A 113228-nucleotide genomic window follows, 5' to 3' on the forward strand; every position below is an offset into this window, starting at 1 on the left:
CCACCGGCGACGGCGGCGGCCACCGCCAGCACACCGGCGCCGACGGTGCCGCCGCCGACCAGGCCGCCGAACCGGGGGAGCAGCCACGCCCGGCGGTCCACCGGGGAGCTGACCAGCCAGGCCTGGGCCGCCGGGGTGACCAGCAGCGGCCCGGTCAGCCGCAGGCCCCACCAGACGAGCCCGGCCCCCGCCGTCACGGCGGCCACGGCGATCCAGTACCTGTCACCCGGGTCGGTCCGGGCGACCTGCGGGGCCGCCAGGTGATCGCGGACCGCGGCGACGGCGAACCAGCCGTACAGGGCGACGAACAGGACCACGACGTAGGCGTCGGTGAGCACCTCGCCCAGCGAACCGGGATGGTGCCGGCGGCGGGCCCGTCGCAGCCGGGCCCGCAGCTGCCGGGGCGTGGGCGCGACCACCGGGGGCGGGAAGGTCCTGGTCGACGTCACCTCAGCCGCCGATCGCGATCCGCCGGTCGGCGACCGTGTCGATGAGTTCGGTGTCGTGCGACGCCATCAGCACCGCCGTGCCGGCCGCCTTCTCCCGCAGCAGCCGCTGCGCCAGCCAGGCCCGGCCCCGGACGTCCAGGCGCTGCTCCGGCTCGTCGAGGACGAGCAGCCGGCGCGGGCGCACGAAGCAGGAGGCGAGGGCGAGGCGGCGGCGCTGCCCGCTGGACAGCGTCGCCGGAAGCTGGTCGCGGGCCGGTTCGAGACCCAGTTCGGCGAGCACCTCCGCGACGGGATCGGCCGTACCGCCGTGGGCGTAGGCGAGCAGTTCGAGGTGCTCGACGACGGACAGGTCGGGGAAGAAGTCGATGTCGTCGAGGGCGGCGGCGACCGCCGCCCGGACCCGGGGGTCGGTCTCGTCGCAGCGCCGGCCGTCGAGCAGGACCTCGCCCTCGTCCGGGCGGTCCGCCCCGACGACGCAGCGCAGCAGGGTGGTCTTGCCGGAGCCGTTGGGCCCGACGACGACGGCGACCTGACCTGCGTCGAGCTGGAAGCGCACCTCGTCGAGGACGACCAGCGCGCCGAACCGGCGGGTCAACCCGCGTACGGCAAGTGTGCTCACAACCGCCCACTGTCGCACGCGGGCCGGCACCCCCGCCGACCCGGCCCGCCGCAGCGGTCAGCCCTTCACCGCGCCGATCAGGACGCCCTTGATGAAGTGCCGCTGGATGAACGGGTACACCGCGACGATCGGGGCGACGGTGAGCACCACCACCGCCATCTTGATCGCCTCGGTCGGTGGCATGGACACCCCGGTGGTGCCGCCCGAGGTGTGCGGGGCCTGACCGGCCAGCAGGTAGCTCTGTAGTACCCGCTGGATCGGGTACATGTCGTTGCGGTCGATGAACAGCAGCGCGTCGAACCAGACGTTCCAGTAGCTCACCGCGTAGAACAGCCCCACCACGGCGATGACCGCCCGGGACAACGGCAGCACGATCCGCAGCAGGGTACGGAAGTGGCTGGCCCCGTCGACCCGGGCGCTGTCCAGCAGCTCCTGCGGGATGCCCTGGAAGAAGCCCCGCACCACGACCAGGTTGAACACGCTGATCGCCGGCGGCAGGATCAGCGCCCAGATGGTGTCCTTGAGGCCCAGCCCGGTCACCACCAGGTACTTCGGCACCAGCGGCGGGTAGACCAGGAACGGGATCAGGAAGTAGATCAACAGCCAGCGGTAGCCGACCGAACGGGGCTGGGACAGCCCGTACGCGGCCAGCACCGTCACGGTCAGCGCCAGCGCGCTGCCGATGACGGTGACCAGCGTGCTGATCCACAGGGCCCGGGTGACCGCCCCACCGGCGAAGATCGTCTCGTAGGCCGCGGTGTCGATGCCCCGGGGGACGACCACGAGGCCGCCGGCCTCGGCGAGGGTCTCCCGGGAGGACAGGCTGGTCACCAGGATCACCCAGAGCGGGAAGAGTACGCTGAGCACGAGCAGGGCCAGGAAGACGGCCTTGAGTCCCTGGCCGATCCGGGTCGGTGGCTCCTCCCAGACCGGCCGGCGGTCGCGCCCCGCGCGGGCCCTCGGTGCGACGGTCGTGGTCATTTCGAGTAGATCCCCCGTTCGCCGAGCAGGTGGGCGACCCGATTGGCGGCCAGGATCAGGCCGAGCCCGATCGCCGCCTTGAACAGGCCGGCCGCCGCGCCGTAGCCGTAGTTCCCGGTGGCGATGGAGAAGTGGTAGACGAACGTGTCGAGCACCTCGGCGGCCTGCCGGCCCACCGCGTCGCGTTGCAGCAGGAACTGTTCGAAGCCGACCGAGAGCGCGTCGCCCAGCCGCAGGATGAGCAGCAGCACGATCACCGGGCGCAGGCCGGGCAGGGTGATATGCCACAGCCGCCGCCACCGGCCCGCCCCGTCGGCCGCCGCCGCCTCGTAGAGGCTGGGGTCGATGGTGGACAGCGCGGCGAGGAAGACGATGGTGCCCCAGCCGACGTCCTTCCAGACCGCCTCGGCGGTGACCAGGATGATGAACGTGTCCGGGTTGGTCATCACGTTCCACGGCTGCATGCCGGCGTCGCGCATGGTCTGCGCGAGCAGGCCGGCGCCGCCGAGCATGGCGACGAAGAAGCTGACCACCAGCACCCAGCTGAAGAAGTGCGGCAGGTAGACGACGGTCTGCACGAAGCCGCGCCACCGGCGGGAGAGCAGGTTGTGCAGCATGACCGCCAGGAAGATCGGCAGCGGGAAGAAGAAGACCAGCTGGAACGCGGTGATCGCCAGGGTGTTGCGCAACGCCTCCCAGAAGGCCGAGTCCTCGAACAACAGCTGGAACTGCCCGAAGCCGATCCAGTTGCTGCGGGCGAACGCCTGCAACGGGTTGTCGCCCAGGTAGGGGTTGTAGTCCTGGAAGGCGATGACGTTGCCCAGGATCGGCAGGTAGCTGAAGACCAGCAGGACGAGGAAGCCGGGCGTCACCATGACCAGCAGTTGCCAGTCCCGGGCGAGCCGGGTGCGCAGCGGCACCCGGCGGCGGGCGGGGCGGCGCCCGCGTCCCGCCCGGGTGGGCCCGTCGGGCCGGGTCCGGTCGGACCCGGCCACGACGGTGGTGTCGCGAGTGGTCATCGCCCGGCCTTGGGCAGGGACTTGGCGAGCAGTTCCCGCGCTTCCTCGCCCCCGTTGGCCTTCCACTCCTGCACGATGGCATCGACGTCGGAGAGCGGCCGGCGGCCGCGCAGGAGGTCGGTGAACTTGTCTTCGGTGGGCACCTGGTTGGCCTTGTACGCGGCCGGCATCTCCAGCTTCACCCCGTCCCAGGGGTCCTTCTCCAGGAACTTCACCATGGCGTTGGAGTAGTTCAGGAGGTCCGGCACGTAGTTCGGGGTCTCCGGGTACGGGCCGATGGTGGGGTTGCGCCCGCTGATGAAGAAGTACTGGTTGGCGATCTCCTTGAACGCCAGGTCGGTCTTGACCGGCCCGTTCGGCGTGCTGGTGTGGTGCTTGCCCGCCAGCCCGTAGTCACGCAGCTGCGCCTCCTGCGAACCCAGCGGCGCGGAGCACCAGTTCATGATCCGCAGCAGCTCCTCGACCCGCTCCTTGCCGAGCCCCTTCTTGACGAAGGTGAAGGAGATCGGCTCGTCGTCGCCCCAGACCAGGGGGTCACCGCCGGTGGCCGAGAAGACCGGCACCGGCTGGATGTTCAGCTTGGGGTTGACCTTCTGGTGCTCGGCCTGGGCGCCCTGCCAGAAGCCCACGCCGTTGCGGGTGAAGACGATCGCGCCGTTCTTGGCGAACAGTTGGACGTTGTCCGCGCCCTTGCTGGCGACGATCTCCGGGTGGACCAGACCGTCCTTGTAGATCTTGGCCATCACCTCCAGGGCCTGCCGGTACTCCGGGGTCTCGTACTTGAACTCCGGGGTCCCGTCGGCCTTCAGCCGCCAGCCCTGCTTGGAGGCCGGCACCTTGTGGTACATCTGGATCATCTCGAAGACGTTGTCGAACGCCCACACCTTCTTGGCCGGGTCGGTGACCTGCTTGGCCACGGTGAGCAGGTCGTCGAGCGACGCCGGCACCGCCAGCCCGCGCGCGTCGAGCAGGTCCTTGCGGGTGAACAACGCCCAGGGGAACGGCCCGTCGGTCGGGTTGGGCACGGCCATCAGCCGCTCGTTCCACAGCGAGTTGCGCCAGGCGCCGGTGGGGAACGAGGCCAGCATCGGGTACGCGTTGGCCGCGTCGCCCTTGAGGTAGTCGGTGAGGTCCTCGAAGAGCACCTTGATCGCCTCGGAGAAGCGCGGGATCTTCTGCACCTCCCAACCCGGCACGCAGAGCAGCTCCGGCACGTCCCGCGCGCCGAGCATCGCGTTGAGCTTGTCGGCGTAGGTGTTGCCGTCCTGGATGGTGAAGTTCACCGGCGTGCCCAGCTCCGCGTTGACCGCCTGGAGGTAGGCGTTCTGGGCGACCCCGGGCGGGGCCGGACCCCAGGCCGGGGTCATCGCGGTGATCTCCTTGCCGCTGGTGCCGGGCCGCTCGGTGATCGCGTCGACCAGTGCGGACGGGTACTTCGTGTAGCCGTCGGGCACCGGTCGGGTGCCGATGATGTCGGGCTTGATGCTCTGGGCGAGGTCCTTCTGCGTCGGCAGCAGGTTGGCGTAGGAGTCCAGGTTCTGCGCGGCGCCGGAGCCGGCCGGCTTCTCGGAGCACCCGGCGAGCAGGGGGCCGCCGGCGATGGCGGCCGTGCCGAGGCCGACCAGGCCGAGGAAGTGGCGGCGCGAGGCTGTCGAGCCGGGTTGCTGGGGTGTCATCGGTCCCCCCTTGGAAAGGGCTGGTGGTGGATTCGCAGGTGGAAGTGGAGCTAGTTGGTCTGGATGTTAAACAAACTAATGGACGGCGGGAGATTCCGACAAGAGGCATCGACGCCCGCCGTGCCCGCCGACGACGGACCACCCGTGCCCGGCGACCGTCGCGCCGGACCGCCCCGGGCACACCGTGCGGGCCCCGTACCTGCTGCGTAGGCTGCCCGGATGAGCGCACCGTCCCGCATCCTGGTCTACGGGGTGTACGGCGCGGGCAAGTCCACACTCGCCGCGCAGCTGGCCGACCGGCTGGGCCTGCCCTGGCACCCCGTCGACGACCTGCTGTGGCTGCCCGGCTGGGTCGAGGTGCCGGTGACCGAGCAACGCCACCGGATCACGCAGATCTGCCAGGGCGAGCGGTGGATCATCGACGGGGCCTACCACGGCTGGCGGGACGTGCCGCTGGCCCGCGCCGACCTGGTCGTCGCCCTGGACTACCCGCGCTGGCGATCCTTCGGCCGGCTGCTGCGCCGTACCCTCCGCCGGCTGGTGACCGGCGAGGAGATCTGCAACGGCAACCGGGAGACGCTCGGCAGCGTGCTGTCCCGGGACTCTATCCTGGTCTGGCACGTCGGCGCGTACGGCCGGGCCCGCCGCCGGATGCGGGCCTGGCAGGCCGACCCCACCGGACCGCCCGTGCTGCGCTTCGACTCCCCGGCGGAACTGGACCGCTGGGTGGGCGGCCTGCCCCGGCGGTGAGCGCGGCCCACCCCGCGCTCGGCCGGGGTCAGCGCTGCGGCGCGGGGCCGTTGTCGACGAACCGGAACACCGTCGTCAGCGGGGCGTCGCCCAATTCCTCCAGGATCAGCCCGCGTCGGCTGGAGTACTGGAGGTAGGCGGAGTTGTTGCTGATGGCGTAGGTCCGCTGGCCGCCGTCCGTGCCGTCGACCACGATCGAGAACAGCTGCCGTGGCTCCGACGGCGCGCATGGGGCCGCCACCACGGTCAGCGGATCGGAACCCGACGAGCGGACCTGCCAGCAGGCCAGGTCACCGTCGGCGTCCGGTTCGGCGGTGCGGACCAGGTAACCGCCGGACCCCTGGGGCACGAAGACGAACAGCGACCGGCCCTCGTCGCCGTCGACCTCGCCGAGGCGGCCGTCGTCGAGCAGGGACACCGCGCCCTCCGCCGCCGTGGACCGGACCAGGGCGAACCGGCGCTGCCCGAGCCGCAACGGATCGGCGGACACCGAACCCTGCGGCGTACCCGATGTGGCGCCCGTCGTGCCGGGCGTCGGTCCGCCGGTGGCCGGGGTACGCGGAGTCGGCCCGGTGGACGGGGTCGCCGTGGGCGGCGCCGACGTCGTGGCGGGCGGGCCGACGGGCACGGTGGCCTGCGGCGGCCCCGCCAGACGGGCCACGGCGAAACCGGCCCCCAGCGCCCCCAGCACGACGACCCCCACCGCGGCCGTCGCGACGTGCCGACGCCGACGCCTGCGGTCGCCCCGCCGACGGACCTCGGCGACCGTGGCCAGCCGACCGGTCTGCCCGGCGTGCCGGGCCAGCCCCCGCAGGGCGTCGTCGAGCATGTCGTCAGACCCCATGGCCCCTCCCCGCCGTCGTCTGCTGTCCGTCCCCGCTCAGGTACCCGGCCAGGCCCCGGCGGCCCCGGGCCAGCCGGGTCTTGACGGTGTTCGGATTCGCCCGGGTCTCCACGGCGATCTCGGCCACGCTGAGGCCGACCAGATGGTGCAGCACGATCGCCCGGCGCTGCTCGCTGGGGATGCGCCGCAACGCCTCGACCAGCACGACGTGATCGACCGAGACCGGTTCGACCTGCTGGGCGACCGCCTCCCGGCGGTGGGCCCGCACCCGGTTCACCGTCTTGCGCCAGGCGCTCACCGCGACCCGGTACGCCACCTTGCGTACCCACGCTTCGGGGTTGTCGCACTCCCGCACCGTCGACCAGCGGCCCCAGGCACGGGCGTACGCCTCGGCCACCGCGTCCTCGGCCTCGGTACGGCTGCCGACCATCGCGTACACCTGCCCCAGCACCCGCTGGGCCGACGAGGCGTAGAACGCGTCGAACTCCTCGGCGTCACGCATCGATCACGCTCTCCACCCACCCGGTCGCCTCTGGTCCCGTCCCACCCGGGGCGCGGCCCGCCCGGCCCTGCCCCGCCCGCCCCCTGTCGATCCCCGTTCCGGTCGGGTCGGTCGGAGCCGTGCCCCCGGCCGACCCGACCGGCCCACCGTCACCGGTCGGCCGGTGCCGGCCCGTTGTCGGTGAACCGGAAACTGCTCGTCGGCGGGGCGTCACCCAGCTCCTCGAGGATGAGGCCGGAGCGGGCGGAGGTCCGCAGGAACGCCCCGGCGTTGCTGATCAGGTACGACGGCGTGCTGCCGGCCGCCGCGAAGATCTCGAACTGCTGGCGCGCGTCGTCGGTCCGGCAGGTGGCGGCCTGCACCACCAACGGCTGGCTGTTGCCCGGATTATGCACCCGCCAGCACAGCGGGCCGGCACTGGTCCGGGCGTACGCCTTGATCAGGTACTTCCCACCGCCCAGCGGGGTCGGCACGAACAGCTGCCGCCCCTGGTCGTCGTCGACCTCGGCCAGCCGCCCGGAGTCGGTCAGCGACAGGCCGCCCTCGAACGAACCGACCCGGACGATCGTGTACTGCCGGGTGCCGGTGAACCCGCGCGGGGCGGAACTCGTCTTCGGCGGGGTGGCGGACAGCCCCACCGCCACCGCCGCCGTCTTCCGCTGCGGCTCGGCCGGGGGCCCCTCGGCCCCGGGCCGCGACTGGGCACAGGCCGCCAGCGCGCCGGTCAGGGCCAGCAGCCCGACGCCCGCGAGCCATCGTTTCGTCGACATCGTTCGCTCCTTCTGGTGGGGGATCTCCGTCGACGTACCGGCCCGGTCGTCGCCGCCGGTACCCGACTCACCCCTCAGGACGTCCGGAACGGCCCCCCGGTTTCACCGCCCACCACGATCTTTTCCCGGCCGGAGGTTCAGGCGTCGGCCGGGGGGATGGGCGATGTCCGACCGGGAAGTTTGGGATGCTGGGCCGGTCCGGCTACCGACCTGAAGGGACCTCCCGATGGCAAAGGTCATCTCCACGCTGTTCATCTCGGCCGACGGCGTGGCCGAGATCGACCCCGACTGGCACTTCCCGTACTTCGACGACAACATGGGGCGGGCCGTCAGCGCGGACTACGACACCGCCGACGTGCTGCTGCTCGGCCGGGAGACCTACGACAGCTTCGCCGGGGCGTGGCCCGACCGGGAGGCCGCCGGCGGTGACGACGCGCCCTTCGCCAAGCAGCTCGGCGACCTGCGCAAGGTGGTCGTCACGCGGCAGGCGAGGGAGCTGCCCTGGCGCAACTCCGAGGTGCTCGACGGTGACCTCCTCGACGTCGTCGCCGCGCTGCGTGACGACCCCGGTGTCGGCGGCGTCCTCATCCCCGGCTCGATCTCGGTGGTGCAGCAGCTGCTCGCCGCCGGGCTCGTCGACGAGCTGCGGCTGCTGGTGCACCCGGTGGCGGCGCGCAAGGGCCGCAGGCTGTTCGACGACGGGAACACCCCGTACCACCTGCGGGTGACCACGACCGAGGTGTACCCGACCGGGGTGATCCGGGTGATCTACGCGCCGACCGACGCGCCGGCGGCGGCCGGCTACGACGAGGCCAAGGAGCAGTTGGCCGCCGGGGAGTAGCCCCCTGCCGACGGTGCCGTCCCGTCGTGACGCGCGACAGGCGTGCCGGGTCAGCCGGTGGCGTCGGGCGGGCGCGGGTCCAGCTCGGCGGCGGTGACGGCGCCCCGCGCCCGCAGCCACCCGACCAGCTCGGTGGCGCCCCGCCGGACGGCCGCGTCCAGGGCGGTGCGGTGCTCCCACGGCGGTACCCGGTTGAGCCGCGCGCCGCGTGCCCACAGGTACCCGGCGCAGGACTGCCGCCCGCCGTGGCACGCACCCCAGAACGCCCAGTCGATCTCGTCGGGCGTCGGCGGGGTGTCGCCGGTGCAGGCCCGCTCCACCCGGTCGTGCAGGCCGAGCGTCGCCGCGTCGACGAGGGTGGTGCGGGCCCCCCGGACGACCAGCCGGTACGCCACCCGCCACTGGGCGAAGGCCCGCGCGTTCGCCAGCGGCGTGCCGTCGGCGATCACGCTCCCGGGAGCTTCGAGGTCGGCGCCGGCGTCCAGCAGCGCGTCGACGACGTCCACGTCGTCGCAGCTGGCCGCCCAGTGCAGCGGGGTCTCCCGGTGCGGCCCGGCGAACCGGGCGTCGACGTCGGCACCGGCGGCGACCAGTGCGGCGACGGTGGCGGCGCCACGCGGGAACCGGCCCGGCCAGTCGGTGACCACGTGCAGCAGGGTTCGGACCCCGCCGACCCGGTCGGCGATGCGCGCGGCGGCCAACCCCGGATGCGCGTCGAGCAGCGACCGCAGCCGGGCGAGGTCGCCGTCGCGGATCGCCCCGGTCACCGCGACCGCCAGCGGATCGTCGGCAGCGAGCAGTGGCGGGTCACCGGTCATCTGCGCGACCCTACCCGGGCCGGCGGCCGTGTCCCGCCGCCCGGGTGCGTCCGGGGGGCGGTCGGTGCGGTGTGGTCGGGCGGGAAGCAGCAGGTCCAACGGCCGGGGCACGTGGTCCGGGTCGAGGGCGTGCACCAGCGCGGCGGCGTACCGGGCCTTGCGGCCGCTGGTGGTGCCCAGGAACCGGCGCAGTTGCCGCTCGACGGACCGGCCGCGCTGGGCGGGCTGGTTCTGGAAGACCCGGAACCGGGGCAGGTCACCCTCGGCGGCGAGGACGTCCTCGACTCCGGCGGGACCCGACGCGCGGATCAGTTCGTCCTCCAGGTCGGCGACGCAGACCGGGAAGCCGAGCGCCTCCATCGCGGGGCGGTCCAGGCCGACGCCGAGACCGACCTGCTCCAGGCCGCGTCGGAACCAGCCCTCTTCGGCCTCGTCGCACATCCCCCGGACGGCCAGGCCGAGACCCGGCGGGCCGAGCAGCCGCAGGAACCGGCCGGCGCTCGTCGCACCGCCGATCGGCAGCACGCAGACGCCCTCGGCGGGCAGGTCGCGGCCACGCCGTACGGCCAGCGCCTCGACCGCGCCGCGGTCGCTGACCCCCTCGACGAGCACCACCGTGGTCAGCCCGGCACCGGCCAGGCGGCGGGCGAGCACCGCGGCCTGCGCCGAGTCCGGGCCGCCGGCCGCCCAGGTGTGGACGGCGACGCGGAAACGGTCCGGTTCTGGCACACGTCGAGTCTCGCCACTACCCGGCCCGCACCGCCACCGGATTCGCCGGAGGCGGACCGGCCGGTCATTGTGGGTGCCGGTCCCCGGGCCCGGCCGGCGCGGTGAACCGGAGCTGCCACCGGGGGCCGTACCGGCTGAGGCGCACCACCGCCAGGGGGGCGACGTCCAGCCGGGGCAGGGCGGCCATCGGCAGGCCGAGCGCGTGCACGATCGCCACCCGGACCACCATCGGATGGGTCACCGCGACGATCCGCCGGCCCGGCCCGAGCCGGTCGTCGAGCCAGCCGGCGACCCGGTCGCGCAGCGCGGCGAGGGACTCCCCACCGTGCGGCGTCGCCCCGGGCGTCTCCCACCACTGTCGCAACGCCCCGGGCTCCCGCGCCCCGACGTCGGCCAGGCTGCGCCCGGCCCAGCCGGCGTAGTCGCAGTCGGCCAGGGCGGCCTCGACGGTGGGCCGCAACCCGAGGGCGTACGCGGTCTGCACCGCCGCGGTCGCCGGGCTGGTCAGGCAGGTGTCCACCGTGCCCAGTGGCCCGGTCCGGCCGTGACCGGCCAGGGCGAGAGCGGCCTGTCGACCGCCCTCGTCCAGGTCGTCGTCGCCCGCGCCGAACACCGCCCGCCGTAGCGCGCCGGTGTGGGCGTGGGCGACCAGCCGCAGGCTGGTCGAGGTCACGGGCGGGCCGGGGTGCCCTGACCGGTCAGCGGCTCGCGGGCCCGGTCGTCGGGGCGCGGCCCGCCGGGGCGTCGGCTCATCAGGGCGCTGAACAGCAGACCGAGGGCGGTCCACAGCACCACCTGGGTGCCGAGCGACGCGAGCCGGAAGTTCCACAGCAGCGTCGCCGGGAAGTCGTCCGGCACCTCCTGGAACGACGGCAGGACGACGTACCCGACGCCGACGACCAGGACGAAGCCGCCGAGGGCCGCGCCGTACCGCTGCCAGGGCGGCGCGTCCGCGCGGACCGACCGGTAGCCCAGGGTGCCCGCCCAGACGGCCACCAGGCCGAGCACCACCAACGCCAGGTAGGCGGCGGTGCGCTGGTCGATGGTGTCGGGGTTGCCGACCGCCGGGGGATTGGCCGGGTACTTCCCGAACGGCACGAGCACCAGGCCGAGCAGGGCGCCGCCCGCCAGCAGCAACGCCGACCGGCCGTCGTCGGCGGCCGGGAACCGTCGGCGCAGCAACACGTACGCGGTCGCCAGCAGGCCACCCATCGCCGTCCCGAACAGCCCGGTGGCCAGGAACAGGCCGAACCGCTGCCCGTCCCGACCGACCAGGTCGTCGGCGTGGTGGTCGTCGGCCACCGGCCCGGTGTGGGTGGCGGCCTCCTCGATCGCGATGGCCGCGTCGATGCGCGGTTCACCGACGAGGTAGCCGAAACCCCCCGCGAGCAGGCCGGCGACGAGACCGGCGAGCAGCCCGCGAATCAGGACGGTGACGAAGGTGGGTGGGTTGTGGGCAGGGGTCAGTGGCACGGGACACCGAGCAGGTGCCGGCCGTCGTGCATCAGCTCGTGCAGGAACATGCCGCTGCGCGAGACCGCACCCTGGTCGAACGCGACCAGGTAGGTGAGCAGCAGGAGTACGCCGACGACGGCCAGGGCCGCCCACCACAGACGGGCGGACCCGACGGGGTGCACCAGCGGCTGGGCAGGAGTGGGACTCGACATGGGATTCGAACCTTCCCGGGGATGACGCGTCCCCATCGCAAGGCTGCGGACGACCGAGCGTCCTGGCTCGCGGGCCCGTCGACGACGGAACCGCTCACAGTGGCGCGACCGCGCCGGATTCCCACCGGCTTACCTCGCGACGCCGCAGATAGTGGGTCGACCGTAACGGCGCGACCCCCGACCGGTCAATCGTCACCCCGGGAATGTGACGTGCCGGCCGGGGCCGGCACGTCACCCGCCGACCGGCCCGGGGGAGCCGGGGGCGGTGTCGCGGCGGCGTCGTCGGGCCGCCACGCCCAGGGCGACGTCGACGACGAGGAAGGCGAGCAGGCTCAGCCCGAGCAGGGGCAGCGCCCAGCCGACCGCCGCCACCACCGGTACGCCGACGAGCACCGCCCACCACGGCAGGCCGCGTACGCCACCCCGGGGTGGCGGGGTACCGGTGCGGGCCCGCCGGTCCGCCCGGGTGGGCCGGCGCTGCCACCACATCCGGTAGCCCCAGACGACGACGCAGAGCAGCCCGAGGGCCAGCGCGGCGAGCAGGACCTGGTTGACCGGGCCGAGGAGCACCCCCATGTGGGCCTGGATGCCGAGTCCACTGAGCTGGGCCAGCACCGGCCAGTCGGCGAAGTCGCTGCGGGCGGTGACCGTCCCCGCGGTGGGGTCGACGGCGACGCGGTCCTTGGCGACCGGCCAGGTGTTGTCGACCTGGGTGACCGTCCAGGCCGAGCCCGGCGCGCCGGGGGCGATCTCGACCGGTCCGGCCAGCCCGGCCGTCCGGGCGGCTGCCAGCACCCGGTCGAAGGCGGCCGACTCGACCACCCCGCCGGCCCCGGCGGCGCCGTGGTGGCCGCCGCCGGTGTCGGTCGGGCCCGGTCCGGCGGCGAGGGCGGTGGAGAGCTGCGGGGCGCGGGCGTCGAGCGCGTCGAGACCGGCGCCGAAGTTCGCCCCGGCGTACCGGGACCAGGTCAACCCGGTGGCCGCGAGGAACAGCAGGCCGACGGTGAGCCAGATTCCGGTGGTGGCGTGCCAGCCCCGGGTCCGCCGTACCCCCCGGGCGGCGGTCAGGTCCGGTACGAGCAGGTGCCGCGCGGTGGCCCGGGAGGCGCGGCGGCGACGCCACCACAGCACCACCCCGCCGAGCGCGAGCACCCACAGCCAGCTCGCGGCCAGCTCCGAGTAGTGCCGGCCGACCGTGCCCAGGTGCAGGTTGCGGTGCAGGTCGTCCAGCCAGGTGGTGGCCGGTGTGGACCCGAACCAGGTGGTGAGCTGTCCCTGCACCCGGCCGGTGTACGGGTCGACGTACACGGTGTGCTGCCTGTCCGCCAGTTCCGGCACGGTGAACACCACCTTCGTGGTCCGGTCACCGGTGCCGGGCTGCACCGCGCTGACGCTGCCCTCCGGGTGGGCGTTGCGGGCCGCCCCGACCTGGTCGGCCACCGGCAACGGGCGCTCACCCACCTGCGTCACGGTCAACCGGTCGCCGTAGAGCGCCGCGTCCACCTGCGGGGCCACCGTGTAGGCGAGCCCGGTCAACGCGGCGACCACCAGGAACGGCGCGACCAGGACGCCGGCGTAGAAGTGCAGCCGCAGCAGCAGCGCGCCGAACGGGGACGCGCCCCGGGCCGGCCGGGCGGGCGGGGCGGCGGATGACGCGGGTTCCGGCCTCGGCGGGTCGGACAACTCAGTGACAGACATATTCATCCGATCAGATGTGTTGGGATGTACCCGATGGTCGCCCCGTGCTTGCGGGTCAGCCGGTGTCCGTACGGTCGGCGTCGCCCGGTGAGGTAGTCGCAGCGGACGTCCCTGCGGTTCCCGGCACATGTCCGGCCGGGACGGCGACGTCTCCGGTCCACGGCGGACGTCTCGAAGGTGGACCGGCACCGGGTCTGCGGGGCCGCAAGCGCCTGCGGCGTACCGGCGGAGGGTGGCCTCAGGGGCGCGGCGACCGGCGTCGCCGACCCAGCACGGCCGCCGCCGCCAGCAGGACGACCAGCACGCTGCCGGCGACACCGACGACGGTGGCCCGGCCGCCGCCGCGCCCCGACGCGAGCGCGGCGGCCGGCGCGGCCGACGCGGTGGCCGGGCCGGCCGGGTCCGCCACGGTGAACGGGTACGACCCCTGCACCGGGTGCCCGTCGGCGGAGACCACCCGGTACGCGACGGTGTACGTCCCGTTGGGCAGGGGACCGGTCACCCGGACGCTACCCGTCGCGCCGGAAACCACCGGATCTCCGGTGGGGACTCGTCGTTTCGTCCCGTCGGTGAGCACGATGGTGGTGAATGTCGGGTCGAGCCGGGCCAGGAACTCCAGCGTGATCGCGGTGGGCGCGCGGGTCAGCGTCGCGTCCCGGGCCGGCGAGGCGGACCGCAGGCCGTTGTGCGCCCGGGCCGGCGTGGCGGCGACGAACAGGGTCAGGACGCCGGCCAGCAGCGCGGCGACGAACCGGCCGGCGGCCCGGCGGGACGGTGACGTGGTCGTCATGGGCCGGCTCACCCGAGGACCTGCTGGCCGATCCACCCGTCGGGCGGGCAGCCGGGCGGGACGGCGAAGACGGCGGAGCCGATCGGCGTGGTCCACTCGTTGAGCAGATCCCGGTCGGCGAGTCGACGTTGGATGGGCAGGAACTGTGCGGTGACGTCGGCCTGGTACGAGGCGAAGATCAGGCCACTGTCGGCGTGCCCCTGCGGGGTGGGCGTGCCGTCGTAGTTGTACGGGCGGCGCAGGATCTTCAACCGGTCGTCGGTGACCCGGGCCCGGGTGAGGTGGGAGAAGTCGGGGATGACGGTGAGCCCGTCGTCGCCGACGGCGGCGAAGTCGGGTTCGTCGTGTTCGCCGGTCCCGGTGAGCGGGGCGCCGGTGTCGAGCCGGCGGCCGACGGCGAGTTCCCGGTCGGTACGGCCGAGCAGGTCCCAGGTCTCCAGGTTCATGCTGATCCGGCGGACCACCAGGGTGGTGCTGTCGCGGAGCCAGTCCGCACCGTCGGGCACCCAGACGGCGGTGTCCAACGCGACGCCGGGGCGGGGGTTGGCGGTGCCGTCGAGCTGGCCGAACAGGTTGCGTTGGGTGTGCCCGGCGGGCTCGACGCCGGGGCTGCGCCGGAAGCCCTGCTGCACCCAGCGGACGGTGGCGAAGGGCCGGCTGTCCTTGACCAGCACCCGCTGGGCGTGCGCGACGGTGACCGCGTCGTCGGCGCAGATCTGCACCAGCAGGTCCCCACCGGACCAGGCCGGTTGGAGCCGGTCGATCCGCAACGCCGGCAGGTCGGCCACCGACGGTGGCCGCCGGTCGTCGACGCCCGCGGCCCGGTACAGGCCGGGACCGAAACCGAAGGTCACGGTCAGCCGCGCCGGCAGCAGCCCGAGTTCGGCCTCGGTGTCGGCCAACGCCGGTCGGCCCTGGGTGAGCCGGGCGGCGTCGTCGCTGAGCAGCCGCAGCAGCCGGCCCAACGCCGCCCGGTCGGTTCCCGGTCGCAGGGTGAACGCGACGAACGCGGCGTGGGCCTGCGGTTCGGTGGCCACCCCCGCCTGCCGGGGCCCGTGGAACGGCTCGACCAGGCCACCGACGGCCGCCACCGGACTCGGCTGCGGCGCGCCCGGCCCGTCGGTCGGCCCGTCCCGCCCGCCGCCGACCACCGCGCCGCCGACCAGCGCGCCCCCTGCGGCCAGGGTCCCCCCGGCGAGCAGGCCACGCCGGCTCACCGCGCGGACGCCCGGGTGTCCGGTCACGACGTCGGGCCGGTCGTCGGCTGTCCGCTCATCTCCGGCTGCCCGCTCAGCTGCGTCGCGGGTGCGCCGTGGCCGGGGGCGTAGCTCTCCTGCGCCCCGGTGAACGGCTTGGCCACGGCGGTGAACTGCTGGGTCCGGCCGTCGGCGAAGGTGAGGGTCACGGTGACCTCGTCGCCGGCCCGCACCGGCCGGCGGAGGTCCATCAGCATCAGGTGGTCGCCGCCGGGCTCCAACACGTGGGTGCCCTTCGCCCTGATCACGATGCCGCCCTGCTTCTGCCGCATGACCATCTTGCCGTCCTGCATGGTCATCTCGTGCAGTTCCAGCGCCGACACGGCGGTGGTGGCGCCGGTGAGCGTGACGTCGGTGTCGCTGTCGTTGACCAGCGTCCCGAAGGCCGCCGTCATGCCCTTGTCGGCCGCCTTCACCCACGGGTCCCGGATGCCGATCACCCCGGCGGGGGTGCTCGCCGGGGCCGAGACGCCCGCCCGGGTGCCCGACGCCGGGTCGGCCGGGCCGCAGCCGGCGGTGCCGACCGCCAGCAGGGCGGCGGTGACGGCGGCGAAGACGACGGGCGCGCGTCGATTCGCGCCGAGTGGACCGGTGGGACGCATGGGTTCTTCCTCCGTTGTGCTGATGCTCTGTCCCGTTGGTCGGTCACCGCTCACCGAAAGTTCCGGCCGGTCGGGATTGTGCCCCGCCGGGTGACCGGGCGGGCCGTCCCGCCGTCGTCGGCCGTCGCCGCCCTGCGGGCGGCGGCACCGGGCCGGGCGTCCGGGTCAGGCGGCCGACCGGTCGCGGGTCCGCGCCGAGCCCGCGTGCGGCGGCAGCAGGCGCAACGTCGGGGCGGCGGCGGGTACGTCGTCCGCGCGCAGCCGCCAGGCGGGCCGGTCGCCCCGGCCACGTCCGGCCGGGCCGTCCGGCCACAGCCGGGGCCGGGACAGCGCGACCACGATCAGATAGCCGGTGAGCAGGAACCCGTGACTGACCAGCCGGGTCGGCTCCACCCGGCCGGTGACCAGGTCGTTGGCCGAGAGCAGCACGAGCGCGGCGACGAAGGCGCTCAACATCGGCAGCAGCCCCCCGGTCGGGGTGCGCCGGGCGGCCACGAAGAGGAAACCCGCGCCGACGGCGATGTTCCACGCGGCCGACTCGTGCCACAGGTGCCCGGACGCCAACGTGTCGAGCGCGCCGTGGGCGTGCCCGGTGGCCGGGCCCCGGCCGACCTGGGCCAGCCCCAGCACCAGTTGCAGGGCGCCGATGAGGGCCAGCCCGGTGCGCAGGCCCGGCACGAGCCGGTCCCGCAGCCGGCGGGGGGCGGGGAGGGCGGCCAGCACGACGTCGGCGAGATCGGGACCGGCCGCCGTGGCTCCCGGCTCCGGCCCTGCCGGGACGGCGGTCGCCGACCGTAGCCGGTGGGGTGTGTCGACCGTCGCTTCGCAGCGGTCGGCGGTGGAGAGCGTCAGGCGGGACCGCCGGGTCACCGTCGCGGCCCGGTCACACCAGACCCGGCAGTCCGCGCACCCGTCCAGGTGCGCGTCCGCCGCGATCCGCTCGGCGGGGGTCTCCTCGCCGTCCAACTGTGCCGACAGGATCTCCCGCCACTGCTCACACCCCATGTACGGGTAGTCGGCCGGCAGGGCGTGGTGGTTCCCGCGGTCTCTCCCCGGGCACGGTCGCCGCCCGGGTCGGCGGTCAGCCGGCGGCGCTTCCCGGCCGGCGACGGATCGCCTGAGGGTTCCCCTCGACCGCCGCGACGAGGTCCTCGCGGGCCCGGGCGACCCGGGACCGGATGGTGCCGACCGGGCAGCCGCACACCTCGGCCGCCTCGGCGTAGGACAGGCCGAGGACCTGGGTGGCGACGAAGGCCTCCCGCCGGTCGGCGGGCAGGGCCAGCAGCAGGTCGTTGAGGACCACCTCGCCGTCGAAGCCGCTGCCCCGGGTGTCGGGCGTGTCGTGCCACTCGGACAGCGGCACCGTACGCGGACGCGACGTGGCGGCCCGGACGTGGTCGACGGCGGTCCGGCGGGCGATGCCGAGCAGCCAGGTACGGGCCGACGAGCGGGCGGCGAACGACGGCAGCGACCGCATCGCCCGCAGGTACGTCTCCTGGGTGAGGTCGTCGGCCTCGGCCGGGCTGATCAGGTGCGCGACGAACCGTCGTACGTGCTGCTGGGTGGCCCGGATGAAGCGGGCCGCAGCCTCCCGGTCACCCCGACCGGCGGCCAGCGCCCACGCGGTGATCTCCGCGTCGTCGTCGCCCACCTGCCACCTCCGTGTCCGGTTCTGCCGCCTGCCGTGCTCCGTCGTCGTCCGTCAACGGTAACGACGGGGTGTAGTAGGTCCCGGGTGAGCGTACGGCATACCCGGCGTCACCCCCGCCCACTGGTACGGACGGGAAGCGTCGGCGGATCATCCGTACCGGGTGTCGGGACCGGAGGCCCATCGTGACCAGCCGGGCACGGGGTGCGCAGCCGTGGACGAGTTTTGATCATCCTGGCCTCAGGTTGGGACGCCGTAGCCAAAACTTTTGCTATCTGCGTAAAAAGTTAGTGAACTATTGATTGAAGTCCGCTCTTCGTGAGGATGATCCGATGCGCTGTCCCCCTCCAGCCACCGGACCCGCCGGGCGTACCCTCGCCGGCCTGCTCGCCCTCGTGTTCGCCGTGGCGGTGGTCCTGCTGCCCACCGCCCCGGCGCAGGCGCACGGCACGCTGGCGATGTCCACCCCGGCGGCCAACGCCACGGTGGCCGAGCCGCTGACGACGGTGGAGTTGTACTTCACCGAGCAGGTCGCGGCGAACGCGTACTTCACCGTCACCGGGCCCGGCGGTGGCCGCGTCGACAACGGCTGGCGGCACGGCACCCCCCGCCCCCTGGACAAGCCGGTCCGGGAGTACCTGCTGGTCGACGGCAAGTTCGAGCCGAAGGAGTACAGCACCGGCTACCCGGCGGTGGTGACGCTGGCCCACCTGCCGGCGGCCGGCCAGTACGCGGTCAGCTACCTGTCGGTGGCCTCCGACGGCGAGCCGGTCCGGGGCACCATGACCTTCCGCTACACCGGACCGGCGACCGCCGCGCCGTCCGGCTGGCAGCCCCCGGTCGACCAGCCGGACCCGGCGCTGGTGGCCGCCGCCGAACAGCACGCCACCTCCGGCCACGCCGCCGGCCCGTCGGCCTCCGCGGTGCCGACCGCCCCGGCGACCGCCGCCGGGCCGGCCTCCCCACCGGCCGCCGCCCCCGACGACGACGAGGGCGGCCTCGGATGGCTGGCCTGGACCGGCGGAGCGGTGCTGGTCGCGGCGGCGGTCGGCTTCGCGGCGTGGCGGCGTCGCCCGGCGCCGGCGACCCGGCCCGCCGGCCGGTCCGCCGGTCGAGCGCGTACCCGGGGGACGGCCGGCCGGCCCGGTGCGGGTGCCCGCGTCAACCGGTCGAAGACGGCGGGCGGTGGCCGGAAGGCGGCCCGACCCGCCGCCGCCCCGCGTGCGGTGGTCACCGCACCGGTGCCGACACCCACCAGGACCGGGACGACCCCGGCGCCGGCGACCCGGGCCACGGCCAGGGCGGCATCCGCGACGACACAGGCGACCCGGGCCACCGCCGGCGCGGCACCCGCCACGACGCAGGCGGCACCGGTCACGGCCGGTGCCGCAGCTGACGGGAGCGTCTCCGGCACCGAGGGAACGGCATCCGCAGCGACGACGTCCGACGCCGACGGGACGGTGTCCACCCCGGCCGGAGCCGCGCCGACCCCCGGGGGTCGACTGGGCAACACGGGTCTCGCGTTGCTGGTCGGAGGGCTGGTGGTGGCCCTGCTCGCGGGCTTCGGGCTCGGCCGGATCGGCTCCGGTGCCCGGCCCACCGACAGCACCACCGCCGCCCCGCCGGCCACCGGTGCGGCGCTGGCGGCCGGGGACGGGCACCAGCACGGGCCCGGCACCGGGGCGCACACCCATCCCGGCGACGCCGGTGGAGCCCAGGCACAGGTGACCGGGCTGTCGGTCAACGCCGGGGGCTACACCCTCCAGCCGGCGGCCCGGACCCAGCCGGTGGGCGTACGCGCCGACTACCGGTTCCGCGTCGTCGGCGCGGACGGCAAACCGGCGACCCGGTTCGCGGTCGTCCACGACAAGCCGCTGCACCTGGTCGTGGTGGGGCGGGACCTGAGCGGCTACCAGCACCTGCACCCGACCATGGCGTCGGACGGCACCTGGAGCGTCCCGCTGACGCTGACCCGGCCCGGCGGCTACCGGATCTATGCCGACTTCTCGGTGACCGGCGTCGACGGCACCCCGGTCCCGCTGGTGCTGGGGGTCGACCACCAGGTACCCGGCGCGCACACCCCGGTCCCGCTGCCGCCGGCCGCGTCGCAGTCGACGGCCGGACCGTTCACGGTGACGATGGGCGGCGCCCCGACGGTCGGGGTGACCGTGCCGCTGTCCTTCCGGCTCGACGGCGTCGACCCGGCCCGCCTGGAGCGCTACCTGGGGGCGTACGGGCACCTGGTGGTGGTGCGCGAGGGCGACCTGGGCTACGTGCACGTCCACCCGGACCAGGAACTGGTCGACGGGACGGTGCGGTTCTGGCTGACCGCCCCGAGCGCGGGCCGCTACCGGGCGTTCTTCGACTTCCAGGTCGACGGGAAGGTGCACACCGCGCAGTACACCCTCGATCTGACCTGAGCGCGGTTGCGGCCGACCCCGCGTACGCCGCCGGGGTCGGCCGCAACCGCGACAGCCCGGCCCGACCCCGGGAGGTCCACGACGCGGGGGTGAATCGGTGGGCCCGCCCCCGGGGTGTCGGGGGGAACGGCCATGATGAGCCGGTGAAGATCCTGTCCATCCAGTCCTCGGTCGCCTACGGCCACGTCGGCAACTCGGCGGCCGTGTTCCCCCTCCAGCGCCTCGGGCACGAGGTCTGGCCGGTGCTGACCGTGCACTTCTCCAACCACACCGGGTACGGCGCGTGGCGCGGGCCGCTGCTGGCCCCGGCCGACGTGGCGGAGGTGATCGAGGGCATCGCCGACCGGGGGGTGCTCGGCACCGCCGACGCGGTGCTGTCGGGCTACCAGGGCGACCCGGCGATGGGCGCGGTCATCCTCGCCGCGGCCGACCGGGTCCGGGCGGCCAACCCGGACGCGGTGTACTGCTGCGACCCGGTGATGGGCGACACGGGCCGGGGGATGTTCGTCCGGCCCGGCATTCCGGAGTACCTGCGGGACGTGGTGGTCCCGCGCGCCGACATCATCACCCCGAACCACTTCGAGCTGGACTTCCTCGCCGGCCGGACGACCACCTCGCTGACCGCCGTGCTGGACGCCGTCGACGTGGTCCGTGCCACCGGGCCCCGGGACGTCCTGGTGACCAGCGTGCTGCACGACGACGTGCCGGCCGGTTCGCTGGAGGTGGTGGCCGTCTCGGACGAGGGCGCCTGGGCGGTGACCACGCCGCTGCTGCCGATCAACCCCAACGGCGGTGGCGACGTCACCGCCGCGCTCTACCTGGCCCACCTGCGCACGACGGGCTCACCCGCGATCGCGCTGGAACGCACCATCGCCTCGGTCTTCACCGTGCTGGAGCGGACCCTCGCCGCAGGCACCCGGGAGATCCAACTGGTCGCCGCCCAGGACGCCATCGCCGACCCGCCGGCCCGGTTCACCGCCCGCCGGCTGCGCTGACCCCCGTGGCCCGGCGTCCGGGCGGCCACCCGACCGGCACCCCCCTGCCCGGCCCGGCCGCGGTCCGACCGGCGGTGCGGTGGTGACCCGGCGCGCCCTCACCGGTCGGCGGTGACCGGGTCACCGGCCCGGCCGGCGGCCGGCAGGTGCTGGTCAGCGTGGTGCTGCTCCAACGCACCCGGGACCGGGTCGCGCCCCGCCTCCGGCCGGTGGTCGCCCCGCCCCGGGTGACCGGCCGACCCCGGTCGGCTCAGGGGGAGGTCGAGAGCGTGCTGATCAGGCCGAAGCCCCCGCAGCAGAGCACCCCCAGCACGGCCAGCGTGACGAGCAGGATGCTGTAGTTCGACCACATCCCGAACTTCGTCACGTCGGTGCCCTGCCCGTCGTGGACCCGGTTGCGCCAACCGCCGAAGCGGAACGACAGCGGGTAGACCATTCCGGGCTGGACGGTGAGCGCGGTGGTGACGATCGGGATGCCCATGAAGTCCGTGTAACGGATGTCGTGCGCCCCGGCCGGCACGGCCACGTACCAGGTTCCCTCGCCGGGGATCGACACCAACCGTCTGTCGACCTTGAAACGGCTGGTGGACGGGACGGGCACCAGATACGGACCCCGGTTGACCGAGACGGCCAGCACGGCGTGCCCCGGCGGCGGGGGGATCGGCTGCGGGTAGGCGATCAGCGGCGCGACGGGGCCGGGCGCGGACGGGTACGACGGCTGAGGGGGGTACGACATCGCCACATCCTGGCATGACCGTCGGACGCGGTGCGCGCGGGCGGCGTGCCACCGGCCGGACGGGACGACCCCGCGCGCACCGGCGCCCGCCCCGCAGGACGATCCGGCCCGGGTTGAACCGTCGGCACCCCGGTTCGTATAAGGGGGCCGGGACGGGAGGATGTCGGTGGGACCGAGGGTGTGGAAAGCGATGGTGGGGATGCGGCGGGCCTTTGTCACGGTGCTGCTGGCCGGGATCGCGCTGCTCGTGGCGGCACAGCCGGCGCAGGCGGCACAGCCGGCGGGTGTGACGCAACCGGTGGGTGCGGTACGGCCGGTCCGCGCGGTGCCGGCCGAAACCGGTCGGTACTACGTCGTCGGGCCACCCGTCGACGGGCAACGGGAGTACCTCTACGCCATCGCGCTGCGTACCCTCGGTAACGGCAACCGGTTCCGGGAGATCGTCGAACTCAACGTCGGCCGGGTCCAGCCCGACGGCGAGACGTTCACCGACGGGGTGGTCCTGCGCCCCGGCTGGCGGCTCGTGCTGCCCAAGGACGCACAGGGCCAGGGGGTACGGATCGGCCGGCTGCCGCAACTGGGCCCACGGTCACCGGCTCCGGCCAGCCCGAGCCCACGCGCCTCGACCCCGTCCCGCCCCAGCTCGACCCCGCGTACGGCGGCCCCGTCCTCCGCAGCGCCCTCCCGTCCGGCCGGGACCGCCGCCGCGACCACCCGGGCCGTCGCCCGGCCCCCCGACCCTCCGCAGGCCGGTGGCGGGCTGGACCCGCTGCTGATCCGGGTCGGCGCCGGGCTGCTGGCGGTCTTCTTCGCCGCCGTGGCCGTGCTGCTGCTGCGTCGTGGCGGGCCCCGCCGGCTGGTGCTGGAGGACGACGGGCCGTGGCCGCCGCAGCGACACCACACCCCGACTCCCGCCGAACTCGCCGCCGGACCGGTGGCCGAGGAGGGGGACACCCCGCCGCCCCCGGTCACCCGCCCGTCGTCCGCAGCGTCAACGTCGGCGGCGATGCCGTCGCCCCCGCCGGCACCGCCGCTCACCCGGCCGGTCACGGCACCGGCACGGCGACCGGCCCCGCCGGCGGTCACCCCGCCGATCCTGCCCCCGCCGCCATCGGTGGTCCTGCCGGCACCGCGTACCGCCGTCCGGCCCACCGCCCCGTCGGCGTCGCCCCCGGCGGCGGAACCGGCACCGCTGCCGGCCGCCGCGCCCCCGCCGGCATCGGTCCGCCCGGACCCGGCCGTCCTGCCGGGACCGGCCTCCCTGCCAGAACCGACCGCAGCGCCGGCATCGGCGTCACTTCCGGGGCCGGTAGCACCACCGGTGCCGGAACCGGTCGAGGGGCCGCCGTCCCCACCGGAGTCGACCGCAGGCCGGGCCGTTACGTCGGCCCCGGGGTCGGCGGAACTCCCGGCGGCGGAACAGGTCCCGGGATCGACGTCCGTGCCGGCGTCGGAGTCCGTGCCGGGGCCGGGGACCGACGTGGCGGCACCGGAGGCGGCGGGCCCCGGTACCCGACCGTCGCCCCCGGCGACGGCGGGCGGGCTGCCCGTGAAGCCGGTCTGGCCGCCCCGGGCACCACAGTCGGCACCACCCCGACCGACCCCGGTCGACCTACCGGCCGTCCCACCGCAGCCGCAGGCCGTCCCCCCGGCGGTCGTCCGGTCAGCGCCGTCGGCCGTCCCGCAGCCGCCGGCTGGCCCGGCTCCGGCGGTGCCGTCGGCCCCGACGCCGCAGTCGACCGGGACCGTCGCCGCACCGACCGCGACGGCATCTGGGATTACCGCCGCGTCGGCCGGCGTGGCACCCACCGGGACCGACGGTGCGTGGGTCGGGGTGGAGCTGCCGCGTCCGGCGGTGCCGACCGGCAACGAGGTCCCGTACCTGAGCACCGAGCTGGCGACCGAACTCGGGCCGATCCGGGTCCGGCTGGTCGGGGTCGCGGCGGGCCGGGGCGCGCCCGCGTACGCCTGGCTCGGCCCGGACGAGGCCGCGCCCCCGGCGACCCTGCCCCTGGTGCTGGGCCACCTGGGGCCGTGGCGGTTGCACGTCGACCTGGGACGGGCGCCCGACGTGCTCACCCTGGTCGGCGACACCGACGACTGCCGGCAGACGGCCGCCCTGTTCGCCCGGCGGCTGCGGGCCGGCGGGATCGGCGTGGCCACGGTGGGCGACGTGCTCGGCGGGCAGGCCCCGGAGGGTTGCCGTCCACTGTCGGGGCTCCCGGCGGCGACCGCCCCCGACGTCGACCCGCCCGCGCCGTACGTGGTGTTCACCCCGGGCCTGGCCGGTGCGGAACTGGCCGGGGCACGGCGACTCGCCACGGACACCGGGGGACGGTGCGTGCCGGTGGTGATCGGACCGGTGCCGGCCGGCCGGTGGTCGGTTCAGGTGTCCCCGGTCGACGGCGGGTCCACCACCCGGGCCGGTACGGCGGACTGAAGGCCGGCGACGGCGGACGGCAACGGCCCCGGGGTGACCTCCCCGATCCGCTGCCACCCGCCCGCCTGCGCCCGGAAGGCGCGCTGCACCACGATCCGGTCGTACGAGCGGCTGCCGAGGACCAGGTCCACCCCGGCCCGGTGCAGCCGGTCCACCCTGGTCCGGACCAGGGTCAGCCCGGCCAGCATGGTGTGGGTGGCCCCGACGTCGACGGTGCGTCCCGCCGGCACCCGGACCTCCACCAGCAGCCGGCCCGGCCGGGCCACCGGCCGCTGCTGGTAGAGCGGCAACCAGCCCCGGGGCAGCCCCCGGGACCGGGCCGGCAGCAGCGCGTACGCCTCCCGGGTGCCGAAGCCGGGCCAGCGGCGGACGTCGTTCGGCAACCCGGCGACCGACCGGTTGGTGGGCGCGGCACGGATCCGCAGGGGTTCGCCGTCGGCGTCCACGGTGGGCAGCAGCCGGCTGAACCCGTCAGAGCGGAAGCCGCCCACCAGTCGGACCCGGTCCAGCCGGGCGGCCGGCAGCAGGTAGGTGTCGGGGCTGCCCAGGACGTACTTGAACCGCGCCGGCACGTGCGCCCGCAGCACCGCCATCGGGATCGCGCCGCCCGGGGAGATCCGCACCCGCAGCAGGTCGCTGCCGGCCGGGGCCGACCGGGGATCGAGGAACGCGGCCACGAACAACTCGACGCCGGGCACCCCGTCGCCGACCGCCCGCGCCGGATCACCCTCGACGAGGACGTACGCCTCGAACGTCGCGGCGTTGACCTGCTGGCCGCGCCGCAACCAGGGTGGGCCGTAGTCGGCCGCGCGGCGGCTCTCGGTGACCAGGGCGGGCCGGGGGAGGGGCACGGCCGGCTGTTCCGCCGCCCCGGCGTCGTCGCCGACCGGCGTCGGGGCGGTCACGTCGGCCGGGGAGGAAGCGGCGGTGCCGTCCGGTCCGGGGGTCGGATCGTCGACGCGTGCCGGTGCCGGGTGCCCGTCGGCCGGCCCGCTGTCGACGACCCCGGCGGCGGGGGAGGCGACCACGATCCGTTCCCGGTCCCGCCGGGACACCAGCAGCCCCTCGGGCGTCGCGTCCAGGGTCGACGGGCCGTCGGCGTACCTCGGTCGGTGTGCCTGCCACGCGGCGACCGCGCCCGTCGGGTCGAACGCCCGCAGGTCACGCCGGTCGTCGATCAGCTCGGCCCGGCCGCCTGCGGGCGGGGTCCAGACGGTGGCCCCGGTCGTCTCGGCCAGCTCGGCCACCTCCGCGACGAGCCGGGCCTGCTCGTCGGCGTCGGACGGCCAGGTCAACCAGAGCCGCAGGTCGGCGCCGTAGAGCGGCAGGTCGCCGAGGAGCGCGGCGAGCTGCCCGCCGCTGTGCACGTCCTGGGTGCCGCTGTAGGTGCCGACGAGGAAGCCGCCGGAGCGGGCGGTGACGGCGACGGTGACCACCCCGGTCGACGCGCCGAGGCGGTGCGCGGTGGCCCGCCTGGTCACGAAGTCGGCCCTGGTGGCCAGGGCGAGGCCGTCCGGCAGCGGCAACCCCACCACCCCGGTACGGGGACGGACCAGCCCGTCGTCCACCGCGAACCAGCCGGGCAGGGAGGTGGCGAGATCCGGTGGCTGGAGCACGAGCCAGTCCATCGGCTGGCGGGTCACCCGGTCCAGCGGCACCGCGTCCAGTGGCCCGCTGTCGGGGGCCGGCCGGGCGGGGCCGGTGGCCGACCGGTCGATGGTGTGCCTGATGTCCGAGCCGTCCGGGCTGACCAGCACGTCGTGCCCGAGCAGCCCGGCCACCTCGGTGAACAGGTCGAGGTGCCGGGCCCCGTCGTCGGCGAGGATCCGGACGTCCTGTGCCGCGTCCGCGCCGTGCCGGACCAGGGTGGCGACGGCCCGCGCGTCGAGCGGCCGGCCGGGGGCGGTGGGCACCACCAGTCGTCCGCCGGGGCCCGGGGCCAGCCAGAGGTCGTACAGGCCGGCGATGCGGCGGTGCCGGCGCGGGTCGAAGCGGCGGGTGGCCGGCACCCGGTCCAAGCCGTTGCCGCCCGCCGGCTCCGCCGTGCGCCCGAGCCCGTTCACCGCCGCCCCACCTTCGTCTCCACCGGCACCTGATCGCCCGGCCCGCCGCTCGTCGCCACCGTCGGTGGTGGACGGACGTCCGCCTGCCGGTCACCCGTCTCCACCGGGGGACGGCCCGAGGAGATGTTCCCGTCATCGGCGGCCGGTACCCTCGGCTGACCTCATGACGAGGATCATGGAAATCTGGTTCAGATTGATTTGAACGGACCGGCCGCTGATCCGCAATAGACGGTGAAGGCCGGTGACGCTCGGCCATGGTGACTGAAGGGGGACACCCAGTGCTGGCGAAGCGCTCGATCCTTGCCCGCCTGCTCGCGGTGGCGATGGCCGGTTGCGTGCTGATGGCGCCGACCGGGCCGGCTGTGGCGAAGGCCACCAACGATCCGCAGCCGTACGTGAAGTACTACGTGGTCGCGGCGCAGTACCAGGGCCAGCCGGAGAGCCTGACGGCGATCGCCCGGCGGTTCCTCGGCAGCGGCGAACGGTCTGCGGAGATCTACCACCTCAACACCGGCCGCGTGCAGCCCGACGGGTCCCGGCTGACCGACCCGGGCCGTCTGAAGGCCGGCTGGCAGCTGGTGCTGCCCTGGGACGCGGCCGGTGAGGGGGTGAAGTACGGCCAGCTCCCGACCGGCAGGCGGCCCACCCCGAGTGCCCGGCCCTCCGGCGCGGCCGGTCCCACGCCCGACGCGGTCAGCCCGAGCCCGAATCCGAGCCCGACCCGGACGGGCGGCAGCCCGCGACCGGGCGCGACCGGCCCGAAGTGCACCGCCACCACCGGGTCGAGCAGCCGGTCGGACTGGGCGCAGCTGCGGATGGCCGCCGACAGCGCCTGGACCCTGACCCGTGGCAACGGGGTCAAGGTGGCGGTGGTCGACACCGGCGTCGACGCGAGTGTGCAGCAGCTCAGCGGCCGGGTGGCGGTCGGCGCGGACGTGACCGTCGGCAACGGGCGCGGGGACACCGACTGCCTGGGCAGCGGCACCGCCATGGCGGGCATCATCGCCGGTGACAGCAGTGTCGACGGCAGCCCGGTGGGTATCGCGCCGGACGCCACCATCCTGCCCGTGCGGGTGGTGCGCGGTTCGGGTGCCGCGCGGGCGGCCGACGCGGCGAACGCCATCGAGGTGGCGGTCAGCGCCGGCGCGTCGGTCGTCGCGGTCGGCTCGCACGTCGACCTCGGTGACCCGGCGGTGGCGTCCTCCGTGGCCACCGCCCTCGACCACGACGTCCTGCTGGTGGTCGGTGCGCCGACCAAGGCGATGACGCCGCCGTCCCCGGCCGGCCGGTCCGGGGGCGGCGCGCTGCTGTTCACCGGCGGCGTCGGTGCCGGCGACCAGCTCGCCGAGCAGTACGTGGAGGGCGCGGTGGAGGTGGTCGCGCCCGGGGTGGACGTGGCGAGCCTCGGGGTCGGCGGTGGCCGGGCGGTGAGCAACACCGGCACCGAGTTCGCCGTCGCGTTCGTCGCCGGGCAGGCGGCGTTGATCCGGGCGGCCCAGCCCGACCTGACCGCCGCCCAGGTCAAGGAGCGCATCCGCAGCACCGCCGACGCGATCGGCGCGGCCCCCGACGCCAAGTACGGCTCCGGCATGATCAACCCGGCCGCCTCGGTGTCGGTGGCGGTGGACGACCGCAACCAGGTGGCCAGCCAGCAGGAGGGCAACACCGGCGCGGCACTCGCCGTCATCCTCGGCATCGCGCTGCTCTGCGGCGTCGGCGTGGTCTTCGGCCTGCGGCTGCGTCGCCGCCGGTTCGCCGGCTGAGCCCGTCACCGGCCCGACCGCTGACGCCGGCGTCCGCCTGTCCGCCACCACAACTCGACGAGGAACGCCCCGAGGTGGCCCCACATCCGACGGGCTCCGGTGGACCAGGACGGCCCACCGGAGCCCGCGACCCGGGGTCGGCTACCGCCGGCTGAAGGTCTGCTTCGGATTGAACACGCAGATCCAGGACATCATCGGCGCGCCGACGCCGTGCCCGTCGACGTCCAGGCAGCGGTCGGTCTCCCGGTTGAACAGGGAGGTGCGGCCGTTGTACTCGATCCACTCCCACTTCTGGGCGGGGTTGCCGCTACAGATGGCGACCTGCACGGGCGTGCCGTCGCGCTTCTCACCCCAGGCCACGTCGAGACAGAGCCCGTTGGCCCGGACGCTGCCGTCGGAGCGGAAGTCCCACCACTGCGAGCGTTCCTCCCGGCACTTGTTCAGCACCGCCCGTACCCCGTCGCTGGTCCCGGCGGTGACGCACAGCCCGGTCTCCTTGCCCACGAGCTGCTTGGTGCCGGCCGGTCGGGTCGGCGCCGCCGCCGGCTTGGCCGACGGGCTCGCGGGCGGTGGCGGGGCGGCCGAGCTGCCCTCCGGGCTGGGCGACGGTGACGCCGGCGGCGTCACCGTCGGGCTGGCGGACGGCGACGCCGACGGCGGCTTCGGCCGCAGCCGGTTGTCGAGGGCGTAGTAGTCGGCGTGCTCCCGCACGGTCCGCAGGTACGCCTGCGTCCCGGCGTCCAGGTCACCGCCGGCCTGGCGGACGGCGGCGGGCCCGTTGCGGTACGCGGCCAGCGCCAGCAGCGACGGGTCACCCTCCAGCCCGGACAGCTCCTTGTGCAGGGCGCACAGGGCGGTGCCGGACGCCGGGATCGCCTCCTGCGGGTCCCAGGCCGAGGCGTCGGACGGGCCGTACGCCTGCCACACCTCGGGTCGGAACTGTGCGACGCCCCGCTGCCCCTCGGGGCCGAGCAGGTTGGCGTCGAACCCGGACAGCGCCATCAACTGCGCGGCGACCAGCGGCGGCGTCACCTCGGGGCAGACCGAGCCGGCCCGGACGACGAGCGCGGTGTAGCTGCCGGGCACCGCCTTGGGCTGCTGCACGCCGGAGCTGGGGCGGGCCTGGCCGGAACCGCCGAACGCGGTCAGCTTGCCGTAGTAGGCGGCGTACCCGCTGGCCTGGTCGACGTACCTGACCGCGTCGGTGGGCACCCCCTTGGCGTCGCGTACCTCGTCGAGGCCGGTGTGGAACGCGGCCAGCGAGAGCCGCCAGGTGTCACCCGGGACGTCCGCCAGCCGGACCTGGCCGCTGAGGTCGCACATCAGGTGGGCCAGGGCGAGGATGTTGGCGGCGGGGTCGGAGCGTTCCGCGCCGGGCCACGGCGCCCACGCCTTCCACGCGGCGGCGTCGAGACCGGCGATGCCCTGCCCGCCGGAGGCCGTCCGGCTGGCCCGGCCGTCGAGGCCCGACTCGGCCATCAGCTGACCGGCCAGCCGGGCCGAGGTGAGCGTCGGGCACGAACGGGCGGCGGCCTGGATGGTCGTCAGGTGTTCCTTGGAGACGGGCCGACCGGTCAGGTCGTCGTCGCGGGCCTCGGCCGCGCCCCAGCCGACAGCGGCCACCACCATGGACAGCACGGCGAGTCCGGCGACGACGAAGGCTGCGGTACGACGGGGGATCGACCCCAGTCGGGCGAGTACGGAGGGGTGATCGGATTTCACGGGAGGTGTCCCTTCCGGCGTGGCGACATCGCTGTCGTGACGGATGCGCGATGTCCTTGGTTCACCGGGCTCGAATCGGATCGGATGATTTTGGTCCGGTCGACATTGAACCGAGGGGCGTAGCGGGCCGTCAACGTGGCTACCGCCGGGCCGGGCCGGAGTCACACCGGGCATCGGCGGCGATGGCCGTGTCGTTGATCGGAGCTTGAGATGCTTTCTCGCCGCAGGGTACTCGGGATGGGATTCGCCGGCGCCGCCGTGGTCGGCGTGCCGCTGGTGGCGGCCCCGTTGATCTCGCGGGCGCGGGCCTCGGGCGGCCTGCCGCTGAACGTGGTGAACAGCACGGGCCGGTTCGCCAACTCGGCGATCCGGATGTACGTCGTCGGCACCGACCCGGAGACCGGGGCGATGGGCTACGTCCGGGAGAGCGGACGGTTCACCCCGGCCGACCCGGCGCACAACGGCCCGGACGGCGCCGCCGACATCGGCGTCCGGCTGGCCGACTCCGGGGTGACCCGGTTCGTCCTGCCGATGATGTCGGGCCGGATCTACTTCGCCATCGACGGCCAGCTGCGGTTCACCGTGGTCACCGACGGCAACGGCCGGCCGGCGTTGCAGTACCCGGTCGGCTGGATGGCCGACGACCCGAGCTTCGGCGTGCTGCACGACTGCTGTGAATTCACCTACAACGCCTCGGGAATGTTCTGCAACACCACCACCGTGGACATGTTCAGCATCCCGCTGTCGATCCGGTTGCTCGGCGACGTGGAGCAGGCCACCGGCAAGCTCGTCGACGGCGGCCGGGACGCCATCTTCGCCGAGCTGGCCCGCCAGCCCGGCTTCGAGCGGCTGGTGCTCGGCGACGGGCTGCGCGTCATCGCACCGGGTAAGGGCATCGAGACGGGCCGCTTCGACCCGGCGTACTACGACGGTTACATCGCCGAGACCTGGGACCGGTACAGCCGTACCGAGCTGCGGGTCCACGGGCCGACGGGCACCTTCCGGGGCCGGGTCGTCGACGGACGGTTCACCTTCGACGGCGGGGTACGCGCCTTCGACCGGCCCTCCACGCTCAACGTGTTCCACTGCGACGGGGCGCTCGCCGCACCCAACGACGGGCGGTCCGGGCCGGTGGCGGCGGTCCTCGGGGCCGGGTTCAACCGGTCGGTGCTCGACCAGCCTGACCAGCCGACCACCAGTCGGGACGCCTACTACCAGCATCCGGTGACCAACCACTACTCCCGGGTGCTGCACCGGCACAGCGCCGACGGCCGGGCGTACGGCTTCCCGTTCGACGACGTCGCCGACGACGCCTCCTACATCCAGGACACCGCGCCCCGGGAGGTGACCATCACGCTGACCCCGTTCGGCGGGGGCGCGGCCGGGCAACCGGAACCCGAGGTCGAGCGCCCGGTGGTCGTCGAGCGCCAGGTCGTCGAGGGGCCACCGGTCGTCGCCGCCGCGGCCCGGGGCGTGGGCCAGGAGATCCCGGCGGCCGGCTTCGACCGGCAGCAGGGCGTACGGACCGAACCGTCCAGTGAGGGCGGCGAGCACCTGGGCTTCCTCGCCCACGGCGACTGGGCCGGATACCGGGGGGTCGACTTCGGTCGCGAGCCGGCGACCCAGTTCCAGGTGCGGGTGGCCTCCGGCGCGCCGCAGGGGGTCTCCGGCCTGATCGAGGTACGCCTCGACGCCCCCGGCCTGCCGCCGGTGGGCACCATCGCGGTGGCCGGCACCGGAGGCTGGCAGAACTGGGTCACCGTGCCGGGGAACCTCGCCCCGGTGACCGGGGTGCACGACGTCTACCTCACGTTCGCCAGCGGGCAACCCGAGGAGTTCGTCAACGTCCGCTGGCTGCGTTTCACCCGATGAGCGCGGCCACCCTCGTCGCCCCGGCGTACGACACCGACCGGTGGGCCGCCGCCGCGCCGTCCGCCGCCGCGCCGTCCGCCGCCGCGTCCCGGCGTCACCGGTCGACCGGTCGACGGCCCGGTCGACCGTCCGATGAGCACGGTTATGCTCTCTTCCTAGGCGGGCTCGACGTCGAGACGACGGCGCGGCCGTACGGGGGTGACCCGTACGTCAGGGGGAGGCGTTCTGTGTCGGCGGTGCCCAACGAAGCGCCCGGGGTGACCGGCGACGCGGCGACCGAGCGGGCCTCCCCCGAGGCCCTGATGCGCTGGATCCACGAGCAGTACCGGGGACCGCTGCTGCGGTTCCTCACCCGGCTGGTCCTCGGCCGGCAGGAACTCGCCGAGGATCTGGTCCAGGAGACGTTCCTGCGTACCTGGCGGAACCTGGAGACGCTGGCGGAGGACCCGCGCCGGATCGCCCCGTGGCTCTACACGGTCGCCCGGCACGTGGCCATCGACGCGATGCGCGCCCGGCAGTCCCGCCCGCCCGAGGTGGCCATCCCCGACCTCAACCGGCTCGCCTCCGCCGACGACGAGATGGACCGGGTGGTCAGCACCCACACCGTCCGGTTGGCGTTGCAGCAGATCAAACCGGAGCACCGTGAGGTGCTCGTCGAGATGTACTACAAGGGCTCCTCGGTCGCCGAGGCCGCGCAGCGACTGGGAATCCCGGAGGGTACGGTAAAGTCCAGAACGTACTATGCGGTGCGCGCGCTGCACGCAGCGATCGGCCCGACCGAGTCGTCGTGATGACGCGACGTGTCGGTTTCCCGCTCGATCCGCCGGACGGCTGCCGTCCCGGGGGTCGTCACACCGTCACCGGTGTCTCCGGGTCGAGAAGGAGGGCGTGATGCGCACCGGGGGTGAACATCCCACCGCCGAGCACGCCGCCCTGGCCCTCTACCTGCTCGGCGCGCTCGACGACGCCGACCGGGTGGCGTTCGAGGCCCACCTGGCCGGTTGTGACGAGTGCCTGTCCGCGGCGGGTGAGATGGGCGGCGTGACCAGCGCCCTCGGCGGGCTGGACGCCGCCGACTGGGACGACCTCGCCGGCCTGACGCCCGAGTTCCCGCTGCCGCCCGAGTTCGGCCCACCGCCGGACCGCGCCCAGGCCCCGGCGACCCCGCCGCCGGTCGACCCGCTGTCGGGCGGCCCGCCGTCGGTGGACCCGCCGCCCCCCACCGGTTCCGGTGAGCCGGCGACGCCCGTTCCGGTCGCCCGTCCGCCCGCCGACGAGCCGGCGGCACCGGTTCCGGTCGCGCGTCCGCCCGCCGACTCCCTGCCGACGTCACCCACCGCCGACGGCGGGCCGGTGACAGCCGACGGCCCGGCCCCGGCCGTCGACGCCGAGCCGCTCACCGAGGTACCGCCGGTCGCGGCACCCCGCCGGGGTGCCCGTCGGGGTGCCGGCCCGCGTACCACCGGCCGGGGGGCGGGCAGCCGCCCCGGCGGGGACCGGCCCGCGACGGCCTCCGGCACGGGGGGCACCCGTCCCGCCGATCCGTCCCGCCGTCGCCGGATGGTCCTCTGGGGCGGGGTGGCCGCCGCGCTGGTGGCCGTCGTGCTGGCCGGCGGGATCGCCGTGGTCTCCGGTTTCGGCGACCGCAGCGGCGTGGTGCTCACCGCGACCGGGGAGGCGCCGGCCGAGGGGGTGAGCCTCTCCGTCGCGATCACCACCGACGAGGGGCGGGGCTCCACCATCCGGATCACCGCCACCGGCCTGCGCCAGGGCCTGCGGTACCGCCTGTTCGCGGTGACCCGCGACGGCGTCACCCACGTGGTACGGGACTGGACCGCCTCGACCGGCCCGCAGGAGGTGACCGGCGAACTGTCGCTGCCGGTCGCGGACCTGGCCTTCGTCACCGTGGGCCTGGTGGACGGCACCGCGATCGTCACCGCCCCGATCTCCCGCTGAGCCACCCGCCCGACCCTGCCCGGCCCCGATCTGCCCGGGCCCGATCCCGTCCGGCCCCGGACCGGCAGGTCAGGTCCGGGGCCGGACGGGACGCCGTGGTCAGTACGGGTCGGTGTGCGGGACCTCCTTGGCCCGGTGCGCGCCCGCCTTGCAGCCGGCGAACGGCCCGGCCGGGTTGCGCAGGCTGGTCAGCACCGGTTCCAGGTAGTCGCGGTGCCAGTTGGCCGGGCCGCACAGCCCCGCCTCCGGGCCGGTGAGTTCCTGCCACGCCAACCACAGTCCGTGCAACTGCGCCACCGCCTCGGGGTGCCGCCACCACTGCCCGCACCAGGGCGCGGTCGAGGACGCCTCCCGGGCGTAGATCGGCACGAGCAGCAGCCGGACCCAATTGCTGAGCAACTCCAGCTCCTCGACGTACTCGTCGTCGCGCAGGTAGAGGATGAACGGTGAGGTGGACGGCCGGTCGTCCGGCGGCGCGTCGTCGGCGCGGGTCTGCTCCTGCGGGGTGGTCACCGTCATGGACACTCCTCATCGGTCTGCCGGTCGGATCGGTTCCGCCGGTCGGTGCGGTTCAGTCGCCCGAGGCGGTGGGGCTGGGCGAGGCGGTGGGCGGGAACGACGGCGGCGGACCACCGAGCCCCTGGTACTTGGCGAACAGGGACCGGACCTGCGCGAGGTAGAGCTGGGCGGCGTTGGTGGAGGGGACGCCACCGGCCCGGCGTACCTCGTCGATGCCGACGGCGTACGCGGCGAGCGTCAGGTCGAGCACCTCACCGATCGCCTCACCGTTGTCCAGCAGGGCCTGGGCCTGCCCGGCCAGGGCGCAGACGTGCTTGGCCTGGGCGGCGATCGAGTCCTCCTCGTCGACCGCGTCGGTGTCGCCGTCGTCGTCGGTGTCCTCGCCGTACTGCGTGAAGACCGCAGGTGGGAGCTGGGAGATGCCCTTCTCCCCGTTCGGGCCGACCTTCGCCGGGTCCCACCCGGAGGCCACCTCGATCTGCGCGGCGATCACCACGGGTCCGATCTGGGTGCAGGTCTTCCCGGCGTCCTCGATGCTGTCCGCCAGCCCCTCGGGCACCTGGTCGGGGTCGAGCGTGCCCTTGCCGTCGCCCTGCGCGGCGGCCAGCGAGTCGTCGGCGACGCTGACCGGGTCGGCCGAGCCCCCGCCGCCGCCGAAGAGCAGGATCAGCGCGACGAGCGGGGCCAGCAGCACGCCCAACGCGCCGATCACGAACACGGCGGCGGCCCCGACCACCCCGACCACCGGGGTGGCCAGGCAGCTCAGCCCGGCCGCGACCGCCGCGCCGATCAGCGCCGCGCTGCTCCGGTTGGACCCTTGCGTCGGCTGTGCGCCGTCGTTGTCGGACGCTGCCATGTCGCCTCCCGTGCCTGGTCGCAATCGCGGTGGAAAAAGTTCGTCCCCGGCGTGAACCGGGGGGCGGGACCCGTCGTAGTGGCGTCCGTCGACCGCCCGGCCCGCCGTACCGACGGGTCCGGACCCGGGGTGGTTCAACCGGGACGGCGACGACGTGGAGCGACATTTCCGAGGAGGTGGGTGCATGGGGTCCGCGACGATGACCGACCCGGCACCGCGGATGCCACCGGGGCCGCCGTCCGCCCGGACCGGTCCCGCGACGGCGGCGTCCCGGCGGTCCCTGTCCGAGACGGGGCTGGGCTGGATCGCGGCGCACGGTGGCGCCGGCACGACGACGCTGACCCGGCTCTTCGGCGGCGTCGATCTCGGCTGCCGGTGGCCGGACGCCGCGCGGGCGGAGCCGGCCACGGTGATGCTGGTCGGCCGGACCAACGCCGAGGGCATGCGGGCGATGTCCCGGGCGCTCAACGTGCTGCGGGAAGGGCGTCACCCGCCCGGTATGCGGCTGGTCGGCCTGGTGCTGCTGGCCGACGCCCCGGGCCGGCTGCCGCCGGCGCTGGCCCGCCGGATCCGGGTGCTGCGGTCGGTCGCGCCGGTGCACCGGGTGCCGTGGATTCCGGCGTGGCGGCTGGGACAGCAGCCCGCACGGATGCCCAAGGCCCTGGACCGGCTGCGGGCGGCGACCGGGCTGGCCGGCGAGGGGAGGACACCGTGACCTCCGGGCACGGGATCGTCGCCGCGTTCCTGGCGCGCGGTCCGGCGGCGGCGCCCTCCCCGCTGCCGGCGTTCCAGCCCCCACCGCCGTACAACCCGGCCGGTGGCGCGGCCGACGACCTGCTGAACCTGCTCGCCTGGGGGGTCAGCGCGGCGGGCGTCGCCGGGCTGCTCATCCTCGGCATCTCGATGGCCATCCAACTCAACCGGGGCGTACCCGGGGAAATGAGCGACCACTTCCGCGGGGCGGTGTTCATCGCGATCGGCTGCGCGCTCGGCGCGACCGCCGGCCCGCTCGTCACGTTCTTCGGCGACCTCGGACTCTGAGCCGGATCGCCGCCGGCCGGACAGCGCACCCCGCACTGCCGGCCAGTCCCACCCCGCACCGCCGGAGCGTCGTCGACGCCTCCGGTGCCGGTGCCTGCCCGAAGGAGAACTCCGATGTCGTTCACGAGCCTTTCCCAGTACGCCGCCGCCTACCTGTTCGCCCGCCTCCCGATGGCACCCGACCCGGGACCCGGCAGCGGGATCAACCCCAAGCCCGGTGCCCCGGGCCAGCTGACCACCCTGGTGAACAAGCTGCTGGGCCTGATCGCCTGGGCGGGCACCGCCGCCGGGGTGGCCGGGGTGCTGATCACCGGCACGATGATGGCGATCTCGGTGAAGCGGGGCGAGAGTTCCGAGCACATGTCCCGCCTCGGCCTGGTGCTCGGCGGCTGCATCCTGGTCGCCGTCGCGGGTCCGCTGGCCAACTTCTTCCTCGGCGGTGCCGGCACCACCGAAGGCCAACCGCAGTGACCGGCGGGCGAGGCCGGTCCCCGGCGGACCCGCCGTTCTGGACCGAGCGCGGCTGGCTGCTGTCCGTGGCGTTCCTCGCCGGCATGGCGTTGCTGGCGGCGGGGGTCTGGGCGTCCGGGGCGACCCGGCAGACGTCTGTCGACCCGGTGGCCCGGACCGCCGCCGAGGCGCAGGTGGCGCAGTGTCCGCCCCGACCGGTGGTGGCGGCCGGGCCGGCGGTGCCGCCCGACGACGTGACGTGGCGGACCCTCGACGGCGGGGACCGGGTGCCGGTCTCCGCGACGCAGGGACCGTCGCGCACCGCCGACGGGGTACTGGGCTGCTTCGCGCACACCCCGATCGGTGCGGTGCTGGCGGCGCACGCCGTGCCCACCCAGCTGGCCGGGCCCGCCTGGCGGGCCGTGGCCGACCGGCAGGTGCTGCCGGGGCCGGGCCGGGACGTGCTGGTGGCCCGGCTGGAGGCCGTCGCGGGGGTCGTCACCAGCCGTGGCGGCGGCAGCTACGCAGGCTTCGCCCTGGTCCGGTACGCGGCCGACGCCGCCCAGGTGCAGCTGCTGGTCAAGACCGGCGCCGGCGGCTACGTGGCGACCCTGGTCGCGGTGCGCTGGGAGGCCGGCGACTGGAAGCTGACCCCGTCCCGGGCCGGGGTGGTGCACACCTCGCTCGGCACGGTCACCGGCAGCGCCGGCTACACCCTCTGGAGGAAGTAGATGGGCGGGTGTTCACCTCCCAGTCCCCTCGACATCATCACCGGCTTCTTCTCGTTCCTCGGTGACCCGATCGGCACCCTGGTCCGGATGATCGCCAACCTGATGCTGGCCGCCGCGATCTCCATCTTCGCCGAGTTGAGCGCCTCGGTGCCGACCCTGGGCACCACGACCGAGGGCGGCCCGGACGACGTACCGAGCCTGATCAGCGACCAGATCGAGTGGGTCGTCACCTATCTGGCGATCGGGTCGGTGCTGTTCGCCGCCGCCCGGATGGCGATGGAGCGCAAGGGCACCGCCGGGCGGACGGCGTTGCAGGGCTTCCTGCGGGTCATCCTGGTCGCCGGGGCCGGTTCGTGGGTGGTGGGCCGGGCGGCCAGCCTCTCCGACGGTTTCTCCGACCACCTGCTCAGGTCGGCGGCCATGCAGGTGATCATGGGTGTGCCGTGTGTGGACAACGGCTCCTCCATCGAGTCGTTCCTGCTGCTGGTGCTGGCCTTCCTGCTGCTGATCGCCGCCATCGTGCACGTGCTGATGCTCTATCTGCGGCTGGGCGTGATGACCATCATGCTCGGCACGCTGCCGCTGGCCGCCGCCGCGTCGATGACGAACTGGGGCGCCGGCTGGTGGCGCAAGCACATCGGCTGGACGGTGGCCTGGCTGCTCTACAAGCCCGCCGTCGGTCTGATCATGTTCTCCGGCGCGGAGATGCTCGCCGTCGGCAGCCGGACCCAGAACTCCTCGCACATCCGCATCGCCGGCATCGGCGTCCTGCTGCTGTCGGCGATCGCCCTGCCGGCGCTGCTCAAGATCGTGGTGCCGGCCACGGCGGCGCTGGGCACCGGCGACCCGACCGGCACCGCCGTCTCGGCTGCGGGCGGCATGGTCGCCTCCGGCGCGAAACGGGTCGCCGGGTCCGCCCTGTCCTCCGGCGGCGGGGGCGGTGGTGCGCCGTCCGGCGCACGCGGGCCGCAGGGCAACCGGGGCGACACCGGCCGGCAGGGACCGTCCGGCAGCGAGGGCCGGACCGGCCGTAACGCGGGCAGCTCCGCCGGTGGCGCGGCGGCCGCGAGTTCCGCCGCCCGGCTGGCCGGACCGGTCGGGGCGGCGATCGACGGGGCGCACCGGGCGGCCCGCGCCGGCCGGAGCATGGCGGCCGGCACCGTGTCCGGCGCGGACGGCGACGCCGGCCACAACTGACAGCGCGGGGCGGCGGCCGGCCGGTCGTCGCCCCGGTGAGACGAGGGAGAGGCAATGTCGACGGAAGCCGTCATCGAACCGACGTACGGCAACTGGCGTCGGCCGCGCCGGGCCGGGCTGGGCCCGCTCGGCCTGGTCGGCACGGTCGGGGTGTTCGGCGGGCTGGTGCTGGTGCTGCTGGCCTCGCTGGCGTCGTTGCAGGCGGCGTTCGTGGTCGGCGTGCCGCTCGTGGTGGCGCTGCTGCCGATGGCCGTACGCACCCAGGACGGCCGCAACATGTACCAGCTCCTGACGTTGCGGATCGGCTGGTCGCGTCGGGTGTCCCGCCGGGAGCACCTGTACGTCTCCGGGCCGCTCTCGGCCCGGCCGGGTGGCCGGTTCCCGCCGCCCGGCCTGCTCAGCGGGGTGCTCGCCCGGGAGGGCCGGGACGCCTACGACAGGCCGTTCGGGGTGCTGCACCACAAGAGCCGCAACCTCTACACGATCGTGCTGCGGTGCGAGCCCGACGGCGGGTCGCTGGTCGACCCGGAGCAGGTCGACACGTGGGTGTCGCTGTGGGGGGAGTGGCTGTCCCGGCTCGCCCACGAGCCGGGGCTGCGCGGGGCGTCGGTGGTGGTGGAGACCGCCCCGGACCCGGGTACCCGGCTCGCGGCGGAGGTGCTGCCCCGGCTGGACGCCGCCGCCCCCGCCGCCGCGCGCGCCGTGCTGGAGGAGGTGGTCGACGACTACCCGTCCGCGTCGTCGGAGATGAACTCGTACATCACCCTCACCTACGCCCCGGTGGGCGGGGCGCGACGGGACCCGGAGGACGTGGTCACCGACCTGGCCATCCGGGTGCCGAGCCTGCTGACCGGGCTGATCGGGGCCGGCGGGGGTGTCGCCGAGCCGCTGTCCGCCGAGCAGATCGCCGAGGTGGTGCGGGTGGCGTACGACCCGGCGTGCGCCGCCGAGGTGCTCAGCGTCCGGGCCGAGCACGGGCGGACCGGGCTGGAGTGGGCCGACTGCGGTCCGGTTGCCGCGGTCGAGTCGGTGGACGCCTACCAGCACGACTCGGGGGTCTCCCGGACCTGGCTGCTCACCCTGGCCCCCCGGGGCACGGTGCGCTCCAGTGTGCTGCGCACCATGCTCGACGCGTCCGCCGGCACCCGCCGCAAGCGGGTGGCGTTGCTCTACCGGCCGATCGATCCGGCGACGTCGGCCCGGATCGTGGAGGCCGACCGGCGTACGGCGCAGTTCATGGCCACCTCCGGGCGGGGCATGGTGCAGGCGCGGGCCGCGGCCGAGGTCCGCGCCGCCGAGCAGGCCGCCGCCGAGGAGGCCACCGGCGCGGGGCTGGTGGAGTTCTCACTGATGCTCACCGTCACCGTCGACGACCGGTCCCAGCTCGACGACGCGTCGGTGCTGGTACGCAACATGACCGGGGCGACCCGGATCGCGATGCGGCCGGCCCACCGGATGCAGGCGGCGGCGTTCACCTGCACCCTGCCGGCCGGAATCCTTCCGTGGGAGCAGACCGTGCTGCCACACGAACTCCAGGAGGCGATGTGAGCGGCGCACCGGTGGCCCGCGTGGACGGGCTCGGGGCGGGCTGGCCGGCCGGTACCTCGGGGGCGCGTACCGCGCTGACCGGGCTTGTCGGCGACCCGGACGACGAGGCCCCCGTACCGCCGAAGAACACCCGGCCCCCCCGGCCCCGCCGGGAGCTGCCCACCTCGGCCCGGGGGTGGGAGGGGCCCGGCGGTGGCCGGGTCGGCTACCTCGACGCGCCCACCATGTGGCGGGCCACCACCGTGCAGGCGTGCGGGTTGTGGCCGTTCTCGGCCGGCTCGGGGGCGCCGATGTCCGGGGTGCCGCTCGGTCAGCACCTCTACACCGGCGCCACGGTCTGCGGTGATCCGATCTCCTGGTTCACCCGGGCCCGCTACATCTCCAACCCGTCGCTGTTCATGCTGGGCATGCCCGGCCTGGGCAAGTCGACCCTGATCAACCGGATGGCGGTGGGCCTGGCCGCGACCGGGGTGGTGCCGCTGGTGCTCGGCGATCTCAAGCCGGACTACGCGGACACGGTCCGCGCCCTCGGCGGGCAGGTGATCCCGATCGGCCGTGGCGTCGGCGGGATCAACGTGCTGGACCCGGGGGCGATGGGGCTGGCCGCGGAACGCATCGGCGGCCGGGCCGGCCGGGCGCTGGCCGCCGAGACGCACGGCCGGGTGCTGAACATGGTGGCGGCGCTGCTGACCATCGTGCGGGGCCGGGCCCTGGACGACCACGAGCAGTCGGTGCTCTCCGCCTGCCTGCGGCACCTGCGCGAACACACCCCGCAGGGCCGGGCCCCGCTGCTGCCGGACCTGTTGCGGGTGCTGGAGGAGGGGCCGGACCGGGTCCGCGCGGTGACCCTGGACCGGGGGCAGGAGAGCCGCTACCGGGACGCGGTGGACCCGCTGCACCGGTCGCTGCTGGGCATCCTCGACGGCGCGTTGGGCGACACCTTCGGCTCGACGACCTCCACCCGGATCGACCCGGACGCCCCCGCGGTGTGCATCGACATCTCCCGCATCGGCGAGTCCGACACCCAGCTCACCGCGGCGGCGATGCTGGCCGCCTGGTCCGAGGGCCTGGGCACGGTCGCCGCCTCGCACGCCCTGGCCGACGCCGGCCTGGCCCCGCGCCGCTGGTTCTTCACGATCCTGGACGAGTTGTGGCGACCGTTGCGGGCGGCCTCCGGCATCGTCGACCGGATCGACGCGCTGACCCGGCTCAACCGGTCGCTCGGCCTCGGCGACGCCAAGATCACCCACACCCTGAAGGACGCCGAGGCGTTGGGTTCCGACGCCGACCGGGCCAAGGCGCGCGGTTTCGTGGAGCGGGCCGGGATCGTCGCCTGCGCCGGGCTGCCGGCGGCGGAGATGACCGACCTGGGCCGGGTGATCGGCCTGTCCAAACGGGAGATCGAACTGGTCTCCTCCTGGTCGTCGCCGCCGGGCTGGGCGAGCACGGGCAGCAACGAGGAGCCACCCGGGCGGGGCCGGTTCCTGATCAAGGTGGGTGGCCGGCCCGGCATCCCGATCCGGGTGTCCATCACCGACACCGAGCGCCGGCTGCACGACACCAACCAGCGCTGGGTGCAGAACGGCTACGCCGCCCAGCAGGCCGCCGAGCGGGCGGCGGCCCGGCAGGCGGCCTTCGAGGCCGAGGCGGAACTGGGCAACCTGGCCACCCGGCCGGAGCTGGCGCAGTTCGCCGACGGTGCGGTCGCGGGCGAGCGGGGGTGGCGGGCGTGAGCCGGATGTCGTCGGGTGCGCCCCGGGGGGCGGACCTGTTCTTCTGGGCCTTCTGCCTGGTGGTCCTCGCCAACGCGGCGCTGTTCACGGTCGCCTGGCTGGGCGGCACCCTGGGCGCCGCGGTGACCGGGCACGGCTGGCACCCGCCGCCGTTCACGCTCGGCGCGTACCTGGCGCTGATCTCCGGGGACACCGGAACGCTCTGGCCCGGCGCGTCGCCGTACGCGGTCTACGCCGGGATGCTGGTGGTGGCGCTGCTGCTGGTGGTGCCGGCGGTGCTGGCCGGACGCCGGCTGCTGGACCTGCGCGGACGCGGTGTCGGGCTGGCCCGGGTGCGTGACCTGGCCCCGCTGACTCCCGCCGGGATCGCGGCCCGCGCCCGGGAGCTGCGTCCCTCGCTGGCCGGGGTACGGCAGCTCACCCCGGACGACACCGGCAACCTGCTCGGTGACCTGTCGCCCAACGGCCCGGAGCTGCGGTCCTCCTTCGAGGACGTCGAGTTGGACCTGATGGCCCCTCGGGCCGGCAAGTCCACAGGCATCGCGGTGCCCCGGGTGCTGCGGGCCCGGGGTGCGGTGCTGCTCACCTCCAACAAGTCCGACGTGTACGCGGTGACCCGGGCCGAACGCGAACGCGTCGGTACGGTGTGGACGTTCGACCCGCAGGGCATCGCCCACGTCCCCCGGCAGATGTGGTGGGACATCCTCGCCGACTGCGCCACCATCGAGGGGGCCCGTCGGTTGGCCGGGCACTTCGTGGCGTCGGTCAACGACGACACCGCCAAGAAGGACTTCTGGATCTCGGCGGCCCAGAACACCCTGACCGCGCTCTTCCTGGCCGCCGCCCGGGGGCGGGCCCCGGTCGCCGAACTGCTCGGCTGGCTGGCCGACCCGGCCGACCGTACCCCGATCGACCTGCTGCGTGACGCCGGCCTGCCGGCGATGGCCGAGCAGCTCCAGGGCACCGTACGCGGGGCGGTGGAGACCCGCGACGGCATCTACGAGACGGCCCGGCAGTGCGTGGCGTGCCTGCTCGACCCGGAGATCCTGGCCTGGGTGTCCCCGGACCCGTACCTGCCGCAGTTCCGCCCGGAACAGCACGTGCTCGGCCGGGACACCCTCTTCCTGCTGTCCAAGGACGGGGGCGGCTCCGCCGCCGGGGTGATCGCCGGCCTCGCCGACGCCACCCTGCGGGCGGGAGTCGTGGCCGCCGAACGGATGGGCGGCCGGCTCGACCCCCCGATGACGGCGGTGCTGGACGAGGCGGCGAACGTGTGCCGCATCTCGGACCTGCCCGACCTCTACTCGCACCTGGGATCGCGGGGGATCAACGTGGTCACCCTGTTGCAGAGCTACCGGCAGGGGTCACGGGTCTGGGGCGAGGCAGGCATGGACGCGCTGTGGGGCGCGGCCACCATCAAGCTGCTCGGTGCGGGGCTCGACGACGCCGACTTCGTGGAGAAGGTCTCCAAACTGGTCGGGCAGCACGACGTGAGCACGGTCAGCGTCTCCCGCAGCCGGGACGGATCGTCGCGGTCGACCTCGTACCGGCAGGAGCACGTGTTGCCGCCGGACCGGATCCGGGCCCTGCCGAAGGGGACCGCGCTGCTGCTCGCCACCGGTATCCGGCCCGCCGTGATCAGGCTGCGGCCCTGGTACAGGGAGCCGGATGCGGCGCGGATCTCGGCCCAGGCCCGGCAGGAGGTCGCGGCGATCACCGAGCGGGCGGCCGGCAAGGCCGCCACGACGCCGTGGCCGACTGACCGGCGAGAAACCCCCGCCGTCGGCTGAACCGGCCCGCCTGGTCGGTCGTAGAGAGCGTGTCAACCGCTGGTCGAGCATCAAGGAGCCCAGGTGTCCTCACCCCATCAGCCGCCACCGGGCGGGACCGGAAGTCCCACCGGCAGCGCGAACAACAGCATCCACTACCCGCCCACCGAGAGCGAGTACGGGCCGGTCGTCTACACGCCGAGCAACTACAGCCAGGGCAGTTACGCCCCGGGTGCCTACACGCCGAGCAACTACAGCCAGGGCGCCCCGAGCACGTCTTCCGGGCCGACGGGCTACGGCCAGTACGGCGCGGCCGACTACCAGGACTTGGTAGGTCAGCCGTACAACACGTCGAACTCCTCCGGCCGCAGCAGCCCCGGCCCGGGGGACTCGATCAGCGTCCAGTGGAACGAGGGGGAGACCAGCGAGCACTCGCTGGACAGCCAGAACCGGGTGATGACCTGGGCACAGCAGGCCGGCCGGTGGGTCTACGAGAACGACGAGAAGATCGTCAACTTCGTGTCGCTGGTCGCGTCGCCCGGGGTGCAGGGCAGCGCCGGGCTACGGGGCAACGCGGTGGCCAACAGCGTCGGTCTGGCCCTGGCCGCCGGCCCCGGCATGTACGTGGTGGGCAAGGAGGTGATCAACTCGCTGCGCAACGGCCAGCAGGGTGACCTGGTGCGGGCCGCCTACGGCGCGGTGGCTGCGGCAGGTGCGATGACCTGGGGTGTCGGCTACGCGCCGGGCCAGGACGTCACGGCCGGCAACGCGGGGGCCATCGTGCACGGCGTGGGCTCCGGGCTCATGGTCACCCGGGGCCCCCGGGAACAGCCGAGGCGTTCCCGGCAGGACACGGAGGCCCGGGGGGACGTCGCCGACACCGCAAGTTCGCACCGCAGGGGCGGGGCCACCTCCCGTAACCACACGTCGCGGACCCACACCTCCCGCACCAGCGGCCGCGACAGCGGCTCGTCGCACGAGCCGGTGAACCGGCGCAACGGGTCCGACCGCACCCGTGACCAGCATCGGCGGGGCGGCGGTGGCAACAGCGGTGGTGGCGGGGGCGTCCTCCGGTAGGTCACGCCTGCCGTGAGCGTCCAGGTCGGGGTGCCGCCGCGTCCAGGGACGTGGACCGGCGGCACCCCGACGGCGTGGTGGGTGGGCGGGCACACCCCGACCCTCCACCCACCACCCGCACCGGCCGTAACCGGTCGGCCGGTCCGTTCCGTACGCTGCCGGCCCGCTCCGCCTGGGCGGGCCGGCAGCGCTTCACCCGGAAGGCAGGGTGAACCGCCAGCGTCGTGCGCGCAGCACGGGCGCGACCCGGTCGACCGCCGCGACGCTCTGGCTGCGGTCCCCGCCACCGTCGTGTAGCAGCACCACCGCGCCGGGGGTGACCCCGTCGAGCAGCCGGCGGACGAGTTCGTCGGTGCCCGGCGGCTCCCAGTCCCCGACGGCCAGCCGCCACCCGAGCGGCCGCATGCCCAGCGCGGCGGCCACCGCCGGCGTGGCACCCCAGGCCCCGTAGGGGGCCCGGAAGTACCGGACCTTGGCCGCCGGCACGGCCCGCCGGATGGCCTCGTTGGCTTCCCGCAGGTCCGCCTCGATCCGCTCGGGCGACCAGGTGGTCATGTCGTCGTGGTGCATGCTGTGGTTGCCCAGGCGGTGGCCGTCGGCCACGATCCTGCGCACCACCTCGGGGTGGGCCTCGACCTGCCCGCCGCAGAGGAAGAACACGGCCGCGATCCGGTGCCGCCGCAGGACGGTGAGCAGGCGCAGGGTGTCGGTGGGGTTCGGGCCGTCGTCGAAGGTGAGGCTGACCGTCCGCCCGCCGCCCCGGGCCGTGTCGAGGATGTCGGCGCTCACCGGCCGGCCTACCGGCGCGGCTTCGGCGTCGCCCGCATCCGCACGTACGGCGGTCCGGCGTAGATCAGGTCGGCCTTCATCACCTGGTACGCCCGCTTGGGCTGGTAGTTCTCGTCGTAGATGGTGGCCAGGCCCTGCGGCGGGTCGTCGAAGGTGCCGGGCACCCAGGAGTGCCGGTCGGTGAAGCCCCAGACGGTGAACGACAGGCAGCGCGGCTCGGCCAGGCAGGCCTGCAACAGCACGTGGAAGTTCGCCGCGGACGCCTGGAGCCGGGGGTTGATCTCCTCCGAGTCACCGGCCTGCACCCCGTCGGTCAACCGGCTGCGCACGTCGACCTCGGTGAACGCGGTGGACAGTCCGAGCCCGGCGAACCGGTGCAGCGCGTCGGCGACCTGGAGGGTGTCGTAGTTGCCGTACTGGGTGCCCAGGTGGCCCTGGCTGCCGACCCCGTCGATCGGCACGCCCCGGGCCAGCAGGCCCTTGACCATGTCGTAGACGAACTGGGTCTTGTCGTTGGCCGGGTCGCCGGAGCCGAACGCCTCGATGTTGTAGTCGTTGTAGAACAGCAGGGCGGTCGGGTCCGCGGCGCGCGCCCAGCGGAACGCGTCCGCCACGTAACCGGGGCCGAGGTGCTCGGCCCAGAACCCCTTGTAGTGCAGGGTGGACGGGGTGTCCCAGGGGTCGCTGACGGCCTCGTTGACCACGTCCCACTGCCAGATCCTGCCCCGGTAGCGGCTGGCGACGGTGGTGATGTGCCTGCGCAGGATCGACCGCAGCTCGGTGTTGTCGATGGAGCCGTCGGCCACCCCGTCGGTGAGCCACTTGGGCAGCTGGCTGTGCCACACCAGCACGTGCCCCCGGACCTTCTGGCCGTTGCGCCGGGCGGTGGCGACGAGTTCGTCGGCCGCCGACCAGTCGTAGCTGCCCCGGGTCGGCTCCAGGGACTCCCACTTCATCACGTTCTCGGCGGTGACCGTGGAGAACTCGTCGCGCACGATCTCCCGGTAGCGGGGCTCGGCGGGGTCGGCGAGGGCGGCCATGTCGACCGCGGTGCCGACGTACAGGCCGTGGCGCTGGCCCAGGGCGCGCAGGCTCTGCGCGGTCGGGTCGTACGGCCGTTCGGCGGCGGCCGGTACGGCGTTCAACACACCGGCGGTCGCGACGGCGACCAACCCGGCAGCCATCCACCGTCTGAGCATCATCTGCGTTCCTTTCCCGAGGCACGTCGACGGGTCGACGGCGGCGAGGTGGGGCAGGGGCGCGGTGCGGCCACCGATGCGCGCGGGGGGACGGCCGCGCCGGAACCTACCGATAGTCAACTATCGATTTCCGGAAGTCGCCTGGAACGTTACGAGCGCGGACCCCCGGGGTCAACCATCGATACTTCCGGAACTCCTGGTCACGCCCCCGGCCGTGGATCGCAACAGTTTCGACGCCGACCGGCTCCGGGCACGACCACGACCGGCCCCGCCGGAGCCGGTCGTGGTGCGGTCGATCGTGGTGTGCCGGGCGGTCAGCGCTCCCGGTAGGTGGCCCGGTCGAAGTCCGCGTGCCCGCCGTCGCCGCCGAGATCCTGCACCCAGAGCCCGAGGAACGCCCCGGTGAACCCCCAGGCGGCCGGCTCGCCGTCGATGATCAGCGCGGCGTGCTCGTCGGAGAGGATGGTCGCGTCCAGCTCGGCCGGTAGCTGCTGCCAGCCGGCGCCCAGGTCGTAGCCGAAGCGCACCACCGGCCCGTCGAACTCGGCGCGCAGGCCGACCCGGGTGACGCCGTCGGTGTCCACGGTCAGCTCCGGGTAGGCGGTGCGCCGGCCGTTGTCGGAGCTGAGCAGCTCCAGCACGGTACGGCCGTCGTCGGCCCGGGTCAGGTAGAGGTGGTGCCAGTTCAGGGTGTTGTAGTACGCGGTGATCCCGGCGAGCTGACGGTGGTCGACCGGGTCGAACTCGACGACGGTCTCCAGGGCGCACCGGGTCGCGCCGACCCGGCGGGCGACCAGGCTGGGGGCCTGCCGTCCCACCGGCGACTGCCCACCGTGGACCCGCAGGTGCGACGGCCGGGAGCGCAGGTCGATCCAGTCCGGGGTGGCCGGCCGGCGCAACGTCGACCACGCCGGGCCCAGCTCGTCGGCGTCGAAGTCGTCGGTGGCGGGCTCCGCCGGCCACGGATGCGCCGGCAGGTCGGGGGCGTCGACCTCGTCGGCGGGCACCCCGCCGGGAATCCGGGGCCAACCGCCCGTGGGCCACTCGACCCGCTGGATCGCCGTCTCCCGGCCCAGCACGCAGCTGCCCAGCGGGGAGTAGGGGCGGCCGACCAGGTGGGCGAGGTACCACCCGCCGTCGGGGGTGCGGACCAGGCTGCCGTGGCCGGCCTTCTGCAACCGCAGGTCGGGTCGGCCCACCGAGGTGAGCAGCGGGCCGTCCGGGTCCACCTCGTACGGCCCGAACAGCTCGCGGGAGCGGGCCACGGTGACCTGGTGCTCCCAACTCGTGCCGCCCTCCGCGGTGATCAGCCAGTACCAGCCGTCGTGGCGGTAGAGGTGCGGGCCCTCGGTGACCCCGACCGGGGTGCCGGTGAACAGGATGCGGGGCCGGCCGACGAGCCGGCGCGCGGCCCGGTCGTACTGCTGGATCTCGATGCCGCCGAAGCGGTCCCGGCCGGGCCGCCAGTCGGCGCTCATGGCCAGCAGCCAGGTGGTGCCGTCGTCGTCGTGGAACAGCGCGGCGTCGAAGCCGCGCCCGTGCAGCTTCACCGGGTCCGACCAGGGGCCGGTGATGTCGGGCGCGGTGATCAGGAAGTTCTGCGGGTCCCAGTAGCCGCTGGCGAAGCTGGCCACGTCGCTGTAGACGAGGTGGAACTGCCCGTCGTGGTAGGTCAGGTCGGGTGCCCACACGCCGTTGGAGTCGCCGCAGCCGCGCAGGTCGAGCAGGCGGCGGTCGGTGATGATCCCGCCGAGCGGTCGCCAGTGCACCAGGTCGCGCGAGTGGTGCAGGCGGACCCCGGGATACCACTCGAACGTCGAGGTGGCCAGGTAGTAGTCGTCGCCGACCCGCAGGATCGACGGATCCGGGTGGAACCCGGCGAGGACGGGATTGCGGATCGACCGGGCAACGGTCGCCACTTCAGCGGTGTCGGTCGACACGTGCACTCCTCGGGCAGCTCTCGAAACTTTCGGAATCAGGGCCGTGGTCGGTGAAGCCCTGCACACGCTAGCCGTTTTCGCCGCGATAGGACAGAGGGCTTGACCCGCGTGGAAACAACTCGTAGCGTGCCCGCCATCGATCGGTAATACCGGCGACGCTCTGAAAGTTCCGGAGATACACGTTTCGAAACCCGCCGGCCCGGCCGGCGCCCGAGCACCTCGTGAGTCCCTGAAGGGATGGATCATGACAGCGCACCTCTCCCGCAGATCGCTGCTCGGCCTCGTCGGCGCCGGCGCCGGCGCCTACCTGCTCAGCGGCTGCAGCGACGACGCGTCCGACGACCCGGACGCGCCCCAGACGATCAACTGGTGGCACATCCAGAACACCGAGCCGATGCTGCCGGTCTGGGCGGCCGTGGCCCAGGAGTACCAGAGCGCGCACAGCAACGTGAAGATCGAGATCCAGCCGCTGGAGAACGAGGCGTTCAAGGCCAAGCTGACCACCGCCACCCAGGCCGGCTCCCCGCCGGACCTCTTCCAGTCCTGGGGTGGCGGGGTGCTCAAGCAGCAGGTCGACGCGGGCCTGGTCAAGGACCTCACCGAGACCGTCGCCCCGTGGAAGGACAGCCTGCTGCCGCTGTCCCTGGAGCCGTACACGGTGGACGGCAAGATCTACGGGGTGCCGTTCGACATCGGCATGGTCGGCTTCTGGTACAACAAGGACCTCTTCGCCAAGGCGCAGATCGCCGCGCCGCCGGCCACCTGGGCCGAGCTGCTCGACGTGGTCCGCAAGCTCAAGGCCGCCGGGGTCACCCCCGTGGCGCTGGCCGGCAAGGACAAGTGGCCGGCCCACTTCTACTGGGCCTACCTGTCCATGCGCATCGGCGGGCTGGGTGCCCTCCAGCAGGCCGCCAAGGACAAGAACTTCGAGACCCCCGACTTCGTGGCCGCCGGCGAGCGGTTCAAGGAGCTGATCGACCTCCAGCCGTTCCAGAAGGGCTTCCTCGGCGCCGAGTACGGCTCCCCGGACGGCCAGGCCGCCACCATGGGCAACGGCGGCGCCGCGCTGGAGCTGATGGGGCAGTGGGCGCCGTCGGTGCAGGCGTCCAGCTCGACCAGCAAGAAGGGGCTCGGCGACAAGCTCGGCTTCTTCCCGTTCCCGGCCGTCGACGGCGGCAAGGGCTCGGCCACCGAGGTCTTCGGCGGGGGCAACGGCTTCGCCATCGGCAAGGATGCCCCGCCGGCCACCATGGACTTCCTCAAGACCCTGCTCAGCGTCGACGTGCAGCGCCGCAGCACCAAGACCGGCGCGGTGCTGCCGACGGTCAAGGAAGCCACCGACGCCATCGCCGACCCGAACGCCAAGGTCGTCGCGCAGACCCTGGCCGCCGCCACCGGCTTCCAGCTCTACCTCGACCAGGCGTACCCGCCGGCCGTCGGCCAGCAGGTCAACGACAGCGTCGCCGCCCTGGTCGCCGGCAGCAAGTCACCCGCGCAGATCCTCAAGGACATCACCCAGGTGGCGAAGACCCAGTAGTGACGTCCCACCCCCACCGATCACCAGCCGCCGGCGAGAACTGAGTGGAGCAGGCATGACCACGCCATCGATCCTGTCGAATGCGGGACCCGGCGGCCGAGTGACCGAACCGTCGGGGCCGGGGCCGGGCGGCGTCCGCCGTACCGGCCGCCGGCCCCGGCCGGGCCGTCGCCGTGCCCTGGCCATCTTCCTCACCCCGTCCCTGCTGCTGTTCCTGCTGCTGGTGCTGGCGCCCATCGTGGTGGCCAGCTACGCCAGCCTGTACAAGTGGAACGGCTTCGGTCTGCCCGAGAACTTCGTCGGGCTGGACAACTACACCCGGGCCTTCGCCGATCCGGTGTTCCGGGGCGACCTGTGGCACGGGCTCGTGCTGATCGTGCTCTCCCTGGTCGTCCAGTTGCCGGTCGCGATGGGCCTGGCGATGCTGCTCAACCAGCCGCTGCGGGGACGCGCCATCTACCGGGTGATCTTCTTCGCCCCGTACGTACTCTCCGAGGTCACCACCGCGGTCCTGTTCAACCTGGTGTTCTCGCCCAACCGGGGGTTCGGTGACGCGATCTCCCGGTTCCTGGGGGCCGACGCGGGGGCCGTCTTCGCCGACCCGGACACCGTCCTGTACGCCGTCTTCCTGGTGGTCTCCTGGAAGTACTTCGGCCTCTACATGATCCTCTTCCTGGCCGCCCGGCAGAACATCCCCAAGGAACTCAACGAGGCGGCGGTCACCGACGGGGCCAACGCGTGGCAGGCGTTCCGGCTCGTCACCCTGCCGCTGCTCGGTCCGACCATCCGGATCAGCGTGTTCCTGTCGGTCATCGGCACCATCCAGCTCTTCGACATGGTCTGGGTGCTCACCGGCGGCGGCCCGATCCACGCCTCGGAGACCATGGCCGTGACGATGTTCCAGTACGGCTTCCGCCGCTTCGAGGTCGGCTACGCCAGCGCGATCAGCATCATCATGTTCCTGCTGAGCCTCGTCTTCGCCCTCATCTACCAGCGCATCGTCCTGCGCCGCGACACCGAGGGCGCCCTCACCGTCCAAGGAGACCAGCGATGACCAGCCCGGCGAACCCGGCCCAGCGGGCCCGCCGCCTCCTGCTGCACCTCATCTCCATCGCCGTCGGCGCGCTCATCGTGGTGCCGGTCTGGTTCGGGGTGATCGGCGGGTTCAAGGACAACGGGCAGCTCTCCACCAACCCGCTCGGCCTGCCCGACCCGTGGGCGCCGAGCAACTACCTCGACATCGTCACCGCCGGGGTGTTCTGGCGCAACGTGGGCAACAGCGTCTTCATCGCCGTGGCCAGCACGTTCGTCGTGGTCGCCGCGGCGGCGATGGCCGCGTACGTCTTCGCCCGCTTCGCCTTCCGGGGCCGGGAGTTCCTGGTCACCGTCTTCGCGATCGGGCTGATGTTCCCGTTCGCGGTGGCGATCCTGCCGCTGTTCATCCTGTTGCGCGGGATGGGGCTGCTGGACAACCCGCTCGGGGTGATCCTGCCGCAGGCCGCGTTCGGCCTGCCGATCACCATCATCATCCTGCGGCAGTTCTTCCGGACCATTCCCGGCGAGGTCGAGGAGGCGGCGACCCTCGACGGCTGCGGCCCGTTCGGTTTCTTCTGGCGGGTGCTGCTGCCGATGGCCCGGCCCGCCCTGGCCACCGTGTCGGTGCTGGCCCTGGTGAGCAGTTGGAACAACTTCATGCTGCCGCTGGTGGTGTTCACCGACCAGAGCTGGTGGACCCTGCCCCTCGGGGTCCAGGCGTTCCAGGGGCAGTACTCCGACGACACCGCGAAGGTGCTCGCCTACGTCGTGCTGTCGATGATCCCGGCGCTGGGCTTCTACGCCATCGCCGAACGTCAGCTCATCGGTGGGCTCTCCGGCAGCGTGAAGGGGTGACCCCGACCTGCTGCGATAGCCTTCTGCGACCGTAGTTCCCCCGACCGAAAGGGCGACCGTGGGCTCCGAGAACGGCAGGAACGTCACCATCGCGATGATCGCGCGGTTGGCGGGCGTCTCCGTGCCCACGGTCTCCCGGGTGATCAACGGCCGGTCCGACGTCGCCCCGCAGACCCGGGAACGGGTGGAGGAACTGCTCACCCGGCACGGCTACCGTCCCCGCTCGGCGGCGCGACGCACCCAGTCCGCCCTGATCGACCTGGTCTTCAACGACCTGGACAGCCCGTGGGCCGTGGAGATCATCCGTGGGGTGGAGGACGTCGCGCAGGCCAGTGGGGCCGGCACGGTCGTGTCGGCCATCCACCGGCGCACCTCGTCGGCCAAACAGTGGCTGGACAACATGCGCACCCGCTCCACCGAGGGGGTCATCTTCGTGACCTCGATGGTGGAGCCGCCGTTGCAGGCCGAGCTGCGCCGGCTGCGGCTGCCGGTGGTCATCGTCGACCCGGCCGGGGTGGCCCCCCAGGAGGCCCCCACCATCGGCGCCACCAACTGGGCGGGCAGCCTGCGCGCCAACCAGTACCTGCTCGGCCTCGGCCACCGGCGGATCGGCTTCATCGCCGGTCCGCCGCAGCTGATGTGCAGCCGGGCCCGGATGGACGGCTACCGGGCCGCGCTCGACGCCGCCGGCCTCGCCGTCGACGACCGGCTGGTGCGGCCCGGCAACTTCTACCACGAGTCCGGATACACCGCCGGCATGCACCTGCTGGGCCTGCCCGAACCGCCCACCGCGATCTTCGCCTCCAGCGACCAGATGGCGCTCGGCGTCTACGAGGCGGTCCGCAAGCGTGGCCTGCGGGTGCCCGACGACGTCAGCGTGGTCGGCTTCGACGACCTGCCGGAGGTCCGCTGGTGCTCGCCGCCGCTGACCACGATCCGGCAACCGCTGGCCGAGATGGGCATGCTGGCCGCCCGTACCGTGCTGCGGCTGGCCCGGGGCGAGACGATCGAGAGCCCACGCATCGAACTCGCCACCGATCTGGTCGTCCGGGACAGCGCCGCCCCGCCACGTAGCCGCTGATCCGATCCGCTCCCGGCGGTGGCGCGCCCGCGCCCGTCCGGGGCGGCGCGGCGGCCGGGACGGCATTGCATCGATGTTTATCGAATGCCAGACTGTTCTGGCGTCGTCACGCTCGGGAGCCAGCGTGACCACTCGTGCACCGGTCCGTCGGACACGCGAGGTGGCCGCGCCATCCCGCGCCGGGCAGTCCGCGACGCTGACCACCGGTCACCCGCCCGCGCCCGACCGGGGCACGTGGCCGACCGGTCGGCCGGCATTCCCCGGCCACGACGGTCGACGGTCGCGCGGCACCCCACCCGCCCACCGCACGGTGGGCGACAGTCCCGGAATCCGGCACCCCAGGCCCGTCCCGGCCGCCGGTTCCGCCCCGCAACCCCTCGGAGGTACGGATGCTCCGCACGTTCGGCGTGGTGCTGGCGACCACGACCCTGACCCTGGCCGGCTGGGCCGGTACGCTCACCGGCGCCCAGGCGCAGCCGGTCCTGTCGGCCACCCCCACGCCCACCCCCACCTACGCGTGCCCCCCGGCGCTGCCGGTCTCCGGCCAGTTCCTGTCGGCCACCACCACGAGCATCACCGTCCGCTACTCGATGCTCCTCAGCCCGCCGTGCGGGTACGACCCGCCGATGACCCTGGTCCTCTTCGCCAGCCGCGAGGACGCCACGGCGTGGCGGAACCCGGTGGCCTCGGCGGTGTCCGGCCCGCAACGGTACGGGGACATCACCGTCGAGGGCCTGACCCCGGACAGCGAGTACTGGTTCCGGTTCAGCGCGGGGGAGAAGCACGACCCGTACGTGATCAGCGGGCCGGTGCGGACGCTGTCCGCCGCGTCGCCGACGTGCGGGGCGACGATCACCGTCGACAACCGGTGGACCGGCGGGTACGCCGCCACGGTGACCGTGCGCAACACGGCGGCGGAGACGCTCAACGGCTGGCAGGTCACCTGGCGGTGGTCCGGCGACGAACGCATCTCGGCACTCTGGAACGGGGTGCTCAGCACCTCCGGCGTCGACGTCACGGTGCGCAACGCCTCCTACAACGGGACGCTGGCCCCGGGCGCGACCACGACGTTCGGCATGCTCGTCTGGACCGGTGCGCCCGGCGCGCTGACCCTGGCCTGCGGCCGGTGACCGTCGCCGCCGGCCGGCAGGCGGTGGACGTGCCGGCACGCGCCCGGACCGGGCGGGGCTGAACCCGCGGCGCGGCGCTGCCGTCCACCGGGCGGCAGCGCCGCGGCGCGGTGGCCCGACCGGCGTCGATGCGGGCCGGACCCGGTGGTCGAAAGGAGCGGTCGACGAGGTGCGGCGGCGCGCTACGCGGTGAGCGACGCCGTGATCCGGGTGTACTCGGCGGCCATCTCCGGCTCGGCGAGGAAGTCGTCGAGCGCCGCCGGGACCCGGTGGTCGACCTCCTCCAGGGAACGGATGGCGAGTTCGTACAGCTCGCCGCGCCGGTGCTCCTCAAGGTAGCTGGTCCAGTGCTCCAGGGCCGACAGGGCGACGATCAGGCCCGGGTCCATGTCGCCGTCGGCGAGGATGCCCGCGTCGATGCGGTCGAGGTGCCCCCGCAGCTCGGTCGCGTCGGCCGTGGCGACGCTCTCCCGGGCGGCGGTCAGCGCGGCCCAGGCGTCTTCGTCCAGGTCGTCCTCGCCGGCCCCGTCGGCCAGGCCGGACGCCAGCACCCGGGTGACGGTCGCCTGCCCGAAGGCGTGCAGGTCGTCCTCGTCGGCCGCGTCGACCAGCTCACGGATGGCCGAGTCGCACTCGTCGTATCGCACCGCGCCAGGGTAGTGCCCGGCCGGCGGGTCGCCGACGGTGGGCCGTCCCACCCGGCCGGGACGGCGGCCCCGCCCCGGCCGGCACCGGCGACGCCTACGGCCGCCAGCGGATGTTCGGGTTCACCTGCCCGGTCCAGTTGAAGATGGCCATGTTGTCCCACTGGTTGCCGGTGCCGTTGATGTTCGCCGGGTCCCACCCGTTGCCGGGCACCGCGTACCAGGTCGGCTCCCAGTAGAAGACGCCGACCGCGCCGGCGTTGCGGGCGGTGTCCTGCACCCAGGAGAACTCGGTGGCCTGGCCGGCCCAGCTCGCCTGGTGCCCCGCGCACGGTTCGGTGCCGTTGATCGCGTTCGGCTCGCCGTCGGCGTTCGCGGCGGTGAACGGGTACGCCGTCTCGGTGAGCACCACCGGCTTGCCGTACCGGGTGCGGACGTCGGTGATGACGTTGTAGAGGTTGGTCAGCGTGCCGTGCCACATGCAGTAGTACGACAGGGCGGTGAGGTCCCACTGCACGCCCTTGGCCCGGATGCCGTCGTAGAACCAGCGGGCGTGGTCCATGCTGTCCGCGTTGGCGGTGTGGATGATCACCTGGGTGCCGCCGTTGCACTGCTTCGTCGCCTGGTAACCGGCCTTGAGCAGCAGGCTGAGGTTGGTGAAGTCGTTGTTGACGACCTTGCCGTCGTTCCACAGCATGCCGACGTTGATCTCGTTGCCGATCTGCACGCTGTCCGGCGTGGTGCCCTGGTTGCGCAGGCTGGTGCACACGTCGTAGGTGTAGTTGTAGACGTCGGTCTGGAGCTGGCCGATGCCGTGGTTGGCCCAGGCGGCGGGCTTGTACTGCTTGCCCGGGTCGGCCCAGGTGTCCGAGTAGTGGAAGTCGATCATGAGCTTGAGGCCCTTGGCCTTGACCGTCTTCGCGTACGCCAGCACCTTCGCCTTGTTGTTCCAGCCGCTGGCCGGGTTGTTCCAGACCCGGAGCCGGACGTAGTTGACGCCGAGGCCCTTGAGGATGTCGAGCGGGTCGCGGGCGGTGCCGGCGGCGTCGTAGTACCGCGCGCCGAGGTCCAGGCTGCGCTGCACGGAGGAGACGTCCGCGCCGAGCATGGTCAGCGTGTTCGCGGCCGACGCCGACGTCGGCGGGCCGAGCAGGGCGGCCGGCAGGGCGACCGCCGCGAGGAACGCGACGGCCCAGGCCCGCAGGCGGGATCGGTACGGAGTCATCCGGACCTCCTCGGTGGTGGGGTGGTGGGGGACCTGCCGGCGTCGGGACGGTGACACCAATAGATGCACATGACTATACCGGGGTGGGGTCGGGTCGCCGACGCGCGAGCGGGCCACCCGGGAAACCCGGATGGCCCGCCCGCGTCACGGACGCGTCAGAGGTTCAGGCTCCAACTGTTGAGGTAACCGGTGTCCAGGCTCGCCGCGTCCTGCACCCGCAGCCGCCAGGCGCCGTTCGCCACCTCCGAGGAGAGGTTCACGGTGTACGTCTGGTCGATGTTGTCGGCGCTGCCCCCGGAGCGGCTCTGCAGCGTGTACACGCTGCCGTCCGGGGCGATCAGGCTGACCACGAGGTCACCGATGTAGGTGTGCACGATGTGCACCTCGACCTTGCTGGTGGTTGACGGGGTCGCCGCGCAGCCGCTGATCACGATGGTGCTCTCCACCGTCGAGTTGTCGGCGATCGGCACGTCGGTGCCGTTGCTGCCGGAGCAGCCCGGCAGCCCGTTCACCGTCACGTTCAGCGTGGTCGTCCGGGCCACCGAGGGGGCGGTGCCCACCACCGTGATCGGCACCGTGCCGCTGCCGGCGGTGGCGGCGGCGGTGACCGTCACCGTGGTCGACCCACCGGCGGTGACCGACGCCGGGGAGAACGACACGCTCACCCCGGCCGGCAGCGGGCCGGTCGAGAAGGTGACCGTCTCGGCGGTGCCCCGGATGACCGTGGTGGTGACCGTGGCGGTGCCCGAGGTGCCCGGGTCGATGGTCAGCGTCGCCGGGGCGACCGCGACGGTGAAGTCGTTGGCGGCGCACGACTCGGTGCCGGTGACGTTCACCGCGGTCCAGGCGGCCATCACGGCCTTGTACTCGGTGGAGCACAGGCCGTACAGGTCGGTGGCGGCCGAGAGGGTGTGCAGCCGCGCGGTGTTGGTCGGCTGGGCGGTGTTCACGTAGCGGGTGTTCGAGACGAAGTACGCGTCCAGGGCGCGGAACCAGATCTTCTCCGCCTTCGCCCGACCGATCCCGGTCACCGGCGGCGCGGAGCCGCACAGCGGCGAGGTGCCGTACGAGGTCGCCCCGGAGCCCTCGGCCAGGTTGAAGAAGAAGTGGTTGGCCACGCCGGAGGAGTAGTGCACGTCGATGCTGTTGGTGCTGCTCGACCAGCAGCCGTGCGACGAGCCGTCCAGCGTCGGGTTGTACATGTAGCGCAGCGGGGTGCCGTTGCCGTTGATGTTGATCTTCTCGCCGACCTGGTAGTCGCCGGGGTCGGCGGTGGTGTTCGCGTAGAACTCCACCATGTTGCCGAAGATGTCGCTGGTGGCCTCGTTCAGGCCGCCGGACTCGCCGGAGTAGGTCAGGCCGCCGGGGACCACGTTCTCGGTGACGCCGTGGGACATCTCGTGCCCGGCCACGTCGAGGGCGACCAGCGGCCGGGCGTTGCCCGAGCCGTCGCCGTAGGTCATCTGCGCGCCGTCCCAGAAGGCGTTGACGTACGCGTTGCCGTAGTGCACCCGGCTCGGCACGCCGGTGCCGTTGCCGAAGATGCCGTTGCGGCCGTGCACGTTCGTGAAGTAGTCGAACGTCATGGCCGCGCCGAAGTGCGCGTCGACGGCGGCGGACTGCCGGTTCGAGGCCGCCCCGGTGCCCCACACGTTGTCGGCGTCGGTGAAGGTGGTGCAGGTCGAGGTGCCGTTGTTCATGTCGCAGGTACGGCCGTTGCCCCGGGTCGGGTCGATCATGCTGTAGGTCGACCCGGACAGCGTGGTGTCGATCGAGACCGGGCCGGCGTAGACGCTGTTGCCGGTGCCGACCACGGACTCGATCTCGTCGAACGAGCCGATCCGCGCGCCGGTCAGCGCGTCGCTGATCACGTGCAGCTTCGAGGGGGTCTGCCCGTCCGGCGCCCAACCGGTGACCACGGTCTCCCAGGCGAGCCGTCCGGTGCCGCTGCTCGCGTCGACGAACAGCTCCGCCGCCCCGGTGCCGGTGATCCGGCCGGAGAACGCGGTGGTCGCCGCCTTGCGGGCCTTGGCGGCGCTGACCTTCGGGGTGGTGGCGAGGCTCAGCGGCGCGGCCAGGCCGACCGAGCTGCCGGCGTAGTCACCGTCGGCCCCGGTGCGGATGACGACGTCCCCGCCGTAGACCCGGAGCCCGTCGTAGGTGCGGGTGTAGCGGACCGTGCCCCGGCCCTGGGCGTCCCGCTTGCTGCTGTGCACGGCGTAGCGGTCCTTCGCCGAGGTCCGGACGGCGCGGGAGTGCTCCTTGAGCGCGGTGTCGGCGGCGGCGACCAGCGCCGGTCCCGGGGTGGCGGGCGGAGCGGCGGACGCACCCGTGGTGGTGACCACGAGACCACTGCCGACCAGCATGGTGACGCCGGCCAGCGCTAGGGCTGATCTCAAACTGACCTCCCCAATCCGAGATGCTCTCGCATCTTTCGATGACGCGATCATCGTCGGCTGTGGAGAGTCTGGGAAGACGGTTATCGATGGATAACCATACCGAAGTATCCATCTTCCCGAGGTGATGACCGGCGAGCCACCCCCGAGGTGTTCCGTCCCGGTTACGGCTGGAACACGCCGGCAACAATCGCCGGCCGGTCAGCGCAGACCGGCGAACAGGTCGTCCTCGGGTAGCGCCGCCCCGGTGGTGTCACGGACCCGGACGAAGGTTTCCCGGCCCATCAGCTCGACGAAGCGGTCCCGCCCCATCCGCAGGAAGAAGATGTTCTCGGTCTGGCTGGCGTGTGCGGCCAGCGCGTCGAACTTCTGCGCCCCCCAGTTGCTGGTGTCCACCCAGGTGGTGATCTCGTCGTCGGGCAGGCCGAGCTGCGGGCCCGCCCCCTCCGCGCCCTCCGTCTCGTCCGGCTCGGCCCACTCGACGCCCAACTCCTTCATCACCCGGCCGAACTCCGCGAACGCCGTCCGCGGCACGGTGGTCCAGTAGACCTTCGCCGGGATGTCGGTCAGCTCGACGGCGGCCATGGTGATCCGGTGGGCCTGGATGTGGTCCGGGTGGCCGTAGAAGCCGTTCTCGTCGTAGGTGACCACCACGTCCGGCCGGTACCGGCGGATCAGCTCCGCCAGCCGCTGCGCCGCCTCCGCCACCGGAGTGGTCCAGAACGCGCCCGGCAACTCGTTGGTTGACCAGCCCATCATCCCGGAGTCGGCGTAGCCGAGCGTCTCCAGGTGGCTGACCTTCAACGCCGCGCAACTGGCCTCCAGCTCGGCCTGCCGCATCGCCGCCACGGCGGCCGGGTCGTGCCCCGGGTCGCCCGGCTTGACCCCGCCGGGGCCGTCGCCGCAACCGCCGTCGGTGCAGGTCACCAACACCGTCGTGATGCCCTCCGCCGCATACCGGGCCAACACGCCACCGGTGCTCGTCGCCTCGTCGTCGGGGTGCGCGTGCACCGCCATCAGGGTCAGACCTCGCTCAGCCATGCCCTCACCCTAGGCGGCCCGACCGACCGCGGCGGGCACCGGCCCGCAGGGGAGCCGGCCGGACGACGCGCTGCGGCGGCGGCGGATACGCGGCGGGCAACGACCCGGCAGGGGACCGGCCGGGCGAGGTGCGCCGCAGCGTCGGCGGATACGCGGCGGGCACCGACCCGGCAGGGGACCGGCCGGGCGAGGTGCGCCGCAGCGGCGGCGGATAATGGCCGCCATGACCACCAGCTGGAACGTCCCGGGTCTGCCGTTCGCCCTGTCACCGTCGCCCGAGGCGGCGTGGACGCTCGCCGAGGCCGACGGCGCGGTGACCGGGTCGGCGGCCCCGCGCAGCGACATCTTCATCGACCCGGCGGCGGGTGACCCGGCCGCCGGGGCGACGCTCGACGCGGCGACCCTGCTCGGCCCGCCTCCGGACGGCGACTTCCAGTTCAGCGCCCGGGTCACCGTCGACTTCGCGGCCACCTACGACGCCGGGGTGCTGCTGCTCTGGGTCGACGAGCGGCACTGGGGCAAGCTCTGCTTCGAACTCTCTCCCGACGGCGAACCGATGATCGTCTCGGTGGTCGCCCGGGGCGTCGCCGACGACGCCAACGCCTTCGTCGTCGACGCCCGTACGGTCTGGCTGCGGGTGTCCCGGATCGACCACGCGTTCGCGTACCACGCCTCGGTCGACGGACGGACCTGGCGGATGGTCAGGTACTTCGGCATCGACGGCGCGGCCACCGCCGCCACGATCGGCCTGGAGGCGCAGTCGCCCACCGGCGACGGCTGCCGGGTCGTCTTCGACGACATCCGCTTTACCCGCGACCGGCTGGCCGACCTGCGGGACGGCTCCTGACCCGGTCCCCGGTCGCCCCGGGCGGGTGGGGACGTTCGACCCGCACGGGCTCGCCCCGGACGAGTTCGTCGTGCAGGCGTCGGCGGGCGGCGGTGACGGCGCGGCCGGCGCGCACGTCGCCCTCGGCGAGGCGCCGCCGCAGCAGCCGCAGGGCGGCGGCGCGGTTGAGGCTGAACTGCCGTTCGGTGTCGACCACGACGACGGTGCCGGAGGGGCGGTGGGTCGCCCGCGCCGCCGTGCTGGCCTTGTTCCGGTGCTGACCGCCCGGTCCGCCGGTGCGGCAGGCGACGACGTGCACGTCGGCCTCGACGAACGCGGTGCTCGGAGTGTCCACCCGGCACGGCCGGGCGGTGACGTACCAGTTCTTCCGACCGGTCGCCGGCCGGTACGGGCTGGGCGCCTGCCAGCACAGGGTGCCCGTCCACCCGGCGGCGAACGCCGCCGCGCCGGGCCCGTCGAGCCGGACCAGGACCGACCGGTAGGTGCCCGGCCGGTCACCGGGGACGGACTCGACCCGGTGGCTGTCCACCCGGTGCCGGGCGGCGTCGGCCGCCAACCGGCCCAGCAGCCGGGCCACCGCCCAGGCGCACTCCTGCGGGCCGCGCCCGGCCGACAGGAGCAGGTGGACGCTCACCCCCGACCCCGCCGACGCCCGTCCCGGCGGGCCGGCCCGATGTCGGGCGTCTTGTAGGTGACCAGCGGGACGGTGCTCGCCACCGGGGTGGCCAGGTCGTGCGCGACGAGGTCGGCGATCACCTGCTCGATGCGTTTGTAGGCCGTCGGGGCCTCCTCGAACAGCAACTGCCGGTCGCCGCACACCACCAGCGACCCCACCGGCGTACGCCGCAGCTGCGCGACGGTGTGTTTGGCCCGCCCCCGGCGCAGCGCGTCGGCGCGGGACATCTTGCGACCCGCGCCGTGGGCCACGGAGTGGTTGGCCGCCGGGCCCGCGTGCCCGGCCACCAGGTACGACGGGGTGCCCCGGGTGCCGGCGACCAGCACGTCCCGGCCGTCGCCCGGGGCCGCCCCCTTGCGGTGCAGGTATCCGCCGTCGCGGACCTCGACCAGGTTGTGGCACTGGTCGACGACCGGCTCGGTGGGCTCGGCCCCCAGGGCGTGGGCGACCCGGGCGGCCAGCACCCGCCGGTTGAGCGCACCCCAGCGGACCGCCGCGTCGTGCCGCGCCAGGTAGCCGGCCGGGTCGGGGGCCGGCCCCGCGCCGTACGCCTCGGTGTGGGCCCGCAGGATCCGCTCGCCCAGGCCCCGCGACCCGCTGTGCACGATGAGCACGAGGTCACCGGTGGTGAGCCCGAGCCGGCCCGCGTGGTCCGCCGCGAGGACGGTGTCGATCCGGGCCAGTTCGACGAAGTGGTTGCCCCGACCGACCGTGCCGAGCCCCTCGACGTGACCGGCGGGCGGCTCGCCGGGCGCGACGGCCCGGGCCGGATCGTCGGGGTCCGGCGACCGGTCCAGATCCGGGAACCGGGCGGCGATCCGCTCGGGCACGGCCCGCTTCAGGCCGATCGGGAAGACGGCGATGCCGCACCCGATGTCGGAGCCCACCAGGTGCGGGTAGAGCACGGTCGAGGCCATCGCCGCGCCGATCGGGGCGCCCTTGCCCGGGTGCAGGTCGGGCATGGCGGCGACGTGCCGCATGCCGTCGAGGGCGGCCACCTGGTGGCACTGCCGGACGGCGTCGGACTCGATCCAGCTGTCGGGGGAGGCGAAGACGGTGACGGTGGCCGTGGTCGGCGGCGGCAGGGAATGCTGTGGGGACACGGACGCTCGTTTCGGGTGACGGGAACGGACGGACGGCGCGCGGCGGCACGACGGCGTGCGAGGGCGCGCGGCGCGGCGCGGGCGGGATGCGGAGGTGTCCGTCAGTACGTCATGCCCGTCAGCCTGGCCCACCGGACCGCTCCCGCCAACCGGTTTTCGGCCGGCCGCTCAGCCGACCGGCATCCCCAACGGGTCGGCGAGCAGCCGGGTGAAGCCGAGTTCCGCCGCGCCGACCAGGGTGGCGTCGTCGCCGAGGGCGGACACCCGCAGCTGCGCCCGGGTACGCGAGACCGGCAGGACGTTGACGGCGATCCGCTCCCGCACGTGCGCCGCCGAGCCCCGGTACACCTCCCGCAGCATCCCGCCGAAGATCACCATGCCGGGGTTGAACAGGTTGATCACGTTCGCCACCCCGATGCCCAGCCAGTCGCCGACGGTCCGCAGCGCCTCCCGGGCCGTCGGGTCGCCCCGGTCCGCCGCGTCCACCACCTCCCGGACGGCGCCCCGGCCGATCCGGTCGGCGGGCCGACCCGCCGCGTCGAGCAGCGCCCGCTCCCCGACCTCCGCCTCCAGGCAGCCGCGCGAACCACACCCGCACGGTCTGCCGTCGTACGGGTTGACCAGCATGTGACCGACCTCGGAGCCGTACCCGCCGTCGCCGCCGAGCAGTTCGCCACCGACGATGATCCCGCCGCCGACCCCGACGTCGCCGTGCAGGTAGACCAGGTTGTTCACCCCGACACCCACCCCGCGCTGGTGCTCGGCCACCGCGCCCAGGTGAGCCTCGTTGCCGACGAGGACCGGCAGCCCGAGATCGAGCCGGCGGGCCAGTTCCGCGCCGAACGCCTGATCCACCCAGCCCATGTCCGGCCCGAAGCGCACCATCCCGTCGCCCGGCCGGATCATCCCGCAGTACGACGCGCCGATCCCGACGCAGGTCGCCCCCGACGCCGCCGTGCCGTGCAACTGCCGCCCGAGGTCGGCCAGCACGCGGACGACGGTGTCCAGGTCCGCGCCCGCGCGGGCCCGGTGCGCCTCGCGGCGGTCCTGGATCGCCCCGCCCAGCCCCACCCGGGCCGCGACCAGCCGGTCCACCGCGATGTCGAAGGCGAGCACGTACACCCGGTCGGCGGCCGGCCGGACCACCAGGGACGGCCGACCGGCCCGCCCGGTCAGTTCGGGGAAGCCCTCCCGGACCAGGCCGGCCGCGACCAGTTCCGTGGTGAGCGCCAGGACCGTGCTGCGGTTGACGCCCAGCCACTCGGCCAGGCCGGCCCGCGACACCGGGCCACCGAGATGCACCCGCCGCAGCAGCGCCCCGAGGCTCCGGCGGCGGCTGTCACCCGGCGACTGCCCGTCCACGGTCGGACTTCTCGGCATCACGAGGCGGACCCTGTCGATCGGCGGTTGACTACCCGTCGAGGGTAGTGGCGTCGACGGCCGCCAGCCACCTCGCGTACCCGGACGGTGACCGTGCCCGCCGGCTGTCGCGGGCCCGACGCCGGGCCCGCGACAGCCGGCGGGTCACCCCTCGATCCGGGTGATGTTGCGGATCTTGTTGGACGCGTCCAGCGCGGCGACCTTGTACGCCTCGGACAGGGTCGGATAGTTGAAGACCGTGTCGATCAGGTAGTCGACCGTGCCGCCACAGCCCATCACCGTCTGCCCGATGTGGACGATCTCGGTCGCGCCGGTGCCGAACACGTGCACCCCGAGCAGCCGCCCGTCCTGCGGGGACACCAGCAGCTTCAACATGCCGTACGAGTCGCCGACGATCTGCCCCCGGGCCAGCTCGCGGTAGCGGGCGATGCCGACCTCGAACGGAGTGGCGCTGTTGGTCAGCTCATCCTCGGTCTTCCCGACGAAGCTGATCTCCGGGATCGTGTAGATGCCGATCGGCTGCAACTCCTGGAGCTCGCGCACCGGCTCCCCGCAGGCGTGCAGTGCCGCCATCCGGCCCTGCTCCATCGACGTGGACGCCAGCGCCGGGAAGCCGATCACGTCACCGACCGCGTAGATGTGCTCGACGCTGGTGCGGTAGTGCTCGTCCACCGCGATCCGGCCGCGCCGGTCGGCCTCCAGCCCGGCCGCGTCGAGGGCCAGGTCGTCGGTCTGCCCCTGCCGGCCGGCCGAGTACATGACGGTGTCCGCGACGATCTTCTTGCCGCTCTTGAGGACGCACAGCGCGGCCGTCTCGTGCTTCTCGACCGCCGCGACCTCCTCGCCGAAGCGGAACGTCACCGACAGGTCGCGCAGGTGGTACTTGAGCGACTCGACGATCTCCTCGTCGCAGAAGTCGAGCATCCCGTCGCGGCGTTCCACCACGGTCACCTTCGTGCCGAGCGCGGCGAACATGGAGGCGTACTCCATGCCGATCACGCCCGCGCCGACCACCACCATGCTGCGCGGCACGGCCTGGAGGTTGATCACCCCGTCGGAGTCGACGATCGTCCGGTCGTCGAAGTCGACGCTGTCCGGCCGGGCCGGGCGGGTGCCCGCAGCGATGACGATCTTGTCAAAAGTGATCTTGGACTCGTGGCCGGAGCCACCGTCCACCCAGATCGAGTGCGGGTCGGCGAACCGGCCGGTGCCGGTGATCAACGCGACCCGGTTACGGGCGAGCTGGTTGCGGATGACGTCGGTCTGCCGGCTGATCACGTGCTGCGTCCGGGCAGCCAGATCACCGACGGTGATCTCCTCCTTGACCCGGTAGCTGCTGCCGTACAGGTCCCGCTGGCTCAGGCCGGTGAGGTAGAGCACGGCCTCCCGCAGCGTCTTGGAGGGGACGGTGCCGGTGTTGATGCACACCCCACCGATCATGTCGCGGCGGTCCACGATGCCGACCCGCCTACCGAGCTTCGCGGCGGCGATCGCCGCCTTCTGACCGCTGGGCCCGGAGCCCAGCACCAACAGGTCGTAGTCATACACGGCTCCTAGCCTCGCAAGCGGTCGCAAGATGTGCCAGTCGTGATCGTCCCGGTGGCCGTGCCGGGGCGCTGTTCCTATCCTGACCGGGTGGAACTGGCGTTCAGCGGCGAACTGTGGTGGTGGAGGGGACCCGCGCCCTGGCACTTCGTCACCGTCCCCGACGACGGGTGCGCGGAGCTCGCGGCGGCGTCCGCCGCGGTCAGCTACGGCTGGGGGATGGTCCCGGTCACGGCCCGGATCGGGGACACCCGCTGGCGGACGTCGCTGTTTCCCCGTGACGGGCGCTACCTGGTGCCGGTGAAGACCCGGGTGCGGACGGCCGAGGGGCTCGCGGTGGGCGACCGGGTGGCCGTGCACCTCACCGTCGACGTCTGAGCGCACCGGCGCCCCACCCCGCGCTGACCCGAAACCCGCGACCGCCCGGCGGGTCGGCGCAGGTCGGCGCTACGGTGGGCCGGTCGCCCCACCGGGCCGGGCGACGCCGGACGCGACGAGGGGGCAGGTGACGGCAGCGTCATGACCGACTACGGACACGAGCTGCTGTTCGGCGGCTTCCTCACCCCCGACGCCGGGCACCCGGAGCAGGTCGTCGCCCGCGCCCGGCTCTGCGAACAGGTCGGCCTGGACCTCGTCACGTTCCAGGACCACCCCTACCAGCCGGGCTTCCTCGACACCTGGACGCTGATGTCCTACCTGGCGGCGGCGACCAGCCGGATCAGGCTGGCCGGCAACGTGCTCAACCTGCCGCTGCGGCAGCCGGTGGTGCTGGCCCGCAGCGTCGCCAGCCTCGACCTGCTCAGCGGCGGCCGGGTCGAACTCGGCCTCGGCACGGGCGCGTTCTGGGACGCCATCGAGGCCAACGGGGGCCGACGGCGCACCCCCGGGCAGGCGGTGGACGCCCTCGACGAGGCGATCCGGATCATCCGGGAGGTGTGGGCCGCCGACCGGCGCGGCGGGGTACGGGTCGACGGCGAGCACTACCGGGTGGTCGGCGCGAAGCGCGGCCCCGCCCCGGCGCACCCGGTGGGAATCTGGGTCGGCGCGTACAAGCCGAGGCTGCTGCGGCTGGTGGGGCGCACGGCGGACGGCTGGCTGCCGTCGCTGGCGTACCTGTCGAACGGGCCGGCGGACCTGGCCGGGCTCAACGCGCTCGTCGACGAGGGTGCGGCGGAGGCCGGGCGCGACCCCGCCGAGGTGCGGCGGCTGCTGAACGTCTCCGGCCGGTTCGCCCGGACCGGCACGGGGTTCCTCGACGGGCCGCCCCGGCAGTGGGTGCGGGAGCTGACCGACCTGGTGCTGGAGCACGGCACCTCCGGGTTCGTCCTCGGCACCGACGACCCTGCCAGCATCCAGCTCTTCGCCCAGGAGGTCGCCCCCGGCGTCCGCGAACTCGTCGCCGCCGAGCGGGCCGGCACGACCGCCCCCGCGCCGGCCGTGCCACCGCCGGGGGAGCCGGCCGGGCCGGCGGGTGGTACTGCGGAGCCGGCCGGTGCGGCGGGACCGGCGCAGGGCCGGCGGGAGACCGTCCGGGCCGGGGGCGTGCCGGGGCTCGCGGTCACCCCCACCCCCGCACCGGAGGTACGGCACAGCGACCACCGGCTCTGGGACGAGTCGACCCGGCCCGTCGCCCCGCCCGCCCCGGCCGGGCACGTCTACTCCCCGCAGGCCCAGGCTGTCGGCGGGCACCTGGTCGACGTGCACGACCACCTGCGTCGGGAACTGGGGGAGATCCGCGACCTGCTCGACCAGGTCCGCCGGGGGGTGGTCTCCGCCGGGGACGCCCGGGGCGCGCTCAACCGGATGACCCTGCGGCAGAACAACTGGACGCTGGGGGCGTACTGCGCCGCCTACTGCACGCTGGTCACCCAGCACCACGGGCTGGAGGACGACGCGATCTTCCCGCACCTGCGGCGGGCCGATCCGGGGCTGGCCCCGGTGATCGACCGGCTGGAGCAGGAACACGTCGTCATCCACGAGGTCGTCGAGGGCGTCGACCGGGCCCTGGTCGCGCTGATCGGGGACCCGGGGCGGCTCACCGACCTCCAGCAGGCGGTGGACGTGCTCACCGACACCCTGCTGTCGCACCTGTCCTACGAGGAACGGAACATCGTCGAACCCCTGGCCCGGTACGGCTTCTACCCCGGCCAGCTCTGACCGGCCGGCGTCGCCCCGGTGCCGGCCCGGCCCGGCGACGGGCAGTGGTCGGCGGGTGACGCCGTTCGGACCGCCGTGCCATAATTCCGGTGGCGCCCGTGGATGTCACCGTCGGGCCCGGGGGGCCGCCTCCGCAGCACGCGGACGGCGGGGGACCAACCCCCGGAGGCCACAGTGGAATCCACCTCTCTCGCCGACCTCGTCGATCTGCTCGACGGCCTGTTGCAGTTGGGTGCCGCCGCGCTCAGCCTCGCCGCCGCCGTCGTGGTCGCCCGTGCCACCCGCCGGTCGGGCCGCCAGCGCGACGACTGACCGGCCCACGACGGCCCGCCCGGCGGATCAGCGCCGGTCGCCAGGTCCTTCGTGGGTGCATGGGATCTCCCCGGCAGCAATCGGTTATTCACTGCCGACAATGCGTTCCCGTTGTCCGGAGAGTGAAACTAAGCTACCTGCCCGGAGTTGACAAAGGTAACCTTCCTTCACGGTCGGATCGTGTCGCGCCGGTCGTCAGCGCTCCGGAGAGGACAGCCATGGCACGCGGACAACGATGGTCGGCGCGTGGCGCAGGTGCGCTCGTCGGCGCGGCGGTGCTGCTGGTGAGCCTGGTGCCGGCCACTCCCGCCGCCGCGAACTCCACCTTCACGGCGGGGACCCTGAACATCCTCAACGAGCTGAACCAGGCCGACTTCGTCCACGACCTGGAACTGGTCACCGCGAAGGCGGACCTGGTCGGGCTCAACGAGGTGGGCAACCGCAAGGCGTACCTGAAGGACTGGGCCGCCGCGAACGGCTGGTGGCTGTACGCGCCCGAACCCACGCAGGCGGCCAACGAGGCGCTGCTGGCCCGCAAGAGCATGTTCGACGTGCTCGACAAGGGGTCGAACTTCGTGTGCGACACCAACGGGCCGGGCGAGGTGCCGCCGGCCCGCTACAACAACTGGGTCCGCTACCGGCACAAGGCGACCGGACGCAGCGTCTACCACCTCAACGCGCACGCCAACGCCAGCATCGAGAACAACGGCCGGCCCGAGGATCTGCCCCGGACCGCCTGCGCCGAGCAGCAGTTCCAGGCCCTCAAGACGCTGGCGGCCGCCAAGAAGGACTCCGGCCAGGTCATCGTCAGCGGCGACCTGAACGTCGACTTCAGCGCCGACCGGGCGTACGGCTACCAGAAGTTCCCCTGGCAGGTGTTCGAGGCCAACGAGTTGCCGAACCTGCGCTCCTGCTACAACCTGTACGGCGAGAAGGGGACCGGGACGCACGGCAACCGGCACATCGACTACGTCTACTTCTGGAAGCGCCTGGAGGAGTACCGCGAGATGTGGATGACCGACTACAGCATCGTCAGCGGCACCAGGTCCGACCACAACGGCGTGGTGGCGGCCTTCACCATCGCGTCGTAGCCGGCGGCCCTCCGCCGCCGTCCCCGGGGGACCGACCGCCGTCGCCCGGCCGTCGACCATTGACACATCTCGTGGTCCACTTCATCGTCGGAGGAACCGCCTCCGCATCGAAGGGTTACCTGATGGTCGACACCGCGCACACGTACGTCATCGTCGGAGCCGGGCCCGCCGGCCTACAGCTGAGTTACTACCTTCAGCAGCAGGGCGCCGACTACCTGACGCTCGAACGTGGCGCCGAGCCGGGGGGCTTCTTCCGGCGGTTCCCGCGCCACCGCCGCCTGATCTCGCTCAACAAGGTGCACACCGACAGCAGCGACCCCGAGATCCGGCTGCGGTGGGACTGGAACTCGCTGCTCAACGACGACCCGGAGCTGCTGTTCCCGAAGTTCAGCCAGGAGTACCTGCCGGCCGCCGACGACCTGGTGCGGTACCTCGCCGAGTTCCAGCGGGTGCACCAGCTCCGGGTCCGCTACGGCACCACCGTCGAGCACGTCTCCCGCGACGACGACGGGTTCACCGTCCGGACCGACCGGGGGGTGGTGCGGGCGCGGTGCCTGATCGTGGCGACCGGCTGGGGGCGGCCGTTCGTGCCGGACATCAAGGGCATCGAGCACGCCACCGGCTACGAGGAGATGGACGTCGACCCCGACCGGTACGCCGGCAAGCGGGTCCTGATCATCGGCAAGGGCAACTCGGCGTTCGAGACCGCCTCGTCGATCCTCGGCAAGGCCTCGATGGTGCACCTGGCCAGCCGGCAGCCGCTGCGGCTGGCCTGGAACACCAAGCACCCCGGCGACGTCCGGGGCCAGTACGGCGCGATCCTCGACAGCTACCAGTTCAAGACGCTGCACTCGGTGCTCGACTGCACCATCGACGAGATCCGGCCGGTCGACGGCAGGTTCCGCGTCTCGATCACCTACACCCACGCCCAGGGCGAGACCGCCGAACTCGACTATCACGAGGTGCTGCGCTGTACCGGCTTCCGGATGGACACCTCCCTGTTCGACGCCTCCTGCGCCCCGGACATGGTGCGCGACGGCCGGATGCCGGGCCTGCGCCCCGACTGGCAGTCGAGCAACGTCGACGACCTGTACTTCGCCGGCACCATCGCCCAGGCGCGGGACGTGAAGCACGCCTCGTCGCCGTTCATCGACGGGTTCCGGTACAACCTGCGGACCTTCACCCGGCTGCTGCGGGAGCGGTACGACGACGTGCCGCTGCCCGTCGCCACCGCGTCGGGCGAGCCGGCCTCGCTGACCAAGGTGATGCTGGACCGGGTCAACTGGAGTTCGGCGCTGTGGACCCAGTTCGAGTACCTCTGCGACGTCTTCGTCCGCGACGACGCCACCGGCGACTTCCGGCACTACGAGGACCTGCCGGAGGACTACGCCGTGCAGCGGTTCGCCGACTCCGCCCACTGCTACACCCTGGCCCTGCGCTGGGGCCGCGACGACTACGGCGACGTGTTCGCCATCGAACGGCACCCGATCCCGGACCGGGCCCGGGAGAGCGCCTTCATCCACCCGGTGATCCGGCGGTACCGCCACGGCGAACTGGTGGCCGAGCAGCACCTGCTGGAGGACCTGCTGGCCGAGTGGCGGCGGCCGGACCGGCACGTGGAGCCACTGGTGCGCTTCCTCAGCAGGGACCTCACTGACGGATCATGATCTCGTCGAGCGGTTTGCGGGCCAGGTCGGGCACCCGCGCGTCCGGCGCCGGGTACCCGACCGGCAGCACCAGGTTCGGTCGTTCCTCCGGCGGGCGTTCGCACACCTCGTTGAGGAACCGCATCGGGCTGGGCGTGTGCGTCAGGGTGGCCAGCCCGACCTGGTGCAGCGCGGTGATCAGCAGGCCGACCGCGATGCCGACGGACTCCTTGACGTAGTACGGCTTGGGGCTGTGCGGCCCCTGGTGCACCTCGAACACGACGATGACGGCGGGTGCGGTCTCCAGGAACGGCTTCTCCCAGTCGGTGCCGAGCGCGGCGATCGCACCCAGCCACTCCCGCGGGGCGCGCCGCTGGTAGAAGTCGCGTTCCTCGGCCTCGGCCGCCGCGCGCAGCCGGCGCTTGCGGGCCGGGTCGGTCAGCACGACGAACCGCCACGGCTGCACGTTGGCCCCGCTGGGGGCGGTCGAGGCGGCCCTGATCGCCGCCTCGATCACCCCCTCGGGTATCGGGTCGGGGGCGAAGTCGCGCACCGAACGGCGGCGGGCCATCTGGTCGGCGAACGCCTCCGCCGCGCGGACCATGTCCGCCGCCGGACGGCGTTCGAGTCGGATCGGGACGGTGGGTAGCAGGACCGTGTCGGCCATCTGTCGCCTCCCTGGGAGAACCACCGCCGACCACCGCCTGTCCTCAGTCCACAGTGGACGCGAGGGCTGCGTGGGCCGGCTGCTCCCAGCATTTCCGAGGCGCGCCGGTTCGTCGTTACGCCAGTGTGCTGTCTTGCCCATCGGGCACGTCCGGAGCGGTCGCGGTGACCAGCGCGGCGACCACGTCGGTGAGCCGGCCCCGGGTGGCCGCCGCCGCCCGCTGCCGGGCCGCCCCGTCGCCGTCGGCCGCCAGCCCGGCCAGCCACCGCTGCACCCGGGGGCCGTCGCCGGTCTCCTCCAACGCCGGCCGGGCCAGCTCGACCAGCTGCGCGGCGAGCACCCCGGCGGGCAGCAGCCGGCCGGTGCCGACCTCGACACCGTGGCCGCCCATCCCGTCGCGGGCCGCCCGCCAGTACGCCAGCCGCATCAGGTCCGGGTCGGTGCGGGGCCCCTCGTCGCCCCGCTCGACGGCGATCGCGGCGACCATCGCCAGGGCCCGGACCAGCGCGGCGAACCCGGCGGACTCGGCGGCGGTGATCGGCATGTCGGCCACCCGCACCTCAAGGGTGGGATGGCGGGCCGACAGCCGCAGGTCCCAGAAGATCGTCCCCGAGTCGACCATCGCGCCCGCGTCGAGCAGCAGGTCGATGTGCGCGTCGTACTGCCGGGCCGAGGTCAGGAACGGCGGCGGCCCGGCCACCGGCCAGCGCTGCCAGGTCAGGCTGCGCCAGCTCGCGTAGCCGGTGTCGCGCTCGCGCCAGAAGGGCGAGTTGGCGGTGAGCGCCAGCAGCACCGGCAGGTGCGGACGCAGGTGGTTGCCGACCAGCACCGCCCGGTCCCGGTCCGGCTGCTCCACGTGCACGTGCACCGCGCAGATCGCCAGGTCGTCGTGCAGCCCCCGGTAGGTGGCGTTGCCCCGGTCCTGCCGGGGCCCCTGGGTGATCGGCGGCGGCACCGCCGGACCGAGCACCGGGGAAGCGGTGGCGACCACCCGCAGCCCGTCCCGACCCGCCGCCGCCTGCAACGCCGCACGCGCCTCGACGAGCTGCGCGTGCAGATCCGCCACCGCGTGGCAGGGATCGGTGCGGGTCTCGATCTGCAGTTCGGTGATCTCGCCACCCACCCGGCCGCCGAGCGCCGGGCGGGCCCGGTCGACCACCGTGGCGGCGTGCGGCGTCACCTCGCCCCGCTCGGCGTCGACGACGAGGAACTCCTCCTCGACGCCGAGCAGGGGAACGGACGACCCCGACCGCTGTGCCGTACTCATGCGCGCGTCCGACCCCTGCCCGTCGGTCGCTCGCCGACAGGGGGTAGCCTACGGCCCCGCCGGCCGGACCGCGCTCAGGCGCACTCCTTCATGGACAGTTGGTCGACCAGACCGGCCAGCAGGGCGGTGCGCTCCGGCATCCGGTCGAGGTGGACGTACTCGTCGCGGGCGTGCGCCCCACCACCCACCGCGCCCAACCCGTCCAGGGTCGGCACCCCCAGCGCGGCAGTGAAGTTGCCGTCGGACGCACCCGCCGCGTGCGCCCCGCCCAGCGCCGGCAGGCCGAGCCGGCCGGCGACCGACTGGGCGACCTCCAGCAGCGGCCGGGCCAGCTCCGGGGGCATCGGATGCCGGCCGATACGACCCTCCACCGCCACCGTCGCCTCGGGCAGGAACGGCACCAGCCCGTGGATGGCCCGGTCGACGCGTTCGAGTTCGGCACTGGTCCACGCCCGGACGTCGACGGCCAGGCTGGCCAGCTCCGGCACCGTGTTGGTGGTGGTGCCCGCCGCCAGCAGGGTCGGGGTGACCGAGGTGCCGGCGCTGTGCCCCGCGCCGAGGGCGCGCAGCGTGAGGATCTGGTGGGCGACCTCGACGGTGGCGTTCACCCCCCGTTGGGGTTCCACCCCGGCGTGGGCGGCCCGGCCCTGCACGATGACCCGGTACACCGAGCCGCCCTTGCGGGCCACCTTCACCTGCCCGTCCGGGGTGGCCGCCTCGCAGACCAGCACCGCGTCCGAGCGGCGCGCCTCGCGCTCGATCAGCGGCCGGGAGGTGCCGGAGCCGCTCTCCTCGTCGCAGGTGAGCAGCACCCCCACCCGGGAGGTGTCGGCCAGCAGGCCCAGTGCGGTGAACATCTGCACGATCCCGGCCTTCATGTCGCACACCCCGGGGCCGGTGGCGACGTCCCCGCGTACGGTGAAGGGCCGGGACCGGACGGTGCCGGTGGGGAAGACCGTGTCGAAGTGGCCGAGCAGCAGCACCCGTTGCCGGGCCGCCGGCCACAGCAGGTGCGGCAGCCCGTCGACGACGATGCGTTCGGCGGGCCGGCCGAGCACCTCCTCGCCCCAGCGGGCGAGCAGGTCGGCGCAGGACTCCAGGTGGGGCAGGTCGCCGGGGGCCGACTCGGCGGCGACCAGGACACCCAGCCGGTCCACCATCTCGGTGCGCAGTTTCGTCGCGGCGTCGAGCAGATCGCGCGGATGGTCCATCGAGCCCTCCAGCTTCGAAGACAGTGACGGGCCTGGCCAGGCGACCCGTCCACCATCGCAGCGCCGCCCGGTGACGGTCATCCGTTGCCGTGCTCACCGTCCCCGGCGTCGGCCAGCCGGGCCAGCCGGCCGTACAGGTAGCGCTGGCGGGGCAGGCTGGTCGAGCGGCGGGCCGCGTGGGCGTACGCCGCCCGCGCGCCGGCGAGGTCGCCGCAGCGTTCCAGCAGGTGCGCGCGGGCGGCGTGCCGGCGGGGGTCGTCGCCGACGCGGGGGTCGTCGGCCAGCGCGTCGAGCAGGCGCAGCCCGACGGCGGGACCCCGGGCCATGGCCACCGCCACCGCGTGGTTGAGCGCCACCACCGGGTTGTCCGACATTCCCAGCAGCACCCCGTAGAGGGCCTCGATCTGCGCCCAGTCGGTCGCCCCGGCGCTCGCCGCCTCGTCGTGCACCGCCGCGATCGCCGCCTGGAGCTGGTAGGGCCCGATGTCGCCGCGCGGCAGCACCGCGCTGACCAGGGCCACCCCCTCGGCGATCTGGTCGGCCCGCCAGCGGCTCCGGTCCTGCTCCGCCATCGGTACCAGCTCACCGTCCGGGCCGACCCGGGCCGGGCCCCGGGCTTCGGTGAGCAGCATCAACGCCAGCAGCCCGGTCACCTCCGGATCGTCGGGCAGCAACCGGTGCAGCAGCCGGGTCAGCCGGATCGCCTCGGTGGACAGGTCCACCCGGCGCAGGCGCGGGCCGGTGGTGCTGGCGTACCCCTCGTTGAAGATCAGGTAGAGCACCTGCCGGACGGCGTCGACCCGGGCTGCGCGCTCGTCGGCGTCGGGCAGCGCGAACGGCAGCCCGCTGTCCCGGATGCGCTGCTTGGCGCGGGTGATCCGGCGGGTCATGGTCGCCTCGGGCACCAGGAACGCCCGCGCCACCTCGGCGGTGCCCAACCCGCCGACGGCGCGCAGGGTCAACGCCACCTGGGCGGCCGGCGGCAGCGCCGGATGACAGCACAGGAACAGCAGCACCAGGCTGTCGTCGCCCGGCTCCCGGTGGTCGGCCGGCGGGGCGAGCCACCGTCGCCCCCGGCCGGCGTCGTCCTCCCGCCGTCGCCGGGCCTGCTCGGCGCGGAGCAGGTCGGTCAACCGACGGGCGGCCACGGTGATCAACCAGGCCTTGGGCTGCTCCGGCGGCCCGTCGACCGGCCAGCGGGTCGCGGCGGCCAGCAGCGCCTCCTGGACGGCGTCCTCGGCGGTGTCGAAGTGGCCGTACCGGCGGACGAGCGCACCGAGGACCTGCGGCGCGAGCACGCGCAACAGGTCCTCGACGGTGGACGGTCCCATCGCGCCGGGTCAGCCGTCCAGGTCGTCGATGCCGTCGGCGACCGGTCGTACGTCGACGTACCCGCCCTCGGCGTCCGGGTCGACGAACCGGGCGGCGATCTCGGTGGCCCGGTCGAAGCCGGCGCAGTCGACGATGGTGAACCCGGCCAGCACCTCCTGCGTCTCCGGGTACGGCCCGTCGGTCACCACCGTCGTGCCCTGCCGCAGCCGTACCCGGCGGGCGTGCACCGGCGCGGTCAGCCCCTGCCCGTCGACCAGTTCGCCGGATTCGGCCAGCTCCTGGTGCACCGCCGCCATGTGCTCGTGCATCGCGGCGACCTGCTCCGGCGTCATCGGCGGCTGCGCCCCGGGTCGGCCGGCCATGGCGTCGTAGTCGCGCTGCGAGCCGTACAACATGATCATGTATTTCACGGGCCCTCCTCTCGGCCGCCGGGTGCGGCCGGACATCCGGGACGTCGGAGCCGCCGGGCCGATCCGGACACCGGACCCGAGGCTAACCGCCGACCGGGCCGGTGGCGGCGGTCACCTACCGTGGCCGCATGACGACGATGTGGCTGGTGCTCGGGGTGGTGGCCCTGGTGATGATCGGCACGGTCGGCTGGGCCGCCTGGCGCGACCGGGCCCGCACCGTCGGGGCCGAGGACCGCGCCGCCCGGCGGGACGCCCAGGCCAGACAGCACCGGTACGAAGCGGAACGCCACTTCGCCCAGGGCGACACGATCCACCGGGGCCAGGAGCACCACTGACCGTCGGCCGGGTCGATCCGGGCCGCCCATGGTCAACGGGACGCCGGCCGGGCATGATCGTTCCACGGTCGGGGTACCAACCGGCCGCAGGACCGGCACGCCTGGGAGGCACACGGTGACGGCAGGCTCGCGACGCCGCTCGCACGGACCACTGCTCGCCGCGTTGACGGCGCTGGTGGTGGCGGTCGGCTGCGCGGACGGCGGGGTGGGGGAGAGCGGCCCGCAGGAACCCCGGGAACCGGCCCCCCGGCAGTCGACGCGCCCGGCGGCCCCCGCCTCCCCCGAGGCGGAGACCACCCGCGCCGACGGCACGACCAGCGTGGCCGAGTTCAAGAGCGACATCGCCGACGCCGTCACCATCGCCGAACGCTACTGGGCCGCCCAGTTCCGGGCCTCCGGCCAGCAGTTCCGCCCGATCAGCCGGATCGTGCCCTACCAGCGCGAGGGCGAGGTCTCCTGCGCCGGGCAGGCGCTGCCGCGCAACAACGCCGTCTACTGCTCCCGGGGCGACTTCATCGCCTACGACGTCAACTGGTCGGTGTCGGCGTTCCGGCAGGTCGGTGACGCGTTCGTGTTCTACCTGCTGGGCCACGAGTACGCCCACGGCATCCAGGTCCGCCTCGGCCTGCGCGCCGACTTCACCATCCAGCAGGAGTTGCAGGCCGACTGCATGGCCGGGGCGTACCTCGGCGACTCCGTCCGCGACGGCACCCTGAAGCTCGACGCCGGTGACCTCGACGAGTTCCGGGAGGGGCTGCTCGCCGTCGGCGACGACCCCGACCAGCCGTGGTTCGCCGAGGGCTCGCACGGCACCGCCGAACAGCGCACCGACTGGTTCTTCCGCGGCTACGAGCGGTCCCTGGACGCCTGCAACCTGCGCTGAGGAGCAGGTCACGTCCGGCCGGTACGGCGACGGACGCCCCGGGTCCGCCTGGCAGGATCGCCCGGAGACCACCCGCGAGCGCCAGGAGGATTCCGCTGAGCAGCCCACACCCCGCCGCCGTGCTCTTCGACATGGACGGCACCCTGGTCGACAGCGAGAAGCTGTGGGACGTCGCCCTGCACGAGTTGGCGGCCGTCTACGGGGGGACGCTCACCGGTCCGGCCCGGCGGGCGATGATCGGCACCGCGATGGCCGCGTCGATGCGCATCCTCCACGACGACCTCGGCCAACCCGAGCGGGACCCGCAGGCCAGCGCCGAATGGATCAACGCGCGGATCCTGGAGCTGTTCCGCACCGGGCTGCGCTGGCGGCCGGGCGCGTTGACCCTGCTGCGGGCGGTCCGCGCCGCCGGCATCCCCACCGCGCTGGTCACCTCCAGCGGCCGGCCGCTGGTCGAGGTGGCCCTGGACACCCTCGGCCGGGACAGCTTCGACGCCGTGGTCTGCGGCGACGAGGTCGACTCGGCCAAACCGCACCCCGAGCCGTACCTGACCGCCGCCCGGCTGCTCGACGTGCCGATCGGCCGCTGCGTGGCGATCGAGGACTCGCCGACCGGGGTGGCCAGCGCGCTCGCCGCCGGTGCGGCGGTGCTGGCCGTGCCGGCGGAGGTGCCGGTGCCGCCGACCGACGGCGTACACCAGGTGGAGAGCCTGACCGGCGCGGACCTGGAGCTGCTGGCGGCGCTGCTCGGCGAGCCACCCGCCTGAGCCGCCCGGACCCGCACGGCCACGACGAAGGGGGTCCCGCCGGCCGGCGGAACCCCCTTCGCGGCGGACGGGATCAGTCGTGCGCGATCGCGCCCAGCACGTTGATCCGGGCCGCCCGCACCGCCGGGAGCACCGCCGCGACCACGCCGATGACGGCCGCCAGCAGCAGGAACAACCCCATCTGGCCCCACGGCAGGATCAGGTCGGTGATGCCGTCGTCCTTGAGCGCCCGGACCACCGCGGCACCGAGACCGACGCCCACCACGATCCCGAGCAGCGCCCCGAAGACCGAGATCACCACCGCCTCCACGGTGATCATCCGCATGGTCTGCGCCCGGCGCAGCCCGATCGCCCGCAGCAGGCCCAGTTCGCGGGTGCGCTCCAGCACCGACAGGGCCAGCGTGTTGACGATGCCGAGCACCGCGATCACGATCGCCAGCGCCAACAGGATCTGGATCATCGTGAGCAGGCTGTCCAGCGACCCGGTCTGCTGCTCGATGAACGCGTCCCGGTCGGCCACCGACACCTCCGGGCTGTCCGCCAGCAGCGCCTCCACCTGCGGCTGCACGTCCGCCACCCGGGTGCCCGGGGCGAGCTGGATGAACCCCTGGTTGGGCTTCGGGATGGCGAAGTCCTTCACCGCCTGCGGCGGCAACTGCACCGGGCTGGTCAGCTCGGAACTCTCGTAGATGCCGCTGACCGTGTAGGTGCGCGGCTCGCCCCGGGAGGCCTGCACGGTCACCGTCGAGCCGACCGACACGTTGCGCGACCTGGCGGCGTCCGAGCTGAACAGCATCTGGTCCGGGCCGAGCCGGCTGATGTCACCGGCGGTCGTCCTGGCCCCGAAGATCCGCTGCAACGCGGTCACGTCGCTGGACGCGGCCAGCCAGGTGACCTTCCCGTCGACCATGCCCATGTCGCCGTACTCGCCGTCGGCCAGCTGCACACCGGGCAGCGCCGCCACCTTCGTCAGCACCGCCGGGTCGAAGCTCGCCGGACGCGGACCGGTCGACGCCCCCGAGATCACCAGCTCGGCCTTGATGGTGTCCTGGGCCAGCGCGCCGATGCTGCCCTTCGCCGAGTCCAGGATCACCGTCACCCCGGTCACCAGGGCGATGCCGACCATCAGCGCGGCCGCCGTGATCGCCGTCCGGCGCGGGTTACGGCCGGAGTTCAACCGACCCAGCTTGCCCGGCACCGACCAGGCGAAGATCGCCCCCAGCAGGGACACCACCGGACGGCTGATCAGCGGGGTCAGCAGCGCCACCCCGATGAAGGCGAACAGCACCCCGCCCAGGATGACCGCCAGCGTGTTGTCCCCGGCGTTGCCGCTGAGCCCGAGGAACAACAGCACCGCGCCGATCCCGGTGATCACCCCGCCGGTCACGGTGACCCGGGTCAACGGCCGGTCCGGGTTGGCCACGTCCTGCATCGCCGCGATCGGCGGGATGCGCGCGGCCCGCAGCGCCGGCAGCAGCGCCGCCACCACCGTGATCAGCAGGCCGACCGCGAACGAGCCGACCACCGCCGACGCCGGGACACCGATCCCGGCCAGCGTCAACCCACCCGCCAGGTTGCCGAAGACGTACGCCAGCAGCGCGCCGATGCCGATGCCGGCGCCCAGCCCCAGCACCGAGGCGATCAGGCCGATCGCCACCGCCTCCAGCACCACCGAACCGATGATCTGCCGGCCGCTGGCCCCGATCGCCCGCATCAACGCCAGCTCCCGGGTCCGCTGCGCCACGATGATCGAGAAGGTGTTGAGGATGAGGAACGTGCCCACCAGCAGCGCGACGGCGGCGAACCCGAGCAGGATCTTGTTGAAGAAGGACAGCCCCTCCTTCAGGCTCGCCGAGGCGTCCGCCGACAACTGCGCGCCGGTCTTGACCTCGAAGTCGCCGCCGAGCGTCCGGGCCACGTCGTCGCGCAACGTGGCGTCGCCGACCCCGGCCGCCGCCCGGACCGTGACGTTGGTGAAGACGTCCCGCTCGCCCAGCAGCAGCCGCTGCGCGACAGGCGTGGTGAAGGCGATCTCGTTGACCCCGCCGATCGAGTCCCGGTCACCGCTGTACCCGAAGACCCCGACCAGGGTGAAGGTCTCCTTCGGCGACAGCGGGGTCAGCACCCCGACCCGGTCGCCGACCTTCACCTTGCCCGCCTGCGCCAGCGCCGCGTTGACGACGATCTCGTCGTCCGCCCGGGGCTCCCGGCCCTCCCGCAGTTTCACCAGGTCGCTCTCGCCCTGCCAGTTCGACCCGAGCTGCGGCGGCCCGAACGAGGTGACCACCTTGCCGTTGCTGCCGATCAGTTGGGCCCCGTCGGTGGCGACCACGCCGGTGGCCTCGGCCACCCCGGGCACCCCGGCGATCCGCTGCACCGTCGCCGCCGGCACCGTGGTCGGCACCTGCTCGCCCTGCATCTCGCTGAGCGCCACCTTGGGCTTGCCGGCGACGTTGACGTCGATGCCCTCGTACGCGTCGGCGAAGACCGCGTCGAACGAGCGGCCCAGCGTGTCGGTGAGCACGAACGCCCCCGAGACGAACATGACGCCCAGCACCACGGCCAGGCCGGACAGCAGCAGGCGCACCTTGCGCGCCAGCAGACTCTTGAGGGTGGCCCGTAACATCAGCCGGCCACCTCGACCGGGGTGTCCAGCTTCTTCATGGTGTCCAGCACCGTGTCGGCCGTCGGCTCGATCAGCTCCGAGACGATCTGCCCGTCGGCCAGGAAGACCACCCGGTCGGCGTACGCGGCGGCCGTCGGGTCGTGGGTGACCATCACGATGGTCTGCCCGTGCTCGCGTACCGAGTTGCGCAGGAAGTTGAGCACCTCCGCGCCGGAACGGGAGTCCAGGTTCCCGGTCGGCTCGTCGGCGAAGATCACCTCGGGTCGGGCGACCAGCGCCCGCGCGCAGGCGACCCGCTGCTGCTGGCCGCCGGAGAGCTGCGCGGGCCGGTGCCCCAGCCGGTCCCGCAGGCCGACGGTGTCGATCACCGTGTCGTACCAGGCCGGGTCGGGCTTGCGGCCGGCGATCGACATCGGCAGCAGGATGTTCTCCTGGGCGGTGAGCGTGGGCAGCAGGTTGAACTGCTGGAAGATGAAGCCCACCTTGTCCCGGCGCAGCTTCGTCAGACCCGAGTCACCCAGTCCGGTCACCGTGGTGTCGCCGATCTGCACCGTGCCCTTGCTCACCGAGTCCAACCCGGCCAGGCAGTGCATCAGCGTCGACTTGCCCGAGCCCGACGGGCCCATGATCGCGGTGAACCTGCCCCGCTCGAACTCGGCGCTGACCCCCCGCAGCGCGGCGACCTGCGCCTCGCCGGTGCCGTACACCTTCCACACGTCGTTCGCCCGGGCCGCGGCCTGCGCATGCCGGCCTACCGTCGCGCTCACGTCATCTACCTCTTCCGTCTGGCTGTGTGTGCCCCCACCGCCCCCGCTGGTCGGTGGGGTCGATCCCATCCTCGGTGCCGGTCGGCGCGGATCCGTCCGACCACGGACTGACCCGGCGCGGATTTCCCGCTGCGGGTCGGCCCGGAGAACGGCTCAGGGTTGTCCCTGAGCCGGCGACGGGTCGCGCCTCCCCACCCTGCGGCGGGACCCCGGCATCGACGTCAGGATCTGACGCCACGTCACGGTCAACCGCGCCACGCCGTCTTTCGTCACGGTAGGTGAGCGCGGCAACGCCGCCGTCCCCCCACCGGCCTCACCCTGGGTACGCCCCCAGGGGCATCCGACGCCGCCCGGCTACGCCTTGGGGCGGACCAGCCCCGACTCGTACGCCAGCACCACCGCCTGCACCCGGTCGCGCAGCCGCAGCTTGGTCAGCACGTGCCCGACGTGCGTCTTGATCGTCGTCTCGCTGACCGACAGCGCGGCGGCGATCTCCGCGTTGGACAACCCCCGGGCCACCTGGACGAGCACCTCCCGTTCCCGCTCGGTCAACGTGCCCAACGCCTTCGGTGGGCTCGCCGCCGGGTCGGGCAGCACGGTGGCGAACCGGTCCAGCAGCCGCTTGAGGATGCGCGGCGCCACCACCGCCTCCCCGGCGGCCACCGTTCGGATGGCGGTGACCAGGTCGTCGGCCGGCACGTCTTTGGCCAGGAAACCGCTCGCCCCGGCCCGCAACGCCCCCACCACGTACTCGTCGAGGTCGAAGGTGGTGAGGATGAGCACCCGCACCGGCAACCGGGCCTCGACGATCGCCCGGGTCGCGGCCACCCCGTCCATCCGGGGCATCCGGATGTCCATCAGCACCACGTCGGGCAGCAGCCGCCGGGACAACTCCACCGCCTCCTGACCGTCCCCGGCCTCGGCGACGATGTCCAGGTCGTCCTCGGTGCCCAGCACCATCCGGAACCCGGTGCGCAGCAACGGCTGGTCGTCGGCGAGCAGGATCCGCACCGGCCGCCCCGGCGGCTGCCCGGCGGCCCGCCCGTCCGGCGCGGACGACGCAGGGCTGCCGTACGTCTGGCCCATCTGCTGTCCCCGTTCCCCCGTCACGCCGGGACCGTCCCGGCCGGTTCCACCGGAATTCTCGCGTACACCCGGAAGCCGCCGCCGGGCCGAGGCCCGATCCGCAGGGTTCCACCGTAGAGCGCCACCCGTTCCCGCATCCCGACCAGACCGTGCCCGATCCGGTCGGGCCCCGGCTCCGGCCCCCGCCCCGTGTCGGTGATCTCCACGGTCAGGCCGCCGCCGTCGACGCCCAGCCGGACGGTCGCGGTGGCCGTCCCGGCGTGCTTGAGCGCGTTGGTCAACGCCTCCTGGGCGATCCGGTACACCGTCAGCGACACCCCCTCGTCGACCGTCGGCACCGGCTCCGTGACCTCCAGGGTGACCGGCAGCCCCGCCTCACGTACCTGCTCCACCAGCGCGGTGATGCCGGCCAGGCCGGGCTGCGGGGTGAGGTCGGCGGCGGGCTCCGCGTCGGTGCGCAGCACGTCCAGCAGCCGGCGCATCTCCCGCAGCGTGACCCGGCTGGTGTCCTCGATGGTGGCGATCGCCTCGTCGGCGGCGGCCAGGTCGCGGTGCAGCACCCGCCGGGCCCCGGTGGCCAGCACCCCCATCACGCTGACGTGGTGGGCGACCACGTCGTGCAGCTCCCGGGCGATCCGTCGCCGTTCGTCGGCCACCGCCTGCTCGGCCAGCGCCCGCTGGTTGTCCTCGGCCGCCCGGGCCCGCTCCCGCAGCGCCCGCAGCGAGGTGCGCCGGGCCCGCACCGCCCGCCCCACCGCATAGGCGAGCAGGGCGGTGAGCAGGTTGTTGAGCACCAGGTACGCCGGGCCGACGTCGAGCCCGGTGTCCAGCGGGGTGAACACGTTGAGGGCGGCCACCGGCACCCAGAGCAGCACCGTGGCGGCCACCGCCGGCAGCACCGCCCGGTGCACCGCCATCGTGTACGTCAGCACCAGGAACGTCAGGCTCTGCGTGGTCGGGGCGTGCCCGAGCACCGCCGGCACCACCAGGGTGGCCAGCGCCGCCACCACCGCCGGCCACGGCGCGGCCCGGCGCAACGCCACCGGCGTCGCGCACAGCACGCTCCAGGCCAGCGCGGACGACAACTGCCGGGGCCAGAACTCGCGCGGGGTGAGCAGGACGAAGGCGACCTCGACCAGCACCAGCGCGCCGGCGAACAGGGCGTCCCCGGCCAGCGGCCGGCGTACCCACCACCGCTCGGGTCCCTCGGTCATACCGCGACGCTAGCCGCCCGCCGGGGCGTCCGGTCGTCGCCGACGGTGAACCTCGTCTCCTCCTCACGGAGGACCCGGCCTCCGCCCTGCGGGTGCCGGCGCTACTCGTCGGCCCCCGGGGTGGCCGGTCGGGACCGGGCGTCGCGCAACGGGTCGGCCGCCCCGGCCCGCTGCGGGAACGGCGGCGGGGTGCCGCCGAAGGCCGGGCAGTGCGCCTGGTGGTTGCACCAGTCGCAGAGCCGGCTCGGCCGGGGCCGGAAATCCTGCCGCGCGGTGGCCTGCTCGATGGCCTGCCAGAGCGCCACCACCGTGCGCTCGAACCGCAGCAGCTCGTCGGCGTCGGGGGAGTAGTCGCAGACCTCGGCGTCCTTGAGGTAGAGCAGGCGCAACACCCGGGGCACCACACCCCGGGTGCGCCACAGCACCAGCGCGTAGAACTTCAACTGGAACAACGCCCGCGCCTCGAACGCCTCCCGGGGCGCGCCGCCGGTCTTGTAGTCGACCACCCGCAGCGCCCCGTCGGGGGCCACGTCGAGCCGGTCGAGGTAACCCCGGATGAGCAGCTCGTCGTCGACCACCGCGGAGATCAGGCTCTCCCGCTCGGCGGGCTCCAGCCGCCGGGGGTCCTCCACCGCGAAGTAGCCCTCCAGCAGGGCCGCCGCCGACCGGAGGAACTCGGCGGTGCCCGGCTCGTCGCCCGGGTCGAACAGGCCGGCCAGCTCGGGCTGCTCGGTGACCAGCCGGTCCCACTGCGGGCCGACCAGGTCACCGGCGGCCTCCGGGGTGCGCCCGCCCGCCGGCAGGTCGAACAACCGCTCCAGCACCGCGTGCACCAGGGTGCCCCGGGCCTGCTCGACGCTGGGCCGCTCGGGCAGCCGGTCGATGCTGCGGAACCGGTAGAGCAACGGACAGGTCTTGAAGTCGGCCGCCCGCGACGGCGACAGCGAGGCCCGGACCGTGGCGGGCAGCGCCGCCGGAGGATGCTGCTGGTCGATCACCGGTTCCGCCGTCATGCCCCGAAGGTTAGGACACCGGTGTGACAGGGCCGTGCTCGCCGCACCGGGCATGATCGGGTCGGCGCGTAGCATCGGGGCGGTGGAGTCCCGTCCCCGCCCGCCGCGTCGGCCCCGCAGCGGCCTGACCGTCGGCCGGGTGTTCGGGGTGCCGCTGCACCTCAACGTGTCGATGCTGCTGCTCACCCTGCTGGTGACCGTCACCTACGCCGAGTTCGCCCGGGACCGGCTCGGCCTGTCCCCGCTCGGCGGCTACCTGATCGGCCTCGGCTTCGTGGTGTCGCTGCTCGGCTCGGTCCTGCTGCACGAGCTGGGGCACGCGCTGACCGCCCGGTACCACGGCATCGGTGTGCGCGGGATCACCCTGGAACTGCTCGGCGGCTACACCGAGATGGACCGGGACGCCCCCACCCCCCGGGTGGAGCTGCTGGTCTCGCTGGCCGGCCCGGCCGTCTCGGCGCTGCTCGGCGGGCTCGCCGTGGCCGCCACCCTGGCCACCCCCGACCACACCCTGGCCCACCAGCTCGCGCTGCAACTGGCGTTGAGCAACGTCATCGTCGCCGTGTTCAACGTGCTCCCCGGCCTGCCCCTGGACGGCGGCCGGGCGCTGCGCGCCGTGCTGTGGCGTGTCACCCGCGACCGGCACCGGGCCACCGAGGTCGCCGGCTGGGTCGGCCGGGCCGTCGCGGTGGGCACCGCCGGGCTGGTCGTGCTGCTCACCGTCGAGCGGGTGCTGGTGCCGCTGGCGCTGCCGCTGATGCTGCTGGTCGCGGTCACCCTCTGGCGCGGCGCCGGTCAGTCGATCCGGTACGCCCGGATCAGCCGCCGGGTACCGCTGCTCGACCTGGCCCGGCTGGCCCGCCCGGTCGTCGCCGTACCCACCGGCACGCCGCTGGCCGAGGCGCAGCGCCGGCACGCCGAGCAGGGCCCACCCGGGTCCGCCGTGCTGGTCGTCGACGGCGCGGGCCGGCCGGTCGCCCTGGTCGACCCGGCCGCGGCGGACGCCGTACCGGTGGAGCGTCGGCCCTGGCTGGGGGTGGACGCGGTGGCCCGGCCGCTGGCCGCGCTGCCGGCGGTGCCGCTCGGTCTCGACGGCGAGCGGCTGATGGCGGCCGTCCAGGCCCACCCGGGCGCGCGCTACGTGGTGACGTCAGGCGAAGATGTGGTCGGCGTTCTGCACATCGCGGATCTCGCCCAGGTCCTCGAACCCACACGGAAGATGAACAGGTGACCGCAGCACATCCCCCCGCCCTCCCGGCCCCCAACGGCACACCGACGTCCACCGCCGTCGCGGAACTCCCCCCGGTGCACCGGGGTCCGTTCCGCCCCGGTGACCGGGTGCAGCTGACCGACCCGAAGGGGAGGATGCACACCGTCACCCTGGAGCCCGGCAAGGAGTTCCACACCCACCGGGGCATCCTGGCGCACGACGCGCTGATCGGGCAGCCCGACGGCAGCGTGGTCAGCACCGCCGGCGGCGGGACGGCGTTCCTGGCGCTGCGTCCGCTGCTGTCGGACTACGTGCTGTCCATGCCGCGCGGCGCCCAGGTGATCTATCCGAAGGACTCGGCGCAGATCGTCGCCATGGGCGACATCTTCCCCGGCGCGAAGGTGCTGGAGGCCGGTGCCGGCTCGGGAGCGCTGAGCTGCTCCCTGCTGCGCGCCGTCGGCACCGGCGGTGAGCTGCACTCCTACGAGGTGCGCGACGACTTCGCCCAGATCGCCCGGCGCAACGTGGAGGCGTTCTTCGGCGCGCCGCACCCGGCCTGGCGGCTGCACGTCGGCGATGTCGCGGACTGCCCGGAGACCGGTTTCGACCGGATCATCCTGGACATGCTCACCCCGTGGGAGACCCTCGACATGGTCGAGCGGGCGCTGCTGCCCGGCGGCGTGTTCATCGGCTACGTGGCGACCACCCCGCAGCTGTCCGAGCTGGTCGAGGCGCTGCGCGAGCGGGGCGGCTGGACCGAGCCGCGGGCCTGGGAGTCGCTGGTGCGCGACTGGCACGCCGAGGGGCTCGCCGTCCGCCCCGACCACCGGATGATCGCGCACACCGCGTTCCTGGTCTCCGCGCGTAAGCTCGCACCGGGCGTCACCGCGCCGCCGCGCCGCCGCAAGCCCAGCAAGGGCGCCGAGGCGTACGCGGAACGCAAGCAGGCGCTGCGGGAGGCGGCGGCCCGGGAGGCGGCGGCGCAGGCCACCGCCGCCGCGTCGGGGGCCCGCGCCGACGGGGAGGACCGGCCGTGACGGCGGATCGGAGCAGCTGGGCGTGAACGGGCAGAACCCGACGGCCGGTGCGGGCCGACGGTGTGACCGCAGGGAGTGCGCATGAGTCGGCCGGGCTTCGGCGGTGGTGAGCTGCCGGCCGTGTTCCCCGACTGGTCGCCGTACCAGGACCTGGAGTCGGCGGCGCGGGCCTACCTGCGCGACCCGGACATCGCCCTGGAGGCGCTCGGCGGGGTGCTGCGCGGCGCCTCGGTGCTCGGCTTCACCCTGGAACGGTTCGTCAACGAGGTCAACGGGGTGTGGCAGGAGGTCGTCGTCTGCGACGGCAGCCGGCTGGTGCTCTGGCACGGCGAGGACGTGCCGCCGGGGGAGGGCCCGCCCGGGTCGATGACGTCGTCGCTGCGGGTGGTGCCGGTCTCCACGGTCACCGAGGTGGGCTGCCGGCGGCGGCTCACCCGGGCCGAGAACGGCGAGGTCCGGGTGGACAGCATCGACGTCTACCTGCTGCTCACCTCGCTGGACGAGGCCCCGCCCGGCGACGAGATGGTCGGCGCGCCCCGGCACGACGCGCTGCGCTTCGGCAAGACGCTCGACGACGGCGGGGCCGGCCAGATCGCCCGGCTGGAGGAGTTCGCCCGGCTGGTCGCCTCGGTGGTCGGCCGCCCGCTGCTGTAGCACCGCGACCGGGCCGTGGGCGACGTCGGGGCGACCCCGGCCCGGGGGCGGTCAGTCGTCCTCGGCCTCGGGGCCGGCGACCTCGACGCCGTCGCTGCCGCGCACCACGTGGATGCACTCACCCGGGCACTCCCTGGCGGAGTCGATCACCTCCAGCCGCAGGTGTTCCGGCACGTCGACCCGGCTGCCGGGGGCGAGCCGCAGCTCACCGTCGACGCCCTTGACGTACGCCAGGCCGTCGACGTCGAACTCGAAGACCTCCGGCGCGTACTGCACGCAGAGCCCGTCACCCGTGCAGAGATCCTGGTCCACCCAGACCTGCAACTGGTCGGTAGCGACGTCGGTCACCCGGCACCCCCCATGTTCTCCCGTCCCACTCCCCGACGGTACCCGAACGGCCGGACCTGCCCCTCAGGCGTCCCGTGGCGATCAAGGTTCGGTGACGAGGGCGTTGCGTGGGACCGAATCGGCCTCATAGCGGCTAGTGTTAGGGCAGAACGTTCAAGCCCCCCGGGGAGGTGGGACGTGGCACGCAGTGACGACGCGGACTCGCGCGCCGCACGGTGGGAGAAGGAGGCCCACGATCTCTCCACGCAGGTCGCGTTCCTTCAGGAGGAACTCGCTCTGGTGCGGCGCAAGTTGACCGAAAGCCCCCGACACGTCCGGCAGCTCGAAGAGCGGCTGGCGGCCACCCAGGCACAGTTGGCGCGGCTCACCGAGAACAACGACCGGCTCGTGAGCACCCTCAAGGAGGCTCGCGCGCAGATCGTGACGCTCAAGGAGGAGATCGACCGGCTGGCACAGCCGCCGTCCGGCTACGGCGTCTTCCTCGCGCGACACGACGACGGCACGGTGGACATCTTCACCGGCGGACGCAAGCTCCGGGTAGCCGTCTCACCCTCACTGGACGCCGAGGAGTTGCGGCGCGGCCAGGAGGTCCTGCTCAACGACGCGCTCAACATCGTCGACGCGTTCGGCTACGAGCGGGTCGGTGAGGTGGTGATGCTCAAGGAGATCCTCGCGGGTCCCGAGGGCGCTCCGGGTGACCGGGCGCTGGTGGTCTCGCACTCCGACGAGGAGCGCATCGTCCACCTGGCCGACACCCTGATCGGCACCGCGATCAGGGCCGGCGACTCGCTCATGATCGAGCCCCGCTCGGCGTACGCCTACGAGCGGATCCCGAAGAGCGAGGTCGAGGAGTTGGTGCTGGAGGAGGTGCCCGACGTCGACTACACCGACATCGGCGGCCTCCAGTCGCAGATCGAGCAGATCCGCGATGCGGTGGAGCTGCCCTTCCTGCACGCCGACCTGTTCCGGGAGCACCAGCTCCGGCCGCCGAAGGGCATCCTGCTCTACGGTCCGCCGGGCTGCGGCAAGACGCTCATCGCCAAGGCGGTGGCCAACTCGCTGGCCAAGAAGATCGCCGAGCGGCTGGGCAAGGACCGGCACACCAGCTTCTTCCTCAACATCAAGGGCCCGGAGCTGCTCAACAAGTACGTCGGCGAGACCGAGCGGCATATCCGGCTGATCTTCCAGCGGGCCCGGGAGAAGGCCGGGGAGGGCACCCCGGTCATCGTGTTCTTCGACGAGATGGACTCGATCTTCCGGACCCGTGGCTCCGGTGTCTCCTCCGACGTGGAGAACACCATCGTCCCGCAGCTGTTGAGTGAGATCGACGGCGTCGAGGGCCTGGAGAACGTGATCGTGATCGGTGCCTCCAACCGGGAGGACATGATCGACCCGGCCATCCTGCGCCCCGGCCGGCTCGACGTGAAGATCAAGATCGAGCGTCCGGACGCCGAGGCGGCCAAGGACATCTTCTCCAAGTACATCCTCGCCGGGCTGCCGCTGCACGCCGACGACCTGGCCGAGCACGGCGGTGAGCCGCAGGCCACCGTCGCGGCCATGATCGACGCGGTCGTCCTGCGGATGTACTCGGAGACCGAGGAGAACCGCTTCCTCGAGGTCACCTACGCCAACGGTGACAAGGAGGTCCTGTACTTCAAGGACTTCAACTCCGGCGCGATGATCCAGAACATCGTCGACCGGGGCAAGAAGATGGCGATCAAGGAGTTCCTCACCTCCGGCCGCAAGGGGCTGCGGTTGCAGCACCTGCTCGACGCCTGCGTCGACGAGTTCCGGGAGAACGAGGACCTCCCCAACACCACCAACCCGGACGACTGGGCCCGGATCTCCGGCAAGAAGGGCGAGCGGATCGTCTACATCCGTACGCTCGTCTCCGGCGGCAAGGGCACCGAGGCCGGCCGTTCCATCGAAACCGCGAGCAACACCGGCCAGTACCTCTGACCGGCTGACCGGACGGGCCCGCGACGCGACGCGTCGCGGGCCCGCTCCGTCGGCGTCACCCACTGTTAACCGCGCCACCCCGCGTCGGGCGGGTGGAATGCCGGACTCGTCGCTAGACTTCCCCCACCGCTAGTCGACTCCGAGGAACCGCGTGCCGCCCGAGCTGTCCGTCGCCGATCCGCCGCTGTCCCCGGCAGTGGATCGCATGCCCCCCACCGTCCCGACGCCCCCGAGGGGCCGTGGCTGGCGGTGGATACCCCTCCTGCTGGCCGCCCTCGTCGCCGCCTGGGCCGTGCCCCTCGCCGGGCACGCCCTGCACCGGGAGTGGCTGCTCCCGCCGATCGTCCTGGTCGCCACGGCCAGCCTGCTGCGCGGTGGCCGTACCCTGCTCGACCGGCTGATGCTCGCCCTGGGCCTGCTGCTCGGCCTGACCGCGATCGCCGGCCTGGTCTTCCCGGTCTGGCCCTGGGGAATGCGGCCGGTGCCGCTCACCGGGATCGCCCTCACCGCGCTGGTCCTCGCCGCCGCCGCGCTGCGCCGCCGGCCCCGGCTGCCCCGACCCGGCTGGGCCGACCTGTTCCCGCTGGCGGGCGCCGCCGCCATGGTGGTCTACCTGCGGCAACCCTGGCAGCGCGCCACCGACCTCGCCGACCGGCTCACCGTCCTCGGCACGGGCGAGGACAACTGGCGGCACCTGGCGCTGTTCGACGCCATGGGCCGCCTCGACGGCTACACCTTCGTCGACCCGGCCGCCGCCCGGGAGCAGATCACCGCCCAGCTCATCTACTACCCGCAGGGCTGGCACCTGGTCACCGCCCTACTCGACGGCTTCCTGACCCCCACCGGGCCGCGCGTCGACGACCTCGTCGCCCACTACTTCGGCTGGACCGTCGCCGGCTTCGGACTGTTCACCCTCGTGCTGATCTGGGCGGCCCAACGGCTGGCCGGCCCGATCCACCTGCTGCACCGCACGGTGCTCACCGTGGTCGTCGGCGCGCTGGTGCTCGGCACCCAACTGCCCCGCCTGCTCAACGCCGGCTACCCCACCGAGGTGCTCGGCCTGACGCTGACCGTCCTGATCGCCACCCTGGTCGCCCGGCCCGTGCCCGGCACCCGGGAACAGGTCGTGCTGCTGTGCGCCCTGCTCGCCGCCGTCGGGTTCACCTACTACCTGTTCCTGCCGGCCGCCGCCGTCCTGGTCCTGTGCTGGGTGCTCACCCACTGGCGGGAGGCGCTGCGCCGCTGGTTCACCGTGCTGACGGTCGGCCTGGCCGGGGCCGCGCTGGCCCTGATCGCCCCGCTGCTCGGCGTGCTGCGGGCCGGGCAGACCGAGGCGCTGGTCATCGGCTCGTCCCAGGCCGTCGAGGGCTGGCGGGCGCTGATCTGGCTCGGCGGCATCGTCGGGGTGGCCCTGCTCGTGCAGGTCGCCCGCGCCGATCCGGCCTGGCGACGCTGGCTGCTGGTCTGCGTGGTCGGGGTGGCCCTGCCGCTGACCATCGCGCAGATCAACACCAACGCCGGGGTGCCGCCGGGCTACTACTTCGTCAAGGGCACCCACCTGGCCACCGCCCTGCTCGTCGTCGGCACCGCCGCGGTGGTCCGACTGCTGCCGGTGCCCCGGCCCGCCCTGAGCTGGCGCGGGGCCGGCAGCGCCACCGCCGGGGTGCTCGCCGCCGCGCTCACCATGACGGTCGCGGTGGCGCTGTGCGGGGTGACCGGCTGGCACCGCAGCCTGCTGGTGGTCGACGAGCAGACCTGGGCGCAGCGGTGGGTCCACCAGGACCTCACCCTGCCGTCCCGGGTGGCCTGGGTGTGCGCCGACGCCCAGCAGCGCTACCCGGAGGTCCCGGGCACCACCACCCTGGTCATCGACCGGGGGCCGGTACGGTCCTATCTCATCTCCCTGTGCCTGTCGGCGCTGCACGGCACCACCGCCGCCACCGACCCGGGCATCTACAGCCTGCCGTTCCTCGAACCGGACCGCACCGACATCATCGTCCGCCGGGTGGCCGGCCCGGTCCGGTTCATCACCTCCGATCCCAAGGGGGAGCGGCGGGTGCACCGGATGCTGCGCGACGAACCCGCCCTGCGGCACCGGTTGAGCTGGGTGCCGCTGACCGTCCCCGAGTGCGACGTGGCCCCCTCCGAGGAGCCGCCCCCGCCGACGCCGGAGACCGCGACACCCGACCCGGCCGAGGCGGCATGCCCCCTTCCCCGGTGAGGCGGACTACGCTCGACGTGACGGCGGACCGGGTGAGGCGAGCGGAGCGGGTAGGTCGATGAGCGTCAGAAGGATCATGGGCACCGAGGTCGAGTACGGAATCTCCGTGCCCGGCCAGGCCGGAGCCAACCCGATGGTCACCTCGTCGCAGGTGGTCAACGCGTACGGTGCGCGCCCGGAACTCAACCGGGGCGGCCGGGCCCGCTGGGACTACGAGGAGGAGTCGCCGCTGCGCGACGCCCGGGGGTTCACCTACTCCGGGGCCGCCTACGACCCGGCGGAGGCGCTCGCCGACGAGGATCTCGGCCTGGCCAACGTGATACTCACCAACGGCGCCCGGCTCTACGTCGACCACGCCCACCCGGAGTACTCCACCCCCGAGGTGACCAACCCCCTCGACGTGGTGCGGTGGGACAAGGCGGGGGAGCGGGTGATGGCCGAAGCGGCCCGGCGGGCGGCCACCATCCCCGGCACCCAGCCGATCCACCTCTACAAGAACAACACCGACAACAAGGGCGCCAGCTACGGCGCCCACGAGAACTACCTGATGCGGCGGCAGACCCCGTTCGCCGACATCGTGGCGTACCTGACGCCGTTCTTCGTGACCCGCCAGATCGTCTGCGGCGCGGGTCGGGTCGGCATCGGGCAGGACGGCGGGCAGAGCGGCTTCCAGATCTCCCAGCGGGCGGACTTCTTCGAGGTCGAGGTGGGGCTGGAGACCACCCTCAAGCGGCCGATCATCAACACCCGCGACGAGCCGCACGCCGACGCCGACAAGTACCGCCGGTTGCACGTCATCATCGGCGACGCCAACCTGTCGGAGATCTCCACCTACCTCAAGGTGGGCACCACCGCGTTGATCCTCACCATGATCGAGGAGAAGGCGCTCGGTGCCGACCTGGGCATCGCCGACCCGGTCGCCGAGCTGCGTGCGGTCAGCCACGACCCGTCCCTGACCCACCGGATGCGGCTGCGCGACGGCCGTCGACTGACCGCCCTGGACCTCCAGTGGGCCTACTACGAGCGGGCCCGCTCCTTCGTGGACGAGCGGTACGGCGCGGACGCCGACGAGCAGACCCTGGACGTGCTGGAGCGCTGGGAGCGGGTGCTGGACCGGCTGGGCCGTGACGTGTTCCTCTGCGCCGACGAGTTGGACTGGGTGGCCAAGCTGCGGCTGCTGGAGGGCTACCGGGAGCGGGAGAAGCTGGGCTGGGGTTCGCACAAGCTCCAACTGGTCGACCTCCAGTACTCCGACGTCCGGCCGGAGAAGGGCCTCTACCACCGGCTGGTGACCCGGGGCTCGATGAAGACCATGCTGGACGACGCGCAGACCCGCCGGGCGATGACCGAGCCGCCGGAGGACACCCGGGCCTACTTCCGGGGCCGCTGCCTGGCCCAGTACGCCTCCGAGGTGGTCGCGGCGAGCTGGGATTCGGTGATCTTCGACGTGGGCCGGGAGTCGCTGGTCCGGGTGCCGATGATGGAACCGGAGCGGGGCACCCGCAAGCACGTGGGCGCGCTGTTCGACAGGTGCGACACCGCCAAGGACCTGCTGGAGACCCTGACCGGCGGCTGACCGACCGGTGACGGCGGCCCGTCGTGCGTCGGATGCCGGCGCGCGGCGGGCTTTTCGTCGTCTCCGCGAGGTAAGTTCATCGCAGACGATCGTGGAGGAGGCAGCGAGATGGCTTCACAAGAGGGCGGCCAGACGCAGTCGGGCAAGTCGCACCAGGCCGAGGAGATCGACGACGTCACCACCGAGGCCAACCCGGAGGTCGCCGAGCGGCACGCCGAGATCACCGAGGACGTCGACGACCTCCTCGACGAGATCGACTCGGTCCTGGAGGAGAACGCCGAGGAATTTGTGAGGGGTTACGTGCAAAAAGGAGGTCAGTGAACAAACTGGGTCGAAACGGACATGCCGCTCCCCCTGGATGATCAGGACGGCCGTCGTCGTTGCCGCGACTGCGGGGAATGGAAGCCGCTCGCCGAGTTCTGTGTGAGCAGCAAGCGTCCCAGCGGTCGTGGCAGCTACTGCAAACCTTGCTTCAACAACCGTTCGAAGGCCAGTTACGCCAAACGGGTCAAGGAGAAGCATCGTCGAGAGGTGAGGCCGACTCGGGAAGTTCCGGAAGGTCATCGCTTCTGCGCCGACTGTGGAACCGTCAAGCCCGTGGTCGACTTCCCCCGCAACCGGGCCGACAGTACGGGCTATGCCACGTACTGCAAGCCGTGCCACAACAGCCGCACCAAGGAAGTCAGGCAGCGGCTCTACGGCGGCAGTCGGGAGTACCACCTGCGTCGCCGCTACGGGATCGGCGAGAAGGAGTTTCGGGAGCTGCTCGCCGAGCAGGGCGGGGTTTGCGCCGTCTGTGGCGCGGAAGATCCTCAACATGTGGACCACGATCACCGCACCGGATGGGTGCGCGGGATACTCTGCTTCAACTGCAACGGTGGTCTTGGCCAGTTCCGTGACAGTCCCACGAGGCTGGCCAGGGCGATCACGTACCTGAGAGGAACCACGTGGCAGCGGGCTTTGATCCATCCGGGCGTCTACCAGATGTGTTCACCAACGCGGGGACGTCCTCCTTCACCTCGTTCCTGAGCAGGGTGGCCCCCGAGATGCTGCCCGGCCGACGGCCGCTGCCGCCGGGCATGGCCGCCGACCTGGCACCCCACGCCACCACCATCGTGGCCATCTCGGCCACCGGGGGCGTGGTGCTGGCCGGCGACCGCCGGGCCACCATGGGCAACCTGATCGCGCAGCGCGACATCGAGAAGGTGCACCCCGCCGACGCGTACTCGCTGGTCGGCATCGCCGGCACGGCGGGCATCGGCATCGAGCTGATGCGCCTGTTCCAGGTGGAGCTGGAACACTACGAGAAGATCGAGGGCGCGATGCTCTCCCTCGACGGCAAGGCCAACCGGCTCGCCGCGATGATCCGGGGCAACCTCGGCGCCGCCATGCAGGGGCTCGCGGTCGTCCCGCTCTTCGCCGGCTTCGACCTGGCCGCCCGGGACCCGGCCCGGGCGGGGCGGATCTTCAGCTTCGACGTCACCGGCGGCCCCTACGAGGAGACCGGCTACGACGCGATCGGCTCCGGTTCGCTGTTCGCCAAGTCGGCGTTGAAGAAGCGCTACCGGGCCGGCATCTCCATCGACGACGCGACCCGGCTCGCCGTCGAGGCGCTCTACGACGCCGCCGACGACGACACGGCCACCGGTGGACCGGACCTGACCCGGCGGATCTACCCGGTGGTGATGACGGCGACCGCCGAGGGCACCCACCGGCTCACCGAGGCCGAGACGGCCACCATCGCCGAGGCCGTCGTCGCCGGGCGGATGGAGAACCCGGGCGGCTGACGCCGTCCCCACCCCCACCAGCCAGCAGTCGTCAGCACAGCGCCAGAAGGAGAACCGCCGCCGTGGCCATGCAGTTCTACGCCTCGCCCGAGCAGATCATGCGCGACCGCTCCGAGCTGGCCCGCAAGGGCATCGCCCGGGGTCGCAGCGCGGTGGTCCTGAGTTACACCGGCGGGGTGCTCTTCGTCGCGGAGAACCTCTCCAGCGCCCTGCACAAGGTCAGTGAGATCTACGACCGGATCGGCTTCGCCGCCGTCGGCCGGTACAACGAGTTCGAGAACCTGCGCCGCGCCGGGGTGCGGATGGCCGACCTCAACGGCCTGAGCTACGACCGGCGCGACGTGACCGGCCGGGCGTTGGCCAACGCGTTCGCGCAGACCCTCGGCGCGATCTTCACCGAGCAGTCCAAGCCGTTCGAGGTGGAGATCTGCGTCGCGCAGGTCGGTGCCACGGCCGAGGAGGACGAGCTGTACCGGCTCACCTACGACGGCTCGGTCAACGACGAGCCGGGCCGGATGGCGATGGGCGGTCAGGCCGAGGCGATCACCGGCGTGCTCAAGTCCGAGCACCGCCCCGACCTGTCGCTCAGCGAGGCGGTCAGGGTGGCGATGAAGGCGCTGAGCAGCGTCGGTGGCGAGGGTGGCGCGGCCCGCACGATCGCCCCCAACCAGCTGGAGGTGGCGGTCCTGGACCGCAGCCGGGTGGGGCGTACCTTCCGGCGGATCACCGGGGCGGCGCTGACCGCGCTGCTGGAGGGCGACGCGGCCGGTGACGCCGCGCCGGCCGACGGCCGGGCCAAGACCCCGACGGTGCCGACCGAGGAGGCGCACAAGCCCACCACCTCGGCCGGCTCGGCCGACCTGGAGGGTCAGCCGCAGGAGAAGCCGGAAGCCTGACCGAAGACGTGGGCAGGGGCCGGGGTGACGCACCCCGGCCCCTGCGGTGTTCCTGCGGTCATGCCTTGCGCAGCAGCGGCCGGGCCAGGGCCCAGTAGCCGGCGGCGATGACGTTGAAGATGCCCATCCCGGGCGGCGACTCGACGTTCGACGGGTCGACCTTGGCCGTCATCAGCTCGGCGATGATCCCGTCGGGGACCGTCCGCTCCTGCTGGAGCTGCCGACGCCGGGCCCGCACCCAGGCCCGGTTGGTCCACAGCCAACCCCAGCCGCGCGTCTTCTCCCGGCTCCAGCCGCCGAGCAGCGCGGCCACCAGCATCGCCGCCTCGGTGAGCAGCAGCATCGGGGCCAGCACCACCAGCGTCCGCGTCTCGTACGCGGTGAGCAGCGAGATCAGGCGGTTGCGTTCCAGCAGGTAGTGCTTGAGCTTGTTGCGGGAGAACTCGTAGTGGTGCACCACCACGGCGTCCGGGACGTACTCCTGGCGTAGCCCGCGCTGCCACAGCCGCAGGCTGATCTCGGTGTCCTCGTGGTAGGCGAAGTACTCGGCGGCGAAGCCGTCCAGCTCCCGCCACAGCGCCCGGTTGATCACGAAGCAGCAGCCGCTGATCGACGGCACGGTGGTCCGTCGGGCGTGGGCGCTGGCCGGTTGGCCGTTGCCACCGGCCCAGGACAGCCCGATGTAGTGCAGCGGGTTGCCGGACGTGTTGATCAGGTCAGGGTTCTCGGCGAGCCGGATCGAGGCCATCACCGCGCCCACGCCCGGCTCGCCGGCCACCGCCACCGTGCGGGCCAGCGCGTCGGGGGCGACGACGGCGTCGGAGTTGACGAAGGCCAGCCACTCGCCGGTGGCCTCGGCGGCACCGACCCGGCAGCCGCCGGAGTAGCCGGTGTTCTCCTCCGGGCGGACCACCCGCACCCCGGCGAAGCCCTTGACCACGTCGATGCCGTCACCGGTGCAGCCGTTGTCGACCACGATCAGCTCGATCTCGACGTCGACGCTGGCCAGCACGGCGCGGGCGGCGTCGACCAGGTAGGGCTCGGCACCGTAGGCGAGCATCACCGCGGACACCTGGGGGCGGGACATCTACAGACCTCCGGAGACGCCGGTGGCCACCACGTCGTCGAGCGGCCGGGTGGGGGTGGGGGTGGCCGGCCGGGCGCCCCGGCGCAGCAGCAGGACGGCCATGGTGGCGGCCACCACGACGGAACCGACGGCGTAGGCCAACTCGACGCGGAGCGCCACCGGGGCCGGGACGACCGTGACGGCGAGCAGGGCGGCCACCCCGATCGTCCAGGAGACCGCCTGGGCGCGGTGCCGGTCGAGGGCGAGCAGCGCCTGCCCGAGCACCATCGCCCACAGGTAGGCGAGGGTGCCGACGGCCAGCCAGGCGAAGTCGCCGTGGCCGAGCACTCCGGGGGCGTCGAAGAGCCGGTGCACCAGCCACGGGCCGAGCGCCACCGCGCCGATCGCCCCGGCGACGCCGAGGGCGGTGACCACGCCGAGCGCCCGGCGCAGCAGGCCGTGGAAGCCGGCCACGTCGCCGGTGGTGGCGGTGGTGGCCAGGCCGGGCAGCAGCGACGCCTGCATCGAGCCGAAGACGAACAGCGGGATGCGGACCAGTACCAGGGCGGAGAGCAGCGCACCGGCGGTGGCCACGTCGGCCGGGTCGATCAGCCGGGCGTTGATCACGCCGACGTTGACCACGACCTGGGAGAGCAGGCTGGAGACGGTGAGCAGGCCGAGGCCGCGCAGCAGGGTGCCCCAGGCCACGGGGACGCCCCCGCCGACGGCCCGCAGCACCGGCGGAAGGGTCACCAGTACCGACAGCAGCGGGGCGACGACCAGCACCACGCCGTACCAGACCGGGTCGGTGACGCCGCCGACGCCGAGCCCGGCGACCAGCGCGATCCGCAGCCCGCCGTCGACGCCGAGTTGGGTGCCGTACCAGGGGAAGAGTTGCAGGCCGGACAGCACGCCCCGGGTGGTGTACGCGACGGCCATCGCGACCAGCGCGCCGATCAGCACGGCGACCATCCTGCCGTCACCGGCGAAGAGCCGGTCGGTGAGCGCCCGGTAGCCGGCCAGGGTGACCACGACCAGCAGCGCCAGCACGACGGCGGCGACGACCGCCCCCCGGGCCAGCACCGGTCCCGGGGGCAGCCCCTGGCTGCGGCGGGCGGCGACGACCCGGGCCACCTCCTGCTCGACGGGGATGAACACGCCGATGCCGAGGGTGAACACGATCGACCAGAGCACCGACAGCGAGGAGTAGTCGGCGAGGTCGAGGGCGTGCCCGGCCACCGCGAGGTGCACGTAGGAGGCGAGCCCGAGCAGGGCGAGCCCGCCTCCGACGGCGAGGGTGCCGGGCGGGACGAGGTGGAGCAGCCGCCGCATCACCGGCGGATGAGCGCCAGCGTGAGCACCGCGAAGGCCCGGCCCAGGTAGATCATCGCCTTGGCGGGGGAGTGGCTGGGCGTGCCCGCCATCCGCTTGCGCATCGCCACCGGCACCTGACGGATGCGGTAGCCGCGTCGGGCGGTGTGCACCAGGGTCTCCACCGTGTCGCCGAGGTACTCGGCCGGGTACCAGCCGGCGAACATCTCGATGACCCGCCGGTTGGCGGCCCGGAACCCGGACGTGGTGTCGGTCAGCCGGGTCTTCGCGACCCGGGAGAGCACCCCGGACAGCATGACCATCGCCCAGCGTCGGGGACCGCGTACGGAGTAGTCGCCCTCACCGGCGAACCGGGCACCGATGACCAGGTCGTTGTCGTCGAGCAGGTCGACCAGCTTGGGCACGTAGCGGGGGTCGTGCTGGCCGTCGGCGTCGATCTGGATCGCCACGTCGTAGTCGTTGTCCCGGGCGTACCGGTAGCCGAGCCGCATCGCCCCGCCCACCCCGAGGTTGTACGGCAGCTTCGCCACCCGGGCACCGGCGGCGGCGGCCACGGCGGCGGTCCGGTCGGTGGAGCCGTCGTCGACCACGAGCACGTCGACACCGGGCAGTTCGCCCCGGACCTCGCCGACCACGTCGGCGATCGACCCGGACTCGTTGAGCGCCGGGATGATGATCAGGACGCGCTTGCCGTTAACCATCGTGGGACACCAGTTCGTCTCGGGTGGCTGCGGTGACCTGCGCGCCGTCGGCGAGGCGGGCGGCGCGTTCCGCGTCGATCTGCGCGCGGAGCAGGGCGAAGTCCTCCGCCAGGGTGCGGGTCTCCTCCTCCAGCGCGCTGACCTCCCAGCTCAGGTGCACGCAGACCAGCAGCAGGAAGACGATGCCGAGGAAGAGCACGAGGCTGACGCCGGAGACCACGCCGAAGAAGCCGGCCACGTTGTCCAGCAGGCGGGGGAACAGCGACAACGGGATGACGATGACCAGCACGCCGAGCCAGAGCATGCCGTACTTCTCGCGGAGCTGGCGGCGGCGCAGCAGCTCGACGATGGTGGCGAGCAGGATCAGGCCGGTCAGACCGGTGACGAGGGTGAGCTTCATGCGACCTTCCACGGGGCGGGTGCAGTCGGGGAGGCGAAGGCGTCGGACAGCGTGTCGCGCCAGTCCGGCAGCGGGGGCAGGCCGGCCTCGGCCCACCGGTCGTGCCCTAGCACACTGTACGCGGGTCGGGCGGCCGGACGGGGAAACCGGTCGCTGGTGGTGGGTCGGACCCGGTCCGGGTCGAGGCCGGCCAGCGCGAAGGCGGCGCGGGCCAGTCCGTACCAGGTGGTCCGGCCGGTGCAGGTGCCGTGGTAGATCCCGGCGGGGGCACGGCCGGCCAGGGCCGCGTCGGCGAGCGCCACCAGGTGCCGGGCCAGCGCGTACGACCAGGTGGGTTGGCCCTGCTGGTCGTCGACCACGTCGAGGTGGTCCCGGGTGGCGGCCAGGCCGATCATGGTGGTGACGAAGTTGCGCCCGTGCGCCCCGTAGAGCCAGGCGGTCCGTACCACGTAGCCGGTTTCGGGGAGGAATCGGACCATGGCCCGCTCCCCGGCGAGCTTGCTGCGGCCGTACGCGTTGATCGGGTCGGTGGGGGCGTCCTCGGCGTACGGGGTGTCCGCGTCGCCGGCGAAGACGTAGTCGGTGGAGACGTGCACCAGGCGCGCGCCGGTGTGGGCGCAGGCGCGGGCGAGGTGGGCCACCGCGTCGCCGTTGATCGCGGTCGCCGCCGCCTCGTCGCGTTCCGCGCCGTCAACGTCGGTCCACCCGGCGGCGTTGAGCACCACGTCCTGCCCGGCGACGGCGGCCCGGACCGCGTCGGCGTCGGTGAGGTCGAGGTCGGCGCGGGTGGTGGCGGTCACCTTGAGGTCGCCCCGGGTGGACAGCACGTCGCACAGGTCCCGGCCGAGCATGCCGCCCGCGCCGGTGACGAGGATCCGGGTCATGCGCCCGACGCCGTCTTCAGCGGCTCCCACCAGGCCCGGTTGTCCCGGTACCAGGCGACGGTCCGGGCCAGGCCCTCGTCGAGGTCGATGCTCGGGGCGTACCCCAGCTCGGTGTTGATCTTGCTGATGTCCAGCGAGTAGCGGCGGTCGTGGCCCTTGCGGTCGGTGACCGGGACGACCCGGTCCCAACCGGCGTCGCACGCCTCCAACAGCCGCCCGGTCAGCTCCTTGTTGCTCAGCTCCGTGCCACCACCGATGTGGTAGACCTCGCCGGAGCGGCCGGCGTGCGCCACCATCGCGATGCCCCGGCAGTGGTCGTGCACGTGCAGCCAGTCCCGCACGTTGCCGCCGTCGCCGTAGAGCGGCACCGTGCCCCCGTCGAGCAGGTTGGTGACGAACAGCGGGACGACCTTCTCCGGATACTGGTACGGCCCGTAGTTGTTGGAGCAGCGGGTCACCACCACGTCCATCCCGTGGGTCCGGTGGTAGGCCAGCGCCAGCAGGTCCGAGCCGGCCTTGGAGGCCGAGTACGGCGAGTTCGGGGCCAACGGCCAGGTCTCCGTCCAGGACCCCTCGTCGATCGAGCCGTACACCTCGTCGGTGGAGACGTGCACGAACCGGCCGGTGCCGTGCCGCAGCGCCGCGTCCAGCAGGGTCTGGGTGCCCAGCACGTTGGTGGTGACGAACGGCGCGGCGCCGGCGATCGAGCGGTCGACGTGCGACTCGGCGGCGAAGTGCACGATCACGTCCTGGCCGGCGACGACCTCGTCGACCGTCGCCGGGTCGCAGATGTCGCCCCGGACGAACCGCAGCCGGGGGTCCTCGCGCACCGGGGCGAGGTTGTCCAGGTTGCCGGAGTAGGTCAGCTTGTCCAGCACGGTCACCGTGGCAGGCTCGACGGCGGGCACCCCGGACGCGTCGCCGCCGGGCACGCCCAGCAGCATCCGTACGTACTCCGACCCGATGAATCCGGCTCCGCCGGTGACGAGAATCCTCACGGGGACGGAAGTGTACGCGCATCGGCCCGCCGCTCCGGGGACCGCGACCCCGGTGTCCGGTTCGCGTCGGTCCCGGTAGGCTCCCCCGGTGCGTGGAATCCTTCTCGCTGGTGGCACCGGGTCCCGGCTGTGGCCGATCACCCGGGCGGTGTCCAAGCAGCTGATGCCGATCTTCGACAAGCCGATGGTCTACTACCCGCTGTCGACGCTGGTGATGTCCGGGGTGCGGGAGATCCTGGTGATCACCACCCCGGAGGACCAGGACCAGTTCCAGCGGCTGCTCGGCGACGGCGGCCAGTGGGGGCTGCGCCTGGAGTACGTCGCCCAGGCCCGCCCGGAGGGCATCGCGCAGGCGTTCGTCCTCGGCGCGGACTTCATCGGCGACGACTCGGTGGCGCTGGTGCTGGGCGACAACATCTTCCACGGCGTCGGCCTCGGCCGGCAGTTGGCCGACAACGGCGACCTGGTCGGCGGGCGGGTCTTCGCCTACCCGGTGGCCAACCCGCAGGCGTACGGGGTGGTCGACTTCGACGCCGACGGCCGGGTGTTGTCGATCGAGGAGAAGCCGGCCCGGCCGAAGTCCCGCTACGCGGTGCCGGGCCTGTACTTCTACGACAACCGGGTGGTCGAGATCGCCGGCAAGCTCACCCCGAGCGCCCGGGGCGAGTTGGAGATCACCGCGGTCAACGAGGCGTACCGGGAGGCCGGGGAGCTGTCGGTGACCGTGCTGGACCGGGGCACCGCCTGGCTGGACACCGGCACCTTCACCTCGATGATGCAGGCCGGCGAGTTCGTCCGGGTGATCGAGGAACGGCAGGGCATGAAGATCGGCTGCGTCGAGGAGGTCTGCTGGCGGGCCGGCCTGATCGACGACGCCCGGCTCCGCGCGCTGGCCGAGCCGCTGACCAAGAGCGGTTACGGTGACTACCTGCTCGGTCTGCTGGCCGACAAGCACGACGAGGCGGTGCTGCGAGCGGCACAGCCGGGAACGGAGGGGGCGCGGTGAAGATTCGTCCGCTGAGCATCGAGGGCGCCTGGGAGGTCACCCCGCAGCAGCACGGTGACCCGCGTGGCCTGTTCATGGAGTGGTACCGGTTCGACCAGCTCGCCGAGGCGGTCGGCCATCCGCTGCGGCTTGCCCAGGCCAACCTGTCGATCTCCGGCCGGGGCGTGGTGCGCGGCATCCACTTCGCCGACGTCCCGCCCGGCCAGGCCAAGTACGTCACCTGCGTACGGGGCGCGGTGCTCGACGTGGTGGTGGACCTGCGGACCGGTTCGCCGACCTTCGGCCGCTGGGAGGGCGTCCGGCTGGACGACACCGACCGGCGGGCGGTCTACCTGGCCGAGGGCCTGGGGCACGGCTTCTGCGCGTTGACCGACGACGCGACCCTGAGCTACCTCTGCTCGACCACCTACAACCCGACCGGGGAGCACGCGGTGCACCCGCTCGACCCGGAGTTGGGCATCGAGTGGCCGGCGCAGGTGCCGCAACTGTCCGCCCGGGACGCGGCGGCACCGACGTTCGCGCAGGTCCGGGCGGCGGGAACGCTGCCGGACTACGCCGCCTGCCGGGAGTTCGTGGCCGGTCTGGGGCCGGACGGGATGCCGTACACCGACGGGATCTGATCGACCGGAGCACACGACCTGTGCTGTGACAGTGACGAACCGACCCTCCGGGCGGCTAGTGTCACATCATGGAGCGGCGAATCTTCGGCCTCGAGACCGAGTACGGCGTCACCTGCACCTATCGCGGGCAGCGACGGCTGTCCCCAGACGAGGTCGCCCGGTACCTGTTCCGCCGGGTGGTGTCGTGGGGCCGGTCGAGCAACGTGTTCCTGCGCAACGGGGCCCGGCTCTACCTGGACGTCGGGTCGCACCCGGAGTACGCCACTCCGGAGTGCGACTCGGTCACCGACCTGGTCGCCCACGACCGGGCCGGTGAGCGCATCCTGGAGGGCCTGCTCGTCGATGCGGAGAAGCGGCTGCACGACGAGGGCATCGCGGGTGAGATCTACCTGTTCAAGAACAACACCGACTCGGCCGGCAACTCGTACGGCTGCCACGAGAACTACCTGGTGTCCCGGCACGGTGAGTTCGGTCGGCTCGCCGACGTGCTCATCCCGTTCCTGGTCACCAGGCAGTTGATCTGCGGCGCCGGCAAGGTGTTGCAGACCCCGCGCGGGGCGGTCTACTGCCTGTCCCAGCGGGCCGAGCACATCTGGGAGGGCGTCTCCTCGGCAACCACCCGCAGCCGGCCGATCATCAACACCCGCGACGAGCCGCACGCCGACGCCGAACGCTACCGCCGGCTGCACGTCATCGTCGGTGACTCCAACATGAACGAGGTCACCACGCTGCTCAAGGTCGGCTCGGCCGACATCGTGCTGCGGATGATCGAGGCGGGCGTGGTGATGCGCGACCTGTCGCTGGAGAACCCGATCCGGGCCATCCGGGAGGTGTCGCACGACATCACCGGCCGGCGCAAGGTGCGCCTCGCCTCCGGCAAGGAGGTCAGCGCCCTGGAGATCCAGCAGGAGTACCTGGCGCGGGCCACCGAGTTCGTGGAGCGTCGGGGCGGCGACCAGACCGCCAAGCGGGTGGTGGAGCTGTGGGGCCGGGTGCTGAACGCGGTGGAGAGCGGCAACCTGGACCCGGTGGCCCGGGAGATCGACTGGGTGAGCAAGCTCCGGCTGATCGAGCGCTACCAGCGCAAGCACGACCTGCCGCTGTCGCACCCCCGGGTGGCGCAGATGGACCTCGCCTACCACGACCTGCGCCGGGGCCGGGGCCTGTACGGGCTGCTGGAACGGCGCGGCCAGGTGGACCGGGTGGCCACCGATCCGGAGATCTTCGAGGCCAAGGAGACCCCGCCGCAGACCACCCGGGCCCGGCTGCGCGGCGAGTTCATCCGGCACGCCCAGGAGAAGCGGCGCGACTTCACCGTCGACTGGGTGCACCTGAAGCTCAACGACCAGGCACAGCGCACCGTGCTCTGCAAGGACCCCTTCCGGGCGTACGACGAGCGGGTGGAGCGGTTGATCGCGAGCATGTGACCAGGGGGCCGGCGGTCGGTGACGGCCGCCGGCCCACCGGTACGCTGGCGGGGCGATGAACGATTCCGAACCCGCCGACCGCGAGCGCGGCGACACCCAGCGGCTCAACTGGATCGACCGCCGTCGGGCGAAGATCCGCGACGAGATCGCCCGTAACCGTCGGGGCGAGTACACCGTGCCGACCTGGGTGCTGACCGTGGCGCTGGTCGTCATCGTGGTCGGCTGGCTCGCGTTGATCTTCCTGGTCGGCTGACGCCCCCACCGGCCGCCGCGGTCCGCGCCGCACACCGCCCGTCGGGCCGACACGGCCCGATTGAGCAATCGGGAAGATGAGCCGGCCCACCGGTGCTGGCACCCTGGTGCGACGGCGGCCCGTCGGGGGTGGCCGACGAGTCAGGGGGTGCCGGTGGCGCACATCGATCTGGGTCTCGACGAGAAGGCGTTCCCGGGGATCACCGGGCCGATGCGCTACCGGCCGGAGACCGCGAAGCCGCTGAACGAGCTGGCCGAGGTGCTGTTGCGCACCCCGCACCCGACGCTGACGCCGGGCGAGCGGGAACTGATCGCCGCCTACGTCTCCGGGCTCAACGAGTGCCGGTTCTGCTGCGCCTCCCACTCGGCGTTCGCCGCCGCCCAACTGCCCACCGGGATGACCCTGGTCGACCAGGTGCGGGCCGACCCGGACACCGCGCCGATCAGCGCGAAGCTGCGCGCCCTGCTGCGCATCGGCGCGGCGGTCCAGGCCGGCGGGCGGCAGGTCACCACCGAACTGGTCGACGCGGCCCGTGCCGAGGGCGCCACCGACCTGGAGATCCACGACGCGGTGCTGATCGCCGCCGCGTTCTGCATGTTCAACCGCTACGTCGACGGCCTGGGCACCTACGCCCCCGACGGCGAGGGCTACGAGGCGACCGCCGCGCGGATCGTCGAGCACGGCTACACGGCCTGACCGCTGGTCCACCGCCCCGGGTGGACGGTGCCGCCGACCGGTCAGCCGGCCAGGGCGGCGGCGTGCCGGCCGGCGGCGGCCGCCGCCAGGAAGTAGGCGTGGTCGGCGTCCAGCCCACGACCCATCGTGGACAGCCGCACCGGCAGGGCGCGCAGCGCGGCGTCCAGGCCGGTGGTGTTCACCCGGACCAGGGTGTGCCGGGCGGCCAGCGGGGCCAGCGCGGCGTCCACCCGGGCCGCAAGCTCCGTCGGCAGGCCGTCCGGCACCACCAGCTCCGCCGGGGCCAGCGCCACCCGGCCGTACGCGGTGAGGCTGTGGTGCGACACCCCCTGGTGCCGGGGTCGGGCGTCGGCGTCGGAGATCCGCAGCGAACCGACCGGCCGGCCGCCCAGCACCGCCACCGCGTTGACCGCCTCGCCGACGGCGACGCCGGAGAAACCCCACCGGGTGCCGGTGCCCAGGTTGCCCGGCCCCTGCGCGACGATCGCCACGTCGGCGCGGAGCACGTGCCGGGCGGCCAGCAGACCGGTGTGCAGGGTGGCCGCCTCCAGATCCCCGCCGAACGCCTGCCCGACGCTGACCGTCCCGACCAGCGCGTCGCGCAGCCCGTCGAGGGTGCGGGAGAACCAGGCCGGCAGCGCGCCACCGTCGGTGAGCAGGTACGCCACCCGGGCCCGGGGGGCGTCGGCGTGGATGCCGGCGAGGACCGCCGGCAGGGCGGAGTGCAGGTCGGCGGTGACCACCGGCAGCCCGTCCAGGCTGTCGACGGCGGCGAGCAGCGCGTGGTGCGGCGACGCCTCCTCGTCGACCCCGAGCATGATCGGCTGCAACGGGGTGTACCGGGCCTTGACCAGGTGACCGGCGTCGCGGCTGTCGCCGGCCTGCGGCGGGTCGGCGGGCAGCCGGTCGGGCAGGGCGACCACCAGGGCGTACCCGCCGGTGCCGAGGCCCATCAGCAGCGCGCCGGCGTTGAGCAGCACCCGGTCGCCGGGGACGGGGTCCCCGACCAGCTCCGGGTAGGCCAGCGCGCGCATGGTGGCCCCGTCGGGCAGGGCGACGTCGAGTTCCACCGCGCCGGCCCACCGTCGCCGAACCGCCGTGACCGTCCCGGACCGCCATCGCACCATGCCCGGCACGCTATCGCCGACCGCCCGGCCGGCCGCGTGCGGGGCCGCCGCCGGTCAGTCCCGCCCGTCGGCCTCCTGATCGGACGGCCCACCGGTCGGGCGCGCGTCGGCGACCGGGCCGGGGTACGCCGTGCCGAGCGGGGCGTCGCCCACCGGGCCGGGCTCCTCCTGGGTACGCCGGGCGTGGCGGCCGGCCGCGCCGGGCAGCGACCGGGTGGGGTCGAGGAAGACGTACCCGATCTCCGGGTAGCGGTCGGTGAGCCGCCGTTCGGCCTCGTCGGCGGCGGCCTCGATGTCGGCCCCGGTCGCCTCGTCCCGGAAGTCGACCTTGGCGGCCACCAGGATGTCGTCCGGGCCGAGCTGCATGGTCAGCAGGGTGTCGACCCGGTCCACCGTCGGCAGGTCGGCCAGCTCGCGTTCGATCTCGTGGTGCAGCCGCTCGGGCACCGCCCGGCCGACCAGCAGCGAAATGTTGCTCTTGGCCAGGATGGCGGCGACCACGAGCAGCAGCAGGCCGATCAGGATCGAGGCGATGCCGTCGAACAGCTCGTCGCCGGTCCACTGCGACAGGCCCAGCCCGACCCCGGCGATGAGCAGGCCGATCAGGGCGGCGCTGTCCTCCAGGAACACCGCCTTGACGGTGGTGTCGGCGGTCAGCCGCAGGAACCGGCGCGGGGTGGTCCCCCAGCGGCGGGACTCGCCGCGCACCTGGCGTACCGCGCGGGTAAGCGACACCGACTCGATGGCGAAGGAGACCGCCAGCACCACGTACGAGATCAGGTAGTCGCCGCTGTGCTCGTGGACCAGGATGGTGGTCACACCGTGGGTGATGGCGAAGCCGGCACCGGCCACGAAGGTGAACAGCGCGGCCAGGAACGCCCAGACGTAGCTCTCCTTGCCGTACCCGAACGGGTGCCGGACGTCGGCGGGCCGGGCGCCCCGGCGCAGCGCGAGGTAGAGCAGCACCTCGGTGGTGGTGTCGGCGACCGAGTGGGCCGCCTCGGAGAGCATCGCCGCCGAGCCGGAGATGATCCCGGCGACCAGCTTCGCCACCGCGATGGCGAGGTTCGCCGCCCCCGCCACCACGACCGTGCCGACGCTCTCGCTCTTGACTTCGGCCTCCGCCATGCGGTCACCGTAAGTCCGCCGGGCCGCCCCCGCTGGGCGGCGGGCTGTCCGTCACGCCACACCCCGCGCGGGTGCACGGGTATCCCGCCCGGGCTGCTAGCGTTCACCCCGTGTCGCGGAGTCGTACCGAACGCCTGGTCAACCTGGTGATCTGTCTGCTGTCCACCAGGCGGTTCCTGACCGCCGCGCAGATCGCCGCGACCGTGCCCGGCTACGAGCACGATCCGGACGACGCCCGGGAACACGAGGCGTTCCAGCGCAAGTTCGAGCGGGACAAGGCGGAACTGCGCGAGCTGGGGGTGCCGCTGGAGACCGGGACGGCCAGCGTGTTCGACGCCGAACCCGGTTACCGGATCGCCCACCGGGAGTACGCCCTGCCCGACATCCCGCTCGAACCGGACGAGGCCGCCGCGGTGGGCATCGCCGCCCGGCTGTGGCAGCACGCCGGGCTGGCCGCCGCCGCCTCCTCGGGGCTGGCCAAGCTGCGCGCGGCCGGCGTCGACGTCGACCCGCAGGCCACCCTGGGGCTGGAGCCGATGGTCACCGTCGACCCGTCGTTCGCCCCGCTCACCGCCGCCGCCCGGGACCGCCGCGAGGTCACCTTCGACTACCGGGTGCCCGACCGGGACGCGCCGACCCGCCGCCGGTTGCAGCCGTGGGGCGTGGTCTGCTGGCGGGGCCGCTGGTACGTCGTGGGCCACGACCGGGACCGGGCGGCGACCCGCTGCTTCCGGCTGTCCCGGGTGACCGGCGCGGTCCGGGCCACCGGTGCCCCCGGCGGCTACGAGCCACCGGCCGGCGTCGACCTGATCTCGCACGTGGCCACCTGGTCCGGGCCGGTCGAGCGGACCGGCCGGGCGACCGTGCTGGCCGCCCCCGGGCGGGCCGCCGGGCTGCGCCGGTGGGCGGTGCAGAGCGTGCCCGGCCCCGACGGCGACCGGCTGGTGCTGCCCTACGCCGATCCGGAGTCGCTGGCCGGCCAGCTCGTCGGCTACGGCCCGGACGTCCGGGTCCTGGACCCACCCGAGGTACGTGACGCGGTGATCCAACGGCTCAAGGAGATCGCCGCCCGGCACGACGAGCTGGCCGTGGCCGGGGGTGCCCGGTGACCCGCCCCGCCGCGCGCACCTCCGCCGACCGGCTGGCCCGGCTGCTGAACCTGGTGCCCTACCTGCTGGCCCGGCCGGGCATCGAGATCGCCGAGGCGGCCGGCGACCTGGGCGTCACCGAACGGCAGCTGCGCGAGGACCTGGAGCTGCTCTGGGTCTGCGGGCTGCCCGGTTACGGCCCGGGTGACCTGATCGACATGGCCTTCGACGGTGACCGGGTGACCATCACCTACGACGCCGGCATCGACCGGCCGCTGCGGCTCACCCCGGACGAGGCGCTGGCCCTGGTGGTGGCGCTGCGGATGCTCGCCGAGACGCCCGGGGTGGCCAACCGGGAGGCCGTCGAGCGGGCCCTGGCCAAGATCGAGAACGCGGCCGGTGACCTGGTCGGCGCCCCGGTGGCCGTCCGGCTGCCCGGCGAGAGCCAGCGGGTGCAGGAACTGCGGGCCGCGGTCGAGCGGCGGCGGGCGCTGCGGATCACCTACTACACCGCCGCCCGGGACGAGAGCACCGACCGCGTCATCGACCCGCTGCGGATGCTCATGGTCGACGGCCGGGCGTACGTCGAGGCGTGGTGCCGCCGCGCCGAGGCGGTCCGGTTGTTCCGGGCCGACCGGATCGACGCGGTCGTCGAGCTGGACGAGCCGGCCGTCGTGCCGCCGCAGGCCCGCCCGCACGACCTGCGGCAGGGGGTGTTCCAGCCGTCACCGGACCTGCCGCTGATCACCCTGCGGATCGGCCGGGGGGAGCGGTGGATCACCGAGTACTACCCGTGTGAGCGGGTCGAGGTCGACGGCGACCACTGGCTGGTGTCGCTGCGGGTGACCGATCTCGACTGGGCCCGCCGCTTCGTGCTCGGGCTGGGCCCGGACGTCACCGTCCTCGCCCCGGTCGAGCTGGCCACCCAGGTACGCGCCCAGGCCACCGCCGCGTTGGAGGCGTACGCGACGCCCGGCGGCCTCGGCCGGCCCGGCGGGCGCGGTGACGTCCCGGTAGGCTGACCGCCGTGGTGAAGTGGATCGTTCTGGCGGTGCTGCTGTTCGCGCTTGTCGTGTTGGCCCTGGCGGTCCGTCCGGTGCTGGTGCGACTGCCCCGGCTACGCCGGGCGGCGGTGGCGTTGCAGCGTCGCCAGGCCGACGCCGAGACGCTGCGGCACAGCGCCGAGGCGTTGCAGGAGCGGGCCGAAGCGCTCCAGCGGCAGACCGAGACGACCCAGCAGCGGCTCGAACTGATCAAGGCCAAGCGCGGCAAGTGATCGACGGCGGTCGGTGGGCCGCCCGCCCGGTGCCCGTCCGGAGTCCGTTTCACGCAGCTCTGCACCCGTCCAGGTGGTTGACGGGACGCTCGCAGGTGGTCAAGACTTCACCGGCCGGGCCGCATCAGCGGTGGCCCGGCGGGTGGCAGCAGCCCGTCACGCACGTACGATGGGCTCCGACACACCCTTCGACACAGAGCGACTGGAGCTTCCCATGGGTGCCCTCAAGCCGTGGCACATCGCCGTACTCGTGGTCGTGCTGATCCTGCTGTTCGGCGCGAAGCGGCTCCCCGACGCGGCCCGCTCGCTCGGCCGTTCGTTGCGGATCATCAAGGCGGAGACCAAGAGCCTGGCCGACGACGACCGCGACCTGGCCGAGAAGGCCGACGCGCAGGCCGGCTACCAGCCGCTGCCGCCCCAGCAGCAGCCCGTGCAGCAGCAGCCGTACGCGCCGCAGCCCCAGCAGCAGTACGCCCCGCCGCAGGCTCCGCAGCAGCCGGTCGCCCCGCCGGTCGACCCGGTGCAGCGCGTCCGCGACAACTGACCGAAGGGCCCGATCACCGTGGCCTTCGCGCTCCGTAAACGCGGCCCCAGCACCTTCGAACGGGCCTCCGACGGTTCCATGACGCTCATGGAGCATGTCCGCGAGCTGCGCAACCGGCTGTTCCGCGCCTCGCTGGCGATCGTGGTGGGTCTGATCGTGGGTTTCTGGCTCGCACAGCCCGCGTTCGATCTGCTCAAGGAGCCGTACTGCCAGCTGCCCGGTGCCCTCGACGCGTCGGGGGAGTGCCAGCAGTTCCTCCAGTTGTCACCGGCGGACGGCTTCATCCTCAAGCTGAAGCTGGCACTCTGGATCGGCCTGATCGTCGGCGCGCCGGTCTGGCTCTACCAGCTGTGGGCGTTCATCGCGCCCGGTCTGCACCGGCACGAACGCAAGTGGGCGTACGTCTTCGTGTCGATCGCGGCGCCGCTGTTCGCCGCCGGGGCGGTCCTGGCCTACCTGGTGGTGGACAAGGGTCTCGCGTTCCTGATGGAGTCCGGTGTCACCGGGCTGTCGACCCAGCTCGAGGTGACCCGCTACATCTCGTTCGTCACGAACATGATCCTGTTGTTCGGGGTGGCGTTCGAGTTCCCGCTGATCCTGTTGATGCTCAACTTCACCGGTGTGGCGAGCGCGAAGCGCCTGCTGAGCTGGTGGCGGGCGGTCATCTTCATCTGCTTCGCCTTCGCCGCGATCGCCACTCCGGACCCGGGCCCGTTCGGCATGACCCTGCTGGCCCTCTCGCTGTCCCTGCTGTACTTCGTCGCGGTCGGGGTGGCCTTCGTCAACGACCGGCGCAGGAAGCGGCGCGACGGCTCCTACGCGGGGCTGAGCGACGACGAGGTGTCGCCGCTGGAGTTGGACGACGATCCGGTGGTGGCCACGCCGGAGCTGGAGTTGTCCGAGCCGGTGCACGCCTCCGAGCCGGTGGCGCCGCCCAAACCGATCGACCGCCGCTACGACGACATGACCTGACGGCGTAGCCGTCGCGGGCCCCTGACGGTGTTGCCGTCGGGGGCCCGATCCGTAGGGCGAGATCAACGCGGAGTTGTGCCGACCCGATCGTCGTGTTCGCGGTCCTCCAGCGCCTCCAACAAGAACCTCAGTTCGGATGCCCGCCGTTGGCCGCTGCCGGTCAGTTCGTAGGCCCGGTGCCGATCGTCCTCCCGTACACCCACCAAGCCTTTTCGTCGCAGCCGGTCCAGGGAGCGGGTGATGTTCCCGTCCGGCAGTCGGACCCCGGCCTTTTCGACAGTGGCGCGCGCTAATTCGCTGAATCGTGCGGGCTGATCCGCGAGGCAGAGGATAACGAGTGCCTCCCAACGGTGGGAGAACAATTTGTCCAGGTTGCGAAGATATTCGAATTTCACGCGCTAACCCCCGTGTGAACGCGATGTGTCACGTACGCCAGTTCCATTTCTGGTCGTTCGTGCACCCCATGCAACCCGGGCGCCTGCGCCCTGTCAAGCGCGGCGGGGTGCACCGGGACCGTGCCCGACCCCGCCAGCCGCGCCAATCCTGCCCGATTGGCGCTGGTGCGGGCGGTTATCGCCGTACCCGCCCCGCGTCCGGCGTTTCGAGCCAAGGGTTTGACCGGACTCTGCTGCTCCTGGGCACACACAGAGTGTGCGTCCGATCGCGCCGTAGATTCCACGACTGCCGTACCGATAGACCTTTGGTGTCCATCGGACTTGACGCCACCGGCCGGCTGGCGGGCGTACGACCGTAAACCGGCGATGGCGTCCACGAATAGTGGCGGAGGAAGTCACCATGAACGGAAAACTGATGTCCAGGCGTCGCGTGGCCCGAATGCTCGCTATCGTTCCTGCGGTTGCGGCGGCGGTAGTGGTGGCCCCGGCGGTGGCGCAGGCTGCGTGCACCTCTCCGACCTTTTCGGTCTATCCGGGTTCCGGCATCTCGAACGTGCGTTACGGCCAGGTGGACTTCCACTTCACCGCGTGCAGCAATCAGGCCCCGTCAGCCTGGGCCGCCTCCGTCGGCACCGCACAGGTCAACTCGACGGGCAAGAATCTCGGATTCTTCATCGACGGGGTGTCGATCCCGACCGACTCGATCGGCTCGTCGACCAGGTACTGGACCGGCAAGATCGCAGCCAGCACCTGCACACCACGGGTGGGCTTCCCGTGCTCGCGCTCGTACTCGATGACGGTGAAGTTCAGCGCCTCCCTCGACCGCTTTGGCAACCCCCAGATCTACATGGGGACCCGCTCCGCTCCCACCGGGATGGCGCTGTTCACCACCCCCTGATCCGAGCCGGCGACCGGAGCGGGTGCTCCGGTCGCCGGCCGGCGTGCTCACAGCACCTGGGACAGGAAGCGGCGCAGCCGGGGGTGCTGCGGCGTCTCGAAGACCGCCTCCGGTGCGCCGGCCTCCAACACGACGCCGTGGTCCATGAACGCGACGGTGTCGGCGACCGAGCGGGCGAAGCCCATCTCGTGGGTGACCACCACCATCGTCATGCCCCCGGCGGCAAGGTCGGCCATCACCCCGAGCACCCCCTTGACCAGTTCCGGGTCCAGCGCCGAGGTGGCCTCGTCGAAGAGCATCACCTGGGGTTGCAGGGCCAGCGCACGGGCGATGGCGACCCGCTGCTGCTGCCCGCCGGAGAGGTGGGCGGGCCGGGAGTCGGCCTTGGCGGCGAGGCCGACCAGCGCCAACTGGGTCCGGGCCAGCGCGACCGCCTCCTCCTCGGGCAGCTTCTTGAGCCTGCGCAACGCCAGGGTGATGTTGCGCAGCACCGTCATGTGCGGGAACAGGTTGAACTGCTGGAAGACCATGCCGACCCGCTGCCGCAGGGCGTCCGGGTCGTCGCGCAGCACGCTGCGCCCGTCGAGCAGGACGTCACCGGCGTCCGGTTCGATCAGCCGGTTGACGGTGCGCAGCAGGGTGGACTTGCCGGAGCCGGACGGGCCGATGACGCAGGCCGTCGCGCCCCGGGCGACGTCCAGGTCGACGCCGCGCAGCACCCGGTTCGCCCCGAAGGCCAGGTGCACGTCGCGGACGGCGAGGCTGACCGGGGTGGTGGTCACGGTGCCGGCGGTCATCGGGGGTCCTCCCGGTCGGAACGCGGTTGCGGCAGGGCGGTCCCGCCGGCCAGGGCCAGCCCGCCGTCGTCGTCGGGGTCGACGGTGACCGCCCGGCCCCGGCGCAGCCGCCGGTCGATGGCGTTGACCGCGTGCGTCAGCGGCACGGTCAGCAGCAGGTAGCACAGGCCGGCCAGCA

General features: G+C 73.4%; 109 protein-coding genes and 1 riboswitch (1 of these 110 running past the window's edge). Of the genes, 53 read left to right on the plus strand and 56 right to left on the minus strand.

Going from position 1 to position 113228, the window contains the following annotated elements; genetic code table 11:
- From H1A17_RS35415 to H1A17_RS01165, 5 genes are all read right to left on the minus strand, one after another.
- Positions 1 to 449, minus strand: a 449-nt coding sequence (locus tag H1A17_RS35415) for a DUF6297 family protein (RefSeq protein WP_309236659.1), incomplete at its 3' end; no start/stop codon positions are given.
- Position 450: 1 nt separating this feature from the next.
- Positions 451 to 1068, minus strand: coding sequence for a heme ABC exporter ATP-binding protein CcmA (gene ccmA, locus H1A17_RS01150; RefSeq protein WP_309236660.1), 618 nt, complete (start codon positions 1066 to 1068; stop codon positions 451 to 453).
- Between the two features lie 57 nt (positions 1069 to 1125).
- Positions 1126 to 2049: a carbohydrate ABC transporter permease gene (locus tag H1A17_RS01155; protein WP_145920276.1), complete on the minus strand. Its 924-nt coding sequence runs from the start codon at positions 2047 to 2049 to the stop codon at positions 1126 to 1128.
- Complete coding sequence (locus H1A17_RS01160; protein WP_194820808.1) at positions 2046 to 3068, minus strand: sugar ABC transporter permease; 1023 nt, start codon at positions 3066 to 3068, stop codon at positions 2046 to 2048. The genes H1A17_RS01155 and H1A17_RS01160 overlap by 4 nt, the downstream gene beginning before the upstream one ends.
- A complete protein-coding gene (locus H1A17_RS01165; protein WP_194820809.1) occupies positions 3065 to 4744 on the minus strand; it encodes an extracellular solute-binding protein in 1680 nt (559 codons plus the stop codon). Before H1A17_RS01165 ends, H1A17_RS01160 begins: the two co-directional genes overlap by 4 nt.
- A gap of 219 nt (positions 4745 to 4963) precedes the next feature.
- On the opposite strand from H1A17_RS01165, the gene H1A17_RS01170 reads away from it, so the two are divergent.
- Positions 4964 to 5494, plus strand: coding sequence for an adenylate kinase (locus H1A17_RS01170; protein ID WP_145920273.1), 531 nt, complete (start codon positions 4964 to 4966; stop codon positions 5492 to 5494).
- A 28-nt stretch (positions 5495 to 5522) separates the two neighbouring features.
- Here the strand turns inward: H1A17_RS01170 and H1A17_RS01175 are convergent, their stop codons facing one another.
- From H1A17_RS01175 to H1A17_RS01185, 3 genes are all read right to left on the minus strand, one after another.
- Complete coding sequence (locus H1A17_RS01175) at positions 5523 to 6338, minus strand: hypothetical protein (RefSeq protein ID WP_194820810.1); 816 nt, start codon at positions 6336 to 6338, stop codon at positions 5523 to 5525.
- Positions 6328 to 6840, minus strand: coding sequence for a SigE family RNA polymerase sigma factor (locus H1A17_RS01180; protein WP_145920271.1), 513 nt, complete (start codon positions 6838 to 6840; stop codon positions 6328 to 6330). Before H1A17_RS01180 ends, H1A17_RS01175 begins: the two co-directional genes overlap by 11 nt.
- A 149-nt stretch (positions 6841 to 6989) precedes the next feature.
- A complete protein-coding gene (locus tag H1A17_RS01185) occupies positions 6990 to 7610 on the minus strand; it encodes a hypothetical protein (protein ID WP_194820811.1) in 621 nt (206 codons plus the stop codon).
- 226 nt (positions 7611 to 7836) lie between these two features.
- Between H1A17_RS01185 and H1A17_RS01190 the strand changes: the two genes are divergently transcribed.
- Complete coding sequence (locus tag H1A17_RS01190; protein ID WP_145920269.1) at positions 7837 to 8451, plus strand: dihydrofolate reductase family protein; 615 nt, start codon at positions 7837 to 7839, stop codon at positions 8449 to 8451.
- Between the two features lie 50 nt (positions 8452 to 8501).
- Here H1A17_RS01190 and H1A17_RS35420 read toward each other — a convergent pair whose 3' ends face one another.
- The 10 genes from H1A17_RS35420 to H1A17_RS01245 form a co-directional block, all read right to left on the minus strand.
- On the minus strand, positions 8502 to 9998 hold the full coding sequence (locus H1A17_RS35420; RefSeq protein WP_309236661.1) for a TOPRIM nucleotidyl transferase/hydrolase domain-containing protein: 1497 nt from the start codon (positions 9996 to 9998) through the stop codon (positions 8502 to 8504).
- Positions 9999 to 10062: 64 nt separating this feature from the next.
- On the minus strand, positions 10063 to 10671 hold the full coding sequence (locus H1A17_RS01205) for a histidine phosphatase family protein (protein ID WP_194820812.1): 609 nt from the start codon (positions 10669 to 10671) through the stop codon (positions 10063 to 10065).
- A complete protein-coding gene (locus H1A17_RS01210; RefSeq protein ID WP_194820813.1) occupies positions 10668 to 11471 on the minus strand; it encodes a CbtA family protein in 804 nt (267 codons plus the stop codon). Before H1A17_RS01210 ends, H1A17_RS01205 begins: the two co-directional genes overlap by 4 nt.
- Positions 11462 to 11665: a CbtB-domain containing protein gene (locus H1A17_RS01215; protein ID WP_088644932.1), complete on the minus strand. Its 204-nt coding sequence runs from the start codon at positions 11663 to 11665 to the stop codon at positions 11462 to 11464. The genes H1A17_RS01210 and H1A17_RS01215 overlap by 10 nt, the downstream gene beginning before the upstream one ends.
- Before the next feature lie 60 nt (positions 11666 to 11725).
- Positions 11726 to 11794: riboswitch (cobalamin riboswitch) on the minus strand.
- A gap of 102 nt (positions 11795 to 11896) precedes the next feature.
- The gene (locus H1A17_RS01220) at positions 11897 to 13363 is read right to left on the minus strand and encodes a PepSY domain-containing protein (RefSeq protein ID WP_194820814.1); all 1467 of its coding nucleotides are present in this window, start codon (positions 13361 to 13363) and stop codon (positions 11897 to 11899) included.
- A 238-nt stretch (positions 13364 to 13601) separates the two neighbouring features.
- A complete protein-coding gene (locus tag H1A17_RS01225; protein WP_194820815.1) occupies positions 13602 to 14153 on the minus strand; it encodes a copper resistance CopC family protein in 552 nt (183 codons plus the stop codon).
- A gap of 8 nt (positions 14154 to 14161) precedes the next feature.
- A complete protein-coding gene (locus tag H1A17_RS01230; protein ID WP_194820816.1) occupies positions 14162 to 15370 on the minus strand; it encodes a Dyp-type peroxidase in 1209 nt (402 codons plus the stop codon).
- A gap of 23 nt (positions 15371 to 15393) precedes the next feature.
- Positions 15394 to 16011 (minus strand): copper chaperone PCu(A)C, encoded by a 618-nt coding sequence (locus H1A17_RS01235; protein WP_194820817.1) that lies wholly within the window; start codon positions 16009 to 16011, stop codon positions 15394 to 15396.
- 165 nt (positions 16012 to 16176) lie between these two features.
- Positions 16177 to 17016 (minus strand): zf-HC2 domain-containing protein, encoded by an 840-nt coding sequence (locus H1A17_RS01240; protein ID WP_194820818.1) that lies wholly within the window; start codon positions 17014 to 17016, stop codon positions 16177 to 16179.
- A 76-nt stretch (positions 17017 to 17092) separates the two neighbouring features.
- Positions 17093 to 17662 (minus strand): sigma-70 family RNA polymerase sigma factor, encoded by a 570-nt coding sequence (locus tag H1A17_RS01245; protein WP_145920261.1) that lies wholly within the window; start codon positions 17660 to 17662, stop codon positions 17093 to 17095.
- 329 nt (positions 17663 to 17991) lie between these two features.
- Here H1A17_RS01245 and H1A17_RS01250 point away from each other — a divergent pair, with 329 nt between their 5' ends.
- Positions 17992 to 20079 (plus strand): copper resistance protein CopC, encoded by a 2088-nt coding sequence (locus tag H1A17_RS01250; protein WP_194820819.1) that lies wholly within the window; start codon positions 17992 to 17994, stop codon positions 20077 to 20079.
- 143 nt (positions 20080 to 20222) lie between these two features.
- Positions 20223 to 21074: a pyridoxal kinase PdxY gene (pdxY, locus tag H1A17_RS01255; protein WP_145920259.1), complete on the plus strand. Its 852-nt coding sequence runs from the start codon at positions 20223 to 20225 to the stop codon at positions 21072 to 21074.
- A gap of 250 nt (positions 21075 to 21324) precedes the next feature.
- Here the strand turns inward: pdxY and H1A17_RS01260 are convergent, their stop codons facing one another.
- Complete coding sequence (locus H1A17_RS01260; protein WP_145920258.1) at positions 21325 to 21810, minus strand: hypothetical protein; 486 nt, start codon at positions 21808 to 21810, stop codon at positions 21325 to 21327.
- Between the two features lie 190 nt (positions 21811 to 22000).
- Here H1A17_RS01260 and H1A17_RS01265 point away from each other — a divergent pair, with 190 nt between their 5' ends.
- Positions 22001 to 24250, plus strand: coding sequence for a hypothetical protein (locus H1A17_RS01265; protein WP_194820820.1), 2250 nt, complete (start codon positions 22001 to 22003; stop codon positions 24248 to 24250).
- Here H1A17_RS01265 and H1A17_RS01270 read toward each other — a convergent pair.
- Positions 24196 to 26313 carry a hypothetical protein gene (locus H1A17_RS01270; RefSeq protein ID WP_309236662.1) on the minus strand — a complete coding sequence of 706 codons (2118 nt, stop codon included), beginning with the start codon at positions 26311 to 26313 and terminating at the stop codon, positions 24196 to 24198. The two genes, H1A17_RS01265 and H1A17_RS01270, sit on opposite strands and share 55 nt — an antisense overlap.
- A gap of 278 nt (positions 26314 to 26591) precedes the next feature.
- Here H1A17_RS01270 and H1A17_RS01275 point away from each other — a divergent pair, with 278 nt between their 5' ends.
- The gene (locus tag H1A17_RS01275; protein WP_145920256.1) at positions 26592 to 28076 is read left to right on the plus strand and encodes a S8 family serine peptidase; all 1485 of its coding nucleotides are present in this window, start codon (positions 26592 to 26594) and stop codon (positions 28074 to 28076) included.
- A 141-nt stretch (positions 28077 to 28217) separates the two neighbouring features.
- On the opposite strand, the gene H1A17_RS01280 is transcribed toward H1A17_RS01275, so the two are convergent.
- The gene (locus H1A17_RS01280; RefSeq protein WP_240762168.1) at positions 28218 to 29798 is read right to left on the minus strand and encodes a ricin-type beta-trefoil lectin domain protein; all 1581 of its coding nucleotides are present in this window, start codon (positions 29796 to 29798) and stop codon (positions 28218 to 28220) included.
- Positions 29799 to 30035: 237 nt separating this feature from the next.
- On the opposite strand from H1A17_RS01280, the gene H1A17_RS01285 reads away from it, so the two are divergent.
- The 3 genes from H1A17_RS01285 to H1A17_RS01295 all read left to right on the plus strand — a co-directional run bounded on the left by H1A17_RS01285 (position 30036) and on the right by H1A17_RS01295 (position 33626).
- The gene (locus H1A17_RS01285) at positions 30036 to 31670 is read left to right on the plus strand and encodes a beta-1,3-glucanase family protein (protein WP_228542700.1); all 1635 of its coding nucleotides are present in this window, start codon (positions 30036 to 30038) and stop codon (positions 31668 to 31670) included.
- Positions 31671 to 31906: 236 nt separating this feature from the next.
- Positions 31907 to 32461, plus strand: a complete 555-nt coding sequence (locus H1A17_RS01290; protein ID WP_145920254.1) for a sigma-70 family RNA polymerase sigma factor — start codon at positions 31907 to 31909, stop codon at positions 32459 to 32461.
- Between the two features lie 100 nt (positions 32462 to 32561).
- The gene (locus H1A17_RS01295; RefSeq protein ID WP_168222507.1) at positions 32562 to 33626 is read left to right on the plus strand and encodes a zf-HC2 domain-containing protein; all 1065 of its coding nucleotides are present in this window, start codon (positions 32562 to 32564) and stop codon (positions 33624 to 33626) included.
- A gap of 99 nt (positions 33627 to 33725) precedes the next feature.
- Here H1A17_RS01295 and H1A17_RS01300 read toward each other — a convergent pair whose 3' ends face one another.
- Complete coding sequence (locus H1A17_RS01300) at positions 33726 to 34145, minus strand: DUF4913 domain-containing protein (protein WP_194820822.1); 420 nt, start codon at positions 34143 to 34145, stop codon at positions 33726 to 33728.
- Between the two features lie 52 nt (positions 34146 to 34197).
- The gene (locus H1A17_RS01305; RefSeq protein ID WP_145920251.1) at positions 34198 to 35001 is read right to left on the minus strand and encodes a lytic transglycosylase domain-containing protein; all 804 of its coding nucleotides are present in this window, start codon (positions 34999 to 35001) and stop codon (positions 34198 to 34200) included.
- 184 nt (positions 35002 to 35185) lie between these two features.
- Here H1A17_RS01305 and H1A17_RS01310 point away from each other — a divergent pair, with 184 nt between their 5' ends.
- From H1A17_RS01310 to H1A17_RS01350, 9 genes are all read left to right on the plus strand, one after another.
- Positions 35186 to 35716: a hypothetical protein gene (locus H1A17_RS01310; protein WP_228542701.1), complete on the plus strand. Its 531-nt coding sequence runs from the start codon at positions 35186 to 35188 to the stop codon at positions 35714 to 35716.
- Positions 35713 to 36042 (plus strand): hypothetical protein, encoded by a 330-nt coding sequence (locus H1A17_RS01315; RefSeq protein WP_205789048.1) that lies wholly within the window; start codon positions 35713 to 35715, stop codon positions 36040 to 36042. The genes H1A17_RS01310 and H1A17_RS01315 overlap by 4 nt, the downstream gene beginning before the upstream one ends.
- Positions 36043 to 36156: 114 nt before the next feature.
- On the plus strand, positions 36157 to 36513 hold the full coding sequence (locus H1A17_RS01320; protein WP_205789046.1) for a hypothetical protein: 357 nt from the start codon (positions 36157 to 36159) through the stop codon (positions 36511 to 36513).
- Positions 36510 to 37223, plus strand: a complete 714-nt coding sequence (locus tag H1A17_RS01325; RefSeq protein ID WP_194820823.1) for a hypothetical protein — start codon at positions 36510 to 36512, stop codon at positions 37221 to 37223. The genes H1A17_RS01320 and H1A17_RS01325 overlap by 4 nt, the downstream gene beginning before the upstream one ends.
- Positions 37224 to 38420 (plus strand): hypothetical protein, encoded by a 1197-nt coding sequence (locus H1A17_RS01330; RefSeq protein ID WP_145920249.1) that lies wholly within the window; start codon positions 37224 to 37226, stop codon positions 38418 to 38420.
- A gap of 54 nt (positions 38421 to 38474) precedes the next feature.
- Complete coding sequence (locus H1A17_RS01335) at positions 38475 to 39968, plus strand: SCO6880 family protein (RefSeq protein ID WP_145920248.1); 1494 nt, start codon at positions 38475 to 38477, stop codon at positions 39966 to 39968.
- Positions 39965 to 41701 (plus strand): ATP/GTP-binding protein, encoded by a 1737-nt coding sequence (locus H1A17_RS01340; RefSeq protein WP_240762164.1) that lies wholly within the window; start codon positions 39965 to 39967, stop codon positions 41699 to 41701. The genes H1A17_RS01335 and H1A17_RS01340 overlap by 4 nt, the downstream gene beginning before the upstream one ends.
- Before the next feature lie 5 nt (positions 41702 to 41706).
- Complete coding sequence (locus H1A17_RS01345; RefSeq protein ID WP_145922873.1) at positions 41707 to 43491, plus strand: type IV secretory system conjugative DNA transfer family protein; 1785 nt, start codon at positions 41707 to 41709, stop codon at positions 43489 to 43491.
- A 63-nt stretch (positions 43492 to 43554) separates the two neighbouring features.
- Positions 43555 to 44547: a hypothetical protein gene (locus tag H1A17_RS01350; protein WP_145920247.1), complete on the plus strand. Its 993-nt coding sequence runs from the start codon at positions 43555 to 43557 to the stop codon at positions 44545 to 44547.
- A 192-nt stretch (positions 44548 to 44739) separates the two neighbouring features.
- Here H1A17_RS01350 and H1A17_RS01355 read toward each other — a convergent pair whose 3' ends face one another.
- The 3 genes from H1A17_RS01355 to H1A17_RS01365 all read right to left on the minus strand — a co-directional run bounded on the left by H1A17_RS01355 (position 44740) and on the right by H1A17_RS01365 (position 48475).
- Positions 44740 to 45336 carry a polysaccharide deacetylase family protein gene (locus tag H1A17_RS01355; protein WP_194820824.1) on the minus strand — a complete coding sequence of 199 codons (597 nt, stop codon included), beginning with the start codon at positions 45334 to 45336 and terminating at the stop codon, positions 44740 to 44742.
- An 8-nt stretch (positions 45337 to 45344) separates the two neighbouring features.
- A complete protein-coding gene (locus H1A17_RS01360) occupies positions 45345 to 46538 on the minus strand; it encodes an endo-1,4-beta-xylanase (RefSeq protein ID WP_145920245.1) in 1194 nt (397 codons plus the stop codon).
- Between the two features lie 311 nt (positions 46539 to 46849).
- Complete coding sequence (locus tag H1A17_RS01365) at positions 46850 to 48475, minus strand: glycoside hydrolase family 43 protein (protein ID WP_194820825.1); 1626 nt, start codon at positions 48473 to 48475, stop codon at positions 46850 to 46852.
- Positions 48476 to 48719: 244 nt separating this feature from the next.
- Between H1A17_RS01365 and H1A17_RS01370 the strand changes: the two genes are divergently transcribed.
- The 5 genes from H1A17_RS01370 to H1A17_RS01390 all read left to right on the plus strand — a co-directional run bounded on the left by H1A17_RS01370 (position 48720) and on the right by H1A17_RS01390 (position 54113).
- Positions 48720 to 50012, plus strand: a complete 1293-nt coding sequence (locus H1A17_RS01370) for an extracellular solute-binding protein (protein ID WP_194820826.1) — start codon at positions 48720 to 48722, stop codon at positions 50010 to 50012.
- A 55-nt stretch (positions 50013 to 50067) separates the two neighbouring features.
- On the plus strand, positions 50068 to 51066 hold the full coding sequence (locus H1A17_RS01375) for a carbohydrate ABC transporter permease (RefSeq protein WP_145920242.1): 999 nt from the start codon (positions 50068 to 50070) through the stop codon (positions 51064 to 51066).
- Positions 51063 to 51902 carry a carbohydrate ABC transporter permease gene (locus H1A17_RS01380; protein ID WP_145920241.1) on the plus strand — a complete coding sequence of 280 codons (840 nt, stop codon included), beginning with the start codon at positions 51063 to 51065 and terminating at the stop codon, positions 51900 to 51902. The genes H1A17_RS01375 and H1A17_RS01380 overlap by 4 nt, the downstream gene beginning before the upstream one ends.
- Positions 51903 to 51996: 94 nt before the next feature.
- Complete coding sequence (locus tag H1A17_RS01385) at positions 51997 to 52983, plus strand: LacI family DNA-binding transcriptional regulator (protein ID WP_228542718.1); 987 nt, start codon at positions 51997 to 51999, stop codon at positions 52981 to 52983.
- A 389-nt stretch (positions 52984 to 53372) separates the two neighbouring features.
- The gene (locus tag H1A17_RS01390) at positions 53373 to 54113 is read left to right on the plus strand and encodes a cellulose binding domain-containing protein (protein ID WP_145920239.1); all 741 of its coding nucleotides are present in this window, start codon (positions 53373 to 53375) and stop codon (positions 54111 to 54113) included.
- Between the two features lie 182 nt (positions 54114 to 54295).
- Here the strand turns inward: H1A17_RS01390 and H1A17_RS01395 are convergent, their stop codons facing one another.
- The 4 genes from H1A17_RS01395 to H1A17_RS01410 form a co-directional block, all read right to left on the minus strand.
- Positions 54296 to 54760, minus strand: coding sequence for a hypothetical protein (locus tag H1A17_RS01395; protein ID WP_145920238.1), 465 nt, complete (start codon positions 54758 to 54760; stop codon positions 54296 to 54298).
- Positions 54761 to 54854: 94 nt separating this feature from the next.
- The gene (locus H1A17_RS01400) at positions 54855 to 55982 is read right to left on the minus strand and encodes a glycosyl hydrolase 53 family protein (protein ID WP_145920237.1); all 1128 of its coding nucleotides are present in this window, start codon (positions 55980 to 55982) and stop codon (positions 54855 to 54857) included.
- Between the two features lie 155 nt (positions 55983 to 56137).
- Complete coding sequence (locus tag H1A17_RS01405; protein ID WP_168222506.1) at positions 56138 to 58381, minus strand: M4 family metallopeptidase; 2244 nt, start codon at positions 58379 to 58381, stop codon at positions 56138 to 56140.
- A 198-nt stretch (positions 58382 to 58579) separates the two neighbouring features.
- Positions 58580 to 59419: a PIG-L family deacetylase gene (locus H1A17_RS01410; protein WP_145920236.1), complete on the minus strand. Its 840-nt coding sequence runs from the start codon at positions 59417 to 59419 to the stop codon at positions 58580 to 58582.
- Positions 59420 to 59642: 223 nt separating this feature from the next.
- Between H1A17_RS01410 and H1A17_RS01415 the strand changes: the two genes are divergently transcribed.
- Positions 59643 to 60266: a DUF1349 domain-containing protein gene (locus H1A17_RS01415; RefSeq protein WP_145920235.1), complete on the plus strand. Its 624-nt coding sequence runs from the start codon at positions 59643 to 59645 to the stop codon at positions 60264 to 60266.
- On the opposite strand, the gene prfH is transcribed toward H1A17_RS01415, so the two are convergent.
- The 4 genes from prfH to sthA form a co-directional block, all read right to left on the minus strand.
- Positions 60226 to 60900: a peptide chain release factor H gene (prfH, locus tag H1A17_RS01420; protein ID WP_145920234.1), complete on the minus strand. Its 675-nt coding sequence runs from the start codon at positions 60898 to 60900 to the stop codon at positions 60226 to 60228. The genes H1A17_RS01415 and prfH overlap by 41 nt on opposite strands.
- Entirely contained in the window at positions 60897 to 62045 is a 1149-nt protein-coding gene (locus H1A17_RS01425) for an RNA ligase RtcB family protein (RefSeq protein WP_194820827.1), read from the minus strand. Before H1A17_RS01425 ends, prfH begins: the two co-directional genes overlap by 4 nt.
- A 168-nt stretch (positions 62046 to 62213) precedes the next feature.
- Positions 62214 to 63425, minus strand: coding sequence for an ROK family transcriptional regulator (locus H1A17_RS01430; RefSeq protein ID WP_145920233.1), 1212 nt, complete (start codon positions 63423 to 63425; stop codon positions 62214 to 62216).
- Positions 63426 to 63569: 144 nt separating this feature from the next.
- Positions 63570 to 64973 carry a Si-specific NAD(P)(+) transhydrogenase gene (gene sthA, locus H1A17_RS01435; RefSeq protein ID WP_145920232.1) on the minus strand — a complete coding sequence of 468 codons (1404 nt, stop codon included), beginning with the start codon at positions 64971 to 64973 and terminating at the stop codon, positions 63570 to 63572.
- 87 nt (positions 64974 to 65060) lie between these two features.
- On the opposite strand from sthA, the gene H1A17_RS01440 reads away from it, so the two are divergent.
- From H1A17_RS01440 to H1A17_RS01460, 5 genes are all read left to right on the plus strand, one after another.
- Entirely contained in the window at positions 65061 to 65348 is a 288-nt protein-coding gene (locus H1A17_RS01440; RefSeq protein ID WP_194820828.1) for a DUF1905 domain-containing protein, read from the plus strand.
- A gap of 141 nt (positions 65349 to 65489) precedes the next feature.
- Positions 65490 to 67127 (plus strand): LLM class flavin-dependent oxidoreductase, encoded by a 1638-nt coding sequence (locus tag H1A17_RS01445; protein ID WP_194820829.1) that lies wholly within the window; start codon positions 65490 to 65492, stop codon positions 67125 to 67127.
- A gap of 174 nt (positions 67128 to 67301) precedes the next feature.
- On the plus strand, positions 67302 to 67439 hold the full coding sequence (locus H1A17_RS01450) for a hypothetical protein (RefSeq protein WP_168222505.1): 138 nt from the start codon (positions 67302 to 67304) through the stop codon (positions 67437 to 67439).
- A 218-nt stretch (positions 67440 to 67657) separates the two neighbouring features.
- Positions 67658 to 68530: an endonuclease/exonuclease/phosphatase family protein gene (locus H1A17_RS01455; RefSeq protein ID WP_145920229.1), complete on the plus strand. Its 873-nt coding sequence runs from the start codon at positions 67658 to 67660 to the stop codon at positions 68528 to 68530.
- Between the two features lie 122 nt (positions 68531 to 68652).
- On the plus strand, positions 68653 to 70197 hold the full coding sequence (locus H1A17_RS01460; RefSeq protein ID WP_194820830.1) for an NAD(P)-binding domain-containing protein: 1545 nt from the start codon (positions 68653 to 68655) through the stop codon (positions 70195 to 70197).
- On the opposite strand, the gene H1A17_RS01465 is transcribed toward H1A17_RS01460, so the two are convergent.
- From H1A17_RS01465 to H1A17_RS01485, 5 genes are all read right to left on the minus strand, one after another.
- A complete protein-coding gene (locus H1A17_RS01465) occupies positions 70181 to 70780 on the minus strand; it encodes a nitroreductase family protein (RefSeq protein ID WP_228542723.1) in 600 nt (199 codons plus the stop codon). The two genes, H1A17_RS01460 and H1A17_RS01465, sit on opposite strands and share 17 nt — an antisense overlap.
- A gap of 178 nt (positions 70781 to 70958) precedes the next feature.
- Positions 70959 to 72110, minus strand: a complete 1152-nt coding sequence (locus H1A17_RS01470; RefSeq protein WP_145920226.1) for a glutamate--cysteine ligase — start codon at positions 72108 to 72110, stop codon at positions 70959 to 70961.
- Between the two features lie 74 nt (positions 72111 to 72184).
- Positions 72185 to 73321, minus strand: coding sequence for a M20 family metallopeptidase (locus tag H1A17_RS01475; RefSeq protein WP_145920225.1), 1137 nt, complete (start codon positions 73319 to 73321; stop codon positions 72185 to 72187).
- A gap of 77 nt (positions 73322 to 73398) precedes the next feature.
- The gene (locus tag H1A17_RS01480) at positions 73399 to 74652 is read right to left on the minus strand and encodes an RNA polymerase sigma factor (protein ID WP_194820832.1); all 1254 of its coding nucleotides are present in this window, start codon (positions 74650 to 74652) and stop codon (positions 73399 to 73401) included.
- A 9-nt stretch (positions 74653 to 74661) separates the two neighbouring features.
- A complete protein-coding gene (locus H1A17_RS01485; protein WP_228542724.1) occupies positions 74662 to 75054 on the minus strand; it encodes a YciI family protein in 393 nt (130 codons plus the stop codon).
- A gap of 137 nt (positions 75055 to 75191) precedes the next feature.
- On the opposite strand from H1A17_RS01485, the gene H1A17_RS01490 reads away from it, so the two are divergent.
- The 3 genes from H1A17_RS01490 (at position 75192) to H1A17_RS01500 (ending at position 77048) form a co-directional block, all read left to right on the plus strand.
- Positions 75192 to 75398, plus strand: a complete 207-nt coding sequence (locus H1A17_RS01490; protein WP_145920222.1) for a hypothetical protein — start codon at positions 75192 to 75194, stop codon at positions 75396 to 75398.
- 115 nt (positions 75399 to 75513) lie between these two features.
- Positions 75514 to 76281, plus strand: coding sequence for a neutral zinc metallopeptidase (locus H1A17_RS01495; RefSeq protein ID WP_309236663.1), 768 nt, complete (start codon positions 75514 to 75516; stop codon positions 76279 to 76281).
- Between the two features lie 119 nt (positions 76282 to 76400).
- A complete protein-coding gene (locus H1A17_RS01500; RefSeq protein ID WP_145920220.1) occupies positions 76401 to 77048 on the plus strand; it encodes an HAD family phosphatase in 648 nt (215 codons plus the stop codon).
- Between the two features lie 73 nt (positions 77049 to 77121).
- On the opposite strand, the gene H1A17_RS01505 is transcribed toward H1A17_RS01500, so the two are convergent.
- From H1A17_RS01505 to H1A17_RS01525, 5 genes are all read right to left on the minus strand, one after another.
- Positions 77122 to 79674, minus strand: coding sequence for an ABC transporter permease (locus H1A17_RS01505; protein ID WP_194820835.1), 2553 nt, complete (start codon positions 79672 to 79674; stop codon positions 77122 to 77124).
- Positions 79674 to 80441 carry an ABC transporter ATP-binding protein gene (locus H1A17_RS01510; protein ID WP_145920218.1) on the minus strand — a complete coding sequence of 256 codons (768 nt, stop codon included), beginning with the start codon at positions 80439 to 80441 and terminating at the stop codon, positions 79674 to 79676. The genes H1A17_RS01505 and H1A17_RS01510 overlap by 1 nt, the downstream gene beginning before the upstream one ends.
- A gap of 354 nt (positions 80442 to 80795) precedes the next feature.
- Positions 80796 to 81527 carry a response regulator transcription factor gene (locus tag H1A17_RS01515; RefSeq protein ID WP_228542728.1) on the minus strand — a complete coding sequence of 244 codons (732 nt, stop codon included), beginning with the start codon at positions 81525 to 81527 and terminating at the stop codon, positions 80796 to 80798.
- A gap of 20 nt (positions 81528 to 81547) precedes the next feature.
- Positions 81548 to 82741, minus strand: coding sequence for a sensor histidine kinase (locus H1A17_RS01520; RefSeq protein WP_145920217.1), 1194 nt, complete (start codon positions 82739 to 82741; stop codon positions 81548 to 81550).
- A 101-nt stretch (positions 82742 to 82842) separates the two neighbouring features.
- Positions 82843 to 83754 carry a PD-(D/E)XK nuclease family protein gene (locus H1A17_RS01525; protein WP_145920216.1) on the minus strand — a complete coding sequence of 304 codons (912 nt, stop codon included), beginning with the start codon at positions 83752 to 83754 and terminating at the stop codon, positions 82843 to 82845.
- 139 nt (positions 83755 to 83893) lie between these two features.
- Between H1A17_RS01525 and H1A17_RS01530 the strand changes: the two genes are divergently transcribed.
- From H1A17_RS01530 to H1A17_RS01540, 3 genes are all read left to right on the plus strand, one after another.
- On the plus strand, positions 83894 to 84985 hold the full coding sequence (locus H1A17_RS01530) for a site-2 protease family protein (protein WP_370517087.1): 1092 nt from the start codon (positions 83894 to 83896) through the stop codon (positions 84983 to 84985).
- Positions 84986 to 85059: 74 nt separating this feature from the next.
- Positions 85060 to 86001 carry a tRNA (adenine-N1)-methyltransferase gene (locus tag H1A17_RS01535; RefSeq protein WP_194820846.1) on the plus strand — a complete coding sequence of 314 codons (942 nt, stop codon included), beginning with the start codon at positions 85060 to 85062 and terminating at the stop codon, positions 85999 to 86001.
- A gap of 81 nt (positions 86002 to 86082) precedes the next feature.
- Positions 86083 to 86655 carry a hypothetical protein gene (locus H1A17_RS01540; protein WP_088646669.1) on the plus strand — a complete coding sequence of 191 codons (573 nt, stop codon included), beginning with the start codon at positions 86083 to 86085 and terminating at the stop codon, positions 86653 to 86655.
- A gap of 51 nt (positions 86656 to 86706) precedes the next feature.
- Here the strand turns inward: H1A17_RS01540 and H1A17_RS01545 are convergent, their stop codons facing one another.
- Positions 86707 to 87003, minus strand: coding sequence for a ferredoxin (locus tag H1A17_RS01545; RefSeq protein WP_145920214.1), 297 nt, complete (start codon positions 87001 to 87003; stop codon positions 86707 to 86709).
- A gap of 177 nt (positions 87004 to 87180) precedes the next feature.
- Between H1A17_RS01545 and arc the strand changes: the two genes are divergently transcribed.
- The 7 genes from arc to prcA all read left to right on the plus strand — a co-directional run bounded on the left by arc (position 87181) and on the right by prcA (position 95442).
- A complete protein-coding gene (gene arc / locus H1A17_RS01550; RefSeq protein ID WP_088646667.1) occupies positions 87181 to 88962 on the plus strand; it encodes a proteasome ATPase in 1782 nt (593 codons plus the stop codon).
- A 205-nt stretch (positions 88963 to 89167) separates the two neighbouring features.
- Positions 89168 to 91183, plus strand: a complete 2016-nt coding sequence (locus tag H1A17_RS01555) for a hypothetical protein (protein ID WP_194820836.1) — start codon at positions 89168 to 89170, stop codon at positions 91181 to 91183.
- Positions 91184 to 91241: 58 nt separating this feature from the next.
- Positions 91242 to 92759, plus strand: coding sequence for a depupylase/deamidase Dop (gene dop / locus H1A17_RS01560; protein ID WP_375372779.1), 1518 nt, complete (start codon positions 91242 to 91244; stop codon positions 92757 to 92759).
- A 108-nt stretch (positions 92760 to 92867) separates the two neighbouring features.
- Complete coding sequence (locus H1A17_RS01565) at positions 92868 to 93080, plus strand: ubiquitin-like protein Pup (RefSeq protein ID WP_091239691.1); 213 nt, start codon at positions 92868 to 92870, stop codon at positions 93078 to 93080.
- A gap of 21 nt (positions 93081 to 93101) precedes the next feature.
- Positions 93102 to 93788 (plus strand): endonuclease VII domain-containing protein, encoded by a 687-nt coding sequence (locus H1A17_RS01570; RefSeq protein ID WP_145920210.1) that lies wholly within the window; start codon positions 93102 to 93104, stop codon positions 93786 to 93788.
- Positions 93707 to 94546: a proteasome subunit beta gene (gene prcB / locus H1A17_RS01575; RefSeq protein WP_194820837.1), complete on the plus strand. Its 840-nt coding sequence runs from the start codon at positions 93707 to 93709 to the stop codon at positions 94544 to 94546. Before H1A17_RS01570 ends, prcB begins: the two co-directional genes overlap by 82 nt.
- A 62-nt stretch (positions 94547 to 94608) precedes the next feature.
- Positions 94609 to 95442: a proteasome subunit alpha gene (gene prcA / locus H1A17_RS01580; protein WP_145920208.1), complete on the plus strand. Its 834-nt coding sequence runs from the start codon at positions 94609 to 94611 to the stop codon at positions 95440 to 95442.
- A 58-nt stretch (positions 95443 to 95500) separates the two neighbouring features.
- On the opposite strand, the gene H1A17_RS01585 is transcribed toward prcA, so the two are convergent.
- Genes H1A17_RS01585 through rfbB form a run of 6 tightly spaced genes read right to left on the minus strand, consistent with a single transcriptional unit; the run spans position 95501 to position 100823 of the window.
- Positions 95501 to 96529, minus strand: a complete 1029-nt coding sequence (locus H1A17_RS01585) for a glycosyltransferase family 2 protein (RefSeq protein ID WP_145920207.1) — start codon at positions 96527 to 96529, stop codon at positions 95501 to 95503.
- On the minus strand, positions 96530 to 97840 hold the full coding sequence (locus H1A17_RS01590; protein WP_228542702.1) for a lipopolysaccharide biosynthesis protein: 1311 nt from the start codon (positions 97838 to 97840) through the stop codon (positions 96530 to 96532).
- A complete protein-coding gene (locus tag H1A17_RS01595; protein WP_145920205.1) occupies positions 97840 to 98541 on the minus strand; it encodes a glycosyltransferase family 2 protein in 702 nt (233 codons plus the stop codon). Before H1A17_RS01595 ends, H1A17_RS01590 begins: the two co-directional genes overlap by 1 nt.
- Positions 98534 to 98941 (minus strand): DUF2304 domain-containing protein, encoded by a 408-nt coding sequence (locus H1A17_RS01600; RefSeq protein WP_145920204.1) that lies wholly within the window; start codon positions 98939 to 98941, stop codon positions 98534 to 98536. Before H1A17_RS01600 ends, H1A17_RS01595 begins: the two co-directional genes overlap by 8 nt.
- Positions 98938 to 99825, minus strand: a complete 888-nt coding sequence (gene rfbD, locus H1A17_RS01605) for a dTDP-4-dehydrorhamnose reductase (RefSeq protein WP_194820839.1) — start codon at positions 99823 to 99825, stop codon at positions 98938 to 98940. The genes H1A17_RS01600 and rfbD overlap by 4 nt, the downstream gene beginning before the upstream one ends.
- Entirely contained in the window at positions 99822 to 100823 is a 1002-nt protein-coding gene (rfbB, locus tag H1A17_RS01610) for a dTDP-glucose 4,6-dehydratase (RefSeq protein WP_145920202.1), read from the minus strand. Before rfbB ends, rfbD begins: the two co-directional genes overlap by 4 nt.
- An 88-nt stretch (positions 100824 to 100911) precedes the next feature.
- On the opposite strand from rfbB, the gene rfbA reads away from it, so the two are divergent.
- The 5 genes from rfbA (at position 100912) to H1A17_RS01635 (ending at position 104825) form a co-directional block, all read left to right on the plus strand.
- Positions 100912 to 101829, plus strand: coding sequence for a glucose-1-phosphate thymidylyltransferase RfbA (rfbA, locus tag H1A17_RS01615; RefSeq protein ID WP_145920201.1), 918 nt, complete (start codon positions 100912 to 100914; stop codon positions 101827 to 101829).
- Entirely contained in the window at positions 101826 to 102449 is a 624-nt protein-coding gene (rfbC, locus tag H1A17_RS01620; RefSeq protein WP_194820840.1) for a dTDP-4-dehydrorhamnose 3,5-epimerase, read from the plus strand. Before rfbA ends, rfbC begins: the two co-directional genes overlap by 4 nt.
- A gap of 68 nt (positions 102450 to 102517) precedes the next feature.
- Positions 102518 to 103876, plus strand: coding sequence for a Pup--protein ligase (gene pafA / locus H1A17_RS01625; protein WP_088646860.1), 1359 nt, complete (start codon positions 102518 to 102520; stop codon positions 103874 to 103876).
- Between the two features lie 55 nt (positions 103877 to 103931).
- Positions 103932 to 104129, plus strand: a complete 198-nt coding sequence (locus H1A17_RS01630) for a hypothetical protein (protein ID WP_145920199.1) — start codon at positions 103932 to 103934, stop codon at positions 104127 to 104129.
- A gap of 153 nt (positions 104130 to 104282) precedes the next feature.
- Positions 104283 to 104825: a carboxymuconolactone decarboxylase family protein gene (locus H1A17_RS01635; RefSeq protein WP_145920198.1), complete on the plus strand. Its 543-nt coding sequence runs from the start codon at positions 104283 to 104285 to the stop codon at positions 104823 to 104825.
- A 41-nt stretch (positions 104826 to 104866) separates the two neighbouring features.
- On the opposite strand, the gene H1A17_RS01640 is transcribed toward H1A17_RS01635, so the two are convergent.
- Positions 104867 to 105952 carry a DUF3866 family protein gene (locus H1A17_RS01640; protein WP_145920197.1) on the minus strand — a complete coding sequence of 362 codons (1086 nt, stop codon included), beginning with the start codon at positions 105950 to 105952 and terminating at the stop codon, positions 104867 to 104869.
- A gap of 54 nt (positions 105953 to 106006) precedes the next feature.
- Positions 106007 to 107080: a cation diffusion facilitator family transporter gene (locus H1A17_RS01645; RefSeq protein ID WP_145920196.1), complete on the minus strand. Its 1074-nt coding sequence runs from the start codon at positions 107078 to 107080 to the stop codon at positions 106007 to 106009.
- Between the two features lie 110 nt (positions 107081 to 107190).
- On the opposite strand from H1A17_RS01645, the gene H1A17_RS01650 reads away from it, so the two are divergent.
- From H1A17_RS01650 to tatC, 5 genes are all read left to right on the plus strand, one after another.
- On the plus strand, positions 107191 to 108189 hold the full coding sequence (locus H1A17_RS01650; RefSeq protein ID WP_194820841.1) for a YafY family protein: 999 nt from the start codon (positions 107191 to 107193) through the stop codon (positions 108187 to 108189).
- On the plus strand, positions 108186 to 109190 hold the full coding sequence (locus H1A17_RS01655; RefSeq protein WP_145920194.1) for a YafY family protein: 1005 nt from the start codon (positions 108186 to 108188) through the stop codon (positions 109188 to 109190). Before H1A17_RS01650 ends, H1A17_RS01655 begins: the two co-directional genes overlap by 4 nt.
- A gap of 5 nt (positions 109191 to 109195) precedes the next feature.
- Positions 109196 to 109444 carry a hypothetical protein gene (locus H1A17_RS01660; RefSeq protein WP_145920193.1) on the plus strand — a complete coding sequence of 83 codons (249 nt, stop codon included), beginning with the start codon at positions 109196 to 109198 and terminating at the stop codon, positions 109442 to 109444.
- Positions 109445 to 109658: 214 nt separating this feature from the next.
- Positions 109659 to 109988 (plus strand): Sec-independent protein translocase subunit TatA, encoded by a 330-nt coding sequence (gene tatA, locus H1A17_RS01665; protein WP_145920192.1) that lies wholly within the window; start codon positions 109659 to 109661, stop codon positions 109986 to 109988.
- 18 nt (positions 109989 to 110006) lie between these two features.
- A complete protein-coding gene (gene tatC, locus H1A17_RS01670; RefSeq protein WP_145920191.1) occupies positions 110007 to 110960 on the plus strand; it encodes a twin-arginine translocase subunit TatC in 954 nt (317 codons plus the stop codon).
- Positions 110961 to 111022: 62 nt separating this feature from the next.
- Here tatC and H1A17_RS01675 read toward each other — a convergent pair whose 3' ends face one another.
- Positions 111023 to 111355 carry a hypothetical protein gene (locus tag H1A17_RS01675; RefSeq protein ID WP_145920190.1) on the minus strand — a complete coding sequence of 111 codons (333 nt, stop codon included), beginning with the start codon at positions 111353 to 111355 and terminating at the stop codon, positions 111023 to 111025.
- A gap of 400 nt (positions 111356 to 111755) precedes the next feature.
- Between H1A17_RS01675 and H1A17_RS01680 the strand changes: the two genes are divergently transcribed.
- On the plus strand, positions 111756 to 112253 hold the full coding sequence (locus H1A17_RS01680; RefSeq protein WP_145920189.1) for a hypothetical protein: 498 nt from the start codon (positions 111756 to 111758) through the stop codon (positions 112251 to 112253).
- A 47-nt stretch (positions 112254 to 112300) separates the two neighbouring features.
- Here H1A17_RS01680 and H1A17_RS01685 read toward each other — a convergent pair whose 3' ends face one another.
- Together H1A17_RS01685 and H1A17_RS01690 are read right to left on the minus strand one after the other, a co-directional pair.
- A complete protein-coding gene (locus H1A17_RS01685) occupies positions 112301 to 113050 on the minus strand; it encodes an amino acid ABC transporter ATP-binding protein (protein ID WP_145920188.1) in 750 nt (249 codons plus the stop codon).
- A protein-coding gene (locus tag H1A17_RS01690; protein ID WP_145920187.1) for an amino acid ABC transporter permease crosses the window boundary here: on the minus strand, positions 113047 to 113228 show its 3' end. Its footprint extends 616 nt past the window's final position; the window shows 182 of its 798 coding nt (coding positions 617-798); the start codon falls outside the window, past its right edge — the gene reads right to left on this strand; its stop codon occupies positions 113047 to 113049. The genes H1A17_RS01685 and H1A17_RS01690 overlap by 4 nt, the downstream gene beginning before the upstream one ends.

The organism is Micromonospora sp. S-DT3-3-22, assembly GCF_015354745.1.
GTDB classification, from domain to species: domain Bacteria; phylum Actinomycetota; class Actinomycetes; order Mycobacteriales; family Micromonosporaceae; genus Micromonospora; species Micromonospora wenchangensis.

Coding starts and splice junctions, on each gene's coding strand:
- H1A17_RS01300 (WP_194820822.1), bottom strand. CDS start 34,145: ATGACGGTGACCACCCCGCAGGAGCAGACCCGCGCCGACGACGCGCCG.
- H1A17_RS01160 (WP_194820808.1), bottom strand. CDS start 3,068: ATGACCACTCGCGACACCACCGTCGTGGCCGGGTCCGACCGGACCCGG.
- H1A17_RS01685 (WP_145920188.1), bottom strand. CDS start 113,050: ATGACCGCCGGCACCGTGACCACCACCCCGGTCAGCCTCGCCGTCCGC.
- H1A17_RS01180 (WP_145920271.1), bottom strand. CDS start 6,840: ATGCGTGACGCCGAGGAGTTCGACGCGTTCTACGCCTCGTCGGCCCAG.
- H1A17_RS01250 (WP_194820819.1), top strand. CDS start 17,992: ATGCGCTGTCCCCCTCCAGCCACCGGACCCGCCGGGCGTACCCTCGCC.
- H1A17_RS01595 (WP_145920205.1), bottom strand. CDS start 98,541: ATGGTTAACGGCAAGCGCGTCCTGATCATCATCCCGGCGCTCAACGAG.
- H1A17_RS01480 (WP_194820832.1), bottom strand. CDS start 74,652: ATGGGACCGTCCACCGTCGAGGACCTGTTGCGCGTGCTCGCGCCGCAG.
- H1A17_RS01565 (WP_091239691.1), top strand. CDS start 92,868: ATGGCTTCACAAGAGGGCGGCCAGACGCAGTCGGGCAAGTCGCACCAG.
- H1A17_RS01680 (WP_145920189.1), top strand. CDS start 111,756: ATGAACGGAAAACTGATGTCCAGGCGTCGCGTGGCCCGAATGCTCGCT.
- H1A17_RS01525 (WP_145920216.1), bottom strand. CDS start 83,754: ATGACGGCGGAACCGGTGATCGACCAGCAGCATCCTCCGGCGGCGCTG.
- dop (WP_375372779.1), top strand. CDS start 91,242: ATGAGCGTCAGAAGGATCATGGGCACCGAGGTCGAGTACGGAATCTCC.
- H1A17_RS01225 (WP_194820815.1), bottom strand. CDS start 14,153: ATGACGACCACGTCACCGTCCCGCCGGGCCGCCGGCCGGTTCGTCGCC.
- H1A17_RS01590 (WP_228542702.1), bottom strand. CDS start 97,840: ATGCGGCGGCTGCTCCACCTCGTCCCGCCCGGCACCCTCGCCGTCGGA.
- H1A17_RS01320 (WP_205789046.1), top strand. CDS start 36,157: ATGTCGTTCACGAGCCTTTCCCAGTACGCCGCCGCCTACCTGTTCGCC.
- H1A17_RS01330 (WP_145920249.1), top strand. CDS start 37,224: ATGGGCGGGTGTTCACCTCCCAGTCCCCTCGACATCATCACCGGCTTC.
- H1A17_RS01410 (WP_145920236.1), bottom strand. CDS start 59,419: ATGGCTGAGCGAGGTCTGACCCTGATGGCGGTGCACGCGCACCCCGAC.
- H1A17_RS01515 (WP_228542728.1), bottom strand. CDS start 81,527: ATGGGCCAGACGTACGGCAGCCCTGCGTCGTCCGCGCCGGACGGGCGG.
- H1A17_RS01455 (WP_145920229.1), top strand. CDS start 67,658: ATGGCACGCGGACAACGATGGTCGGCGCGTGGCGCAGGTGCGCTCGTC.
- H1A17_RS01400 (WP_145920237.1), bottom strand. CDS start 55,982: ATGACTCCGTACCGATCCCGCCTGCGGGCCTGGGCCGTCGCGTTCCTC.
- H1A17_RS01260 (WP_145920258.1), bottom strand. CDS start 21,810: ATGTCGTACCCCCCTCAGCCGTCGTACCCGTCCGCGCCCGGCCCCGTC.
- H1A17_RS01600 (WP_145920204.1), bottom strand. CDS start 98,941: ATGAAGCTCACCCTCGTCACCGGTCTGACCGGCCTGATCCTGCTCGCC.
- H1A17_RS01445 (WP_194820829.1), top strand. CDS start 65,490: ATGACCGACTACGGACACGAGCTGCTGTTCGGCGGCTTCCTCACCCCC.
- H1A17_RS01430 (WP_145920233.1), bottom strand. CDS start 63,425: ATGCCGAGAAGTCCGACCGTGGACGGGCAGTCGCCGGGTGACAGCCGC.
- H1A17_RS01505 (WP_194820835.1), bottom strand. CDS start 79,674: ATGTTACGGGCCACCCTCAAGAGTCTGCTGGCGCGCAAGGTGCGCCTG.
- H1A17_RS01360 (WP_145920245.1), bottom strand. CDS start 46,538: ATGATGCTCAGACGGTGGATGGCTGCCGGGTTGGTCGCCGTCGCGACC.
- H1A17_RS01335 (WP_145920248.1), top strand. CDS start 38,475: ATGTCGACGGAAGCCGTCATCGAACCGACGTACGGCAACTGGCGTCGG.
- H1A17_RS01265 (WP_194820820.1), top strand. CDS start 22,001: ATGGTGGGGATGCGGCGGGCCTTTGTCACGGTGCTGCTGGCCGGGATC.
- H1A17_RS01155 (WP_145920276.1), bottom strand. CDS start 2,049: ATGACCACGACCGTCGCACCGAGGGCCCGCGCGGGGCGCGACCGCCGG.
- H1A17_RS01380 (WP_145920241.1), top strand. CDS start 51,063: ATGACCAGCCCGGCGAACCCGGCCCAGCGGGCCCGCCGCCTCCTGCTG.
- H1A17_RS01385 (WP_228542718.1), top strand. CDS start 51,997: ATGATCGCGCGGTTGGCGGGCGTCTCCGTGCCCACGGTCTCCCGGGTG.
- H1A17_RS01220 (WP_194820814.1), bottom strand. CDS start 13,363: ATGTCTGTCACTGAGTTGTCCGACCCGCCGAGGCCGGAACCCGCGTCA.
- H1A17_RS01490 (WP_145920222.1), top strand. CDS start 75,192: ATGACGACGATGTGGCTGGTGCTCGGGGTGGTGGCCCTGGTGATGATC.
- H1A17_RS01170 (WP_145920273.1), top strand. CDS start 4,964: ATGAGCGCACCGTCCCGCATCCTGGTCTACGGGGTGTACGGCGCGGGC.
- H1A17_RS01240 (WP_194820818.1), bottom strand. CDS start 17,016: ATGGGGTGTGAGCAGTGGCGGGAGATCCTGTCGGCACAGTTGGACGGC.
- H1A17_RS01460 (WP_194820830.1), top strand. CDS start 68,653: ATGGTCGACACCGCGCACACGTACGTCATCGTCGGAGCCGGGCCCGCC.
- H1A17_RS01345 (WP_145922873.1), top strand. CDS start 41,707: ATGTCGTCGGGTGCGCCCCGGGGGGCGGACCTGTTCTTCTGGGCCTTC.
- H1A17_RS01375 (WP_145920242.1), top strand. CDS start 50,068: ATGACCACGCCATCGATCCTGTCGAATGCGGGACCCGGCGGCCGAGTG.
- rfbD (WP_194820839.1), bottom strand. CDS start 99,825: ATGACCCGGATCCTCGTCACCGGCGCGGGCGGCATGCTCGGCCGGGAC.
- H1A17_RS01585 (WP_145920207.1), bottom strand. CDS start 96,529: ATGTCCCGCCCCCAGGTGTCCGCGGTGATGCTCGCCTACGGTGCCGAG.
- H1A17_RS01390 (WP_145920239.1), top strand. CDS start 53,373: ATGCTCCGCACGTTCGGCGTGGTGCTGGCGACCACGACCCTGACCCTG.
- H1A17_RS01190 (WP_145920269.1), top strand. CDS start 7,837: ATGGCAAAGGTCATCTCCACGCTGTTCATCTCGGCCGACGGCGTGGCC.
- H1A17_RS01470 (WP_145920226.1), bottom strand. CDS start 72,110: ATGAGTACGGCACAGCGGTCGGGGTCGTCCGTTCCCCTGCTCGGCGTC.
- H1A17_RS01295 (WP_168222507.1), top strand. CDS start 32,562: ATGCGCACCGGGGGTGAACATCCCACCGCCGAGCACGCCGCCCTGGCC.
- H1A17_RS01310 (WP_228542701.1), top strand. CDS start 35,186: ATGGGGTCCGCGACGATGACCGACCCGGCACCGCGGATGCCACCGGGG.
- H1A17_RS01555 (WP_194820836.1), top strand. CDS start 89,168: ATGCCCCCCACCGTCCCGACGCCCCCGAGGGGCCGTGGCTGGCGGTGG.
- H1A17_RS01175 (WP_194820810.1), bottom strand. CDS start 6,338: ATGGGGTCTGACGACATGCTCGACGACGCCCTGCGGGGGCTGGCCCGG.
- H1A17_RS01165 (WP_194820809.1), bottom strand. CDS start 4,744: ATGACACCCCAGCAACCCGGCTCGACAGCCTCGCGCCGCCACTTCCTC.
- H1A17_RS01215 (WP_088644932.1), bottom strand. CDS start 11,665: ATGTCGAGTCCCACTCCTGCCCAGCCGCTGGTGCACCCCGTCGGGTCC.
- H1A17_RS01485 (WP_228542724.1), bottom strand. CDS start 75,054: ATGATCATGTTGTACGGCTCGCAGCGCGACTACGACGCCATGGCCGGC.
- H1A17_RS01540 (WP_088646669.1), top strand. CDS start 86,083: ATGAGTCGGCCGGGCTTCGGCGGTGGTGAGCTGCCGGCCGTGTTCCCC.
- H1A17_RS01570 (WP_145920210.1), top strand. CDS start 93,102: ATGCCGCTCCCCCTGGATGATCAGGACGGCCGTCGTCGTTGCCGCGAC.
- H1A17_RS01235 (WP_194820817.1), bottom strand. CDS start 16,011: ATGCGTCCCACCGGTCCACTCGGCGCGAATCGACGCGCGCCCGTCGTC.
- H1A17_RS01305 (WP_145920251.1), bottom strand. CDS start 35,001: ATGGCAGCGTCCGACAACGACGGCGCACAGCCGACGCAAGGGTCCAAC.
- H1A17_RS01370 (WP_194820826.1), top strand. CDS start 48,720: ATGACAGCGCACCTCTCCCGCAGATCGCTGCTCGGCCTCGTCGGCGCC.
- H1A17_RS01415 (WP_145920235.1), top strand. CDS start 59,643: ATGACCACCAGCTGGAACGTCCCGGGTCTGCCGTTCGCCCTGTCACCG.
- H1A17_RS01185 (WP_194820811.1), bottom strand. CDS start 7,610: ATGTCGACGAAACGATGGCTCGCGGGCGTCGGGCTGCTGGCCCTGACC.
- H1A17_RS01520 (WP_145920217.1), bottom strand. CDS start 82,741: ATGACCGAGGGACCCGAGCGGTGGTGGGTACGCCGGCCGCTGGCCGGG.
- tatA (WP_145920192.1), top strand. CDS start 109,659: ATGGGTGCCCTCAAGCCGTGGCACATCGCCGTACTCGTGGTCGTGCTG.
- H1A17_RS01465 (WP_228542723.1), bottom strand. CDS start 70,780: ATGGTCCGCGCGGCGGAGGCGTTCGCCGACCAGATGGCCCGCCGCCGT.
- H1A17_RS01475 (WP_145920225.1), bottom strand. CDS start 73,321: ATGGACCATCCGCGCGATCTGCTCGACGCCGCGACGAAACTGCGCACC.
- pafA (WP_088646860.1), top strand. CDS start 102,518: ATGGAGCGGCGAATCTTCGGCCTCGAGACCGAGTACGGCGTCACCTGC.
- H1A17_RS01645 (WP_145920196.1), bottom strand. CDS start 107,080: ATGGCGGAGGCCGAAGTCAAGAGCGAGAGCGTCGGCACGGTCGTGGTG.
- H1A17_RS01640 (WP_145920197.1), bottom strand. CDS start 105,952: ATGGTGCGATGGCGGTCCGGGACGGTCACGGCGGTTCGGCGACGGTGG.
- H1A17_RS01630 (WP_145920199.1), top strand. CDS start 103,932: ATGAACGATTCCGAACCCGCCGACCGCGAGCGCGGCGACACCCAGCGG.
- H1A17_RS01285 (WP_228542700.1), top strand. CDS start 30,036: ATGGGATTCGCCGGCGCCGCCGTGGTCGGCGTGCCGCTGGTGGCGGCC.